Below are 113,413 nucleotides of genomic sequence, written 5' to 3' on the forward strand. Positions count from 1 at the left end.
CGGCGAAGCCCGACGAATCGCCCGAAAGCGTCGTCGTCGCGGATCCCTGCTTGCTGATCGTTCCCGTTCCGGAGAAGACGCCGGAGAAGGTCCGGACCGAATTTTGGATCAGCCGCAACTCCCCGTCCACCGCGATATCACCGCCGAGCCCGCTATAGACCTCGAGCACACCGGCCGAGACATTGGTGCTGCCGGTAAAGGACGAACTGTCGGCGGTGAGGCTCATCAGGCCCGGACCGGACTTGGTCAGCGTCCCGGTTCCCGACACGGCGCCCTGAGCCGAGACGGACATTCCGGTCGCAACGTTTATGGTCCCGTTCGCCGACCCGACCGCGATCGGATTGGAAACGGTCGTCGAGCCGGTCACTCCCAGCGTGCCGCCATTCAGGGTCAGCGTCCCCGCCGACGATCCCAGCGAAGCCCCGTTGGAGATCGCGAGCGTGCCGCCGGTCACCGTCCACGGCGTCGTCGTCTGGCCGGGGGTTCCGCTCAGCGTCCAGGTGCTGGTGCCGGTCTTCTCGAAGGCCTCGAAGCCGCGGAACTGGCCGCTGGAGCTGATGTTCGAAACAGCAAACGACGCATTCGACGCCCCGCCGAGTCCCATCGTATCGCTCGTCCCGTTCGCGACAACGGTGTCGTAGATCCCGTAGCCGGCCTCCAGCGTCAGCCGGTTGGTGCCGCCGGTGAACTCGATCGCGTTCGCACGCGTGATGTTGCTGCCGTCGACCCCGCCACTCACGCTTCCAGACACCGTGAGGTCGAGGTTCGCGCCGGTGATTCCGACACCGCCGGCGCCGTTCGAACCCGACGATCCACTGCCCGACGGCAGTCCGGCGTTGTTTCCGTCGCCGCCGCTTACAGTACCGGAAATCGTCACCGTCGCCGACCCGCCAAAGGACAGGCCGGCACCGCCGTCTCCGCCGTCGCCCGAAGAGGCGGAGGGCCCGCCGTTGCCGCCGATACCGCCCGTGCCTCCCCTGACCGTGCCGCTGATGGTCAGTGTGGACGTCTGGCTCGTGGAGAACCCGGCGCCGCCGTCGCCCCCGTCTCCACCGTCCGCGCCACTGCCGCCGCTGGCCCCGCCGTTGCCGCCGTTGCCACCATTCACCGTCCCGACCACGGAGACGGTCCCGGGCTGTGTGGCCAGAAGGCCAATGCCGCCATCGCCGCCGCCGCCACCGCCGCCCGAACCGCCGGAGCCAAAACCGCCAGCGCCGCCGTCGCCGCCTCTGCCGCCGGAAACCATGTCTCCAACGCGGAGTTCATTCGGCGTTCCTGTCGAAACGGCGCCGTAGCCGCCGGCGCCACCACCGCCGCCACCACCGCCGCTCGTTCCGCCTATGCCGCCGCCGCCATTTCCACCATTGCCGCCCACCGCAGAAGGAATCACACCGCTGCCCGAGAAGCCGTGAGTCCCGCCGCCGCCGCCAGCACCGGTGCCGCCCAAATTTCCAGCCGCTCCGAAACCGCTCCCGCCGCCGCCGCCGACGCCGAACGAATCACCTCCATCGCCCCCAAGCGAAACGCCGGCGCCGCCGCCACCGCCGCCGCTGGAAGAGGCGCTTCCGGGGCTAGACCCGTCCACGCCGTTGTTGCCGATTCCGGTTGACGAGGAAGCCCCTCCGCCGCCGCCGGCGCTTCCGCTTCCATTCACGCCGCCGGCACCGCCGCCGGCAAGCGCGGGCTGAGCCGCCAGAAGAACGACCGCTGCGGTGCTGAGAAGGGTCAATCGGCGCAGCCGCCCGCTCGACCGGGATCGCGGCGCTTCGCTGCGGGTGCAACCGGACGGCTCTCCCTCCACCGACGCGCGCCGCGGACCACACCTCTCACCACCCATGAATACCGGCATCCAGACCATTCCCTCCACGCCTGCAGCAGCGCCCGACCCGGATGAATCGATCCTACCACCTGGAGAGGCAAGACGATCTGCGCCGGTCCTTTCAAGGACTACTGAATCGATGCGCCCGCCAGAGAACGATTTTTGGGAATTCGTGATGAAAAGGACACAGAATCTTATATGTATAGAATATTCCTAATATATAATTTTAGAGAATACTGATGCACGGAAGTGACCGGACTCTGCAAAACCGCTCATCTCCTCGCTGCCGAGGGTCGCAGATTACCGATGATACCTGCCAGGTGCGTCCGGACCGGATAAGGAAGGTGGAGATCGACAGGTTCGTCTAGCTCCTGAACCGCAAGATCCAAGACAGATAGCTTTCCAAGATATTCTTAAACCTCATATTTTGAAGGAATAAATGGAAAAATTTAATCTACACCTGACTCGGGCCATGCGCGCTGAAATGCACGGGTCTTTGGAGAAACGCATGGCACGGCTTGCAGCGACTGGCCAATCCGGTCATCCAGACCCAACCTGACGCACCAACCGGACAACGCTTCGGGAGCGCCGCACCATGCCGCACATGTTTGTCAACCGATCGCGTTTGCACGACCTGATCGGAGACGATCCGGACCGGAAGTCCAATTTCCGCTGGGAGACCATCAATGCGGTCACCTACGAGCTCGGCGGACTGGTCTTCATAGCCGGGTCGATCTGCTTCTTCCCGGCGCTCTCGGCCTATGCGGATCTCGGGGCCTGGATCTTTTTCGCGGGATCGCTTCTCTATCTGCTGGTCACGGGTCACGATCTGGTGGAGGTCGTGACACATGCACGCCGTCGTTCAGGCCCCCCGGATATCTGGGACCGGCTGGAGCTGGTTGCTGCCCTCACCTATGTGACCGGAACGCTGCTGTTCGTCGTCGGCAGCATCTTCTTTCTTTCCCAGGTTGATCTGCCGATCGCCGGAGCGTGGTGCTTCGTCATCGGCAGCATCCTGTTCGTTGCCGGCGCGGTGATCAACGTCCTGCAGATCGTCCAGGCGGACGACCTGCTCACCCTGCAGCTCATGAACCTCACGGCGCTGACCTTCGTCATCGGGTCCGTGCTGTTTGCCGTCGCCTCCATCCCCTATCTCTGGGCGTTCGCCAGCGACACCGACGAACGGATGGTCGATGCCTTCCTCGCCTGGCAGTATCTGGTCGGAAGCGTGCTGTTCTTCGCCGGCGGACTGTTCAACTACCGGCGCGCCTATCGCGTCGTCGCCCACAAGCTCGGCGTCTCGACGGCCATCGAGCCCAGGCCGATCGTGCCCCTTCCACGCCGCAACAAACGCAGATCATCTTGAGTTCGGGTCGAGAGGCCAATGGCTTCGACCATGGCAATCGCACGTGGACCCGGGCGGTCATGTGCCGGTAGTTTGCTCGCCTGCGGTCGCCATGGGACCGTGCGGGCATGCCGGCCAAAGCGAAACCGGCAGCAGGGAGAATAAAGCGATGACGGCACCGTTCACCTTCAACACCGTCGGCTCGATCGTGTTCGGGTCCGGCAAGGCCGGGGAGATCGGGGCCCTTGCGGCGGCGCGCGGTTTCCGGCGACCGCTCTTCATCACCGATCCAGGCCTGATGGGGACCGGCCTCATCGATCCCGCCCTTTCGGCGCTTGCCGAAGCCGGTCTGGAAACGGCGATCTTCTCGGAGGTGGAAGCCGATCCGCCCGAGGCCATCGTCCGGCTCGGCCAGGAGGCGGCGCGGGCTCATGCCGCCGATTCGGTGATCGGGTTCGGCGGCGGCTCGTCCCTGGATACGGCCAAGCTGGTCGCTCTGCTGGCGACCGGAAACGATACGCTCGAGGCGGCCTACGGCATCGGCAACGCCAAGGGACCACGCCTGCCTCTGATGCTTGTTCCGACCACGGCCGGTACCGGCTCCGAAGTCACCCCGATCGCGATCGTCACCACCGAGACCAGCGAGAAGATGGGTGTGGTCTCTCCACTTCTCCTGCCGGATGTCGCCCTGCTCGATCCGGATCTGACGCTGGGGCTGCCGGCTGCCGTGACGGCGGCCACCGGCGTCGATGCGATGGTGCACGCGATCGAGGCCCATGCGTCGGCCAGCGTGAACAACAACCCGGTTTCCAGGGCGCTCGCCCGCGAAGCGCTGCGTCTCATGGGCGGTGCCATCGAGCGCGCCGTCGCAAACGGCAGCGATGCGGACGCCCGCGCCGACATGCTGCTCGGTTCGATGCTGGCCGGGCAGGCCTTCGCCAACTCTCCGGTGGCCGCGGTGCACGCGCTGGCCTACCCGATCGGCGGCCACTTTCATATTCCGCACGGGCTGTCCAACGCGCTCGTGCTGCCCCACGTGATCCGCTTCAACGCCGCCACCGCCGGCCCCGTCTATGCCGACCTCGCGCCCATCGTGTTTCCGCAGCTGGCCGAGATCGGGACCCAGGCGCGCGGACCCGCCTTCGCCGACGGACTGCAGGAACTCACCATCCGCTGCGGACTGCCGCCCCGGCTGCGGGACGTGGGCATTCCCCACGACGCACTGCACATGATGGCCGACGACGCGATGAAGCAGACACGGCTCCTGGTGAACAATCCGCGCGAAGTGACCCGCGGCGATGCGCTCGCCATCTACGAGGCCGCCTGGTAGGTGAAACCTACTCGGGCGCCCCCGAGGGTCTTGGCGCGGGGTCCGTGGACAGGGAGTGGCGGGCGGCAAACGCTCTGAGCGCGGCGATACCGGGCGCGTCCGGTTCGATCGCCGCCGGATCCGTGCCGATCAGCGTCACCACCGCAACCGCCTGCTCCTGCCAGTCGAGCACCGGTGCCGCCACCGCCACGAGGCCCGGAATGAAGCGGCCGTCGACACGGGCGATACCCTCTTCTCGCACCTGGCCCGCCAGAGCCCGCACGCCCTTGAGATCGGGCGTCAGTTCCGGCCAGACACTCGGCCGCGCCTTGAGCAGGCGAAGCTCCCGCTTCATCTCGCCGCCGACGACCGCCTCGGGAAGATAGCCCAGGAAGGCCCGGCCGGTGGCAGACGTCAGGAGCGGCAGGGTCGTGCCGAGACCGAGCGAGGTGATCACGAAGGACGGCGCCCGCTCCCAGCGCACGATCGTCGCCCCGGAATTGCCCCAGACGCAGAGCAGTGCCGTCATGCCCGTGTCGAGCGCGAGCGCCGGAAGTTCCTCGGAAATCCAGTTGACGAAGTCGTGCCGGTGCAGCGCCGCCAGCCCCATCTCGATGGCCGTCGCGCCGAGATCGTACTTGCCGGATCGGCCCGCCTGCTTGGCGAGACCGGCATGGAGGAAGGAGGCGAGATAGCGGTGCACCTTGGAGACCGGCATGTCGCACTCGCGCGCGAGTTCAGAGAGCGCAACCGGCCCGTCCAGGCGCGCCATCGCGAGAAGCACCCTGAGCGCGGCGTCCAGTGACTGTATTCCGCCGGACGCCTCGGCCGGTTTGTCAGGTGCGGGGTCGCTCGCCATCGTCGCCTTCCAGATAGGCCTTGAGAGGTCCCGTGTGCGCCAGCCTGAGCCGGTCGCCGTCGCGCATGAACAGCCCCCTGACCTCGTAGCCCTCGATCAGGAGCCGGTCGCCCACGGTGCCGCGATAGTTGAAGCGGACCGACTTGTCGCGCCACTCCGCCGACACGATCGAGATCACCAGATCATCGCCGTCCCGGCCCGGCGAGCGGAATGTCGCGCCGACGTCCATCAGGCCGGTCCCAATCAGGCCATTCTCGTTGCAGAAGATCTGATGGGTTTTGCCGCGCGAGCGCATGAAGCCGTGATAGGTCGAATCGAACCACCTCAGATAATTGGGATAATACACGATTCCGGCCGGGTCGCAGTCGCCGAACCCGATCAGGAAGGTCGCTGAGTACAGCGTCGTATCCGCGCTCATTGTTTTCACCCTATGGAATTAATTGCACCATCCGGAATTCGCCCTTATGGTCCCGATCAAACGGGCAGTCAAAATGCCTATATGGGAGGACATCAGTGACCGATCTTTCGCGCATCGAGATTGTGGGCGCCGGGCCCGCCGGGCTGTATGTCGGCATCCTGCTGAAGGAAGCGTTTCCGAACGCCGCCATCCGGCTGACCGAACAGAATCCGTCCGATGCCACGTTCGGCTTCGGCGTGGTCTTTTCAGACGAAGCGCTCGATTTTCTCAAGGCCGATGATCCGGCGACCCACGCCCTGATCACCCCGGAGATGGAGCGCTGGCGGAACATGACGCTCGTCCACCGGGGCGAGACCGTGACGATCGACGGCGTCGGCTTCTCCGCGATCGGCCGGCTCGAGCTCTTACAGCTTCTCCAGAAGCGCGCAGCCGAAGCCGGTCTCGACATGCGCTTCAACGACCGCGTCACGTCGCTGGACGCTCTCGACGCCGATCTCGTTATCGGCGCGGACGGGCTGAACTCCCTGGTGCGCACCTCCGATCCGGAGGCCTTCGGCGCGAGCATCGAGCATTTCGAGAACCATTTCGCCTGGTTCGGAACGACGCTTCCCTTCGATACGCTGACCCAAACCTTCGTCACCACCAACAAGGGCACGCTGAACGCCCACCACTATCGCTACGCGCCGGGCATGAGCACGTTCATCGTGGAGTGCGACAAGGCCACGTTCGAGGCCTACGGGTTCGCCGACATGGACGAGACGGAGACGGCGCGGGTCTGCGAGGAGATCTTCGCCGACACGCTGAAGGGCCACAAGCTCGTCACCAACAACTCCATCTGGCGGAATTTCCCGCGGCTTTGGTGCGACACCTGGGTTACCGGCAACCGCGCGCTCCTGGGCGACGCCGTCCACACCGCCCACTATTCGATCGGGTCCGGCACGCGGCTGGCGATGGAGGACGCGATCGCGCTGGTGCGCGCCCTGAAGAGCGAGACCAGCGTCGCCGATGCGCTCGCGGCCTATCAGGAGACCCGGCAGCCGATCGCCCGCAAGATCGTCAATGCCGCCAACACGTCCGCGCTCTGGTACGACCATTTCGCCGAGCACATGAAGCTCGCCCCGCTCGACTTCGCATTTGCCTACATCACCCGGTCCGGCCGGGTGGACATGGAGCGGCTGCGGCGGATCGCGCCCGGCTTCATGGCGGCCTATGAGGACTACCGCGCAGGCCACGCCGACACAGAGGCCGTCATCAGAGATCCTGTCGGCACCACCGACGGCGACCGCGAGGTCGGCTACGACAAGACCGCCCATCCCAACTGCAGCGCGGTCCTGTTCGACAACCTGGACCGCAACCCCGACAAGATCGCCGTCACCGGTCCGGCCGGAACGCTCACCTACCGGGCGCTCTGCGCGGAAGCCGCGCGCTGGGGCAATGCGTTCAAGGCCGCCGGCTGCCAGCGCGGCGAGCGGATCGTCTTCTTCGTCGACGACACACCGTCCTATCCGGCCGCCTTTTTCGGCGCGGTGCGCGCAGGCTTCGTGCCGGTGCTCCTGAACACCCAGGCCACGCCCGATCTGCTGCGCTTCTTCGTGGCGGACACCGGCGCACGGATCGCGCTGTGCGAAGCGCCGCTCATGGCGATCTTCGAGGATCCGGAAATGCGGGCGGCCGGGCTGGAGCGGGTCATCATCGCCAACGGCGAAGGCCCGCTCGCAGACGGCTTCGAGCATGCCGGCACGTTCCTGGACGGCCAGCCGGCGACGCTGGAGGCGGCCGACACCGGTCCCGACGACATGGCCTTCTGGATGTACTCCTCGGGCTCGACGGGGCGGCCCAAGGGCATCGTCCATCTGCACCACGACATGGCCTATTCCGAGGCTTCCTACGGCCGCACCGTCCTCAAGCTCGAGGCCGACGACGTCTGCTTCTCGGTGCCGAAGATCTTCTTCGCCTACGGGTTCGGCAACGCCTTCACCTTCCCCTTCTCCGTCGGCGCGACCACGGTCCTGCTGCCGGGCCGGCCTGAGGCGGACCGCATCCTCGACATGATCGAGACCTTCAAGCCGACCGTCTTCTTCGGCCTGCCGACGCTCTACACCGCGCTCGCCCGCGCCGACGGCGTCCGCGACCGCAACCTGTCGTCGATCCGGCTGTCCGTCTCGGCCGCCGAGACCCTGTCGGAGGACGTCTACACCACCTGGAAGGACCTCACCGGCAAAGGGCCGATGGAGGGGCTGGGCTCCACCGAGCTTCTGCACATCTACCTGTCCAACACCCAGGACGAGCACCGGCTCGGCTCCGCCGGCAAGCGTGTGCCGGGCTACGAAGTCATCCTGCGCGATCCCGACGGCAATCCGGTCGGCGATGGCGAGGAGGGCGTGATGTGGGTGCGCGGCCATTCCTCCGCGCCGCTCTACTGGAACCGGCCGGAGCAGACCGCCAAGACGATGCGGGACGACTGGATCTACACCGGCGACCGGTTCGTGGAAGACGGCGGCTTCTATTTCTTTCAGGGCCGCGCCGACGAACTGATCAAGGTGTCCGGTCAGTGGGTCTGGCCGCTGGAGGTGGAGCGCTGCCTCAACGAGCATCCCCATGTCCAGGAATGCGCCGTTCTGGCCCACCAGCTTCCCGACCGGCGGATGACGCTGCGCGCCATCGTTGCGCTCCGCCCCGGTCACGAGCCGGGCGATGACGAGACCACGGCCCTCCAGTCCTTCGTCAAGGAGCGGCTGATCGCCTACAAATATCCGCGCATCGTGGAGTTCGTCGGCGAGCTTCCGAAGACCGGTACCGGCAAGATCGACCGCCAGGCGCTGGTGCGCACGGATGGGGACGACACAAAGAAATAAGTATACTAACGGTTTCCCTCGGCGCCGAAATGACGCATGAAGGCGGCAACGACCCGCCGACCGACCGGACCGGGCAGAACCAAGGAGACACCGCGATGCTGTTCGACATTCCGACCACCCCGGCCGTCGCCGTGAAGGGCGAGCAGGCCGCCTACCCGGTTCACCGCGTCTTCTGCGTCGGCCGCAACTACGCCGCCCACGCCGCGGAGATGGGCCACGAGGTCGACCGCGAGGCGCCGTTCTATTTCACCAAGGCCGCCTCGACGATCGTCCATTCCGGCGCGACGATCCCCTATCCGCCCGGCACCGAGAACTACCATTACGAGATGGAATTCGTGGTCGCGATCGGCAAACCGGTCTTCAAGGCCGACCTCGCCGAAGCGGCCAGCGCGGTCTACGGCTATGCCTGCGGCCTCGACATGACCCGTCGCGACCTGCAGCTCGTCGCCCGCGAAAAGGGCCGGCCGTGGGATCTCGGCAAGGACGTCGAGCAGTCCGCCGTGATCAGCGACATCACCAAGGCCGCCGAATTCGGCGAGATCGCCAAGCAGCGCATCTGGCTCTCCGTCAACGGCGAGACCAAGCAGGAAGCGACCCTCGACGACCTGATCTGGAAGGTGCCGGAGCTGGTCAGCCACCTGTCGCGCTACTATCACCTGATCCCGGGGGACCTGATCTACACCGGCACCCCGGCCGGCGTCGGCGCGGTGAAGGCCGGCGACAAGATCGAGGGCGGTGTGGACGGCCTTGCCCCGATCGCGCTCACCATCACCGACCCGGAATAGGCTCACCTCCCAAGGCGAGACCATCGGGGCGGGGCGCACGGCGCCTCGCCCTTTTTTTTATCGCTCGTCGAAGGTTTCGTTCCGGGCAACGCCCCGCCCCTTGTGCCGCTCACTCCCGCGAAAGCGGGAGTCCAGGGCGGCCTTTCTCGGGAGGCTGCCATCCCTGGCTCTGGATCCCCGCTTTCGCGGGGATGAGCGGAGGTTTCCGGAAAGCCCCGTTTCCCGGCTCGCCTTATGCCCGCCCCGGCGTCGGGAGCGCCTCGTGCAGATGGCCGTGACGATCAATGCGGACCGCGGCCACATCCCGGTGCGGATTGATCGACGAGCCGTTCAGGAGCACCTTGGGCAGCTTGCGCGGAACCAGGAGCGGCACCGTCATGGACACATGCTCCCGAGGATCGTAGGCCAGCATCTGCTCGCGCAGGATGCCGATCGTGATCGCCTCGCCCAGAAGCGCGGACTCGATGTAGTCGGTGAAGTAGTGGACCCCGGCGATGTTGCGGGCGTTGGAGATGTTCCACATCAGCTTGTTGAGCTCACCCTCCAGCGTCAGCCCCTTTTCCATCTTGAGGGACAGGAGGTCGATCTTGACATCGTCCGCGTTGTTGCCCGGGGACGGCACCAGGGCCTCGCCCTCAGGCGGCACCAGATAGGCCGGCGTTCCCCGTGCCTTCGGGTTCTCCATGTTGAAGAACGCCTTCAGGAGCGTGACACAGGCGCCGGCGACCGTTGCATGCCCCGCCCCGTAGGCCGGATGCATCGGCGAGCCTTCCGGGAAGGCCATGGGCAGCAGGCGCGTGCAGTGCTTGTTGGCAACCTCTTGCAGGATTTCGTCGAGCTTCGGATCGAGCCCGTTGCCGTCTGGGAAGGTGTAGGTCGCCAGTGTCCGGCCCAGCTCCCGCCGGGCCCGGGCCTCAGACGTGTCTCCCTCATAGGGCCAAGGCTTGCTCTCGTGTTCGCGATTGGGATCGTAGCCGGTGTAGATGGTGTGAAAGAGCGCGCCGGCCGCCTCCGGCCGCATCCGGCGGTGCACCGAGAATTTCTGCAGGCGCACCGCCTTCAGCGCCCGGCTGGAGACCTCCGTCACCAGCGTCAGAAGATGCGGGCCGCCGAAGAGCGCGAAAGGCTCCTGGTTCTTGCGCGACACCGCGTTGTCGGACGCGTCGTGATAGGGAATCCCGGGATCGAAGGGATATTTCTCGCCCAGGAGCATGAGGGCGGCGTTCAGGTAGGCCTGATAGAGCGCGTCGTCGTGGACATAGGTCGCCATGTCACGAAGCCGGCTCATATAGCGGTACGCGCCGGGAACGAACTCCGTTTCCTTGTCCTCATCGTTCGGATCAGGCTCGTACCGCTTGCGGGCGTTGAGCGCGTTCTGGACATCGAGCCAGTCGTACCAAGTGGTCATGTAGTCCCGGCCGGGCTTGGCGACCCGGACCCGCTGATCGATCCGCTGGTTGCCGAAGCGGACCATCCCGGTGTCCCGCTCCCCGGTCCCGGCGATCATGAACTGGGACAGGAACGGCGTCGGCCAGCCGTCCTCACCGAGCCCACGGAACATGTTTCCCGGGGTCTGTGCGTGACCGAACCTCCGGCGCGGCCGGATGTCGCCGGCACAGGTATCGAGCTGATGGTCGGTGCCGGCAAACCAGCGCATCGCGCTCAGCCGATCGGCTGCATTCGCCGCCTTGCCGTGCGACGCTTTGAGGTCCTTCTTCTGAGGGGCCGACAGGCCCTGAAGACCACCGATCAGGCTCTCGTCCATGAACGCGGCGATCGGCTCGTCCCGGAAGAGCGCCATCTGGTAGACTTCGGCCATCTCCGCAGCGAGTTCCGCCGACCCTGGCGCCGGAGCGGCCGGCATGGTCAGCGCGAGCGGATCCGGCCCTTCCAGCACATAGGCAAAGCCGGCTGTCGGGCTCTCCCACTGGCGAAATTCGATCAGGCCGTTTTGGTCCTTGATGGTCCACGCCGCACAGTTGAGCGGCACGTCCGCAAAAACGGCTGGATCCGAACTCTGGGTGCCGGTGCGGAAGTCCTCGAAATGCTGAGGGTCTGCAAGCAGGCCGCTGTCGAGATGAAACAAGCCCTTGGTGAAACTGAAGATGAAGGGGCTCTTCTCCGACACCCGTTCCTGCTCTGGGTGCTCCACTTCCGTGGACAACCGCGTGGCCTCGTTGCGCCGCCAGACGGCATCCTCCCGTCGCTTCGGATCCGGAAACCCCATGAAACCCCTCCTTCATCAGGCAAGCGGCCCAGCCGCAAATAAAATTTAAGGTTGCATACTCAGGCAAGCGGCGGCTTCGGGATCGGTCGGCCCGAACCGGGAAGCACGCAGAGACCTGCTATTTGAAATGAAAGAGAAATCGACTGCCGAGCCTCCCCAGATCACTCAAGGCCCAGCCCGGCGCTCCATCCCGTTCAGATTGAAAATTACCCGACAAACGGGAATTAACGCAACAATAAATTGCATATCGGTGCAGCGGAACGCTTGCCGCCCCACGATGGGCGGTGACACAGGAGCAGACCGGCGAGTGAACCTGCTCAGCCCGGAAGGGATACCGGCCGCTAATTTTGCTGGGATAGGGCTCTTTTTTCGCAAAGTCGGACGCGAAACCGGTGCCCACTTTCACTGGCTTTGCTGATCAGCGCGCGACCGCGCGCCGGCCGGTCAGGCCGCCTCCGCGGAGCGGTGAGCGGAGCGAACTCGCGTGAGCGAAACAAAGCTCAGGCCGCGTCGGCGCTTTCGCCCCAGGCGCCTTCCGGATCGATCCAGCCTTCCGCGATGCCGTGGCAGGCGACCTGCGCGCCCTCGATCTCGAACAGCGGCGGCCGGGTCTGCCGGCAGACGTCCCGGGCATAGGGACAGCGCGGGTGGAAGGCGCAGCCGGACGGGGGATTGATCGGCGACGGGATCTCGCCGGTAAGCTTGATGTTCTGGCGCTTGCGGCGGGGGTCGGCCACCGGGGTCGCCGACAGAAGAGCGCGCGAATAGGGATGCAGCGGCCGGCTGAACACCGCCTCGGACGTGGTGATCTCCACCGGCCGGCCGAGATAGAGGACCAACACTTCGTCGGCGACGAAACGCACCACCGACAGATCGTGGCTGATGAACAGATAGGTGAGCCCGAACTCCTGCTGGAGATCCGCGAGAAGGTTCAGAACCTGGGCCTGGATCGACACGTCCAGCGCCGACACCGGCTCGTCGAGGACGAGGATCTTCGGATCCAGCATCAGCGCGCGGGCGACGGCGATGCGCTGGCGCTGCCCGCCAGAGAACATGTGCGGATAGCGGCCATAGTGTTCCGGGCGCAGGCCGACGCGCTGAAGCATGGATAGTGCCTTCGCACGCCGCTCGTCGGCCGACAGCTTCGTGTTGATGACCAGCGGTTCTTCCAGGATCGTGCCGATCTTCTGGCGCGGATTGAGCGACCCGTAAGGGTTCTGGAACACGATCTGGACGGTCCGGCGCAGCGTCGCAGGATCGTGGCCATCGCTCCCCTCTCCGATCGCGTGACCGTCGATCACGAGCCGCCCGGACGTGGGCTGTTCGATCATGGTGATCATGCGCGCGAGCGTCGACTTGCCGGACCCGGATTCGCCCACGACCGCAAGCGTCTTGCCGGCCTCGACCGAGAAGGTGGCGCCCGCCACCGCCTTCAGCGTGAGACGGCGGCCGAACATCCCGCTGCCGACCTCGTAGTGCAGGGCGACGTCGTCGGCTTCGATGATGGCGTTCATGCCGCCTCCTCGCCGGTGTGAAGGGGATAGTGGCAGAGCGCCTCGCCGAACTCGGGCGGCTGGCGAGGCGGCACCACGGTCCGGCAGCGCTCGTCGGCAAACTTGCATCGCGGATTGAACAGGCAGCCGTCGGGCCGATCGCCCTGCCCCGGCACCACGCCCGGGATCGCCGGCAGCCGGTCGCCGTCGGCCCGGTCCGGCAGCGCGTCGAGAAGGGCTGCGGTATAGGGATGGTGCGGCGCGTCGAACAGCCCGATGACCTCCTGACGCTCCACCTGCCGGCCGGCATACTGGACGACCACGCGCTGGGCGGTTTCCGCCACCACGCCCATGTCGTGGGTGATCAGCACCAGCGCCATGCCGGTGTCCTTCTGCAGGTCCACCAGCAGATCGAGGATCTGCGCCTGGATGGTGACGTCGAGCGCCGTGGTCGGCTCGTCCGCGATCAGAAGCTTCGGCTGGCAGGCAATCGCCATGGCGATCATGACACGCTGACTCATGCCGCCGGAGAGCTGATGGGGAAAGGCGGTCAGGCGCTTTTCCGGCTCCGGGATGCCGACCATCGACAGGAGTTCGATGGTGCGCTCCTTCCGCTCCCGTCGGCCGAGACCGAGATGGGTCTTCAGCGCCTCGCCGATCTGGAAGCCGACCGTGAAGCACGGATTGAGGCTCGACATCGGCTCTTGGAAGATCATGGAAATGTCGCGCCCGATCACCTCGCGCCGCCGCCGGGACGACAGCGTGCGCAGGTCCCTGCCGTCGAAGGACATGTCAGCGGCCGTGACCGTCGCCGTCGGCGGCAGAAGCCCCATGACCGCCAGCATGGCCACCGACTTGCCCGATCCGGATTCCCCGACGATCGACAGCACCTCGCCCGGATCGACGGACAGATCGACGCTGTCGACAGCGGTGAACGGCCCCTGGGAGGTGGCAAAGGTGACGGTCAGATCACGGATATCGAGAAGGGACATGACGAACCTCAGCTCCGCTTCAGTTTCGGATCGAGGGTATCGCGCAGCCCGTCGCCCACCAGGTTGATCGCCAGCACCGTGATCAGGATGGCCACGCCCGGCAGCGTCACCAGCCAGGGCGCGCGGGTGATAAACTCGCGGCTGTCGGCGAGCATCGTACCCCACTCCGGCGTCGGCGGCTGGGCGCCCATTCCGAGAAAGCCTAGGGCGGCGACGTCCAGGATCGCGGTGGAGAAGGACAGGGTCGCCTGAACGATCAGCGGCGCCAGACAGTTGGGCAGGATCGTCTTCGTCATCAGGCGGATCCGGCCTGCGCCGGCGACCCGGGCCGAGACCACGTATTCCTTGTTCTTCTCCGACAGCACGGAGGCCCGCGTCAGGCGGACGAAATGGGGCTGCAGGACCAGCGCGATCGCGATCATGGCGTTGCGCAGACCCGGGCCGAGAATGGCGACGAGAACCAGCGCCAGAAGTAGCGACGGGAACGCCAGGATCACGTCCATCAGCCGCATGATGGCGGTATCGATCCAGCCCCGGAAGAAGCCGGCGATCAGCCCCAGAAGGATGCCGCTGATCAGGGCCAGCGTGACCACGACGAGACCGATGAAGAGCGAATAGCGCGCGCCGTAGATCAGGCGCGAAAGCACGTCGCGGCCGACCGCGTCGGTCCCGAGCAGAAAGCCCGCCCGGCCGTTCTCGTCCCAGATCGGCGGAACGAGGAGTGCATCGCGGAACTGGGTATCCGGGCTGTAGGGCGCCAGAAGCGGCGCCAGAACCGCCACCAGGACCAGCGTCAGGAATACGGCCAGCCCCGCCACCGCTCCCCGGTTCTCGGAGAAGTAGAACCAGAACTCCCGGACCATCTCGCGCCGGGCGGAGCGGCTGGATCGGGCGGTTTCGGCGGAGGTGTCGTGCGCGGAGTGATCGGTCATGGCCCTATCCCTGCCGGATGCGTGGATTGATCAGGCCGTAGAGAAGGTCGACCAGAAGATTGACGATCATGATCACCGCGGCGATCAGCAGCAGCCCTCCCTGCACGACCGGATAGTCGCGCTTGAAGACGGAATCGAGCATCCACTTGCCGACGCCGGGCCAGGAAAAGATCGTCTCTGTGAGGATCGCCCCGGCCATCATCACGCCGACCTGCAGACCGATGATGGTCACGACCGGAATGAGCGCGTTGCGCAGGGCATGGAGGCCGATGATGCGGCGGCCGGGCAGCCCCTTGGCCCGTGCGGTCCGGACATAGTCCTCGCCGAGCACCTCCAGCATGGCCGAGCGCGTCTGCCGTGCGATCACGGCGAGCGGGATCGTGCCCAGCACGATCGTCGGCAGGATGAGATGGTTCACAGCCGATGCGAACGCGCCCTTCTCGCCCGACAGGAGCGAGTCGATCAGCATGAAGCCGGTCACCTGGGGAAAGAAATACATCAGCGAGATCCGGCCGGAGACCGGCGTCCAGCCGAGGGTGACGGAAAACAGGATGATCAGCAGCAGGCCCCACCAGAAGATCGGCATGGAGTAGCCGACCAGCGCGGTCGTCATGATCGACTGGTCGAAGATCGAGCCGCGCTTCACCGCCGCGATCACGCCGGCCGGAATGCCGACCACCACGGCAAAGAACATGGCGCAGAGCGACAGCTCCAGCGTGGCGGGGAACCGCGCAAGGAATTCTTCGAGAACCGGCCGCTTGCTGACCAGCGAGGTGCCGAAATCGCCGTGGAGGATGCCCCAGATATAATCGAGATACTGGACCGGCAGCGACCGGTCGAAGCCCAGAAGCGCCTCCAGTTCCGCGTAGCGTTGCGGATCGACACCGCGCTCGCCCGCAAGCAGCAGGATCGGATCGCCCGGCAGAACGCGGATGAAGGCGAACGTCACGATCGACACGCCGATGAAGGTCGGGATCAACACCCCGAGCCGGTTCACGAGAAAGCGGAGCATGGGTCCTCTGGCGAACGGTTGGCGGCGGGACGGCCTGACCGTTCCTCACCCGCCCGAGAATGGCCCCGACAGACCGGTCGCGTCTGACCAGCGGGGACGGACTCGAAACATCGAAGCCGGGCGCCCCGCAATGGGCCTGGCGTGTCTGCCCGGTCGCAGGGGGCCGAAATAAACAATAAGGCCGGCGCCGGGATCGATCGCCCGGCGCCGGCCAGATGGCGGGCGCTTACTGCTTGAGGTCCACGCCGTAGAAGATGTGACCGCCGAACGGGTCGATCTTGAAGTCTTCGACCTGATCGCTCATCGCCTTGTTGACGACGGAGTGGGCGATCGTGGCCCAGGGAGCCTGCTCCTTGAAGATCACCTGGGCCTCCTTGTAGAGCTCGGCACGCTGCTCCTGGTCGGAAACCACCTTGGCCTTCTGGATGATCTCCTCGAAGGGCTCGTAGCACCACTGGGCGCGGTTGGAGCCGCCGACGGCATCGCAGCCCAGAAGAACGGCCAGGAAGTTGTCCGGGTCACCATTGTCGCCGGTCCAGCCGAGCAGCACCGCACCGTCGCGGTCTTCGGCCTTCGACCGCTCCAGATACTCGCCCCACTCGTAGGAGACGATCTCCGTGTCGACGCCGATGTTCTCGAAGTCGGCCTGGATCAGTTCGGCCATGCGGCGGGCGTTCGGGTTGTAAGGCCGCTGCACGGGCATCGCCCAGACCTTCATGGAGAGATCCGTCACGCCCTCTTCCTCGAGCATCTTCTTGGCAGCGTCCGGATCGTACGGATCGTCTTCGAGCTCGTCGTTATAGGACCAGATCGTCGGCGGGATCGGGGCCTTGGCGACCTTGCCGGACCCCTGGAACACCACGTCCAGGATGGCCTGCTTGTTGATCGCCATGTTGAGCGCCTTGCGGACCTTCGGGTTGTCGAAGGGCTCGACCTTGGTGTTGTAGGCGAGATAGCCGACGTTGAGGCCCTCCTGGCTCTTCAGGGTCAGACCGTCGGAGCTTTCGATGTCGGAGAGGTCGGCCGGGTTCGGATAGGGGTCGAGATGACACTCGCCCGCCCGGAGCTTCTGGAGACGGACTGCCTGATCCGGCGTGATCGCGAACACCAGGTTGTCGATCGGCGCCTTGCCGGCCCAGTAGTCGGGGTTGGCCTGATAGCGGATCACGGCGTCCGGCTGATAGGCCACGAACTGGAACGGGCCGGTTCCGACCGGCTTCTGGTTGAGCTGCTGCACATTGCCGGCCTCAGCCAGCTGATCGGCGTATTCCTTGGACTGGATCGAGGCGAAGTCCATGGCCAGGTTCGCGATCATCGGCGCTTCCGGCCGGGTCAGGTTGAACTTGACCGTCATGTCGTCGACCTTCTCGATGGACTCGATCAGATCCGGCATCGACATGCCGTTGAAGTACTCCCAGGACGCCCCCTCGACATACTGGTTGTACGGGTTCTCCGGATCGAGCTGGCGCTCGAACGAGAAGATCACGTCGTCGGCGTTCAGGTCCCGGGTCGGGGTGAAATAGTCGGTCGAGTGGAACTTCACGCCCGGACGCAGGTGGAAGGTGTACTCTGTCCCGTCCTCCGAAACGTCCCAGCTCTCCGCCACGCCGGGAACGACGTTGGTGGTGCCGCGCTCGAACTCGACCAGCTTGTTGAAGACGTTTCTCGAGGTGGCGTCGAAGGTCGTTCCGGAGGTGTAAAGCGCCGGATCGAAGCCCTCGGGCGAGCCTTCCGAGCAGTAGACGAAGGTGGTCGCGTGCGCGGTCCCGGCGAAAGCCAGCAGCCCTGCGGCTACGGCGGTCGCCTTCAAGCCATCGCAGAATTTCATCTATCTCTCCCTCTGATTGACGCGGAAAGGTCCCACGTCCTGAGGAACAGAAAAGTCCCAAACTGGCCTCAGATCAATCGGGGGTCGCCAGATTTTTGCCGCGAGCGCAGTGGAACCGGAAAATCGTTCTTCGACGAAATCGCGTTGGGGCCGCGGCGGACCGTCCGGATCGATCGGATTCGCTCACGTTTGCGGCCGGCGGCGGACGCCGCCATCGGACGTCATGCTATCGAAATTCACGGAGAGGCACCCGGCGCAGCCTGGGGAAGACGGGCCGGGGAAGCGCGTCGGCTCAAGCGAAATGGACGCGGCGCCGGCCGTCGCGCAGATCCAAAGTGCCGACGGCGCTCAGCGCACCAGGGTCAGAACCACGATCGAGGTCAGGACGATCCCGGCCAGCGCCAGAAGCGGAAAAATGAACGCCGCCACGCCGAAGAAATAGACCGCCAGGAACCAGAGCATGCCCAGGTTCGCGAGGAACCACAGCCGGGACGAGACCGGTCCTTCGATCGCATCCTGAAGGAGCCAGCCGATCAAGGGAACGGAGTAGAGAATACGCAGCATCGAAACGTCCGGGTTGCCATCACTGGATGAGGCCGGTACGGCGCCGTCTGGCGTGGAGGCCGGCTCACCGGTGGAGGTAGCGCACGCTGGACGGTTTCGACATGCGACAGATTTTCATTTGCAGGTCTGGCGCGGCAGACATTCCGTCGCAGAATACCGGCCGGCACTGCCGGTCACACGCGCCTCAGCGGAAGCGTCCAGGCCAGCCAGGCGGCGATCAGCGCGAAGCCGCCGATGCACAGGAACGCGTTGCGAAACGCCGCTTCCAGGCCCTGCTCGATCACGACCCGCTGATCCGCCGGGATCGACGCCAGCGCCTCCGGTCCGGCCTGGACCAGTTCGGCGAACGCAGCCCCCGCCTGCGGGTTGGAGATGGCCAGCGTCGAGAACAGCACCGTTCCCACAAGGGCCGTTCCGGCGGCCGCCCCCAGCGAGCGGGAGAACTGGACGGTGGCCGCGCCCGCGCCGAGCTGGCGGGTCCCCGAGCCCATCTGCACGGTCAGCTGGACAACCCCCATCACGGTCCCGAGCGAGATCGACAGGACACCGAACACGACCGAAAGCTCGCCAGCCGTCAGGTGCTCCGCCGTCAGCGCGAGAAAGACCAGAACGACCACGGCGCAGGTCAGCCCCACCGACGGGAAGATCGCCGTCTTGCCGGTGCGGCCGACGATGCGGCCGGTCACCATCGAGCCCAGGCCGATGCCGGCGGTCAGCGGCAATAGCAGCAGGCCGGTACTGGAGGCCGACGTGCCGTGGGCCACGCGGAGATAGAACGGCAGGAACGTGATCAGCGAGACAAGCATACCGCCATGGCAGACGGCCAGACAGTCGGCCCGCCAGACCGCCGGCTTACGCAGGATCGACAGCGGCAGCAGCGGATCGGAGGTCCGGTGCTCGCGGCGGATCAGAAACACGACCGCGAGCACGGCGACCACGAAAAGGCCGGCCGGCAGGCCCCACTGTCCGAGAAAAATCCCTTCGGCCTGTTCGAGCATGATCAGCACCGCGGAAATGAAGGCGGCGAACCAGAACAGGCCGATGCCGTCGAACCGGATGACGTCGTCGCTCGGCTTCGACTTTGGCAGCCGGAGCGCCAGCAGGCCGGCCAGCACGCCGAGCGGCAGATTGATCAGGAAGACCGATTGCCACCCGAAATACTGGGTGAGGAGGCCGCCCGCGACCGGCCCGAACGTGCTGGACGTAACGGCGACGGTGGCGATGTAGCCCTGGTACCGGGCGCGTTCGCGGGGAGCCACGGTCTCGCCGACGATCGCCTGGGCGAGCGTCATCAGGCCGCCGCCGCCGAATCCCTGCAGCACCCGGGCCAGCGTGAGCATCTCGATCGACCAGGACACCGCGCACAGGAGCGAGGCGCACATGTAGACCGCAAGCGCCACGAACATAAGGCGCCGACGGCCGAAGTGATCTCCGAGCCGCCCGTAGACCGGGGCGCAGATGGTCGCCGCCACGAGATAGGAGACCACCACCCAGGACAGACGATCCACCTCCCCCATGGAGGCGGCGATCGCGGGAAGCGCAGTTGCGACGATTGTCTGGTCGACCACCGCCAGAAAGATCGGCAGAATGAGCGCGGGAAAGATCGCGAAGAACGCACGACGCGCCTCGGCCTCTCCCGGAGGCTGGGCGATGTCGGGACGGGGGGTCGGATTGGTCATCGACGACTGGATACTGGAAGGGTATTCGGCCAGCGCCTCGCGCGACCGATGTTGGAAACGGATAGCCCACACGCCAGCGGATCGACACGCTGACATCAGGGAGTATGCATGAAGACCTTCTTAGTCCCCGTCGAGCCCCACGAGAAGGCCGACCGGATCATATCGCTTGCAGCAAAGATGGCGACGAAGATGTCGGCCAATCTCACCGGCTTCGCCCTCCGACGCGCCCAGGTGGCCGCAATCGGTTGGGATCCGGCGAGCGTGGCCATCGTGACAGACCCCGAATGGGACGACCAGCGACCGGAGGCGGAAGCGCGCGAACTTTTCGCCCGGGTAATGACGGAACACGGCCTGGTGGAGGACGGAGATGGGTCCCGGGACGCGGCCCGGTGGAGCTGGTACAGCGAATCCGGATCGGGCGACGAGTTTCTCGGCTCCTTCGGCCGTGCGTTCGACCTGACGGTGGTTGGGCAGCCGAGCGGCCGGCCCGGCGGCAGCGCCATTACCACCCTGGAGGCCGCCCTGTTCGACAGCGGCGGACCGGTTCTGGTCAGTCCCAAGGCTCCGGTGGAGACGTTCGGCTCCACGGTCGTCGTCGTATGGAACGGCTCCAGCGAGACCGCGCGGACCATCGCCTTCGCCAAACCGCTGCTGCATCAAGCGGAGAAGGTCGTGGTGTTCGACGACGACGGTACGCTCGGACATCGGCCGGACGGCGCGGCGGTGGTCCGGCGGCTGATCGCGAACGGCATTTCTGCGGAACTCAGGCGCCTGCGCAACGGATCCGTCCGCTCCGGCGAAACGATCCTGGCGGAGGCCGCCAGCGTCGGCGCCGACCTGCTGGTCAAGGGTGCCTATACCCAGAGCCGGCTGCGGCAGATGATCTTCGGCGGCGCCACCCGCCACCTGATCGCCGAATCGCCCCTGCCCGTTTTCCTGGCCCATTAGGGCCGGCTGCGACCGGAGTGAGAAACCGTCTCGTCGGGAGCGGACGAAACCCTGGCTTCGCTTCAGCGTTCCGTTCTCCGGAGTGATCGGCGGAAGCCGCCGGTCGCCCATCGTTCGTTCCATCGCGGCAGCAGGAGGCAATCATGACGATCAAACGCAGCGGTTCAGCGGTGTGGGCCGGAGGCCTGAAGGACGGCAAGGGCGCGGTCTCGACCGAAAGCGGCGCCCTGAGCGACAAGTCGTACGGATTCGCCACGCGCTTCGAGAACGAGGCCGGCACCAATCCGGAAGAATTGCTGGGTGCGTCACACGCCGGATGTTTCACGATGGCGTTATCCCTGGTGCTCGGCGACGCCGGCCTGACCGCCGACAGTCTTCACACCACCGCCGAGGTCTCCCTCGACAAGTCCGAGGACGGGTTCGAGATCACGGCAGTGCATCTCACCCTCGAAGGCCGGGTACCGGGTACCGACGAGGCCAAGTTCCGCGAGTTGGCCGAAAAAGCCAAGGCCAACTGCCCGCTCTCCAAGGTCCTCAAGGCCAAAATCACCCTGGAGGCAAGCCTGGTCGGCTGATCCTGACCCGTTGCCCTGCACGGCTGCGCAGTCGGCGGGGTTTTGGGTCCTCCCGCGGCCTTCGGAAAGCCATCTCGACCAGGACGAAAAGAGGGCGGCCGCCGTCCGTGGTACGTGCGGGCGGCGGGCGCTTTCTGACTGTCAGGGGTTGTAACTGGAAGAACTTTAGGCTTCGTGTGTCGACCGGGACCGCGAGTTGGACTAGGCTCGTAGCCGGGACATCCGAGAAGGCTGAGATGCGACTTTCACAACAGACCAACAACGCGATTCGCATACTCGTGTGGTGTGGGCGTCACCATCCGGACCTGACGCCGATCACCGAGATCGCGCGGCTGTCCGGCATTCCCGAGGCCTACGCGTTCAAGCTCGTGAACCTTCTGACCAAGACCGGCCTGGTCAAGACCGCACGGGGCCGTGCGGGAGGCGTCCGGCTTGCCTACGACCCGGACGAGATCTCCATCGGGGCGGCTGTCCGGCAGCTGGAATCCTTCGACACGCGTGAGGAGTCGGAGGGAATCACGCCGCTGATGGACGGTGCGTGGGAGGCATTTCTGTCGCATCTCGACAGCCACTACCTGTCCGAGTTCATCGACAGCGAAAGTCCCGTCGTTGCGGGCGGCGACGGCCCCTTCATGGCGGCTGACGCCCCCAAGCGGTCTGCCATCTGAAACGGCGACACGCGCTCGACAAGCCCGTCACGAAGATGTGCGGAAGCGGCAAAAGCCGCTCCGCAGACCCGGCATTCGTCGATCCATTCCCGAATATTGACTATATGAGTCCACTTTTATAGGGTCCGCGTCACCGTTCCCTGTGGCCCTGTGGCCGGGCGGATCGGGACCGAACGCGCCCGGCGGAGCCCCTGACCCTCCGCCGGGTCCGGTTCGTCAACACCACAGCGACGATGGACAGGCCATCCCGATCGACCCCCAGTCGATGGACCGGGCCTCGACGCGATGAAGGCCGACCCATGGACGAGACCCTCCTTTCCAGCGGCGCCACGGCGCTGTTCGCCACTCCGGACGTCGCGCATGACCTGAGCCCGATCGGCATGTTCATGGCCGCAGACATCGTGGTGAAGGCGGTGATGATCGGGCTGGTCGTCGCCTTTCTCGTCACCTGGACGGTCTGGCTGTTCAAGACCATCGAACTGGCCGGCGCCGTTTCGCGCACGCGCCGCTCGCTGTCGCGCATCAATTCCGCGCGGACGCTAGCCGATGCGAAGGCCGGGCCCGGCCCGAGCTCGACCGTCGCGCGGCTGATCGCGGCCGCCGAGGAAGAGATCGACCTGTCCGCCGGCCTCGCGCCCGACGGCATAAAAGAGCGCGTGGAAAGCCGCCTCGTCCGCCTGGAGGCCTCGGCCGCCCGCCGTATCGGCCAGGGGACCGGTGTGCTGGCGACCATCGGCTCGACCTCGCCCTTCGTCGGCCTGTTCGGCACGGTTTGGGGCATCATGAACGCCTTCATCGGCATCTCCGAAGCCCAGACGACCAACCTGGCCGTGGTCGCGCCGGGCATCGCCGAAGCGCTTCTGGCAACGGCTCTGGGACTGGCCGCGGCGATCCCGGCCGTCGTGATCTACAACCATTTCAGCCGGCGGATCGCGACCTACAAGGCGCTCCTGGCCGACTCCTCCGCCGCCGTGCTGCGTCTGGTCGGCCGCGATCTCGATCGCTCGCCGACCGCCATGTTCGGCCTCGCGGCCGAGTAGGAGAGACGCATGGCGATCCGACCGAGCGACGGCGACGACCTGCAGGAAAACCACGAGATCAACGTCACGCCGTTCATCGACGTGATGCTCGTTCTGCTCATCATCTTCATGGTCGCAGCCCCGCTGTCGACGGTGGATGTCGGGGTGGACCTGCCCTCCTCCACCGCCCAGAAGACACCGCGTCCCGACACCCCGCTGATCGTGACCGTGCGGGAAGACCGCACCCTCTATGTCGGCAACGACCCGATCGCGACGGACACGCTCGGCTCCCGGCTCGACGCGGAGACCGAGGGCGACCGCGAGACGCGCGTGTTCCTGCGCGCCGACCGGTCCCTGCGCTACGAGGACGTGGTGACGACCATGAACCGGCTCAGGGACGCCGGCTATCACAAGCTCGCGCTCGTCGGACTGGATTCCGTCTCCGACGTTCCGGAGCCCGACGCCCCGTCCGAGACGTCGCAGGAGTGAGATGAGCCGCCCCGGCCTTCCGTCCTCCGATCATCACGGCCTCACCCCGGCCCGCGCGCTGGCGTGGCTGGCAAGCTTCGCCGTCGTGACCGTGGCAACCGTCGCGGTGGCTGCCGTCGCGCTGAACGAGCGTCCCGATGCCCCCGACGTAGCTGCGATGGAGCCGGCCGTCTTCGTCGATCTGCCGCCGATCGAGAGCACCGAGCAGAGCTTCGAGGACGCTTCCGACGTGGCCAACTCCGCCGGCGCGGCGACGTCCACCCCGGTCGAGACGCCGCCCGAGGAAATCGACAAGGCCGGCACGCCGCAGCCAAGCGAAGAGCCGCCCCAGGAGTTGCCCGAAGAGGTCGTCGACACGCCGGAAGAGGTGGTCGAGCCGGAACCGGAATCGGCTCCCGAGCCGGAAGTGCAGGAGCCGGAGCCCGAGCCCGTCGAACCAGCCGCCCAACCCGTCGACGAGCCGCTCGAGGACCCCGTCGAGGAGACCGTGGAAGAGCCCCTGACGGAGGAAATCCCCGAGCCGGTCGAAACGGTCGAACCGGCCGCGCCTCCGATCAATCCCGACCTGGCCGAGGCGCTGGCCGAGCCCGAACCGGACCCGGTGGAAACTCCCGAGGAACCGGCCGTGACCGAAGAGGCCGAAGCGGAGCCGGAGACGGAGATCGCCGAGCCGGTGGAAGAGCCGGTTCTGCAGGAGCCTGAAGCGCAGGTGTCGGCCGTCCCGCTGCCGCTCGCAAAACCGCCGCCGCCGCCCCTTGCAAGCTCAGACGTCGCCGAGGAGAAGGCGCGCCGCCCGTTCGAGACGCCGCATACGAAGCCGGAACCCACCGAGGAGATGCGCAAGGTCCTGGAACAGGAGCGCCAGCGTATCGCCGCCGAACAGGAGCGGGCCCGGGAACGCGCCGAGGCGCAGCGGATCGCGGAGGCACGCGAGCGGGAACGGCAGCGCGAGCGGGCCGAAGCCCGCCGTCAGGCCCAGCGTGCCGAGGCCCGTCCGCAGCAGCAGACCCAGACCCAGCGCGGAAAGCCGACGCCCCAGGCGCGGCGCGCGGCCTCGCGCGCCCAGGTGGCGGAGGCGCGCAACCGCTATCATGCCCAGGTGCGCCGCGCGATCGAACGGCAGAAGCGCTATCCTGCCAGCGCCCGGCCCGCCCAGGGCACGGTCCGCGTCAGCTTCACCATCGGCGGGTCAGGTCAGGTCACCGGCGTCCGGCTGGCAGGCGGCTCGGGCAACGCTGCCCTCGACCAGGCGGCGCTGACCGCGGTCCGGCGGGCGCGCATTCCCGCGATCCCCCAGGAACTCGGCCAGGGAAGCATGTCCTTCACCGTGCCGATGAGCTTCTCGGTCCGCTGACGGACCCGGCCAAAGACGCCGGATCCCGCTGCGATCTGAGGACATAGCCCCACCGCGCCTCAGCGCTGGGCGCGGCCCCGGGAGATCAACACGATCCCCGACACGGCAAAGATCGCAAGTGCGGCCGTGACGATGGTCGGCCCGGTCGGCGTGTCCAGCCGATAGGACGCGGCCAGACCCAAAAGGCCGCTGGCCGCACCAATCAGCGCGGCGAGGCCGGCCATCATCTCCGGACTGCGGGCAAACGGGCGCGCCGCAGCGGCCGGAATGATCAGCATGGCGGTGATGAGAAGCGCACCAACGACCTTGATCGCCACGGCAACCAGCACGGCCAGGGCCAGCGTGAGGATCAACTGCTCGCGCCGCGGGTCGATGCCGCTGGCCGCCGCCAAGTCGCTATCGAGCGTCGCGGTCAGAAGCGCCGACCATCGCCACGCCACCAGAGCGAGAACCGCGAATGCCCCACCCCAGATGATGCCGAGATCGGTCCGGCTGACGGCCAGGATCTCCCCGAACAGAAACGATTCAAGACCAAGCCCGGATCGGGCAGTGAGCGCGAACGCGACCAGGCCCACGGCAAGGGCGCCGTGGGCGGACACCCCCAGCAGCGTGTCCATCTGGAACGTGCGTCCGGCAAGCGCGGATACCGCAAACGCCATCAGCATCGCCATGACGAGCACACCGGCAATGATGGAAATGTTGAACGAAAAGGAGAGCGCGACGCCGAGAATCGCCGCATGGGCGGTGGCATCGCCGAAGTAGGCCATCCGGCGCCACACCACGAAGCAGCCGAGTGGACCGGCGGCGAGCGCCAGACCGACCGCAGCGAGGCCGGCGCGGACCATGAAGTCGTCAAGCATCCGCGCCGCTTCCTTCGCTTTCGGGATGATGGTGATCGTGCTGATGCTGATAGAGGGCGAACGCCCCGTGGGTGCCGGTTCCGAACAGCGCCCGGTACTCGGGGGCTGCCGACACCACGGTCGGCGTACCCTCGCAACAGATATGGCCGTTGATGCACAGGACCCGGTCGGACGCGCTCATCACCACGTGCAGGTCGTGGCTGACCATCAGGACGGCGCAGCCGAGGTCCTGGCGCACGGTTTCGATGAGACGGTAGAACGCGGCGGTGCCGGGTTGGTCCAGGCTCTGGGTCGGCTCGTCCAGGATCAACAGGTCGGGCCGCGGCAGAAGCGCCCTCGCCAGAAGCGCGCGCTGAAACTGACCGCCGGACAGCGCACTCATCTGCCGGTGTTCGAGACCGCCGACGCCGACACGGTCCAGCATGGCGGCCACCTCGGACGAGCGCCGGTGCCGTGGCAGATTGAGGAAGCGGCCGACCGTCAGCGGCATTGCCGCATCCAGGGACAGCCGCTGCGGCACGTAGCCGAGCACGAGCCCCGGCGAGCGGGTCACCCGGCCCTCGGAGGGAGGCACCGCCCCGACCATCGCGCGGACGAATGTCGACTTGCCGGAGCCGTTTGGCCCGACGACCGTGACGATCTCTCCCCGCTCGATCGTGAAATCGATCTGCCACAGGACCTTGCGTCCGCCGAGTTCGACCGTGACCCCTCGGGCTTCAATCAGGCCCATGACCTCTCCTGTTCTTCAATCCGGTCCGCAGTCGGCCCGCACATCCGCGGTCGGATCCCACGGCGCCGGATCAATGTCACCCCTCTTCCGGCGCGACCGCATTGGCGGGGGTGGACAAATGACAGCATCCGGATCAAAAGTGAATGTTATATTGTTACATACCCAAACGGGATGGCACCCTTCGCCGTTTCGACAATCGGAGTTCGCATGAAACGCATCTCGCTGCACTTTGCCGGCGCCGTCCTGCTGGCGCCCGGCCTTGCATACGCCGATCCTCCCAAGGTGACCACGGACGTTCCGCCGGTTCATTCCCTGGTGGCCCAGGTGATGCAGGGCGTCGGCGAGCCGAGCCTGATCCTGCCACCGGGGGCGTCGCCGCACGGCTATGCGATGCGGCCCTCCGAAGCAGCCCGGCTCAGCGACGCCGACATGGTGTTCTGGGTCGGACCGGAGCTGACGCCGTGGCTCGAACGCTCGATCGACAGCCTGGCCGCTGACGCCACCAGTGTCGCGCTGATCGATGCACCCGGGACCCGCACGCTGTCGTTTCGCGAAGGGGCTACCTTCGAACCCCACGATCACGATCATGGCGACCACGGCCATGACGAGGAGCACGGTCACGAGGCCCACGACCACGAGCACGGCGAGGACCATGCCCAAGAGGCCGATCACGGCCACGGGGATGAGCACAGTCATGGTGACCAACACGGCAACGAGCACGGGGACGAGCACGCCGAGGCGCATGGTCACGACCACGAAGGCTTCGACCCACACGCCTGGCTGTCGCCGGACAATGCCCGGGTGTGGCTCGACGTGATCGCCGAGAAGCTCGCGGAGGCGGATCCGGAAAACGCCGCGACCTATCGCGAGAACGCCGAGAAGGGAAAGCACGGCCTGGACACGCTCACGGCCCAAATCGACGGCCGGCTTGCGCCGGTCCGCGGCGAGCCGTTTGTCGTGTTCCATGATGCCTATCACTATTTCGAGGAAAGCTTCGACATTGAGGCGACCGCCGCCGTGTCGCTGAGCGATGCCAGCACCCCCGGTCCGGCCCGGGTGGAAGAGGTCCGCGACCGGATCCGCGACGTCGATGCCGTCTGCGTCTTCACCGAACCGCAGTTCCCGTCATCCCTGGTCGATACGGTGGTGGAAGGGACCGCCGCCCGGACCGGGACCCTCGATCCGATCGGTGTCGACCTGGAGCCGGGTCCGGCGCTTTACGGCGCGCTTCTGAACGGCCTCGCCGACAACATGGTCGCCTGCCTGAAGGCCGATTGAGCATTCCGGTCGTCGGCCGAACGCGGCATCAGGCGACACTGCCGCTCCTGCGCGCCCTCGAAGTCCTGACCGCTCGGACGGAAACGTCCGAGCGGTCCACGCCCTAGGCGGCCGCGCGTCCCCAGAGTGCCTCCGAGGCGATCCGGGCGCCTTCAGCCAGCGACTGGAGTTTCGCCCACTGGATCGATTCATGCACCCGCCGCGACCGCGGGCTCTGGGAGAAGCCGCAATCGGTCCCGGCCATGATGTTTTCCCGGCCCACCAGGTGGGCGAGCCGGACGAGGCGCTCGGCCACCAGTTCGGGATGCTCCACCACGTTGGTGCTGTGGGACACGCAGCCCGGAACCAGCTTGCGGCCCGCCGGCAGCGCGACGGTCTCCCAAACCTTCCACTCGTGGGCATGGCGCGGATTCGCCATCTCGATGCAATAGGCGCCGGCCTTTACCTGGGTCACGATCCCGGCGATGTCCTTGAGCGCCACGTCGGTCGTGTGGGGCGTGTTAAAGCTGCCCCAGCAGATGTGATAGCGCACCCGGTCTTCCGGCAGGTTCTCCAGGGCGCGGTTCACCGCGGCGACCTGCAGTTCGGCCCAGTCGAGATAGTCCGACATGGGCCTGTCGGCGAAGGCGACGTCGTACATGTAAGGCAGGTACGCATCGTCGAGCTGGACGATCAGCCCTGCTTCGACGATCGCCCGGTATTCGGCATGCATGGCGTCAGCGACGGCGAACAGGAAATCCTCCTCGCTGTCGTAATATTCGTTGAGGTGCCGCGGCACGGCGCTCGTCGGCGCCACCACGGGCATGAAGCCCTCGACGCCGGGAACATGCTCCAACGCGCTCTGGAAGCGGTTGATGTCCGTCCAGACCGCATCCTGGCCCGTGTAGGCGATCGGGGCGACGGCCGCGAGGATGCCGCGCTTCGGAAGACTCTGGGTTGGAAAATATTCGCCGTAGAAGTCCGGAAAGAGCCGCGCGTCCTTGCCGAGCCCCGCGGCCGCTGCCACGTCGCGCTCTTCCAGTCCCGAGAGACGGTCGACCACGTAGTGGGCCCAGCTGCGCAGCTTGCCGAACTCTCCGTCGGAGACGAAATCAATCCCGACCTCCTTCTGACGGCGCACCACATCCTCGATCGCCTGACGGACGACGCGGTCGAAATCCGCGAAATCGACCGTGGCGCCATTCTCGATCGCCGTCGCGAGATCGACGATCTCCTGTGGGCGCACGAGGCTGCCGACATGAGTCACCGGGATCCGGTTTTCGGCATGCATGACGCTTCCCCTTCTACTCGTTGGTTCGACAGTCGGCGCCTTGGCTGCCGGCCATCAGGGCCTCTTTTCGCGCCCTTGATTTGCGATCAGGATGGCGGCGCACGGAAAGCTTGGCAACCAAAGCGTGCCCGGCCGACCATGTCTCACGACATGACAGGGCGACCGACGCCTGATCATTGAAGGCCTGACCGGATGGTGACGTCGAATGCACCGGGCGCGCCCGCCCCTGCGGAGCAACGGGCGGACAAGGTCTCGCAGTGGCGCGGCTTTGCGCTGCTTTTGATGGGCGTGTTCATCGTCAATATCGACGTCTCTGTCGCAGACGTGATCCTGCCGGCGATCGTTCAGGACCTGCACATCGGAACCGATGCAGCCAGTCTCGTGGTCGTGGTCTATATGCTGGTCACGGCCTGCCTGATCGTCCCGCTCGGCTCGCTCGGGGACCGGATCGGAGCCAAGCCGGTCTATGCGGGCGGCATTGCACTGTTCGGGATTGGAAGCCTCCTTGCCGGGCTCGCGCCGACGTTGGCCGTTCTCCTGGGCGCGCGGGTGGTTCAGGGCGTCGGGGCGGCCATGCTGATCCCGTCCGCCATGGCTCTCCTGAACCACGCCTTCCCAGAAGGTCCAGGCCGCAAGCTTGCGTTCGGACTGTGGGCTACGGCGATCGGCGCCGCTATTGCGATCGGTCCGCTGATCGGCGGCGCGATCACCGATGCGTGGTCGTGGCGCGCGGCCTTCTTCGTCAATGTTCCGCTGGTCGCGGTCTCTGCCGCCGGCGTTGTGATCGCCCTCGCCTCGCCAGCCATAGCCGCGCGGACGGGAGGGTTCGATCTGATCGGCCTCGTGCTCATCGTCTTGGGACTGTTCGCGCTGGTCGCCGGGTTTCAGGCTGCCAGCAGCCTCGGCGTGGGGCACACCGGAGGCGGCAGGATCTTCGGGATTGCCTGGCCGTTCGCCCGATCGCCCGCTGTGCCGCTCGCCGTTCTCGGTCTGGTGCTTCTGGTCCTTTTCTGGCGCCAGGAAGAGCGGCGGCGGGAACGGGGCGGCTCGGTGATTTTCGAAACCGCAATGCTTGCTGTTCCGCGGTTCCGCTGGGCCCTGATCGCCGCCACTCTCATGACCGGGCCGGTCTTCATTCTCCTGTTCGCCACGCCCCTGTTCGGCGAGTTCATCGCCGCCGCCAGCGTCCTGCAGACAGGGCTCCTCACTGCCTCGATCGGGGTTGGGCTCGCGTTGGGCGGTCCGCTGGTCGCACGACTGGCAACGCTGGGCGAGCGCCGGCTGGCCGTCTCCCTCATCCTGATTCAGGGCGCCGGCTGTCTGCTCCTAATCCTGCTGACCGACGGCGATCGGTCGATTTACCTGACTGTTCCGGCCCTGATACTGGCTGGGCTCGGCTGGGGCGGTGCCTATGCCGTTCTCGTCAACATCATGCTGTCGGCCGTCCCGCAGACCCAGGCGGGAGCGGCCGCCGGTGCAGGCATGATGGCGCGGCTCGTCGCGGGCGCGATCGCGACCGCCGTGGCGACCTCCATCCTGTTCGGCATCGAGCGGGACGAAGCCCGACATCTCGACACGGCCGGCGCCACGCAACAAACGGTAGCCCGGCTCGAAGCTTCGCTGCGCTTTGCCGAACCGCTTCACCCGCCGCTCGCCGCCCGCACGCCCGCCGTCGACGGCACTGCCGACCGCCGCCTCACCGACGAAGTGCGCACCGACATGCTCGTCTCCGTCCATGCCGTTTTCGCCATCGGCGCAGGGTTTGCCCTGCTGGCGGCCCTGGCCGCCTGGCGCATTCCCCGCTCCCGGTGGAACCCGCCTCGCGAGCCTTAGACCGGGCCGGCAACCGCCGACGAAGGCACTTGCCCTGCCCCGCCCCCGCCCCAGCTACCTCTAAGGCCCGGATGAAGCCGGGTGGCAGAGGGGACAGGAATGGCGAAGCTCTGGTTTGCGGCCCTTGCGGTCGTGCTGATGGCCGTGCCGGCCGCCGCCCAGGAGGTGGTCGATGTCGAGCTGGTGCTCGCCGCCGACGGGTCCGGATCGATCGACGACGACGAACTTCGGCTCCAGCGCCAGGGCTACGCCGAGGCGGTGATGAGCGCAGAAGTCCAGAACGCAATTGCCTCCGGCATTCACGGCCGGGTCGCGATCGCCTATGTCGAATGGGGCGGTCCCGCCTCACAGCACACCATCGTCGACTGGACGATCGTCGAGGACGCAGCGTCCGCCGAACGGTTCGGATCGGCCCTCGTGGCCGCTCCACGGGCCGCCTACGGCTACAATTCGATCTCGGCGGCGATCGACTACTCCGTGCACAAGATCGAGACCAACGACATCCAGAGCCTGCGTCGCGTCATCGACGTCTCCGGCGACGGACCGAACATCGGCGGGCGCCCCGTCACGGCCGCCAGGGACGAGGCCGTCGCCCGGGGGATCGTCATCAACGCACTGCTGATCGACCGGCCCGGCGGCATGTCGCTGGCCATGGACGGTCCCAGCCTCAAGCGCCATTACGAACGCGACGTGACCGGCGGCCCCGGCGCCTTCGTGGTCGTCGCGGACGGGACCACGACGTTCGCCGACGCCGTGCGGCGCAAGATGATCCTGGAGATCGCGTCCGACGAGGCCGGCCCGCCGACACGACATTCGGCAACCGAAGCAAGGAACGCCAAAAGCTTGACGTTGCTTCGCTCACCCGCAAACAGTGGTCGCAGAGGGGATCACTGACGAGGGATGGGGACCGAATGACGATCCGGCTTGGGCTGGCTTTGCTGATGGCGGTTGCGCTCGTGGGCGGCGCGCAGGCGCAATCGACGTTTCAACGGGCCATGCAGATCCAGATGAACGTCCCGCTGTGCCACGAGCACCGCGACTATCGCTGGGAAGGCCGTCTTTCCGGCAACGCCATGGACCCTGGCAACGACCGCGCGGTGCCGGTGTCCTTCCTCGGCTGCTTTCCGACCAAAGCAGAGTGCGAAGCCTGGCTCGGCCCGGCAACGGGTTTCGTGACCGGGCGCCTGATCTTCGCCAAGTGTCAGGAGCGCTGAGCGCCGCGCCGGAGGTTGCCGAAGCGGCGGCCATGTGAAATGGCTCTTTGATCTGACGCGGGCTCCGATCCGGGATCGTCGCACCTTTAGGCTTCGTGCGGAGACTGCTGCCGGAACCTTGTCCCGTTCGCAGCGATTCCTTTCGTGCAGGACATGCGTCAGGATACGATATCCGCCAACCATCGGACGAATGAGATGACCCGACCCACGCTTCGCTTCGCCTCCGCCGGGCTCCTTGCCGCGATGCTGGCGATCGGCTCCGCCTCGCCGGCGGCCGCATTCGGCGACCTTCTGGCCCGCCTGTTCGGACCGCCACCCCTGTCGATTCAGCAGATGCACGCGCTCACGCCGAGCTGCCGAACCCATTCGGGCCCCTGGGAGGGGCGGGTATCGGGCGACTCGGAGGGCACCTACAACGACGCGGCCCGGGTGGTCTCGCTGGTCGGCTGCTTCCCGTCCCTGGAGGCGTGTTCGCTGTGGCGGCTGCGCATGAGCGGATCCATGCAGGGCCGGCTGATCTACGACCAGTGCACCCGGCGCTGACCGCAGCCCGGCCCGGGTGATCCGGCGCCCATCTGCCGCACCGCAGAACAACAGCGCGTGAAGCGCGCCGTGCGGAGCCATGATCGGCTCGCCGCGGGGCCGCGAACGGCCTATGTCATTGGCATATCCATGACATCGAGGTCCGTCATGCATCACGCATTCAAACTCTCTCTCGCCGGTGCCCTGGCGGCCGTCGCGGCAACCGCCGCACCACTGCCCGCCGCGGCGCAGTCGACGGACTATCTGATCAGCCAGCTGCAGCGGTCGACCCCGAACTGCCGCCAGAACCCGGACTACGGCTGGCAGGGCCGGGTCTCGGGACAGCGCGAGGTCAATTCCGCCTCCCGTCCGATCTCGTTCGCCGGCTGTTTCCCCACCGAGCAGGAATGCGAAACGTGGCGGAAGTCGGCGCTTCCCTTCGTGACCGGCCGGATCATCTACAACGCCTGCATGCCGCGGAAATAGCCCCTCCCGCGCCACCATTCCGTCGACACGAAAAAGCCGCCGCAGGGGATCCCCGGCGGCGGCTTTGGATTGGCTCACACCAATGGAAGGGCCTGATCAGGCGGCCTTCTCGTAGAGCTCGAGCACGTAGTCCCAGTTCACCAGGTTGTCGAACCAGGCCTCGAGATACTTCGGACGCGCGTTGCGGTAGTCGATGTAGTAGGAATGCTCCCACACATCGCAGCCGAGCAGCGGCGTCGCGCCGTGCACCAACGGATTCTCGCCGTTCGGGGTCTTCATCACCTCGAACTTGCCGTCGCGGAGCGCGAGCCACGCCCAGCCCGAACCGAACTGGGTCGTTCCGGCATTGATGAAGGCCTCGCGGAACTTGTCGAAGCCGCCGAGGTCGGCGTCGACGCGCTCGGCGAGCTTGCCCGGGAGCGAGGAGCCGCCGCCGTTCGGCTTCATCCAGTTCCAGAAGTGCAGATGGTTGTAGTGCTGACCGACCTGGTTGAAGAGGCCCGGGTTGGATCCGTAGCTCTCCTTGACCACTTCTTCGAGCGGCTTGCCTTCCAGGCCCGTGCCGTCGATGAGCTTGTTGCCGGTGGTGACGTAGGCGTTGTGGTGCTTGTCGTGATGATACTCCAGCGTCTCCTTCGACATGTAGGGCTGGAGCGCTTCGTAATCATAAGGCAGGTCGGGAAGTTCGAACGCCATCATTGTCCTCCGTGCAAAGCGGGGTGGTAGGCGACGCCGCGCGGGCTGCGCTTGAGACAGGCGCCGCCGATCGGCGAGACCATAAGGGGCTCGCGTTGCGCGGACAACGCCTGAAAGCCGCCGGAGGTTTCCAAGTCAGCGGCGAGAACGCGCCGAGCCGCACCCGATGCGCCGCTCGGCTCCGCAGGATCACGCGTGCGCGAAATCCCAGTAGAGCTCGCGCGCCCGGGCACCGACCGGACCAGGCTGGAAATTGCGGTCCTCGATCCGATTGATCGGCGTGACCTTGGAATAGTTGCCTGTGGTGAACACCTCGTCGGCATCCATGAAATCGGCAACGGTGAGCGTCTTGGCCTGAACGTCGTAGCCATCCCGCGTCAACAGATCCATCACCCGGTAGCGGGTGATGCCAGCGAGGAAGGTGCCGTTCGCGACCGGGGTCGCGACCGTCCCGTTCTTGACCATGAACACGTTGGACGAAGCCAGTTCGGCGACGTGGCCGAGCGGATCGAGAACGAGCGCCGTATCGAAGCCGCGGTCGCGCGCCTCGCGCAGCATCCGCGCGGTGTTGGGATAGAGGCAGCCCGCCTTCGCGTCGGTCGGCATGGTCTCCAGAGACGGACGGCGAAAGCGCGAGACCATGACCGAGCTGCCGGTTGGCTGCGGCATGGGAGCATCAAGAAGGCAGAGGCAGAAGCGCGTCGAATCGGGATCGGGCGCGATGATGCCGAAGCCGTCCCCTTCGGCCCAGTACATCGGGCGGATGTACACCGCCGTGTCCGGATCGAATTTCTTCACGCCCTCCCGGGCGAGCTCCATGATCGCCCCCGGCGACATGGTCGGCTTCAGTCCGATCGCTTCTGCGGACCGATTGATGCGCTCGCAATGCAGATCCAGGTCAGGCATCACGCCTTCGAAGTAGCGTGCCCCGTCGAACACGGTCGATCCCAGCCAGGCAGCATGGGTTGTCGGTCCCATGATGGGCGGATTGCCATCGATCCAGTCACCGTCAATCCAGGTCCAGGTCGTCTTTGACCACTCGGCCATCGCTTCTGTCCTCGTTTGATAGGTCTGGCCCCGTGCCTTTAAACTTCTCTGCCATACCGAAGTGCGTACGCCTTGGGTGGGCACACTGCGCACGCACGAACATCGGGTCGTACAAGCCCGGCGGGTCTGTACTCATCCCGTCCATATTGGCCCACCTGCCAAGGAAATTTGTTCCAAGCGGCGGGCCAATTGGGGAAATGTGAGACAAATTTAGTCGCAAACAGACAATATGGCGCATCCGGAACAGTCTTCCGGCCCCTGTTTGCGCAATCTGGCGGCGGCAGCGCCTAAGCTTCCGTCACCCTCCTGACCGGCCCGGAGTCTTGCGAGAGGCACCACCTGCGTGCAGAACAGGCACGTGCAGCGATCTGGAGCGTTTCATGGCCCCCACCGCCTTTGTCTTTGATGCCTATGGCACGCTGTTCGACGTGCATGCCGCCGTCCGCCGCCATGCGGCAACGGTCGGACCGGACGCCCAGCAGCTCTCCGAGATCTGGCGTCAGAAGCAGCTCGAATATTCCTGGGTCCGGGCGCTGATGGGCCGCTATCAGGATTTCTGGCAGTTGACGGAGGACGCACTCGATTTCGCCCTGCGCAAGGTGCCGGGCGTCGATCCCTCCGTGCGGACGGTGCTCATCGACGCCTATCGCAGCCTGGATTGCTATCCGGAAGTCCCGAAGGTTCTGAAGGCGCTCAAGGATCGCGGAGCGCGCCTCGCCATCCTGTCCAACGGGTCCCCGCAGATGCTGGAAACCGCGGCCCGCTCGGCCGGCATCCTCGACCAGTTCGAGGCGATCCTCTCCGTCGACGAGGTCCGGACCTACAAGACCGCGGAGACGGTCTACGAGATGGCGACAACCCGCTTCCGGGTCTTTCCCGAAGCGATCTCGTTCCAGTCCTCCAACCGCTGGGACATCGCCGGCGCCACCGCCTTCGGGTTCCGCACGGTATGGATCAACCGCGCCGACCAGCCGGACGAATACCCGGACCTGCCCCCGGTCGCGGTGCTTCCGTCGCTCGAGGGACTGCTTACGCTCGGTTGAGCAGCCTGGCCGCGCCGTCGGCGAGTGAGCGTGTCACGTCCCCCGCGTCGGCCTGACGGGCAACCGCCATTCCCTGACCGGACCACAGCGACGAGAAATCGCCCGAGCCTTGCGCCTCCGCCGCCTTTTTCAGCGGCGCCAGGGCCCCGCCCGCCGTGGGGAATGGCGAGGCCTCCGGCGCAAGCGGTCCGACTTCCCGCATCACGCGGTTGACGATCCCCCTGGCCGGCCGCCCCGAGAAGACGTTGGTCAGGGCCGTGTCGCCGGCTTCAGCCGCACCGAGCGCATCCCGATGCATGTCGGTGATCGTCGCCTGCGGCGTGAACAGATAGGCGGTCCCGACCTGGACGGCCGACGCCCCTAGAAGAAACGCAGCCGCGACACCGCGCGGGTCGGAGATGCCACCAGCGGCGATGACGGGGATGGAAACGGCATCGACGACCTGAGGAACCAGCGCAATGGTACCTGGTTGCTGGGCGACGTCGTCGGTCAGAAAAATGCCGCGGTGCCCGCCGGCCTCGGCGCCCTGCGCGATCACGGCGTCGGCGCCATGGGCTTCCAGCCATTTCGCCTCGCCAACGGTGGTCGCCGACGACAGCACGAACGCTCCCGTCGCCTTCACGCGCGACAGAAGCGCGGCGTCGGGCAGTCCGAAATGGAAGCTCACGACCGGCGGCCTGAGCTCCTCCACCAGTGCGGCACCGCCCTCGTCGAACGGCGCCCGGTTCGAGGCCGAGACGGGCGTTTCCGGGTCGATCCCGAACTCCTGGTAGTAGGGCACAAGCCGTGCCTTCCAGCGCTCGAGCGCAGCCTGTTCCGGCGTCACCGGACGATGGCAGAAGAAGTTGAGATTGAACGGCTTGTCCGTCGCCGCCCGGATCTCGGCAATGCCCGAGCGGATCTGCTCGGGCGTGAGCAGCGCGCCGGGAAGGCTGCCGAGCCCACCGGCCGATGAGACCGCGATTGCCATCGCGGCCCCGTTCGCCCCGGCCATCGGAGCCTGAACGATCGGAAGCTCGATCCCCAGCCGCTCAGTCAGACGATCCGATACCATGGCTCGCTCCTTCGGCTTCGGCCGACGCCGGCGACCGGCATCGGCCGACCTGGTTCGTCAGGCCGAGGCGGCAGGACCACCAGCGCCCGGATCGTCCGGAAGCGAACGCGCGGCAAAGGCGATCGAGATCAGCGCGGCGCCGTGGAAGATCAGGTCGATCGCCACGAACAGACCGATCACCCAGAGGCCGGAAATCGGCCATTCGGCGAAGATCATTCCGCCCAGGAGGATCGACACGGCACCGGCCAGGCCCAGCCACAGCCAGGCGAGACCGCCGCCCTTGACCTGGAACGCCATCACGATGCGCATGACGCCGACGACGATGAGCGCCGCGGCGATGAACAGCGTCAGGATACCGGCCGCACCGGCGGGATCGGCCACGAGAACGGCGGCGGCGGCAATGTAGATCACGCCGACCAGGATGTGCCACGCCGTGGACTTCCAGCCCTTGTGCTTGAAGGCATCGAAGATCTGAGCGATGCCGCCGATGAAGGCCAGCGCGGCGAACCAGATCACCGTCGCCAGCGTCAGCCAGTAGGTCATGCCCAGGCCGATCATGCCGAGCACGACCATCAGGATGCCGAGCGCGAGCAGCCAGCCCCAGTTCCTGTGCAGGTCGCCAAACACCTGCTTGGCGGTCTTCTGGACGTCCAGGTTCGTCATAGCCCCAATCCTCACCCCGTGTTGCCGCGTCGGATCTTCCGACGGGTCAGTTCGCCAGCAGTCCCAGCATCCGCGCCCAGGAACGGATGCCCTTGTGGAAACTCGTCTTCTCGTACTTCTCGTTGGGGGAGTGGATGCGGTCGTCATCCAGTCCGAATCCCATCAGCAGCGTATCCATGCCGAGCTTGTCGCGAAACGCACCAACGATGGGAATCGAACCGCCCATACCGATCATAAGCGGCTCGACGTCCCACTCCGCCCGTAGCGCCTCGCGCCCCTTCTGCAGGACCGGGCTGTCGGCGGGAATGCTGAGCGCCGGGCTCGCGCCATGGCTCGTGAAGCTCACCGAGCAGTCCGCAGGTAGCCGCTCGCGGACGAACGCGTGGAATGCGTCGACGATCTTCGCCGGATCCTGGCTGCCGACCAGACGGAACGACACCTTCGCAGACGCCTGGGCGGGAATGACCGTCTTGAAGCCGGCTCCGGTGTATCCGCCGATCATCCCGTTCACTTCGGCCGTGGGCCGCGCCCAGATCTGCTCCAGCGCGCTGCGGTCCGCTTCTCCGGCCGGCTTCTTCAGTCCGACCTGGCCAAGGAACTCCTCATCGGAGAAATCAAGCGCATCCCAGGCCGCCTTCACCTCCGCCGGCACCTCCGGAACGCCGTCGTAGAAACCCGGGATCTGGACCCGACCCTGGTCGTCGTGGAGATCGGACAGGATTTTCGCCAGCACGTGGTTGGGATTGCGCGCCGCTCCGCCGAAGAGGCCGGAATGCAGGTCCTTGTCGGCGGCGGTGATGGTGAGTTCGCCGGTCACCAGCCCGCGCAGGGACGTGGAGATCGCCGGGGTCTGCCGGTCCCACATGCCGGTGTCGCAGACGAACGCGGCGTCCGCCTTCAGCTCATCCATATGGGCGTTCAGGAACGGCGCGAGGCTCGGGCTACCGGATTCCTCTTCGCCCTCGAACAGGATCGTCACCGGCACGGGAAGTCCGCCGGTTTCCGCGACCCACGCCCGGGCCGCCTCCACGAAGGTCATCAGCTGACCTTTGTCGTCCGCAGCGCCGCGCGCGACGATCATCTTCGACCCGTCGTCCCGGGTGACGATGGCCGGCTCGAACGGCTGCGTGTTCCAGAGTTCGAGCGGATCGACCGGCTGAACGTCGTAGTGTCCGTAGAAGAGGACGCGTCCGTCGTTCGCAGTGTCGCGCGACGGATAGTGGGCGACCACCATGGGCTGCCCGTCGGTCGGGCGAACGCTCGCGTCGAACCCGAGCCCGGTCAGCTCGGCCGCCAGCCAGTCCGCAGCCGCCCGGCAGCTGTCCCTATAGGCAGGATCTGTGGAGATGGAGGGGATTCGCAGCAGCTCGAACAGCCGCTCCAGGCTCTTGTCCAAATCCTGGTCGATACGGGCAAGTACCGCGTCTACGCTCATGTCGGACCCGTCGCTTGGACCGGCGCAAGAGCTTGGCCGGCCGGAAGGTGCAACCGACCACGCTGCGCAGGCGCGCACGCCGTGGTCGATCGCTGTTGGTCCTCATATGACGCAGGATCGCCCCCGACCGCAACCGCAGCCGTTTCAAGGCTGGGCTGAACGACCCGCCGCAGTCTGCACCGCCGCGATTCAGTTGGCCGGCGCCGTTTCTCCAGCCGCTTCGTCGGTCGCCTGCTCGATGCTGTCGCCGGCGCGCTCCATCATGCGCTGGGCGTCCTCGCCCGCTTCGCCGACTTCCTGGTCGACGATGCGTCCGGCCTGCTCGAATCCGCCATCGCGCACGGCCAGGGTCAGCATGACGATGCCGAGAAGTGCCGCGATGGCGACGAAAAGGATCAGAATGGTGCGCATGGGCTCCGTCACTCGTCGATAATCGAATCGAAGAGTAAACGCGGACCTCGCGGTCCGGTTCCTCAGCGCCGCAGCATGCCGCCCAGCACCCCGCGCACCACCGCCCTCGACACGCTCGACCCGGTCCGCCCGCCGATCTGCCGCCCGATCTCTCCCGCAACCTGGTTCGAGATCGTCCGCGCCACGCTGCGCGCAACCCGCTGCGTGGTCGTGAGCCGCGCCCCGCGATCCGAGCCCGTGCCGAACAACTGGCCCAGCATGCCGCCGAAGAGGCCACCGCTTTCAGCCTTCTCGACCGCTTCCGGCTGATCGGGTTCGGGCGCGACGGTGCCCTCCTCCGCGGTCTGGACCGTTTCCTCGGCTTTTCGGGTCAGGATCTCGTAGGCAGAGACCCGGTCGACGGCGGTGTCATACTTCGCGCCGAGCGGGCTTGCCGCCAATATCGCCTGCCGCTCAGCCGGCCCGATCGGCCCGAGCCGGCCGCTCGGCGGACGGACCAGCGTGCGCTCGACCACGCTCGGAATGCCCTTGGCATCGAGGGTCGAGACCAGCGCCTCGCCGACGCCCAGCTCCATGATCGCCTGGGCGGTGTCGAGCTCCGGGTTCGGCCGGAACGTCTCCGCCGCCGCCCGCACCGCCTTCTGGTCGCGCGGCGTGAAGGCTCTCAGCGCATGCTGGACGCGGTTGCCGAGCTGGCCGAGCACCTCGTCGGGAACGTCGAGCGGGCTCTGGCTGACAAAATAGACGCCGATGCCCTTGGAGCGGATCAGGCGGACCACCTGCTCCACCTTCTGCAGCAGCGCCTTGGGCGCCTCGTCGAACAGCAGGTGCGCCTCGTCGAAGAAGAAGACCAGCTTCGGCTTGTCCGGGTCGCCGACCTCCGGCATCTCCTCGAACAGCTCCGACAAGAGCCACAGCAGGAACGTCGCGTAGAGCCGCGGGCTGGTCATCAGCCGGTCGGCGGCAAGCACGTTGACGACGCCGCGCCCGGTCTGCGGATCGGTCCGCATCAGGTCGGCGATGGCGAGCGCCGGCTCGCCGAAGAAGGCATCGCCGCCCTGCTCCTCCAGCACCAGCAGCCGGCGCTGGATCGCACCGACCGACGCCTTCGAGACGTTGCCGTACAGCTGCGACAGCTCCGACGCCTGCTCGCCGACATGAGCGACCAGCGCGCGCAGGTCCTTCAGGTCGAGAAGCAGCAGTCCCTGATCGTCGGCGAGCCGGAAGACGATGTTGAGCACGCCCTCCTGGGCATCAGTCAGGTCCATCAGCCGCGACAGAAGCAGCGGTCCCATCTCCGAGACCGTGGTGCGGATCGGATGGCCCTCGGCCCCGAACAGGTCCCAGAACGCGACCGGCGACGGGGCGAACGCATATTCGTCGGAAAGCCCGATGTCGGCGGCGCGCTTGGCAAGGAAATCCTTCGGCGCACCCGGCATGGAAATGCCGGAGAGGTCGCCCTTGATATCGGCACAGAACACCGGCACGCCGGCCCGGGAGAAGCCTTCGGCGAGGATCTGCAGCGTCACCGTCTTGCCGGTCCCGGTCGCCCCGGTCACCAGCCCGTGCCGGTTGGCCCGCTGCAAGAGCAGATATTCGGGCTTCTGGCTCGCCCCGACAAAGACCGCATCGTCACGCAATAGCATCCGGCCGCAAGCCCCGTTTCTCCGCCTCTCCCGGTTATAGGGAGCCGCAATCGCGGCCACAATCGGATTGCGAACCTCGGTGGCCGCCGGTGACCATGGACGATCGGCCTTGTTCCGAAGCCCGCCTTTCAGCTATGCCCGGCGCAGGACCCATGAAGGGAGTGTCTCATGGACGAACTGATCGACCGCATCGTCGAAAAGACCGGTCTCGACCGCGCGACCGCGAAGAAGGCCGTTTCGATCATCGTCACCTTCCTGAACCGGGACGGACCGCCGGAGACGAAGGAACTGATCAATCAGGTGCCCGGCGCCGAGCACATGATCGAGGAAAAGGGCGAGACCGGCCGCAGCAGCTTTCTGGGCGGCCTCGGCGGGCTGATGGGCGGCGGCGCCATGGGCGCCTTCAACGATCTCACCGCGGCCGGTCTGGACATGAGCCAGATCCAGGTCGTGGTCCGCCAGTTCGTGGGCTATGCCCGCGAGCACGCCGGAGACGAGGTCGTCGACCAGATCATCCAGAAGTTTCCCGGCCTGTCCCAGTTCGTCTGAGCAGCCGGCGCAGCACCGACCGGGGGGCCGATGAGCCGCCGGATCGGGTCAGGCAGTTGCCGGAACCAGCCGGTCGATCACCTGCCTGGGCAGCGCGATGTCATCGAGCGCCGCCGCAAGTTCGGCGTCGATCCGGTCCTTGCCCTGATTGAACACCCGGATGTCGAGGAAACCGCGCGAGAGACGGTGCGGCACGTCGGTGCCCGGAATGGCGAGCTGGAACACGCCACCGTTGAAGGCGGCCGCCAGCGGACGCGGCCGGCCGGAAATGTCGGTCGCAACGTCCAGAAGCGCCCGGCCGAAAGCGGGTGTGAAGTGCGCCTGGGCGGCGGCGACGTCCGTCGTATAGACGTCGTAAGCCTCTTCCACGTCCGGGTCGGGAAATCTCAGACGTTCCACCGGCCGGCCCGCGATTTCGGTCCTCGATTTCAGCGCCGCGAACACGCCGAGATCGCTCCGGTCGGTGCAGAACACGATCAGGGGCATGGTCTCGCGCAGCGCGTCGGGAAGATCGATTTCCAGAAGCCCGCCGGAAAACAGCGTTTTCCTGTGAGAAGTGTTGTCGGTTCCGCTGCGGCCTTCACTCTCCAGAAGGACATGGGCCATCCGGTAGCGCACGCCGTTCCAGCCGCCGTCGATGCCCCTCCTGACCTCGATCCGGGTCGCCCCGCCCGGATCCGGAAACAGGTCCAGGCGCGCGAAGGCCACGGCGTCCACGAAGCCGTCGGCCGGGTTCTGCCGGTAGCGGACCGCCGGCACCCCGCTCTGCCGTGCCTCGAACTCAAACAGGAGGGGCAGGATCTTCTCTCTAGCCGTGTCGTCGAAGGCCGTGCTGGTCGCGGCGAGCCCCATGCCGGCAACGAACAGAACGACCAGAGCCGCAAGCACGGCCGGCCACCAGGCGCCCCCCATGGGTCCGAGACCCAACCAGGCCGCTCCGGCGATCGGCAGAAGCCCCACGAGCAGCACGTTGCGCGCCCAGCGTTTCCCGGCGCCGCGGGTGCGCTTTTCCTCGACCTTCAACTCGGCGAGAACCGGCCGGATCCGGTCGTCGAAATAGCTGGAGAAGCCGGCCGGATACCGAGCCTCGTCCCGATCCCCCTGCTCCGCCATGGCGCGGCACCTCGACTGCCGGATGAGCCCTCACTCGACGAGAGCACATCCGTCCCGCCGAGGCCTCCCGATTGAGCCACATCATGGAAGCGTAGCGCGGGCTTGCCGAAGATGCACCATTGTCGCCATAACTCGGGGCAGGACAGGGAGGGAAGCGACAGGCCGTGGACGAAAACAGTCTTTTCAGCTTGGACGAGCAGGCGACCGAAACCGCATGGCGCGCCGCGGTCGACAAGGCGCTCAAGGGCCGCCCTTTCGACAGCCTCGTGCGGACCACGGACGACGGGATCGATCTCGCGCCCCTTTATCTTCCGGCGGACGACGCCCGCCCGCTCGGCCGTTCCGTTTCCGGCCCGTGGGCATCGAGCCAGCGGATCGACCTCCCCGACCCCGCCGATGCCAATACCGCCGCTTTGCGGGAGCTCGAAACCGGCGCCACGGGCCTGACCCTGGTGCTGGCGTCGGCGCCGACCGCCTATGGCAGTGGCGTCCACATCTCCGACGTTGCGAGCCTGGACCGGACCCTTGAGGGCGTGGCGCTCGACATGGCCCCGACCCGGCTGGAGGCCGGCGGCGCAGGCCGCGGTCTGGCCGGCCTCTTCTGCGCCCTGGTCGACCAGCGCGGCCTCGATCCGGCCGGCGTCGACGTCCATTTCGGGCTCGACCCGCTGGGCGCGATGGCCGCGGCCGGCAAGCTGTCCGCCTCCTGGGACGCCGTGGCCCGCCGCAGCGCCGACACCACCCAGGCAATCGCCGCGCGCGGCTATGCCTCCCCGGTCTTCCTCGCCGACGGGCGCCCGTTCCACAACGGTGGCGCCAGCGACGCTCAGGAGCTCGCTTCCGTGGCAGCCTCCGCCCTCGCCTATCTCCGCGCCTTCGTGGACGGGGGTCTCGACGGGGACGCGGCGCTTCGCCGGATCGGGCTTGCGGTCTCGCTCGACCAGGACCAGTTCGCCGGCATCGCCAAGCTTCGCGCCCTGCGCCGCATCTGGGCGCGACTTGCCGCCGAGTGCGGCGTGCCGGACGTGCCCGCCCACATCCACGCCGACACGTCCTGGCGGATGATGACCCGCTACGACGCCTACACCAACCTGTTGCGCACCACGATCGCCGCGTTCGCGGCCGGTGTCGGCGGCGCCGACAGCCTCACCGTCGTGCCCTTCACCCAGGCCGTCGGCCTGCCGGACGCATTCGCGCGTCGGCTTGCCCGCAACACCCACACGATCCTCCTGGAAGAAAGCCAGGCGGCCCGGGTGCTCGATCCGGCCGCCGGCTCCGGCGGCGCCGAGGCCCGGACCGAGGCGCTCGCGGCAAAAGCCTGGGACCTGATGCGCGACATCGAGAAGAAGGGTGGCCTGCCGGCGGCGCTGGCGTCCGGCTGGTGGCAGGGCGAGATCGCCACCGTGAGGGATCGCCGCACCGCGGCCGTGCGCAAGCGCAAGCTGCCGATCGTCGGCACCTCGGAATATCCGCTGATGCCGGAGCGCCGGGTGGAGGTTCTGGAGACATCCGATGCCCCGGCCACAGCGCCCGGCAAGCCGGTCACGCTGCCGGAGGAAGGCGGCGGTGCTGCGTTCGCGGCGCTGATCGAGGCCGCGTCCGGTGGCGCGACGCTTGCCGATATCGGTGCCGGATCGCCGGCGTCGGGTTGCACCAGCGATGCCCGTCCGCTTGCTCCGATGCGGCTCGCCGACCCGTTCGAGACGCTGCGCGACAAGGCGGAAGCCGTGGGCGAACCGACCGACCGCACCGTCATGATCGCCGGTCTCGGGCCGCTGGCCGAGAACGCCGCCCGCTCGGCCTGGGTGAAGGCGGCCTTCGAGGCCGGGGGCCTGATCACGTCCGCGGCCGCGACGCTCGACACCCCGGAAGCGGCGGTCGACGCGGCGAAGACGGCCGGCGTCGCCTGCGTCTGCCTGGCCGGATCCGACGAACGCTACGCGGACATGGCGGCGGAGACCGCGCGCGCTCTCAAGCAGGCTGGTGTCTCCAGCGTCTATCTGGCGGGCAAGCCCGGAGAGCAGGAGACGGCCCTTCGCCAGGCGGGCGTCGACGGCTTCCTGCACGTCGGCATCGATCTGGTCGAGGCTCTGGGCGAGGTCCAGAACCGGCTCGGGATTGCGGCCTGAGCCCTCCTCGCCGCGAAATTGCGGCGGGCGCGAGAGTTTGAGAACATGGACAGAGCGCGGGACTGGTTGGGTAACCCGCCGCGAGAAGGAAACCGCCGATGACGGTCGTGCCCGATTTCTCCGAGATCCCGTGGTCCGCCCCGGAGTTCGCGACGCCGGAATCCGACGCGGAGCCCTGGCGGACGCCTGAAGAGATCGACGTCAAGCCGGTCTACGGTCCGGCGGACAGGGACGGCCTCGGCTTCACCGGAAGCTATCCCGGCCTCCCGCCCTTCGTGCGCGGCCCCTATCCGACCATGTACGTCCAGCAGCCCTGGACGATCCGGCAATATGCCGGCTTCTCCACGGCGGAGGATTCCAACGCCTTCTACCGCCGCAATCTGGCGGCCGGACAGAAGGGCCTGTCGGTGGCGTTCGATCTGGCCACCCATCGCGGCTACGATTCCGATCACCCGCGCGTTGCCGGCGATGTCGGCATGGCAGGCGTGGCGATCGATTCCATCTACGATATGCGCACCCTGTTCGAGGGCATCCCCCTCGACCGCATGACCGTGTCGATGACCATGAACGGCGCGGTGCTGCCGGTGCTGGCGCTGTTCATCGTAGCGGCGGAGGAACAGGGCGTTCCCCAGGAGAAGCTGGCCGGGACCATTCAGAACGACATTCTGAAGGAGTTCATGGTCCGCAACACCTTCATCTACCCGCCGAAGCCGTCGATGCGGATCATCTCCGACATCTTCGGCTACACTTCCGAGCACATGCCGAAGTTCAACTCCATCTCGATCTCCGGCTATCACATGCAGGAGGCCGGGGCGACGGCGGACCTGGAGCTCGCCTACACGCTCGCCGACGGCATCGAATATGCCCGCGCCGGCGTCGCCGCGGGCCTGCCGATCGACAGCTTCGCGCCGCGCCTGTCCTTCTTCTGGGCGATCGGCATGAACACCTTCATGGAGATCGCCAAGCTCCGGGCCGGGCGCCTGCTCTGGGCCAAGCTGATGAAGGAGAACTTCGCGCCCGGCTCCGACAAGTCGCTGTCGCTCAGGACCCACTGCCAGACCTCCGGCTGGTCGCTCACCGCCCAGGACGTCTACAACAACGTGATCCGCACCTGCCTGGAAGCGATGGCGGCCACCCAGGGCCACACCCAGTCCCTGCACACCAACGCGCTCGACGAGGCGCTGGCGCTGCCGACCGACTTCTCCGCCCGGATCGCGCGCAACACCCAGATCCTGCTGGCCAGCGAATCCGGCACCACCACCCCGATCGACCCGTGGGGCGGCTCCTACTATGTGGAGCGGCTGACGGCGGATCTCGCCGTGCGCGCCATGGCCCATATCGAGGAGGTCGAAAGCCTGGGCGGCATGGCCAAGGCAATCGAGGAAGGCGTTCCGAAACTGCGCATCGAGGAAGCCGCCGCCAAGACCCAGGCGCGCATCGATTCTGGGACCCAGACCGTGGTCGGCGTCAACAAGTACCGCGCCGAGTCCGAGGCCGAGATCGAGGTCCTCAAGGTCGACAACGCCGCGGTTCGTGCACGCCAGATCGAAAAGCTGCAGAAGCTCCGGGCCGAGCGCGACGAGGCCGCGACCACCGCCGCGCTGGAGAAGCTGAGCAAAGGTGCAGCGGAGGGCGGCAACCTGCTGGCGCTGTCGATCGAGGCGGCCCGCGCGAAGGCGACCGTCGGCGAGATTTCCGACGCGATGGAAGCGGTGTTCGGCCGCCACAAGGCGGAGATCCGGACGATCTCGGGCGTCTACAAGCGGGAGAGCGGTCGGATGTCCGACAAGATCGAGAAGGTCCAGAAGCTCGTCGAAGAATTCGAGGAGAACGACGGCCGGCGGCCGCGCATCCTCGTCGCGAAGATGGGTCAGGACGGCCACGACCGCGGCCAGAAGGTGATCGCGTCGGCGTTTGCCGATCTGGGCTTCGACGTGGACATCGGGCCGCTCTTCGCAACCCCCGAGGAATGCGCGCGCCAGGCGGTGGAGAACGACGTGCACATCGTCGGCGTCTCGTCGCTGGCCGCCGGTCACCTGTCGCTGGTGCCGGCGCTCAAAAAGGCGCTGGCCGACGAGGGCCGCGAAGACATCCTGATCGTGGTCGGCGGCGTCATCCCGCCCCAGGACTACGACGCGCTCTACCGCGACGGGGCGGCCGCGATCTTCCCGCCCGGCACGGTGATCGCCGACGCGGCCGTCGATCTCATCGGCACCTTGAACGGGAAGCTCGGCTACGGCCCGCGCCAGGCGGCGGAATGATCCGCGCGCGATGACCGGAGAGAGCGAACTGACCTTCTCCGACCTCGACGAGGCCGACCAGGACCTCTGCCGTCTGGCCCGCGAGGCGGCGGCCGGCGCCTATGCGCCCTATTCCCGCTTCGCCGTGGGAGCCGCGATCCTCACGGCGACCAGCGCCACCTATGCCGGCGCGAACCTCGAAAACGCGTCCTATGGTCTGACGATCTGCGCGGAGGCCGCAGCACTTGCCGCCGCCAACACCGCCGGCGACCGGGAGATCCGGACCGTCGCCGTGGTCGGCTTTCCGATCGCCGGCGTGCCCGGCCGGGCACCTGTCATCACGCCGTGCGGGCGCTGCCGGCAGATGATCGCGGAATTCGCCGGGCCCGCCCAGGACGTGCGGATCCTGTGCTGCGCCGCCGACTATGGCAGGGTGCTTGCGACCACGATCGGCGAGCTCCTGCCTCACGCTTTCGAGCCGCAATCCCTGCCGCGGTTCTGAAACGGGCCCAGTATCGCCGATCATCCGATCGCGGCCCCGCCTCAGCGGGGCACCAGCTCCATGAACCGGATCCGGTTGCCGAACGGATCGGTGACCTGGAGTTCGAGACGGTCTTCCACCTCCTCCACGCCCGGTTTCATGTAGCGGTAGTCCTTCGCCGCCAGTTCCCGCTGAAATATTCGGATCCCACGCATGGGGACGATCATGTTGCCGCCCGGGGTCGCGTCGCCGGAATGTTCGGAAAGATGCAGCCGTATTCCCGCCCGGGAGACCTGTGTGTAGAGCGGGAAGTTATCGCCGAAGCGGTGCTCCCAGTCGACGCTGAAGCCCAGAAAGCCGAGATAGAATTCATGCGCCTTGGACACGTCGAAGATCCGCACGATCGGGACGGCCGGTTCGAAGCGGACTTCAGATGTGTCCGACGGCTGGGCTGCAGCGATCCGGGCGGAAAGAACGTTCCAGGTCGCCAGCCCGAACTGCCGGGCGACCACTTCCAGCGCCGCGCTGTGGGAGATCTCGACGCCGCGCTCGGCGAGCGTGTCCCGTAGCGCCTTGGCCATGGCCTTCGCGTCGCGATAATCGCGCATGTCCGTTTTCCTCATCCAGGCGAAGCCGTCGTCGGCGCTCGCATTGCCAACGCCTTCGCCCGATGATCGGAAACGGCAGCGATGGTCGATCTGGAGATGTTCGCCATATCCCGACGGGACGCGAGCTGCGGGCCATCTCCGGCCCTCGAGATCACAATACGCTGACCGATCCACATTCGACACCACTGTTGGATCGATGCAGTGTGAGCCGGAAGAATGCGGACCGTGAACGTGCATCACACCTGCCTGCAGCTCCAACGGGTCCGCCAGACCGAAAACGGGGAGACACCACGTGATTCGCGCGATCCTGTGTGCGGTAACCGCCGCATTGCTCATCCTGTCGCCGATGCGAGCCGCGATGGCACAAGCGACGCCGGACACGGCAAAAGCGGTCCAATCGACGCTTTATTTCGGGATGCGAAGCCCCGCCGGCGGTATCAGCGAGCAGGAATGGGTGGCCTTCCTGACCGACGAGGTCACGCCCCGCTTTCCCGACGGGCTGACGGTCCTGAACGCCTACGGTCAGACCGGCACCGGGACCGGCGACAGTGGGTCCATGCTGCGCGAACAGACCAAGGTGCTGATCGTCGTGCACGCCGACACCGCGGACGCGCGCGAAAGCCTTGCAAGCCTCAAGGAAATGTACAAGGAACGGTTCCCGGGGGCCGCGGTGTTTCATACCCGTACTATGGTCGAAATCGTCACCAACTGACCCCCGTGTTCCGCCGTTCGTCGACCGGCACACACAGCCAAACCAGGACGTTCCATGTTTCGTTTCGCGTTGATCGCCGCGCTTGCGGCCCTGCTGGCCGGCTGCGTGTCCGGCGGTGGCACCAGCTACAGCACCCAGACCTACCTGCAGATCACGGATGCCGGCGCCGGGCCGATCAACGGCTCGACCCGCTATTCCGAAGCCGCCTTCAAGGAGGCGCTGCCCTGGGCCGACGTACGCACGGTGCAGATGGCGCGGGAGAACTCGACCGGCTGGACGCTTGCCATCTTCCGCGACGACATCCAGGTCATTCAGCTCTTCAAGGGCAGCGACGGACGGGTCGGCGAGATCAACGGCGTGACCCAGCACCTGACCGGCCCCAACGGCGAGCGCATCGGCATGTCCCTGCGCGAGGCCGGCGTGAGCCGCTCCAGCTGCCGCAATGGCAACAATCTCTGGCGCGGCATGGCGATCTGTCCGGCGCGGCGCTCGGAGAACGTGACGCTGGTGTTCGCAATCCCCGGATATCGTGGCCCGTTCGACGTCCTGCCGTCCGCCGAGGACCTGCAGGACGCGGAGCTCCAGCGCATCATCTGGAAGCCGTGATCGGCCGGGACCGGAGCGGATCCGTTTCCGATCGGGCGTCTTTGCCCGGTCGGACATGAAGCTGCGCCCTCGCGGTCGCGTCGAATCTGCGGCACTCTCCAGGTTCATGACAGCTCAGACGCCCCTCACGCCCGACCCGTCCGACGAGCCCGAAGTCACCCGACTCCTGGAGGGCCTGAGGACTGGCAAGCGCGCCGCACTGGCCCGCGCCATCACCACGGTGGAATCCAGCAAGATCGAGCACCGGCGCCGGGCTCGGGCCCTTTTGCAGGCGGTTCTGCCCGACACCGGAAACGGCGTCCGACTCGGCATCACCGGAGTGCCGGGCGTCGGCAAGTCGACCACCATCGACGCCTTCGGCACCATGCTGACGGAGGCCGGCCACCGGGTGGCCGTGCTCGCCGTCGATCCGTCCTCGACCCGCACCGGCGGTTCGATCCTCGGCGACAAGACGCGCATGGAGCGGCTCGGCCACGACCCGAACGCCTTCATCCGTCCCTCCCCCTCCGCCGGCACGCTGGGGGGCGTGGCCGCACGCACCCGCGAAAGCATGCTCCTGTGCGAGGCGGCCGGCTACGACGTGGTCATCGTGGAAACCGTCGGCATCGGCCAGTCGGAGACGGCCGTCGCGGAGATGGTCGACACCTTCCTCGTGCTCGGGCTGCCGGGCGCCGGCGACGAACTTCAGGGCATCAAGAAGGGCGTCATCGAGATCGCCGACATCATCGCCGTCAACAAGGCCGACGGCGACAACGCCTCCCGCGCCAAGCAGGCGGCAGCGGAATATCGCAGCGCGCTGCAGATCCTGACTTCGCCCGACGCCGACTGGCGGCCGCCGGTCCTGACCATCTCCGGCGCCACCGGCGACGGGCTCGACCGGCTCTGGGAGGAGATCCGGCGCCACCGGGAAACCGGACAGGCCAGCGGCCGGTTCAACGACAAGCGGCACCACCAGCAGGTCGCCTGGATGTGGACCATGATCCGCGAGCAGATGATGGCGGCGCTGTTCACTAGGCCGGACGTGAAGGCGCGGCTGAAGGAGCTGGAAAGCGCGGTCGGCGAAGGATCGATCGCGGCGACCGTCGCCGCCGACGAGATCGCGCAGATGATGGGGCTCGGAGAGATTTGAGACCGCGGCCGGCGCACGCCAAAGGGAAATCGCCGCGCCTGCCCCGCCGCACCCGGCCCGCGGGACCGCTGCGCGTCCTCATCACCGGTTTCGGCCCGTTTCCGGGGGTGCCCGTCAACCCGACCGAGCGGATCGCGGCCAGGGTCGCCCACGACCTCGCCCGCCAGGACCGCCGGATCGATGTCGCCACCGAGATCCTGCCGACGGAATGGGCCATGCTGGCCGGTCTTCCGCGCCGCCTCGATGCTCACGATCCGGATCTGGTCGTGATGACCGGCGTGGCAACCAACGCCCGCGGCATCCGCATCGAACGGACGGCTCACCCGTCCGCCGGTCGGAGCCTCAGGGACGCCGTCGGGGCCCGGCCGAAAATGACATGGAAGCGCGAGCCCCACGGCGCCTCGCGTCGCACGCCGGTCGACGTGCCGGCCCTTGTCGCAAGGCTGAACCGCGCAGGCGTGGGCATCGCGCTGTCCGACGACCCCGGGCGCTATCTCTGCAACGCGGCCTATCTGACGGCGCTAGACTGGGCGGCCCACCATCGCCGGCCGCGACCGCCGGTGCTGTTCGTCCACGTGCCTCCGCCGAAACTGCGGACGGGGGCACGTGAGCCGGATCTTGCCGGGGCGGTCATCCGCCTGGTAGCGGAGGTCCTGAACGCGCCTGGATCAGGGGCCTTACGTCGGCCTATTTCAGGTCGCTGCGCGGGTCGTAGGGGGAATGTTTCCGCCAGCGGCGCATCAGGTCTTCCAGGTCGCCGTCGGCGGAATCGGGCAAGGCGATCCTGAGGGTCACCAGCAGATCGCCGCGGCCGCCGCCGCTCTTGGTCAGTCCCTTGCCGCGCAGGCGGAGCATCTTGCCACCGCTGGTTCCCGACGGGATCGTGAGCTCGACCGCGCCCTCGAGCGTCGGCGCACGGACCTTGTCGCCGAGCACCGCCTCGTAAAGCGTCACCGGCAGATCGAGCTTCAGGTCTGATCCGGCCGGTGTGAACAGCGGATGCGGTGCGATCTTGATCGTCACCAGCGCGTCACCGGCCACGGAACCGGTCGGATTGGGGAAGCCCTGCCCGCGCAGGCGCACCTGCTGGCCGGAAGTGACGCCGGGCGGAATGGTGATCGCGACGGTCTTGCCGGTGGGCAGTTCGACGCGCGCCTTCTCTCCGGAGACGATCTGTTCGAGGCTGACGGTGACGGTGGCTTCCGCATCGCGTCCCGGCTCTCCCGGCGATTTCCAGGTGCGCTCGGCCCCCGCGCCCGGCCCGGCGCCTGCGCCCGTTCCGGCACCGCGTCCGCCGCCGAAGCCGCCCATGAAATCGCGCAGGATATCGTCGATGTCCGGACCGGCCCCGGAGCTGTAGCGATAGGTGCGCGACCGGCCGCCGCCCGCGCCCGCAGCGCGCCCGCCGCCTCCGCCGAAGCCGGAAAACGGATCGAACCCGCCGGCGCCGGAGAAGGCATGGGCACGCGGCCGGCCATCGGCATCGATCTCGCCGCGGTCGTACTGGGCGCGCTTCTCCTTGTCGCCCAGGATCTCATAGGCCGTGCCGACCTCGGCGAAACGCTCCTTGGCGCGCGGGTCGTCGGCGTTGTGATCGGGATGATAGGCCTTGGCCAGACGGCGATAGGCTGACTTGATATCGGCCTCGCTCGCCGACTTGGAAACGCCCAAGACGGTGTAGGGATCTCTCATCGCTCTCGTCGGATCGAAACGGTTCACCACGCGCGACGCCGGGCACATCCACCGGGCCGCGCGACGCACAGTTGCGTCAGATATAGGGGATTCCGCTCCGCGCTGCCAGCGATGGCGCGAAGAACACCGGCGGATCGATCCCCTGCCCGGCGCGTCGTCCCGTCACGCCTTCCGCTTTGATCTCAATGACTTGCGGCTTGATCCGTGGGTTTCAGGACCGCGCGAGGCTGGCCTCAGCCTTGCGCGCTGGTTGCCGGGGCGAGTCCGTCGATCACCCAGTTTCCGTCCTCGCGCCGGCAGCCGATGCCGGACAGCAGGAACAGGCCGCTCGGCGCGTTCACGGAGGTAACGAAGGACCGGCACAGGCCGCCTGAGGGGGCCGGCACGTCGGTCACCTCGATCAGCCGTCCGGTGGTCCCGGCCTCGGGGTTCGACCAGGTCCGCTCCGCCTCCGGGGTGAGCGGATCGCTGCCCAGTGAAAAGGCCAGCGCATCGAGATCGGCGGTATCCAGTCCGGTTTCGGCCAGAAGCGGATCGGGCTGGGCGGCGACGGACGCCGTCGTGTCACTCGCAGCCAGCATCGTCTCGCTGCCGCCGAAGAAGGCGCAGCCGCCGAGAGTGACACACGAGACCAGAACTGCGACATGCGTCCGATGGCGCCGGGCGCGCGGCGCGATATAACGGGCGCAAGCATCAATCGACACTGGAGCCATCCTCAATGACCAAGAGCGATACTGTGCCGCCGGAGGAGTTAACGAGCCGTGACTTCTCCGAGGAGGAGGATCCGTTCGGCCTGTTCGGCGCCTGGCTCGAGGAGGCCACGGAAAAGGAGATCAATGATCCCAACGCGATGGCGGTCGCCACCGTCGACACCGATGGACTGCCCGACGTGCGGATGGTTCTCCTGAAGGGCTTCGATACCCAGGGCTTCGTCTTCTACACGAACTTCGAGAGCGCCAAGGGCCGGGAAATCCTCGCCACCGGCAAGGCGGCCCTGCTGTTTCACTGGAAGAGCCTGCGGCGGCAGGTGCGGGTCCGCGGCCCCGTGGAGACGGTGACGGAGGAAGAGGCCGACGCCTATTTCCACTCCCGGCCGCGCGGCAGCCGCATCGGCGCCTGGGCGTCGAAACAGTCCGAGCCGCTGGAAAGCCGGTTCGCGCTGGAAGGCGCCGTGGCGCGCTACACCGCCAAGTTCGGGATCGGCGACATTCCCCGCCCGCCCCACTGGTCCGGCTTCCGCATCAAGCCGCTGCAGATCGAGTTCTGGCACGACCGGCCGTTCCGCCTGCACGACCGCATCGTGTTCGCCCGGCCGGAGATCGGCCACGGCTGGTCGAAGACACGGCTTTATCCCTGAAACCACACGTTCCAGGAGACACCGGTGGCGCCCGATTCAGAGACCTTCTGGGACCGACAGGCCCGTAAATATGCCCGCAGGCCCGTGGCCGACATGGCGAGCTACGATCACACCATGGAGCGTACCCGGGCCCATCTGGCAGGCGCGGACTCGGTGGTCGAACTCGGCTGCGGCACCGGAACCACGGCGCTTCGGCTCGCCGACTGCGTCGGCCACATCACCGCCACCGACATCTCCTCCGAGATGATCGCCATCGCCCGGGAGAAGGCGGCGAAGCAGGGCGCGACGAACGCCACCTTCGCCCACGCGGACGTCTTCTCCGCGCTCGCCGACGGGCCGCCGCGGGATGCCGTGCTGGCGTTCAACCTGTTCCACCTGACCGAGGACCCGGCAGAGGCCATCCGCGCCGTCCACGACGCCCTGAAGCCCGGCGGCCTCTTCGTCTCCAAAACCGTCTGTCTGGGCGACCGACCCGGCGTGCTACGGGTCGTGATCCCGGTCATGAAGGCGATCGGCATGGCGCCGAAGGCCGTCGCCTTCCTGAAGGTAGCGGAGCTGGACCGAACCATCGCCGAGGCGGGCTTCGAGATCCTGGAGACCGGCGTCTTCCCGAAATCGCCGCCGGCGCGGTTCGTCGTCGCCCGCAAGACCTGAGTCGGCCCGCAAGCCGCCTACAACCAGCGCCGCCAGCGGAAGACCGCCCAGCAGGCGATCGCGGACACCACCATCAGGATGATGGAAAACGGAAAGCCGAGCCGCCAGTCGAGGGTCGGCATGTCCTGGAAGTTCATCCCGTAGCTGGAAGCGATCAGGGTCGGCGGCAAAAACAGCACCGCCATCACCGAGAAGATCTGGGCGATCTGGTTCTGGTGCAGGCTGACCAGGCCGAGGGTGGCGTCCAGCAGGAAGTTCGCCTTGGAATCCAGCGCGTCAGCGTGCTCGGTGAGTGACCGCACGTCCCGGTGGATCGTGTCGAGCTTGCCCTGGTCCTCCGGGCTGATCCCGGCGGTGCCGACGTGGTGGCCGAGAAAGGCCGCCATGCGCTCCAGGCTCATCAGGCTGTCCTGGATGCGCAGCGTCAGGATCCCGAGCCGGCCGATCGACTTGATCGCCGAATTCATGTCCGGGTCGTCGCGGCGGTCGCGCACCCCGGTCTCGAAGATCGTGCGGGCGATCTCCTCCAGCCGCGAGGCGACCACCTCCTGGATGTCCGCGGTGCGGTCGACGGCGGTGTTCAGGAGTTCGAACAGCACGCTGCTGCCGCTCTGGCAGTTGGCGTGGGCGCGCTGGACCTTGGCGGCCACCATCTCGAACGCGCGCGGCCCCTCGAAGCGCAGCGTCACCAGCCGGTCCTTGCGCAGGATGAAGGTCACCGGCGCGATCGCCGGCTGGCCGTTGTCCACCACCCGGACCAGCGACGCGGTCATCACCAGCGCCTCGTCGTCCTGGTAGAAGCGGCTGGAGCTTTCGATCTCGGTCATCTGCTGCCGGGTCGGCAGCTGCACGCCTGTCATCGCCTCCACCCGGGCGATCTCGCGGTCCGTCGGGCTTTCCAGATCGACCCAGGTCGCGGTGCGCGGCAGCGGTCCCTTGCGCTCCTCGCCGCTGTAACGCGCCAGCGCCGACGCTTCGGGAACAAAATAGGTCAGCATGCACGCACCCCGGACGAGCCCCTGCCCGCGCCGCGGGCGTCCGTGACTGCTTATCGGCTTTTTGCGACGGGGGAAATTGAGGAGTTGGGGGAGCGGTTTTTGTCGCTCACGCCGAACGAGTTCGGTTTGCTTTTCCCCTCACGCCGAGTGCGCTGACGCGCACCGGCTCCGGGTGGGCGCGGCAGATTCGTCTCCGCTCACGCGAGTTCGCTTCGCTCACCGCTCCGCGGGCGCGGCCTCCGGCCGGCGGACGGTCGTCCGCTGGCTGGAGCGATACGGTAGGGGCTGTCAGGCTTGTCCGGCACAAGCCACACACTCCGCTCATTCCCGCGAAAGCGGGAATCCAGGGCGGAAGACTTCAGAGGCTGCGGGTGATTTGGTTGGTTTTTGCCGCTCACGCCGAGTGCGCTTGCGCGCACCGGCTGCGCGGGCGCGGCCATCTTCCTGGTCCCTGTCGCTTCGCTCCGCGCCTCTTGGATGGCAGGCGGACGGTCGTCCGCTGATGGTGCGATACGGCTGAGCCCGTCAGGCGTGTCCGGCGCAAGCCAAACACTCCGCTCATTCCCGCGAAGGCGGGAATCCAGGGCCATACGGCAAGCGCGCGCAAAAAACGCCCTGGACCCCGGCTTTCGCCGGGGTGAGCGGAGATTAGACCGGCGCCCCAAAGTCCCTCGAGCGCCCTTTCCGTATTTCACCTGCCAGCGGACGACCGCGCGCCGGACGCTCAAGAGGCGAGGAGCGAAGCGACCGGGACAAAACTTGAGTCTCGCGCCCGCGCAGCCGGTGCGCGCAAGCGAACTCGCGTGAGCGAAATAACTCCCCCCGCCCCGCTCTCAGCGGGTGGTGGCGGGCTTCACCGTCGGCTGCGGCGCCCGGCAGATCACCGCCGCCGAAACGGCCTGGATGCCGACCGGCTTGTAGTGATCGCAGAGATTGCTGCTCGACTTCCAGGTGGAGGCGGTTGTTCCGCTGGTGTTGGTAGCCATGTGACTGGCCTTTCCGTCCCTAAACCGGTTCGCGGCCGGATCGCGTCCGCCCGAACACGCACTTCAACACTGGCCGCCCCGCGCCGCCCGCCCGATGGACGGACCCGGCCGGAGGAGACCGACACCCCCCGTCGCCCGCAGGCCGTCCCGGAGGCGACGCACGACCCCCGTGCGCCGACCCTCAGGAGACACCCTCAATTGCGGCACGATCTGGACGGAGATGGGTCGAAAGCCGTGTTTTCGTTCACGTTTCACGGCCGATCTGTAACACTTCGAGAGAAGGGTTAAGCAGGGGTTAGCGACCGCCCTTCGCGCGGCTCAAGCAGTCCCACACCGCGCCCGCGCGGCGGGAGCGCAACGTCACCGATAGAGGGAGTTGTTCCCTACCTTACCCAGCTGCTGAACTTCGCCGGCTGAGCCGGTGCACGGCAGGACGCGGCGGCGGAAACCGCCTGAATGCCGACCGGCTTGTAGTGATCGCAGAGGTTCGGCTTGGCAGCCGCGGTCTGTTGGCTTTCGGTGCTGGCCATGGTCCCGTCTTTCTCCCTGATGAGGGAGCCTGCCGGAGGTCCGGCGGACGATCTCACCGCACGTGCGGCGGACAGCTCCCTACGCGTCCCTGTCTGGTCCCGCCCGGCACTGGCGTGTCGGGACCTGCGCTCAAAAACCGGTATCGGTTTCCATTGCTCCAGCATCCGGGTCGAAGCTGGCGCGAAGCCCGCACATCCATTCACGAACCGCTACGTTTTGTTCCGACCGCCGAAACCGCGCCCGCCGCACCGGGCACCAGCCCGATAATCCCGAATAGCAGGGAGTGGTTAAGGGAGGGTTGAACGATCATTTTGCCGTGGCGTCACCGGAACATGATGAGCGGCTCGACTGCGATTTTGGCGTGCAGAATTGACACGTCCACACTTTGAAAACAAACTCTGCTCAATTCTTTCTCAATAATCCCGCGCGGTATCGATGGCCATGCAAATTGAAAACGAATCCTCCTTCCGTGCCACCCTAGGAAGGGGGTTTAATCTCTTTCTGGGGTCAGCTTTTTCAATACTCGCAAGAGACAACAACAAAGAACAATTACCAACTGGACTGGCCCTGACAAAAGAACTATGCATAAAATTCTCGCGCCCCGACCTGCAAGAGCACGATCTTCCGCTTGTCTCCCAAATTATAAAATCAAAAAACAGAACCGAGTTTAATGAATACCTACTAAACAGATTCAAAATAGGCGAATACGACCCTCGTTATGAAAGCATAACAACCCTTGAAGTTAAAAGAATATTCACTACAAATATTGATGATCTTATGCCAAAAATTTTCAGCAAAAGCAAAGAGCGTTATTTGAATGACTTGTTGCTACAAGGCGCCACCTTCGGAGATCGGGACGCAGTTGAATATCTTCCTCTTCATGGGAACGTACTATATCCAGAGCCGGATTTTTCTTTTACCCCAATCGAAACAGCATCCGCTTTCGCAAATAACCCTACTCAGTTCCAATACTTGGTAAGCTGCCTTCTCAAAGATCCCACAATTTTCTTGGGATATTCATTTAAAGATGCAGGAACGCTGCAAGCGCTAAGCCATCATTTCACCACACCAGCTCAGCCAAAATCGAAATGGATTCAACTTAGGACGGACGAAAAAGCATACGTTGATTACTTTAAGTCTCTGGGATTTGAGATAATTATTGGAGACACAGAATCAATAATAGATTACTTCAATATTAGGGCCTCAGAGATAACGCGCCCCGCTTCTTCAGAATTAAATGCGGCATCCTTTTCGACGGGCAGAATACCCTCGCTAAATGAAGCCCCTGTTCGGCCAATTACCGACTATTTTCGCGGACACGCTCCAGTCTGGCACGACATATTAAGTCAGCGAATTCCGACGACAAAAAAATACAACAGAATTATAAACCATATTGATTCAGGTCGAAATGTTTTGCTGTCCGGCATTCCTGTCTGCGGGAAGTCCACAATACTCATGCAAGCAGCTGCGTATTATGACACAAATCAAATTAAGATCTTTGAAGAAAATTTAACGCCAGAGAAAGCTACGCAGATCGTATCGAAGATCGAAGGTAAAGGAAAACTTCTTTTATTTATAGATAACGCCGGCGACAGCGTGGACGCCCTAGACATTCTGAGCAACTGCAAAGATATTCAAATTGTCGCAGCTGACCGATCAATCAACATTGGGTTTGGATCGCACAGATTCAAATCTGATCGATTTACAAATCTGGACTGCTCAGATCTAAATGAAGACGATTATCAGAATATATATGACTCAATCCCTCCCGTCATTAGAGAGAACCGAATGACGGTACCCGAAGTAGAGCTACAAATTTGGCCGTCTACATTTGAATTTATTGAGAAAAATGTGGTCGGCCCCTCTATTTCAGATAGATTTAAGGATGTTCTGATTAAACTGAGGAGTACGCAGATCGAGCTTCACGATCTTTTTGTAATGATTTGCTATGTATATTCTTGCCACTCACCCGTTTCATTTGATGTGGTGAGTCGATTTATTGGAGCAGGCGGTGATTATGTTAAAGTATATGGAGTCCTGGAACGACTCGGAAAATTATTGTCAGAGGTTGACACCAATAATGCTCAATTTGTCGACCTTGATGACACTCAGGACCACTTTACCCCAAGGTCCCAATTGATTGCGGAGACAGTTGTTGACCGCTGCAGGAATATGGACTTTGGAAGAGTCTATCTGGACTTTCACACGAAGGTTCCTCGCTTATTCATTCCCAGATACTCTAATTTTAAGAGGTTTGGGTACAGGAACGGCTATGCGGAGCGTGTGTTTCAAGACTGGAAAGAGGGCGAAAAATTCTATTTGAGAGTCTATAAAGAGGACAAAAATTATTTTCTAAAACAACAACTAGCAATTTTTTTAGGGGCAAAAAAGCAATATGGCTTAGCTTTTAAATACATTGACGAGGCACTCACCGAGTCAAAGAACAAAAATCCCAATATTAGACACACACATGCCCGCCTGCTCTTCGACGCAAACATCGATAAGGCGGCAAGCGACCGCTCTCTGAAACATAATTTAGTTCGCAGCATGGAGATATTGGAGGCATGTCATGAATATGACAAACGTCAAACGAATCACGCACTACGCTTTTCGGAACAAGCGATTAAATTCAATTCAGTATTTCCAGGCGCAGAATCTCTTGCATATACAACTAAGGCAAAAACGTGGTTGAAGGAAGAAATACATAAAACCCCATCTCTGCGGTATGCAAGGCGACTCTTAAAAGACATAGAACGGTTAAATTAGTCTATCCCCTCACGGCAGCGCCCTCGACTTTCCGTCTTCGCCGATGGCGACGAAGGTGAACTTGGCTTCCGTCACCTTGATGCACTCTTCGCTTTCGCGCGGGCGGCGCCAGGCCTCCACATGGATGGCGAGCGAGGTGCGGCCGGTGTGGACGATGTCGGCATAGAGGCTGACCTCGTCGCCCACGTGCACCGGCGACAGGAAGGTGAGCGCCTCCACCGAGATGGTGGCGCAGCGGCCCTTGGCGCGGCGGGCGGCGACGTTGCCGGCGGCAAGGTCCATCTGGGACATCAGCCAGCCGCCGAAGATGTCGCCGGCCGGGTTGGTGTCGGCCGGCATGGCGACGGTGCGGATCACCGGCGCCTCCTCGGGCGGATGCCGGTCCCTGTCGCGTGTCGGCGTGTCGTCGGCCATGTCCCCTCCCCCCAGGATTCTCGTTCGGACGCCGGCCTGTGCCCGGATCACTTCGGTTGAGAATACCCCGCGTGGGTCGTGTGTGAAGAGCGTGTGTTGGGTGGTGTTTGTTTCTGCTCACGCCGGTCGCGCTTTGCGCGACGGCTGCGCGGGCGCGCCCTGACCGGGCGGCGGACGGTCGTCCGCTGGTGGGTGAAATACGGCGCGGACTCGGCTCGCTTTTCGGATGCCCACACCTTGCTCGCCCTTTCCGTAACACTCCCACCAGCGCGCGACTGCGCGCCGGCCACACTTGGCCGCCCCCGCGGAGCGGTGAGCGAAGCGAACTCGCGTGAGCGGCAAAAGACAGTCCAGGGCGATCAAGCTCTGAAGCTGCGGTCTGGGGCCCTGGATTCCCGCTTCCGCGGGAATGAGCGGAGATTGGGGTTATGCTCCGGAACGCGAACTGAGGTCGCGCCGTATTTCACCCACCAGACGACGACTGTCGGCCGGCCACACTTGGCCGCGCCCGCGCAGCGGTGAGCGAAGCGAGCTCGCGTGAGCGGCAAAAGACAGTCCAGGGCGGGTTTGTCCGGCGCCGACCGTATGGCCCTGGATTCCCGCTTCCGCGGGAATGAGCGGAGATTGGGGCTGGCCTCGGGAAGGCAAACCGCGGCCGCACCGTATTTCACCCACCAGCCGACGACTGTCGGCCGGCCAGTCAAGAGGCGCGGAGCGAAGCGACCGGGAAAAGGGAGATGGCGCGCCCGCGCAGCCGGTGCGCTTTAGCGCACTCGGCGTGAGCGATAACGAGCCGAGCAAACCAGCTCGCGTGAGCGGAGACGAATCTGCCGCGCCCACTCGGCGCGCGAGAAACTGGACACCGCCGGTGCGATGTCCCTACCCTCGCCCCCAACAAGAAGACGACCTTCCGACCTTCGCCTTCCAGGGAGAACAGCCCATGCAGGGTCTCATGCAGGAGTGGCCGCTCCTGTGCCACAAGATCATCGACCACGCCGCCACCCTCCACGGCGACCGCACGATCGTGACCCGGACGGTCGAGGGGCCGATCCACACCACCACCTATCGGGAAGTGCGCGCGCGCTCTCTGCAGGTCGCCAAGCGGCTGGAGCGCCACGGCATCCGCGAGGGCGACCGGGTCGCCACACTCGCCTGGAACACCGTGCGGCACCTGGAGCTTTGGTACGGGATTCTGGGCCTTGGCGCGGTCTATCACACGGTCAATCCGCGCCTGTTCCGCGACGAGATCGCCTGGCTGATCAACGACGCGGAGGACCGGATCCTGTTCGTGGACCTGACCTTCGTGCCGCTGGTGGAGGAGATTGCCGATCAGCTCACGACGATCGAGACGGTGGTGGTGCTGACCGACGCGGCGTCGATGCCGGAGACCCGCCTCAGGAACGCAGTCCCCTACGAGAGCTTCATCGCCGAGGTGGACGCCGACTTCGCCTGGCGCGACCTGGACGAGAATGCCGCGGCGGGGCTCTGCTACACGTCGGGCACCACGGGCAAGCCCAAGGGCGTGCTCTATTCCCACCGCTCCAACATGCTGCACGCCTTCTCCATGTCCGCCGTGGACATGCTGGGGCTCGGCTCCCGCGACACGGTGATGCCGGTGGTGCCGATGTTCCACGCCAACGGCTGGTCGCTCGCCTTCTCAGCGCCGCTGAACGGGTCGGCGCTGGTCATGCCCGGCGCCGGGATGGACGGCGCCTCGATCTACCAGCTTCTGACGGAGTACCGCGTCACCATGACCGCCGCCGTGCCGACGGTCTGGCTGGCGCTGCTGCACCATCTGGATGCCCAGGGCGGCAGCCTGCCCGATCTCGACCGGGTGGTGATCGGCGGCTCGGCCTGCCCGCGCGCCATGACGGAAGCCTTCCAGGAGCGCTACGGCGTCGACGTGCTGCACGCCTGGGGCATGACGGAGATGAGCCCGCTCGGCTCGGTGTGCTCGATCAAGCCGGCCGTCGCGCATCTGACCGGGGCGGAGAAGCTCGACCTGCAGGAGACCCAGGGCCACCCGCCGATCACGGTGGAGATGAAGATCACCGACGACGCCGGCAACCGGCAGCCCTGGGACGGCAAGACCTTCGGCCGGCTGAAGGTGCGCGGCCCGGCAGTGGCGCGGTCCTACTACAAGGGCGCCGGCGGCGAGATCCTCGACGAGGAAGGTTTCTTCGACACCGGCGACGTGGCCGTGATCGATCCCAACGGCTACATGCGCATCACCGATCGGTCCAAGGACGTGATCAAGTCGGGCGGCGAATGGATCTCGTCCATCGACCTGGAGAACATCGCCGTCGGCCACCCGGACGTGGCGGAAGCGGCCGTCATCGGCATCGCCCATCCGAAATGGGACGAGCGGCCGCTCCTGATCGTCGTGCCGAAGCCCGGCGCCGAGCCCGACAAGCAGGACATCCTGGCCTATATCGGCGAACGGGCTGCGAAGTTCTGGATCCCCGACGACGTGCTCATGGTCGACGAGATCCCCCACACGGCGACCGGCAAGATCAAGAAGACCGCGCTTCGCGACATGTTCGGGAGCTACAGGTTCGCCGACGGCACCGGGCCGGACGACGCAGCCCGGTAGCGTCCGCCCGGATCAGGCGCCGGAGGCGAGCCGGTAGGTGGCGTCGAAGGTCACCGAAGGCGCCGCCTCCACGGTGCCGCGTTCGACCAGATCCTCCAGATGCGCCAGCAGCGACAGCCCGGCCGCCTTCCGGAGTCCGGGATCGAGGGCGACATAGATCGCGCGGACCATCTCCGGGATCGTGCGCGGTCCGTCGGCAAGCGCCCGCACGATCGCCTCCTCCCGCTTCTGCCGGTGCCCCCTGAGTGCCTCGACATAGCTGCCGGGATCCTCCACCGCACCGCCGTGGCCAGGCAGGTAGCGGCGGTCGTCGCGGGCGAGCAGCACGTCCAGCGAGGCCATGTAGTCGGCCATCACGCCGTCCGGCGGCGCGACGATGGTCGTCGACCAGACCATGACGTGATCGCCGGAAAACAGGAGACGTTCGTCGGCGAGACCGAAGCAGAGATGGTTCACGGTGTGGCCCGGCGTCGCGATCACCTCCAAGGTCCGGCCGCCGGCCTCCAGACGGTCGCCGTGGGCAACCGCGATGTCGGGACGGAACGCCACGTCGCCGGAGGCCTCCAGCGCATTGGTCTCGCCTTCGCGCAGGGCGCGACCCGCCCGGTGCGGCCCCTCGCCAACGGTCGGCGCCCCTGTCGCCGCCGCCAGCTCCGCCGCGGCTGTGGAGTGGTCGGCATGGGTGTGGGTGACCAGGATATGGCTGACGGTGCGGCCGGCCAGCACCTGTTTCAGCGATTCGATGTGCTCCGGAAAGCCCGGTCCGGGGTCGATCACGGCCACCGGATCGTCGCCGATCAGATAGGTGTTGGTGCCGTGAAAGGTCATCGGGCTCGGGTTGCGTGCGGTCAAGCGCCGCACGCCCGGCGCAACGGTCACGGCTTCGCCGTAGCGCGGGTCGAACTGGCGGTCGTGGGTCAATGCGGGCAACTCGGGCTCCATCGGATCGGCCGGGACGTGAAGAGCGGCTTTCCCACACCCATACAGATTGGTTCTGGAAAGGTCGATTGTCGCACGACGCGCGTCTTGCGAGGGCCGATATCCATCGCTATAAGACCGCCCACTGTCGGAGTGTAGCGCAGCCTGGTAGCGCACCTCGTTCGGGACGAGGGGGTCGCAGGTTCAAATCCTGCCACTCCGACCATTCATTCCAATGACTTAGGCGAATCCCGAAATCGCCGCGGCAATGAAACGGCAACGTTTCAGTCACGCCCTCTGCCTCCCCGCCCTACCGCTTGTGAACGCACGACCAACCCCGGCTTGGTGATCGGGATGGTGGTGACCGTATGTTTTCTCGAGGGTTTCCCGAGTCATCCCCAAATAGCCGGCTGACTCCCACATGTCGGCGCTGGCCTGCATTAGCCAGGTCGCGGAAGTATGGCGCAACGTGTGCCGGACAACGCCCTCGGCGTCCTTCCCGAGAACTTCCTTCACCAGCTTTCGGAAGGCGCGTTTTGGATCAGCAGGACGACCTTGGTACTCACACACATATCGGGCACCGCCCCTGCGCCACCGTCGCAAGTGGGCCAGCAGACAGCCGGGAAGACGAATCGGCGGCGCCTGCTTGTTGGCCGCGATCTGCTCGTCTTCCGGGGCGCGATAGAAGACCCCCGCCTCAAGATCGATGAATGGCCGTCCCGGTTCCCGCACAAACGACGCCTGCCAAACCCGTCCCGACCGACTGCCAGTGTACACCGCGACCAATAGGAAACGGGCGACATGTAGCGTTGGTCGCTTCTTTGTCGGGATTCCCCGTTGAACCTCCCGCTTGCGGTAGGCGGCGTGAACGAGCTTTGCCATTTGGGACCGGTCAAGATGCTTGACCCGCCCCTTAGGCTTAGGGGGCAGCGTGACGGTCACGGCGTGTCGGGTCACGTTGTCGGCGATCGCCATGCGACACGCCGCACGCAGATCTTCCAGTTCACGCCGTGCCTGTGCCGACGTGGTCCGCTGAGCGACATAGTCGCGGCAAGTCCTGGTGGTGATGTCATCCAGCGTCTTGTCACCCCAGAAGGCTAGAAGGGCACCAACCCGCGCAGCCAGCTCCCTTGGGCGCCGGGCGCCTTCTTCCTTGATGGCAAGATAGTGGGCTACGACTTCCGCAACGCCGACTTCACTGGCAGCCCGGTCCTTCCCCATTGGCTGGGAAATGAACTGCTTCGCGATGTGTTGGGCTAGCGCTGCTTCAGCCTTTCCACGATCGCTTTCGCCGCAACCAGTGCTGTGCTGTCGGCCCCCGTCGAGGATGATCCAGACGGCGCTACGGTCTTTGCTGGCCGGACGGAGCCAGAGTCTTGCTGGTTGGCGGCGACGCGGCATTTTTCCATCATCTCCCCGATATACGCGATCGTCGTGAAATCCTTCCCCGCGATGCGCAAAAGGGTCAGGTTCCCGCGGCGCGCTTCGCGCCGAAGACCGTTCACCGTCATGCCGCCGTGCGGGAATGCCAAGGGCAGGATGTCAGCGAGCCGGACAGGCGCATCCGGGTCGGTGTTGTCGTTGGCAGCATTCAGCGCAGACGCCGAGCCAAAATCGGCGGCGGCCCCTTCTGCAGTCAGCACCTTCGGAACCCGCTGGCTTCGCGGCCTAGCCATTTCCAACGACCGTGGGACCCGAGCGCTGAAAATTGATCCCCGCCTCGGTCAGCATGGTCTCCAGAAGATCGTCCGGCGTTTCATAAGATGACAAAAACCCGACCTGTCGAAGGTTCTCACTCTCCGACCGGGTTAGATCGTGCCGGCGCCAATCATTCTCATCATCCTCAACGGTTTTGATGTACGCAGCCGAAAGGCCGGGGTCGACCCTTCCCTCGCTGACTTGCTTTGCCAGCAATTCGAGATCATCCGCCGCAGCAAGGCTTCTTGCGGCATCGTCCGGAAACTCCTCCGCCTTCCGGCGGCGCCAGTCGGCAGTGCCCTCAAGCGTTTCGGCGAACCCGGAACAGAATTCGTCGTGATCCATCATCTTCAGCTCTCCTTGATCTGATCCTGCACCGGGCAGCGCCGGGCATAGGCACAAGCGTGTCCGGCTTCTTTTGCATAATGCGCAATTTACGCAAGACGTCAATTATCTTTTGCGTTTCGCGCAATATTAATTTATGCGGATCTGAAATGTGAGGCTGGGATGGCAACGCCAAAGGAACTTGTCGAGACGGTTGCGGCTGCGCTGAATGTGACGGTCAACACGGTTACGGTGCATGACCGCTATCTGCACGAAGCCGGCCTTCGCACATCTGGTGGGCGGGGGCGGGCAGCCGCGCGTGTGACCTACCAGGACGCGGCAAACCTGCTTATTGCGATCGCGATGAGCCGAAACGTGAAGGACAGCCCAGAGACCGTTCGCACTTACTGTGAATTGCCGTCTGTTGGTGGCCGCTACCTGTTCGCAGACGAAAAGCGCGGCGCCAGTTTTGGCGACGCCTTGGCTGCGCTGTTAGAGGCGGCCGGAAATGATTCGATGAGTTACGGCTACCAAGACGACCTAGATGTAACCTTGTTCGGCCCAACGCCAGGCGCCAGAATCGAATGGTCAAAACGGGGCACACAGACACAGCGCGACTATGGTGAGGTCAGCTACCTTGATCCGATCAAGTACATGGCTCGTCTTGATCTAACGCCGATTGGCGAGATCGGGCATAAAGTCGGAGCCCCTTAGACATCTGTCGGCTCAATCAGTTCCCGCACTTCATCAACCGCCGATTTCCGATTTTTCCGGGCGATGTAGCGCTCGCGCCAATAGTCCAGCAGCGGCCGCATCTGGTCGCCTGCTTCGGGTCCGTCTTTTTCTTCCGCCCAATCGACTAGCTCAGCGGCCATGATCATACAGCGCTCAACCCGTTCAAGCGGGATTTGTCCGTTGTCGTATATCGGCTTCATTGGCTTATCCCCCGTGAGAAGGGGCGCCCGACCACCGGGCGCCCGGCTGGTCAGGCAGCAGCCCGGTGGTTCTCGTTCACTGCCACCGGCGAATCGTCCACGTAGTAGAACCCCGCCAACCCCATCGCCGACGCGGACACGCCGCCGGTGTCCTCGATGTATCGAAGCACGTTGCCGAACAGGCGATCAAGGCACCGCCATTCCGCTTCCGTGGGCGCCCCGCCTTCGAGGGTCAGCGCCACCTGCCCCCACGCCGCGCACAACTGGAACACCGCGCCTTCTGGGCTGCCACAAGGGTGAAATGAGGCCTCGGCGCCCAAGGCCGCTAACCGGTCCGTATGGCGCGCCGTGGGCGCGCCGGTGGCGTCCGCCAGGTGATAGAGGCCGCTATGGCACGGGACGCCTGGGGGGCAAGTTGCTTCGAGACGTGCTGGGATTTGGTCATATCTAGATCTCTTGAAATCGGCTTGTCACAGCAACACCCACAAACGGCGTCGGCGGCCGGGGCTTAACAAGCGGACAAGAGCAACAACCTGGACGCATTTAAGTACGATTCTTCCTACAGAACCCCAAAATCGGCGATATATCGACTTTTTGGCTCCGAATTGATAAGCTCTTCTGCTCTTCCAAACGAAACCATCAAATTTGGCGACTGCTTAATTTCCATAAAACGTTTTTCAATTGTAACACTGCCCGTAAACCACAAAATACAATATTGATTTACCAAAACATCAGACATTTTAATATATTCTACGAGGCACGAGTGCTTCTATTTAATTTTTATATTTTACTTTACTTTTTTTTAATTTCTTCCGAAAATCGACTAATATTATATAGCCTTTCACGAAGCGGTCATTGCGGATTTTCTTAACATACTGCGCACCCGCGCGATCCAGGCGCGTGGGGAAGAGTCCCCCCCCTGGGCCGTGAAGACGATGGCGGCCAGGAGATCCCCGGTTCGCGTGCTCCTGATTCAATTCGGGCGACACCGGATCTATGACATATTGTCGCCAACATCGCGACGTTTTGTCGTACCGTTACGATCAGGCTTACAGGAGGCCGGCTGCGATGGAATCCCCGATAGTTCCGTGGACTCAGACACCTAAACAGCAGCGTGAGGGACTAAGGGCGGCCCTTGACGAGCTTTCACTATCCCCGGCTGAACTGGCCGATTTACTTTATAAGCGCGGCGATTACCGGGATTTTCAAGCAAGAATCAGAAGCATCCAGAGAATGATTTCTGGCGAAAGTCGTGTCTCTGGAGAAATGTCGGTTATCTGCAACATGCTACTCCGCCAGCAACGGCGGCTTTTATTAAAATATCCCGATATTGAATGGAAAAAAGAAGCGAATGGAAATTACTATTCTACAATCGAAGACTGGAATGTTGTGATATGCCCGCAGTCTCGCGGAAGGTGGCAGGTCGTTTGCCGAAAAGGGCCAGAACCAAACGGCTATAGCCCGCCGTTTAGTCGCTATCTCAGCTCCCTCGAAGAGGCAAAAAAGAAAGCACCTATTTACGTAGAGGAAGGGATGAATGATATTGCCGAGATTCGACACCTAGAAAACATAATAGATTTGTAGAACGATACCAATATTCTTTATATTATATTTCGATAGGGTACCAGCGCAATTGAGTTCGTCACAGGGCTAGTGCAGGAAGGAAGCGCCCTGATAGCTGGGCAGCTATTGGCCGGGGCGGACAACGCCGGTTCAGCGCGGACGGATGTCCGCGCCGGACAACTGCACGCAACCAAATCCAGCAGCGGGGCGATTTAATGTGATGCGCGCCGTGAATCACAGCTTCAGTAATCTCACCTTCGTCGGTACTGCACTTGCGATAATCACTCTGACCACGCCGGCAATCACCATGCCGATATGCACGGGCGGGGACCGCGCCGCGCGCCAGGTGACATGCATCGTGGACGGCGACACAGGGTGGGAACGTGGCCGCAAGTGGCGCGCCAAGGGCGTGGACACTCCGGAAATCAGCCATGCGGACTGCGCCGCGGAAAAGCATGCCGGTATCGCCGCGCGTGACCGACTGCGCGAATTGATGGCGGGAGGCTATGAAATCGAGTGGTCCGGCGCCCGGGGCAGTTTCGGCCGGGACCTTGTGACGGTGCGGCTGGCCGACGGCCGCGATGCGGGGCAAGTGCTGATCACGCAGGGGCTGTCGCAGCCTTGGCCGAACGACGGCAACCCGTGGTGCTAACGATAGCCAGCAGACTAGCAAAAAGGCGCTGCCGGTGTCGCGGCTACGGAACTGGCTAGCGCCTCCCGTTCCGCCTCTAACAGAAGGAAGGCTAAGAAAACATGACCGCGCTCTTCCGCAATGGGCGCCAACTCTTTGCACCTCCCCGCGATCACCCGCGACTCATCGGCAGGCTCGAAGACCTCATCACATCCATCCGCTAATAACTGCCCGGAACTCGCTCGCGTCGACGCTTCCTGTCTTGCCAGATCGAGTAAATAAGCAAGGAGCGGAAGCCGGCAGCAATTCGCCGCGCGGCTCATTTCGACACAAGCTACCTCAATATATTCCGCCACCTCACCAGGCGACCAATCCTGCTGGTCCTGCACTTTCTACCTCATTTGCCACTCCCCTTTGCCAGAAGAAGAATTGTCACCCTTATTACTTCCACCCACCTTCATACCTATTATTTTTTTCTGGCTCCGTAAATCAACGACACTGCAGAACGCCGATCTGAACATATATCCAAGCGTGACATACTGCCAACTGAAGCAGATGAAGTATGCCACGCCTCCCCACATGGACACAAAATAGGCCTATATACTGTCGTGGGTTTCCATGAAGGAGATCGGTCGAATTTTTAATCTTCCGGTCGATCGACCAGCGCCTGAGAAGGAGGTGCGGTTTCAAACCGATACTTCCGGCGCCGCAAATCAAATGCGGATTGCCCGCCCTCCATCACATGTGTAATCAAATCCTTCACCGAAGGTGTTTCTATCGAACCATCCTCCTCAACCGAAATCCTAACAGTGTTCACATCGGGCCTTGGATCGCGATCGCCCGTCGTAAGCCCTATCACCTTATCAGCATCGCCATTTACCACTACATTCGGATTATGCGTCGCAAATATTAGCTGCCTTTTACTTTTAGAATCCCGAATGAGGTTCACCACCTTCATAACAACCTTATTATCTAGATCGTCTTCCGGTTGATCAATAATGAGAGTACCCGCCTCCTGGGACAGAAGGAGCTCGAGCAACGCGGATGCCTGCTGACCAGGCGACGCTTTATGAAACGCGACCTTCCGATTGCTCTCGTCTACGTAGGTTAATACGATATAATCCTTTGGCGTCGCCGATATTATTTTTCCTACACTGTCATCATCAAGAGATGCATATATTTTCCTAAGTGATCTCGGCGGCACACTTTGGCCAATACCGCTCGATATCACGTGATCAAGAATTTTAGCCGTTCCTTCGCCGGGCTCCGGCGGAGAGCCGGCCATCGTCTTTGCCTCGTAGGCAGCAAGTATGCTGTCGCAGACCCCGCACCACCCATTCTCACTGTCGGCACTGATGACTGTTTCCACCCACGACGAGCATTTGTCGCCAACGTCGCTAAGGTAACTCCCCCCGAGCAATGCTTCTAGCGCCTCGCAGAACTCATGGGGCTTTGCCGGCCGCTTAGTCTTAGCTATTAGGCTCCCACTCGAATGCCCCTCGACTTTTCCAGCGGCGCGACGCAGTATTTCGTTTCGCTCTTTTACCTTTTCAGAAAGATTTTCTCTCGATTTTTTGAGATTTTCAATGGCTCCAGAGGACGCATGGGACGCCTTCCTCGTAGATACCTCTGTTTCCTCTGCCGCAGCGCACTCCGATGTCAGCCGTTGAATGTCCTCAATCAAGGCCTTATGTGCAGTTTGCTGCTCGATCGCCTGCCGATGAAGCTCACCGAAGGCGTCCGCATCTTCATTAAACTCCGTACGCCGCTCGTTTAGTATAATCTCAAGATCAAGAAGTTCTTGCTTGACCTCTTGTAGCTTCGCCTGAATCCGATCTCTGGCATCATTGGCAGCGACCTGCAGCTCCGTGAGCATAGAAAAGCCATCCGGAACTGAACCTGCGGCGCCATCAAGCACCGTTCCATCGAGCTTCTGTACAGATTCCTTGGCCTCTACGATGCCAGTCTGAACCATGGCTAAAAAACTCTTGGCGCGAGAATATGCGGGCGCGCGCGCCAATACCTTGACCGCCTCTTCGCTACCCCCTTCTTCTTCAAGGCGCTTGTGATTTGCCATGAGCCGCTGGCGAATATCAGCACAACGCTGAACAGCACGGTTATGCTCAAGCTTATCTTGCCAATGCGCCACGGCCTGCCGCAATGACGTAGTAACCGCGCGTTTGGCGTTGGAAATCCGCTGATCCACCTGTCGGCGCTGTTCCAACTCCTCCGCTGCAGCGATGCCTGTGATCTGGTCGGCGGCCTTGTCGGCGTCCTTCATGGTCGTCGAAAGGCCCTTCTGCTCAAACGCCCGGGCCCGGAATTTTTGGCGCGCATCATCAAGGATAAGCACGGTGGTACCGCCGCGACCGTCCGTGATGGTAATATGATCGCGTGTAACGAGGTCGCGTCGCCAAGTTTCCTGCACGCCATCTCTCTCCAAAACAATTTCGACGTAACCGTCACCGCGGAGCGTCTCCTCTATAAGAAGCTGGTCACGATCGCTACCAGTTGCGCCTTCTATAACGTTTAGATCTGAAGCCGTCCGAGCAAGACCGAAGCGTAGATACTCAATAATTGAACTTTTTCCAGCGCCCCTCCCCCCAATAAGCGCATTAAATCCGGGATTGAAAGACATAGTCAATGGATTATCGCCACATACACTTGATTTCACTCGAAGTTCTACAATCCTTTCGTCTGGCTCCTTTGGCTCTTTGAAACTTACTCGAGATTCGTCAGCAAGTTGTGCTTGCCGCAAGCTCTCGATTGAATGTTCTCCAATTTTAATCCAGCAATCGTGGACGCCCAACCGAGCCCAACTAGGTTGCTTGTTGTCGCCTGTGGCGAAAACTGCGCGTCGGCGAACACCCCAATCTGTAGACCCACCTCGAAGTTTCGTAAGAGTAGCTTGGTCCAGATCATCAAATGGCAGTTCGATATAGACGCCATCGCAGGGTAGATCGGCGAACCTTGGCGCATGCCCCTTGGCGTTCGCGCTTTTGTGTGCGTCTACATTGCTAAAGTGAGGAAGAATTAGCGACACGTCTCGTAGATGCGTGTCACCGTCGACCGCCTCTATGAGTTCGGCGAGCGTCCATCCGCAGGGCGTGATCTTAGAAGCTAAGGCGGCGTCTTTGTGCGCTGGCATAACGTTTGGCAGCATGTGCAAGAGCTTGGCCATAACCCCTGACGGGGCGCTTGGATCGAAGAGCACGAGGCATTGAACATTGTCACTGCACGTGATCTCCACTCCTCTGAACGCAAAAATGCTTTCCGCAGCCGAGTTGGCGGCGTCCGCTACGTATTGTGTTATGCAGACATCGTGGTGATCTGTTATGGCGATGAGGCTCAGTCCGCGCCGCTGACTTTCCGCAATGAACTCAGTCGCCCAGTTTCTACGGACCCGTTCATATGCGGGTGTCCCTCCGGGAAGACCGGCCCCTCCGCCCATCCATGAGCGATCACGGGGAGAGTGACCTTGTAGGTCGGATTTCCGCCAAACCGTCCCCGGATGATGGCCTTTCTTACTTGGCATCGTCACCGCCCTTTTAGCCGACTCGCAGAACTAGATCTGAAGCGCTTAAAGGATGTGGTTCAAGGGGCGTATTCAGCTAATGGTCGCGATTAGCTACGAAGCGCATCAGTTTTTGCCCGCACCGCATCCCGGACCCGGCAATGCTCTGCTTCGATCCCCGCTCCGGGGTGCTTTGTTGTGAAGTAGCCATCCTGACCTGTAGCCACGATTCGAAAATCGTAGACAGGCATCGTGGGATAATTCACGTCGAATTTTGCGACTACGCCCCGCGGGCGATCAGGAAGTATCCAGAAACTCACAATCGTATATTCGTCCGCCGCAGGGATATTCCCTTTCTTCGATGGGAAATTCATCTGACTCATCCATGCGTCATCAATAGCGCGGCCAATTGCCCCGGGCGGTGAGGTCGTTGGTTGCGGTGCGACTGGCGGGGTCGATTTGCAGTAAGAAAGACGGGGCGGCCGGCTGGCCACCCCGTTACGTTGGGCGATTACGCGCCGGCGTTCTTCTGGAACGCGCGCCAGTCGATCACCTTGGCGCCGGCGTCCATGCGGACCTTGATTTCAACACCGTCGATGTTGAAGCCCATCTTGGACTCGGTGTAGACGCCGCGGCTGCCTTCCAGATACGCAAGCTCGACCGTGTCGGTAGCGGCTGGCGCGGCGGCCAGGTAGTGGGCCGTCGCCGAGCCAGCCACCGCAGCGCCGATCGATTCATTGCTGATACCGTTATCGATCCGCGGCTCGCTGATGATCGACAGCGCCTTGAGGCTGTCGGCAACGGCGTTCGTGGTGGCGTCCGGGTAACGGGTCGAGCGCAGCAGCTCGGCCGCCGTGTCCTCAAGCTCAACAGGGATCATGAGGAAGGCCGGGCGGATATTCAGGACGGTCTTGCCGTCAATGCCGACCTGCTTGGCCATGGCCGTGCGCATCTTGGACAGCGTGCCCTTGCTGAATGCAGCGGCCGACTGAAGGTTCTTGTGCGATGCCAGGTGGAACAGCGCGACGTTGTCGCCCATGGTCGGGTTGGACAGGATCTGCCACCAGACAAGATCGCTCTCAAGCTGCGCGGCCTGTACGCCGAACATCTGCGCAAGGCGGCTGAATGCGCCGAGATCATCGTTGATAAGCGCCTGGCGGGTGATGCCCACGATCTTACCGAACGTGGCAATTTTGTAAGCCTCCTTGCCCTCGCCGATCGTGCCGCGCTTGAACTCGCCGTGCTCGTTCACCCGCTCAAGCTGCGGCGCTTCGCCAAGCTGCGCCCGCGTAACAGTCTTGAAGTCGGAAACGGTGGTCTCCCGCACCAGCGGGCGGAAAGTCTGCGGCGCGGCCTCATAAGCCGCACGCAGGGTGCGATTCACGGTGTTGCCCAGGATCACGGTAAAGTCGGACGTGGTGTGCATGCCGCCGCCGCGATAGGCCAGCGTCTCGGATGCAACCTCGTACTTGGACATGCCGCGGGTGTTGATGCCAGACGCCTCAAGCGCATCGCGCGCAAGCTCAGTCAGCGTCATGCCACGGAATTCGCCCGCACCGTCCGTGAGGGTATTCGCGGACGGGTCAACGCGGTGCATCAGCACGCTTTCGATGACGTGCGCCCGCTTTTCCGCGTGTTCCGTGCCGACTTCGGCGCGCACGTTGCCGCTGGTCGGGGCCTCGGCCTCCTTCGCGATCAGGTGCTCAAGCAGAATGCTGCGGAACGCATCAACCGACGTTCCTTCGCTGGCGTGCGTTTCGCCAAGTTCCGCGGCGTGGGCTTCCGTAGCAAGTTTGCGGATGGTGGAGGCGCGTTCGCGCTCGGCGCGCACGGCGGCATGAAGGTCTGTGATTTCCACCATCGACCCGTCGTCGGTGTTTCGGTTTCGGAACTGCGAACCCGCATCGGCCGGCACCGGGACCGCGGAAATTTCCATCGGTTCCCAATCGATGACGCGCCAATCTTCGGTGCCGTCCTCCTTCTCGGTCTTTTCGACCGCGTGGATGACGTATCCGACGCTAATGTTGCGAATGACGCCGGTGCGGATTTTGTGCACCGTGTCCGCGTCACCCGGTGCGCTAGATAGCTGAACCCGGGCAAGCCCCTGCCCGCCTTCAATCCGCGCGCTGCCCGGGACCACGCTGCCGATGACCGATCGAAGCGACCAATCATCGTGCGTGTCCAAAAGCGGTGCGCCCGCGTTCAAGCGGTCCATGCGAACCGCCTCCGGCGTCACAACGAGAATTTCGTTGTAAATGTCGCCGGTGCGCCAATTCCGGCGCCGGACCGCGGCGCCGGTGGTCCACACCACCTCGATGGTGTTGTCCGCCTCGTCATACGATGCCGCGCGGATTTCAGCCGATCGCCCGAACTTGGGCGCGGCGATTGTTTCTTTGATTGTCATGAAAATCGACTTCCGGTAGCCGGCCTAGATTGTCAGGCGGCCCTTGCTGCTGTGTTTGACCCGCGGCGGACATTCACCGCGGGTGCTCCGCCGCTCAGACGTGCGTGCGCTTATTTGCGCCAGCGTCCGCGTGACCAGGGCCGCCGATGCCGTAGATTACATATGCGTCTTCGCGCGTGAGGCGCCCACCAGCCGCACCGAAGCCCTCGAAGTCGCCGAGCGGAAGGAGACTAACGGTGTCGCGGAGCGTGGGGTCGATGGAGTACGTGCCGCCCCAGATCGTGACCGCGGTCGTCTGGATGGTCGGACGGCCGGCCTCGTCGTCGACGGTGGTTTCATTCGCCGCATCAACCGCGGCATCCGCTTCGGCCTCCGCCTTCGCCAGCGCGGCGATCTGGGCGGCGAGGCCGGGGTATTCATCCCGGATGCGGCGCGCAACGGCGTCGCGTTTCGCCACTGCGTCGCGGTAGGCTTTTATCGCGGCGGCCTCCTTCTCCGCCTCGACAGCAGCAGCGTGGCGCCGGTCCAACTCAGCGGCGGCAATTTCCGCCCTCTCGACCGCAAGCCGCGCCGTATCAATCGCCGCCTCAAGTCGCAGCAACTCCCCATCGGGTGCCCCCGCCACGAGCCGGTCGGCTCGTCGGGTCTTCGCCTCATCAAGTGCCCGCTCCAGGGCGGGCAGATCGATTGCCGCGCGGGCCTTTGCGATGTCCGCTGCGGACGTGTCGGCGGTCGGCTTCTTTAGGATTCCAAACATTGAGCCCTTTCCTCGACGGCCCCGATGAGCCCGCCGAATTCGATGTGTTTGTTGATGACTTCGTGGGCGCGCTCGCCGTCGATGCGATGGTCTTGCATCAGCGCGACGGCCAAGTCCGCCACAGCGGCGCGGACGTTCGGCAAGGCCAGCAGGGCGGCCGCGGCGTCTTCGCCGGCTCGCCAGACTGCGGCCGCCGGTGCTGCGTTCTCCGCGCGCGGACTGACGACTTGCCACGCTCCGTATGCGGCAGAGCAGCCGTCGCAGCCGCCGCCCTGGAAGTTGAAAGTGCGCGCGACAAAGTCGACAACTTCAGTGTCCGGGGCGCGGTATCTCCAACCGGCTCGGGCGTCCTCGCCGGCGCCGCCGGCCAGCGCGAGCACGATGCGTGCAAAGGGTGGGAGATCAGCCCCAGGCGCGAACCTGACGCACTCAGGAGGGGCGACCGACACTGACGTGATTGTGGAACCAAGCCCGTGCCCCACGACCGCGTGGGCGGCCTCATGCCACGCTGTCCGCTCGGACACTTCATGCTCAACCTCGCCGACTGGCGGGCCGGGCTGGCCGGTGTGGCCGAATCCGACAACTTCGCCATCGGGCGCAGCAACATACCCCCGGCCACGTTCCTGCCCGGAGGCGCAGCAGGCGCGACGCACGTAGTTGGGCGCTTGGCGCATCCGGCGCTCCTGTTTTTTGATGATGTATTGGTCGGCGGCGTTGCGCGTCGGAACCTCCGGCGCTTTGCAACCTGATTGGGATTATTTCCCTATTCGCCTTGGCTTTTTCGGCAGCTAAAATGAAAGCAAAGTTGCTTCAGAAATTTTGAAATCAGGTCAGCTCCCGGGCCTTACCACCCGCATGGCCCCTGGGGCCGCCCGGAAGAACCTAACCGGGGGGGGGGGAGGGTCAGGCGGCCCCTTCGGGTGCCGAGCACATCGCGAGGATATCGTGGGCGATGCGCCCGAACGGTACGACGACAGCCCCGCGCTCGACCGCCCAGCGGCCGGCGGTTTCCGCATCGGCGGTGAACGTCTTGCCGCCTTCCGCCACGAGGAAGGCAGCCGCGCTTGGCAAGCGCTCGAGGTGCTGCGCCGCAGCAGGCAGCGCCTCCGCCATCGGCATTGCACGGTTCACGTAAAGTGCAACCCGCAACGTCGCGATATCGCGCGCCGACAACCTGCGCCGGCCACGGCGTCGTTCGCCAAGCCCAACCTTGGCGTGACGGTGAAGCAATAGCCGCACCGCGCCGGCACTGACGCCGCAGATTTCAGCCGCTTCCGGCGGCGTGAAGGCGCGAACGCGCCAAGAAATTTCGGACATGACGACTCCGTTTCATTCGAAATACTTTTTTCAAGGCACAAGAAAAGCCGCCGCACCCTTGGTGCAGCGACTTGGTGTTGACGCCCGGTTCGCGACCCCGCGGCGCGATCGACGGGCGATCACGCGCCGTAGGACTAATGGCGCGCGATACTGAATAGGAGCGCCCGACGTGCGCTGGAAAACACGCCGGGCCAGCCGATAGACAGGTCAGCGACCACCGGCTTCCAATTCTACCCGCCGGCAGTCGAAAATGGGTATGCCCTATGCGGCGGCCCGCTCTCGACGCCAATGCGCCTCCACCGCGTCGAAGCCCAGAAACACCAAGGCGCGGCCGGCGCCCTTGGCACCAGATTTATTCCCAACGCCGAACGCGCGGCCGATTTCTTCAAGCGTGTCGTTCCCGACGACGGCTGCCTCGAACGCATCCTGCAGGACTCCGAGCGCGGCTTGCGCCCGCGCCAATGCGCGCTGGGCGTCGATCCGCTCAAGGACGACCCACTCGCCGTTCCAAGGCTTCGGCGTGGGCTTAGGCGCCCCCCAGGGGTCTGAAGGATCTGTCCTGAGGCGCCGGCCGCCGGTGGCCCCCTTGGCTGGACCAATGGCGCGCACGCCTTTGTCGACGAGGCGGCCCGTAGAGGGGTCGAGATCTGTCCGACGGGCTTGGTATATGTCGTCACCCGGGTCCCTGCCCGCCAGCTCGACGATCGCGCGCGCGTTCTCGTACATCCTTCGGTATCGCTCGGCCAGCCGAAGGTGCCGTTCGTGCCCCTCGGTCTTTAGCAACTTCGCAAGTGGCCAGTCTTGATTGTCATTCGCGACCTGGCCGCTGTACTTCTGCGAGGTGACCCATGCAGCCTGGGCTTTAATCCTATGCTCGATCGACGGCCCGTCGTTCGGCAAACGAACCACTTTGCCGCCGTTCGGGCACACATTGTCATTGGCCGCGCGTAGCCGCCCATCATCCAGCTTCATTGCCTGCTCCAGTCGCATCCGCCCTGACCGGCGGTCAGACGGCACAATCGCCGCCAACACAAAGCAAATGGGGCCGAAGCGCGAAAAGCGCCGACCGAAATCCACATCGATGTAAAAAGAAAGGGGTGTCGACCGGGCAACGGAAAACTGGGTTTCGCCGGGATTTAGGCCCGGCCAACTTCTGAATATTAAGCAATCACGCCCGAAAAATCAAAAAAACTCTTCCGGGAAAAGTCGATATACTCTATTGACAGGTTGTAACACGCAGGCTGCCCAACGGAACCGAATTGGCCACGCTACGTTGACCAGCGATTTACGTGACCAAGGGAGGCTTATATGCGCGCCCTCCAGAAGGTCGGCGACATAGCGATGACGAACGTCGACGGAACCTTCCGCACCGGCCGGATCGCGGCCATTGACGCAAGGTCCGCCCGTTTGATTTTGGCGGATGGCCAGACTGTCACCCGACCACGTCGCGACCTGAAGGCCGTTCGGCCCATTCCACAATCGGTCCTTCGCGGGCGCTGGCGGCCCGGGCGTCGCCGCATGTGGAGGCGCCCGCAAGGGTAGCGTTGCCCCCACCCCGTTATCATTCGCCGGTTCGGGCAGGGGTTCCGGCACGAACACCACGGGCGGGTCTTGGCGCCGGCCTATGTTGGTGGTGTCTTGGGTGTAGACGGTTCCGTTCCATTCGACAGTGCGGGCTATCTGCGGAATTTCCGCAGATGCCGATGCACGCAACGCACCGGCGGTCTTATCGCTTACCCCCGACCTTCGCGCGATTTCGCGGTCTGACCACGCGGCCCACACGTCATCATGCGACAGCGTGAGGCGCCCCCCCTTTTGTCAGCACTCGTTCAGTTGGTTCATTGTCGGGGAAAGCATGAACACATTAAGATTGAATACGTCCTATAACCGCCAGGAAGCGACTCTAGCACCCAGAGATGAATAATGTTAGAAAACAATCGAGATCCGTAAAGAAGGGTAAGAAGATGGACAACAACGTCGTGATTTATGATCTTGCCTTTTCAATTCAGTCCGGACCAGAGATAAAGAGATTTCTCAGCAACCCGAAACAATTTCTTATCGACCTCGGCGTCATGGACAAGCTTCCGGACTTCAACGGCGTAAGATGGTACGGCGGATCGGAAGTATCGATTAGTGATATCGAGGACATGGATATAGATGACGTAACTATAATGTGCCACCATGTCCCTGTCGTGTACCAAAACTACTGCTTCATCGAGTGCCGCGCATTGAAATAGCCGAAGAACCGCATTAATCTCCCATCACTTTGGGCGCGTGACGCAGTGACGGCCCGTGACAACACTACCCCCTTAAGGGGGTGTGTGGTTTGTCACGGTCACGGTCACGCTTAGCGCCTGATCTGTGACAAGAAATCGTAACGTGATAATTGCCACGCGTCGTCACGTTATGTCACGCCGCCAAGGCGTAGAGGCCGTTCGTTTCAGTCACGGTCCCGTCCTCTTGAAGGCGCCGCGCCCGTGCAAACCTTTGGCGCTTCCCGGCTTCGCTAAGGTCGCCAGCATCAGCGTAGACGGCAGCGCGCCACTGTTCTTCAGTGACAGGCCCGCCGTTGGCTTCGATCGCGCGCTGGAGGACAGCGGCTGCGGCGAGAGTAGCGCGCGGCACCTTCGACGCGGCGGGCTCGCCTTGGCGGCCCGGCTCGACGGCAACCAAAACCGGCGCCGTCGTGTCTATGCCGCGTGCCGATTCACCTAGCGAAACGGTCTCCATCTTGTAGCTCCGGTCCGGCCGGGCCTCAGATTCGTTGTTCTTCACCACGCGGGCCGTTGACGTATCGCCCTTCCGCGCGATCTGGATGACTGTATCGGCGGCCGCGTGAAGCTGCGTGGCGCCGCGCATGCGCTTTTCGTCACTGGCGCCGCTGTGGTGAACAACTAGGACGGTGCAAGGCACATCCGGGTTCCCCCATCGTGCCGCGTCATTCAGCGCATGTACGGCGCGGGCCATAGCCTCCGGGTTAGAGTCACTACCCGACATCGCGGCTGCCAATGTATCGATAACAACTAGATCGATCGTGTCGTCTAGCGACAGGCAAGCGCTACGGACTACTGCGCGCAGCTCACCAGGCCGCAAAAGGTCAATCGGCCCATCGTATATCATGAGATTGTCGAACGGATCACCGCCGCCGTGATGTTTGCAGAAGGCATCGATCCGGCGCTTGACTTGGCCCTGACGCTCGGCGGCGATGTAGAGAACGTTCCACCGAATTCCGCCTTCACCGCCGTCTATATCGAGACCGGCCGCCAATCGGCATGCCAAGTCAGTAGCGAAGACGCTTTTGCCCGCACCCGAAGCCCCGAATGCCACCGCAATATCATACTGCCCCAACCACCCAGGAACTAACCAATACTTATGCTCAGGCCCGCCTTTTTTCGAGTGAACAGTTAGAAACGGCGAGATACGCGCAAAAGCGGGGTGATCTACATCAAATTTATCGTAATCTATACTTGACATTTCTGACATATTGTCGTATATTCCGGCTTCTGATTGCGAATTTTTGCCGCGCCGGTTTACCGGTCGCGGCCTTTTTCTGTTGCTACGGCAACGTTACGGCAACGATTGACCCCGATTGGTCGCATTCGAACGTGATCATACACGCACAAAAGGCGCGGATTTCCGCGCCTTTTGAAACTTTTCATGTCGTTCGGGACGAGGGGGTCGCAGGTTCAAATCCTGCCACTCCGACCATTCTCACACGGGTTCCCGCCCTGCCGTGTGATCATCCCAATTCAGACGCATTCGCATTGCCCGTGGCGGTCCTTCAGGGACGTCGGACAGCAACCGGTTACTGGGACCGTATCTGCTGGAGAAATGGCAGGCGCCACCTCCGCAGGGTTCTCCCGACCTTGCGCAGCTTACGGGCCACCCATAGGCCGAAGCGCAGCTCGGCCGGCGCGCCGTCGAGCCGATAGCGGGTCTTCACGCGCTCCAGCGCGCTGGCGGCTTCGCTCTGCCGGTCCGCAGTGCAGTCGGCGGGCCCGCCTCGGTCGTCAGGAACGATCCATCCCGCGATCTCCTCCGCGAGATGGGCACGCATCGCCTGCACATCATGTCCGGCACGCAGAAGCGCCGCCGCGCGCTGCCGCAGCGTGTCGATCGCCCTGTCGCGCGCGTTCAGTTCCGCGTGCATGGCTGCGACGGTCGGCTCGAACTTGCGGAACCCGTCCAGGACGCTGACCGGACGGTCGAACGCGTCGAGGAGATGGCGGCTCTCGTCCCGGACATAGTACATGTTCAAGCCGTCGAAGAAGGCGCGCACGTATCCGGCCTCGATGAGGATCGGCTCCCACTCGTCATGGCAAAGCTGCGACGTGGTCGGCCTGGTCGCCTCCACCACCAGGATCCACGGACGATGGCGGGACCAGTCCGCCGATCGGATGACGCTCGCCTCCGATCCCTCCACGTCGATCTTCAGGAAATGGATCGTCCTTCCGGCCGCATGGTCGTCGAGGAGATCGGCGAGCCGCAGCGACTTGCGGCGCATCGCAACCGTCGGCCAGGCGCTGACCGTGTCCGCTCCCTGACCGGCCACGTGGGACAGGCCTTCGCCGCCATTCTGGACCTCCAGAAAGCTGACGTCGCCCACATCTTCGCCCACGACGACCTGAAGGTTGATGTCGCGCCCCCGCGCGCTGGCGAGTTCCGAATAGGTCGAACCCGGCTCGACGTTCAGTCCCGACCAGCCGGCGTCATAGAAGAGCTTGGTGACGGAATCGGTGACCGGGTGGAGCGCGCCGATGTCGACGTAGAACCCGGCCTCCACATCACGGAGGGCCCGCCACAGATAGATGTCCTCGAAATTCTGCGCAAAGCTGAAGCCGGCGCCGAACGGCACCGTCTCTTCGGCCTGCGGATAGTAGGCATAACGCAACGGCCGGTTCGGCCATGGGAACGATCGATCGCTCCCTCTCTCCGATGCGGGATCGAGAGTGGGATGCTCACCCCGCAGGGCGCCATGACCCGTTCGGCCCAGGCGCGCAAGCGCCCGGTCCTGTTCGACGACTCGACTCGATACAAACATGTCGCCCCGTCACCCGGGACCCGCCAGAAAAGACCAACGCGGCGAGCCGAGGTGTATGTTCAATTCACAAGATGCTGTGTGCCGTGCTCAGGCCGCAGCCGCGTAGATCTTCTGGGCCACCTCACGCGCGACATAGCGGCCTTTCCAGGATCGCTCGGGGGCGAACAGCCAGCCAAGCGCGCTCTGGGACAGCCAGGGGAAAAAGTCCCTGGTAATCTCGGCGATAAAGAGGCGATCGCCCTGATGGACGGACTGCCGCATGGCGCCATAGATGGCGTCGGCTTCGCGCCCGGTGTCGACCAGCCAGAGTTCGGCGCTCACCCGGTAGACATCGCCGAAGCGCTCCTGCAGGGCCTGGTCGAATGCGTCGGATCGTGCGGGGCTCGCCCCGTAATAGATGGTGTAGACCGCCATAAACCCCTCCGAAAGGTGCAGCTTGTTTCGGTAAGGCCGGACGCGGCACCTGCCAAATCGGCCGTTGTGGCCAAGGTCGCGCCGGAATGGTTAACGCCGGCTTAACCCGCACCCACGTGCGCCGATTTGACCGGATCATCGCCCGGCGACAGGTTTTCACTTTGGCGAAAGGGGCTTATCTGTGCGCCCAGGCGGGGCCGGATGGTCCCGCGATCTTTACCGCGAGCCCGAAAAATCCGCATGGCCCAGCCCCCGATCCTGACGCTTCAGGACATTCGACTCACCTTTGGTGGCATGACACTTCTGGATGGCGCCGAGCTTGCACTCGGCCCACAGGAGCGGTTGTGCCTGGTCGGCCGCAACGGGTCCGGAAAGTCGACGCTCCTGAAGATCGCCGCCGGCCAGATCGAGGCGGACGCCGGACGCCGGTTTCTGCAGCCGGGCGCCACCATCCGCTATCTGGGCCAGGAGCCGGACCTGTCGGGCTTTGCGACCGTGCGCGACTATGTGGACGCGGGCCTTGCGCCCGGAGACGCCGAGCACTCCGGCCAGATCTTCATCGAAGCGCTGGGACTGACCGGCGACGAGGAGCCCGGACGCCTGTCCGGCGGCGAGGCGCGGCGGGCGGCCCTGGCCCGGGCGCTGGCACCGGAGCCCGACGTCCTGCTTCTCGACGAGCCGACCAACCACCTCGACCTGCCGGCGATCGAATGGCTCGAGGCCACGCTGAAGGCGCGGCGCGGCGCGCTTGTCCTGATCAGCCACGATCGGCGCTTCCTCGAGGCGCTTTCCAACGCCACCGTCTGGCTCGACCGCGGCAGCACGCGTCGGCTGGACAGGGGCTTTGCCCATTTCGAGGACTGGCGCGACGAGGTTCTGGCGGCCGAGGAGAAGGAACGCCACCGGCTCGATCAGCGCATCGCCCAGGAGAACGAGTGGCTGCGCTACGGCGTCACGGCCCGACGCAAGCGGAACCAGGGCCGACTGCGGAAGCTGGCGGCCATGCGCCAGGAGCGGCGGGACCTGCGCGGCCCGACCGGAACGGCCAAGCTCGCCACGTCGGAGGCCGGTTCTTCCGGCAAGCGGGTGATCGCGGCGGAATCGATCTCCAAGTCGTTCGAAGGCCGTCCCATCGTTCAGGACCTGTCGATCGAGATCAACCGCGGCGACCGGCTCGGCATCGTCGGGCCGAACGGCGCCGGCAAGACCACGCTGATCAATCTCCTGACCACCCAGCTCGCGCCCGACACCGGTGTCGTGCGGCTGGGAACGGCGCTGGAAACGGTCACGCTCGACCAGCGGCGTGCCGCTCTCGACCCCAACGAGACCCTCTGGAAGACCATGACGGGCGGCTCCGGCGACACCGTCATGGTGGGCGGCGAAGCCCGTCACGTGGCCGGCTATCTGAAGGACTTCCTGTTTCTTCCCGAGCAGGCGCGCTCTCCCGTTTCCGCGCTGTCCGGCGGCGAACGGGGCCGGCTGATGCTGGCGCGCGCCTTCGCCCGCCCGTCCAACCTGATGGTGCTCGACGAGCCGACCAACGATCTCGACCTGGAGACCCTGGACCTGCTGGCCGAACTGATCGCCGACTATTCCGGAACGGTGCTGCTGGTCAGCCACGACCGCGACTTCCTCGACCGGACCGTGACCTCGGTTCTCGCGTCGGAAGGAGACGGCCGCTGGATCGAGTATGCGGGCGGCTACACCGACATGCTGTCCCAGCGGGGATCGGCGCCGGCCAAGTCGGTCGGAAAGGGTGAGGCAAAATCCGCCGCACCGAAGGCCAGCGCCCCAAAGCCCGCCCGGGCAGAGCCACGCCGCAAGCTGTCGTTCCGGGAAAAGCACGACCTGGAGACCCTTCCCGGCCGCATCGAGACGCTGGAGGCGGAAATCGCCCGGCTTCAGGAGACGCTCTCCGACCCCGAGCTATTCTCCAAAAAACCCGACCGCTTCAACGCGGCGACCGCGGAGCTGGAGAAGGCTTCGGCCGAGCGCGATGCGGCGGAGGAGCGCTGGCTGGAGCTGGAGATGCTGCGCGAGGAGCTGGAGAACGCCCGGTGACGGGCGACGCGTCGGACGCAGAGCGCTTCGTCGAGATCGACGACCCGGACGACCCGAGGATCGAAGCCTATCGCGCCATCCGGGAGCGCGACCTGGTTGGCCGGGACGAGAGCTTCATCGCAGAGGGCGCGGTCGTGCTGGATGTCCTCCTGCGCCTGTCGCGCTTCCGGCCGCAGTCCCTGCTGGTCGCCGAAAACCGAAAGGACGCCGCCCTCACGCTTCTGGCCGAAACCGGTACGGCCTGCCCGGTCTATGTGGCCAGCAAGCCCGTTCTCGATGCGATCGCCGGCTTCAACATACATCGCGGACTGCTCGCCCACGGTCACCGCGGGCCCCTGCCGGACTGGCAGAGCCTCGTACCACCCCCGGATCGCCCGGCGCTTCTGGTCGTGCTGGTGGGGCTCGCCAACCACGACAATGTCGGCGGCGTGTTCCGCAACGCCGCCGCCTTCGGAGCCGACGCCGTGCTGATTGATTCCACCACCTGCGATCCGCTCTACCGCAAGGCGATCCGGGTCTCAGTCGGCGGCAGCCTGACCGTGCCATTCGCGCGCTTTTCCGATATCGGCGCGCTGTGCGCCCATCTGGACGACGCCGCCGTCACATCGCTCGGTCTGGCGACATCGGGCTCGGAAGAGCTCGCCCACCTCGTGCCGCCGCAACGTGCCGCCGTCTTCCTCGGCGCGGAGGGGCCCGGGCTGCCGGACCGGCTCCTGTCGAGAATCCGGACCGTGCGCATCCCGATGGCGGCCAACTTCGATTCCCTGAACGTGGCCACCACAGCGGGCATCGCCCTGCATCATCTCCGCTCGGCACCGGTCCGGCCGGCGCAGTAAGGCGGCAGTCCCGCGGATTTCCGGGGGTACTCAGCGCGCAGCGCGCGCAATAGGTTGCGGTCGGCCAGAGTTGGGGGCCGCACTACCCATGCCGATCTTTCTCGTTTCCTACACGTCGCCGAGCCACCCGCCGGAGGCTGTCGACCGGCAGGTGCGCGCCAGCGCCCGCGATGCCTGTCGCATCGACGCGTCGCTCTGGCTTCTCGATGCCGATACCGCCGCCGAGGATATCCTGAAGGCTTTGAAACAGGCGTGCGACCCCGGCGACCGGATGTTCGTGGTCCGGATCAGTCGGGACTACGCGTCCAATCTTCCCGAAAACGGTCTGCGCTGGCTGCTGGCGCCCGAGCGGCGGTGGTCGGAGCGTGCCGGATCGTCACACGCCTTCGGCTCCGGTTAGGACCGGGCGTGAGGCAGGGGACCGCCAGCAACGGGCTCAGGGCGCGGACGCCCGCTCAGTCGCCGGCGTAGGACAGCAGCGAGTGCACCAGGACGCCCTTGTCACGGAGCTTCTTCGATCCGCCGAGGTCCGGCAGGTCCACGATGAACGCCGCCCCGACCACGGACGCCTGAGATCGCCTGAGAAGTTCCAGTCCGGCATCCGCCGTCCCGCCGGTCGCGATCAGGTCGTCGATTAGAAGCACACGCTGGCCGGGCGCGATGGCGTCGGCATGGATCTCGATCGTGTCGACGCCGTATTCCAGGGTGTAGTCCTGCCCGATCGTCTTGCCCGGCAGCTTGCCCTTCTTGCGGATCGGCACGAAGCCGCGGCCGAGCTCATGGGCGACGGCGCCGCCGAGAATGAACCCGCGCGCCTCGATGCCCACCACCACGTCGACATTCTGTTTCAGGAACGGCCACAGCAGGCCGTCGATCGCCGTCCGCAGTCCGACCGGATCGGCGATCAGGGTGGTGACGTCGCGGAACTGGATCCCCTGCTTCGGATAGTCCGGGATCGTCCGGATCAGGTCTTCAAGCGCGGGCTTGGTGTAGTCGGACATGTCGGGTGGTCTCCGCTCCGCCAACCGGCCGTGAAGCTCTGCGCCGGACTTCTCGTGTCACATATTGGCGGGGATAAAGCGGGAATGCCGGCGACGCAACGACCGCCGACAGCCCAGTTCTCAAACGCCGATCAACGATCGGCCGGCGCCGCTAAGGGGCCGTCACGCGAAATCAGTTCGCGGTATAGTAGCCGCCGGCACCGCTTTGAACATTCCGGTTATAGTAGCGGTTTCCCTCGCGGAAGACCTCGAGACGAATATTGATGTCACCGGTCATCGACAGGATCCCCTTGTTCGAGATTTTGTAGCGTCCTTTCTGACCGCTCTTGTTCACCCAGGTCCCATCGGGCTTGTAGGTGGTCGAATGCTGCCGCGAAGACACTGTCTTGCCGACGTAAGCCGCAGCAACCTCCTGCCCGTTGAGCTTCACCCTCTGGCCGGCAATCTGATCGATGCGTGTTTCCACACCGATATTGTGAGGCACACTACCCGCGGAAACGGCGCTCGAGGAGATGAAGAGGCCCATCGAGCCAGCAATGACAGCAATCGCAGCGTATGTCTTCATTTTTACCTTCCAAGAAATAATCAATGTGATTTTATAGAAACAAAGCAGCGGAGCGCGCAACCACTGGATAGGCATCAGCATCCGGCAAATCAGATAGCGGGACTGCCGCCTCAGTAGTCGACCTTGACCAGATAGAGCCCCGTCGCCGGCGCGACCGGACCGCACCGTGACCGCTCCGCCGCGTCCAGTGCGGCCTTCATGTCCCCGGGTGTCCACTTGCCGAGCCCGACCTGGACCAGCGACCCGACCATCGAACGCACCTGATTGTGCAGGAACGACCGGGCCGATGCCCGCACCGCGATTTCGTCGGCCGTGCGCATCACGTCGAGCCGGTCCAGCGTCTTGTTCGGGCTGGCCGCCTGACACTGGGCGGAGCGGAACGTGGTGAAGTCGTGGTGCCCGACCAGGGCCTGGGCGCCGGCGTGCATGGCATCGGCGTCGAGCGGCGTGCCCACCTGCCAGGCGCGGCCGGCCTCGATCGCCAGCGGCGCCCTGCGGTTCACGATCCGGTAGAGATAGTGGCGTGCGCTCGCGGAAAAGCGGGCGTCGAAATCATCGCCGACCTGCTCCGCGGCGACGACCGCGATCGGATCCGGGCGAAGGTGCGCGTTGGTGGCGTCGCGCACGGTATCGCTCGGCCAGTCCTTGCCGAGATCGACATGGGCGACCTGCCCGAGCGCGTGCACGCCCGCATCGGTCCGCCCGGCCCCGCCGATCGTGACGCTCTCGCCGGCGAAGGCGGCAATCGCCGCCTCCAGACGCCCCTGAACGGACCGGCCTTCGGCCTGGCGCTGCCAGCCGACGAACGGGGCTCCGTCATATTCGATGGTGAGCTTGTAGCGCGGCATGCGTGCCGTCCATCAGAGGAGCTGCGTGCCGGGCTCCAGCCGGAGGCCGCGCAGCAGGTCAGCGCCGCTCATCGGGGCCTTGCCGGCACGCTGCACCTGAACGAGCCGGATGGCTGCGTCGCCGCACGCAACGGTTCCATCCTCTTCGAGCAGGGTTCCCGGCGTACCGGCCCCCTCCGCCATCTCGGAGCGCAGGACCTTCACCCGATCGGCCTTGTCGCCGGCCGGGACCTCGCACCAGGCTCCGGGAAACGGTGACAGGCCGCGGATCCGGTCGTGCACCCGCGCGGCGGGCTGAGACCAGTCGATCCGGGCTTCCGCCTTGTCGATCTTGTCGGCGTAAGTCACGCCCTCGTCGGACTGGGCGACCGCATCCAGGGTGCCGCGCTCAATGGCGCCGAGCGCGCGGACCATCAGATCCGCTCCGAGCCGGGCAAGGACGTCGTGCAGGTCGCCGGCCGTCATGTCCGGGCCGATCGCGACACGCTCTTCCATGCACACCGGACCCGTATCGAGCCCCGCCTCCATGCGCATGATGGCGACCCCGGTTTCCGCGTCGCCCGCCATGATGGCGCGCTGGATCGGCGCGGCCCCCCGCCAGCGCGGCAACAGCGAGGCATGCACGTTGAAGCAGCCCGCCTCCGGGACCTCCAGAATGCTCTTCGGCAGGATCATGCCGTAGGCGATGACGATCGCGGCATCGGCACCATGGGCCGCAAAGGCGGCGGCCGCTTCCTCGCCCTTGAGGCTGGAGGGGGTCAGCACGGGCAGGCCGAAGCGTTCGGCCGCCTCGTGCACCGGCGACTTGCGCGCTTCCATGCCGCGGCCCGAGCGGGCCGGCGCACGGGTGTAGACCGCCGCAACGTCATGCCCCTGGCCGACGATCTCCGTCAGCGTCGGCACCGCGAAGTCAGGGGTTCCCATGAAGACGAGCCTGAGCGGCATCGCATATCCCGTGCGTTTGGACCGGCGCGGGCCGGAGGGAGGTCCGTCGAGAGGCGCTACGCCTTCTCGGTGGCGGCGAGGCGCGCCTGCTTGGCGAATTTCTTGGTGACGCGGTCGCGCTTCAGCCGCGAGAGATAGTCGATGAACAGAACGCCGTTCAGATGGTCGATCTCGTGCTGGATGCAGGTCGCGAGGATGCCGTCGGCCGTGATCTCCTGCGCAGCCCCGTCCCGATCGAGATAGCGGACGGTCACCTCGGCCGGCCGCTCGACCTCCTCATAATATTCGGGGATCGACAGGCACCCTTCCTGATGCACGCGGGTCTCTTCGGACTGCCAGGTGATTTCAGGGTTGATCAGCGCCATCGGCGCCTTCTCTTCCTCGTCTCCAGCCACGTCGAGGACCACGATCCGCTCAAGCACGCCGATCTGGGGCGCGGCGAGACCGATGCCGGGGGCGGCATACATGGTCTCCAGCATGTCATCGACGAGCGCACGCACGTCGTCATCGACGGCAGCGACGGGCTCCGCGACCTTGCGCAGAACGGGATCGGGTATCACGAGGATCGGGCGTTTCGACATGTGCCCGATTTATGGGCTTCCCGCGGTCCGGTCAACGCACGACGTTCACTCGGGCCGCCGTTTACCACGTTCCGCAGTGCCGAATCGCTGCGAGCAGAACAAATCGCGAATCAGATATTCTCCGCCGATGTCGGATTCCACATTCGTCCTCTTCGGCCGGACACTCACTGTCGCCGAGGCGCTGATTGCCATATCGGCCGTCGCGCTTCTGGCGCTGTTTCTGGTTCTTGTCGCGCTCGTGCGCGCCAATCGGTCGCGCACGGCCACAGAGCGGGCGGCTGAGGAAAAGAGCCGGGCGCTCGAAGCCCAGATGGCGGAACTCATGCGCATGCAGTCGGAAACCTCCGGCCGGCTGCAGACGGTGGCGGAGGTCTTCGGCAGCCGGCAGTCGGAGATGACGCGGGCGCTTTCGGAGCGCCTCGACGGCATGGGCCACCGGCTCGGATCGTCCATGTCCCAGGCCTCCAACACGACCCACGACACGCTGCGCCAGCTGCACGAGCGGCTTGCCGTGATCGACAGCGCCCAGAAGACGATGTCGGGCCTCTCCGATCAGGTCACCCAGCTGGAACGGATCTTTTCCGACAAGCAGAGCCGCGGCGCCTTCGGACAGGGCCGGATGGAGGCGATCGTCCGCGACGGGCTGCCGGAGGAGTCCTTCACCTTCCAGCCGACGCTGTCCAACAACTCCCGGCCGGACTGCGCCATCCACCTGCCCAACGGCGCGCCCGACCTGATGATCGACGCCAAGTTTCCGCTGGAATCGTTTTCCCGGATCGAGCAGGCTGAGACCGAGCAGGACCTGAAGGAGGCTCAGCAGGCCGCCCGGCGCGACCTGATCAAGCACATCGACGATGTGCGCAAGAAGTACCTGATCCCCGGCGAGACCCAGGACCTCGCCTTCGTGTTCGTGCCGTCGGAGTCGCTCTTCGCCCAGATCCACGAACGGTTTCCCGAGGTGGTCCAGCGCGCCTACCGGGCCCGGGTCGTGGTGCTGTCGCCCACCCTCCTCCACCTCGCCATACAGGTCGTGGTCACCGTGATCCGCGACGCCCGCATCCGCGAGGAGGCCCACGTGATCCGGGCCGAGGTCGGCCATCTCATGGACGACGTGAACCGTCTCTTCGATCGGGTCATGAAGCTCCAGCAGCACTTCGGCCAGGCCCAGAAGGACGTGGAGCAGATCGTGATTTCGGCGGAGAAGGTGTCCAAGCGCGGCAGCCGCATCGAGGCGCTGGAAATGGAGACCGACGGCGAGGCACAGGAGCCCCGTCCGACCCGGGCCGCGCGCGCAAGCTAGATCTTGGAGGCTTGCCGATGCCGGGCCAGAGAATTGCGCCAGACGTCAGGCTTGACCGACCGGCCGCGCGCAGGCACTCAACCTGAATGAGCATCCTGTTCGCAGCTTCTGGTTTCACTGCCAGCGACTGGCGCCCCAAGATCGAGGCATTCGCCGGCGGCCGTGCCGTCGCGGTTCACGGCGAGGACGACTACGACACGGCGGCGATCCGCTACGCTTTGGTCTGGAAACCACCGAGCGGACTGCTCGCATCGCTCCCTAAACTCGAGGTTGTCTTCAATCTCGGAGCCGGCGTGGACGCGCTCGCGGCCGACCCGACCCTGCCCGACTGTCCGCTGGTCCGCGCCGTGGAGCCGGACATGACGATGCGGATGACGGAGTGGATCGTGCTGCAGGTGCTGACCCACCACCGCCAGGCGCTCGCCTATCTGGACCAGCAGCGCAGCCGCGAGTGGCGCGATCTCGACCAGCCCCCGGCCTCCGCCGTCCGGGTCGGGATGATGGGCATGGGCACGCTCGGATCAGATGCCGCCGACGTCCTCCGCCGGCTGGGGTTTCAGGTGGCCGGATGGAGCCGCACCCCGAAGACCGTCGACGGCGTGGAGATGTTTTCGGGCGATGCCGGGCTCGACCGCTTCCTGCGGCGCACGGATATCCTGGTCGTGCTGCTGCCGCTCACCGACGCCACCCGCGGCATCCTCAACATGAATTTGTTCGAGAAGCTGGCCCGCAACGGTGCCCTGCCCGGCCCCATCCTGATCAATGCCGGGCGCGGCGGCCTGCAGGTCGAGGCCGACATTCTCAAGGCGCTGTCGACCGGAGCGCTGGAGGCGGCGTCCCTCGACGTGTTCGAGACGGAACCTCTCTCGGAGGTTCACCCGTTCTGGTCGCACCCCCGGGTGATCGTCACCCCGCACGTGGCCGCCGTCAGCGATCCGACCGCGATCTGCCGCAACATCCTGGGCCAGATCGATGCCTATGAGCGCGGCGAGCCGCTGCAGAACGTGGTGGATCTCAAGGTGGGGTATTGAAGCGGCGAGTACGCGAACGATCGCGCTGTCGGCGCACCTAGCCCTGGATTCCGGCCTTCGCCGGAATGAGCGGAGTCGTAGGCGAGGCGCGAATCAAAGCTGCAGCGTTTCGTAGAGATCATCCCACTCCGGATTCATCTCTTCGATCAGGCGGAGCTTCCATGCGCGGTGCCAGGTCTTGATCTGACGTTCGCGGGTGAACGCCGCCTCCCGGCTATCGTGGATTTCATACCAGACGAGACGGGAAACGCCGTACCGGGCCGAGAAGCCGCGTCGGACTTTTTCGCGATGCTCATATACCCGCTGAGCAAGGTTGTCGGTCATGCCGAGATACAGCGTGCCGTTTCGCCTGTTTGCAAGCAGATAGACCGCAAAACTCATGCCCGCACTCGATGACGGAACGACAAGGCGTTGCCTCGTACGATCAGCGCTGGACTTTAACTCCGCTCATTCCGGCGAAGGCCGGAATCCAGCAGCTGCCTCACCACTCGGCAGGAGCCGAATCAGTATTGAGCCCGCTCGACAACCTGGCGAGGATCGCAGTAGGTCTCCTAATACCCGACGCCGGTCCAGGACGCGGAACTGATCACAGGGCCTTCGATCACCGGGTCGCTCACCGATCGCTCGGCCGTGGCAACGTCGATCCGGCGCACTGTCCGCACCGGTCCAGCGACATTGGCGATGCGCGCAACGGCCTGTTCGACAGGCTCCACGATGGTCATCATGTGGTGGCCGTTGGCGTGGAGCAGACGGCCGGCGTCCACCATCACGCCGACATGGCCCGGCCAGAACAGGAGATCGCCCCGCTGGTAGGCCTCTCCCTCAACGGCGGTGCCTAGGCCGGCTTCCTGCATGTCTGAATCGCGCAGGCAGGCGATCCCGGCCATCCGGCAGGCGATCTGGATGAGCCCCGAACAGTCTATGCCGAAGCGCGTGGTGCCGCCCCAGAGATAGGGCGTGCCGATGAAGCTCTCCGCCACCGAGACCCAGTCCGGCGCCACCACATCGAGGGGAGCCAGATGGCGCGCCACCATGAATGACCCGGTGTCGAGGCGCGCAAAGCGCACGCTGCCGCGCTCCTCTTCCCCTGCAACCGCCACAGTGGCGCCCAGGGGCACGCTGCCGAGCGGCGGCAGTTTGATGTCAGGGCCGGGAAACAGGAAGGTCGCCGATGCGAAGACACGGTGGGTCGGAGCCGGATCGGCGGCGCCGAGCTCGTCCGACGAGACATAGCCGACATAGCCGTCCTCGGCGCGCTGCACCCAGGCCCAGCCTTCGGAAGTCTCCTCGAACACATGGATCAGATCGCCGGCGAGCGCTTCCGTGTCGAGCGGCGCGTCGGGGCGGGGCTCGCGGCGCAGCGGCGCGATCGCAGACCGGATGCGCCGCCGCTCAGCCTGCACGAACCGGTCGGCGGACACCTGGCCCTTCAACCGCTCGTCGGCCAGATCCGGACGGACCGCGTTCAGGCGCCGATCGAACTCACCGGCGGCGCTCACGTGCGGGCCTCGACGCGGTCCTTCAGGAGCGAGTAGAGCGCCCGGATTGTCTGCGCCGCGCCCCCTTTCGGATAGCCGGGCCGGTCGCTGGAGGACCAGGCGAACAGATCGATGTGGGCCCAGCTCGGCGCCTTCTCCACGAATTTCTCCAGAAAGAGCGCCGCCGTGATGGCACCCGCGAGCGGCTGCGAGGAAATATGGTTCACGTCGGCGACCTCCGACTTGATCCACGCGCGATAGCCCGGCCAGAGCGGCAACCGCCAGAGCGGATCGTCGACCGCTTCGCCGTGGCGCAGGATCGACGCCGCCAGATCATCGTCGGGAGTGAACAGCGCGGGCAGTTCGGGGCCGAGGGCAACCCGCGCGGCACCGGTCAGGGTCGCGAAATCGATCAGGAGGTCCGGCGTTTCCTCGTCGGCGAGCGCCAGCGCGTCGGCCAGAATCAGGCGGCCTTCCGCGTCGGTGTTGCCGATCTCGACGGACAGCCCCTTCCGGCTCCTCAGCACGTCCCCGGGCCGGAAGGCGTTGCCGGAGATCGCGTTCTCGACCGCGGGGATCAGGACCCGGAGACGGACGGGCAGCCCCGCATCCATCACCATCAGTGCCAGACCGAGCGCATGCGCGGCGCCGCCCATGTCCTTCTTCATCAGGAGCATCGAGCTCGGCGGCTTGATGTCCAGGCCGCCGGTATCGAACACCACGCCCTTGCCGACGAGGGTCACCTTGGGCGCGTCCTCCGGCCCCCATTGCAGATCGATCAGCCTGGGTGCGCGCGGGCTGGCCTGCCCCACGGCGTGGATCATCGGGAAGCCTTCGCGCAGCGCGTCGCCCTCGATCACCGAGAACGAGGCTGCGTAGCGCTCCGACAGGGTGCGGGCCGCAGCGGCGAGTTCGTCGGGCCCGAGATCGTTGGCGGGGGTGTTGACGAGATCCCGGGTGAGCGTCGCCGCCTCGATGATCCGGATCATTTCGTCCCGATCGACCTCGGCCGGCAGGACGAGCTTCACCCCCGAAGGCTTGGCTTCGGTGTAGCGGCCGAACCGGTAGCTGGAGAGTGCGAAACCGAGAACGCTGGTCGCCGGGTCGTCGAACCCGTCCTGCAGCCGGTAGGATCCCGCCGGCAGCTTGTGGAGGGCTGCGGCCGCGAACGGTTCCACCGCATCCGGTGCCCCGAGCCCCAGGAGCGCCACCACCACGCGCCCGCCCGCATCCGGGCAGGCCAGCACGGATCCCGCCGACGCCTTGAAATCGTTGGCGCGCGCCCACTCCGACATGGGCGAGGGCAGGCTCTCGATCACGCCGTCCAATGTCGCCGTCGTCGCCGCATAGACGGGAATGGCGCCGGCCTCACCGGCCTGATCGACGAGACACGTATCCAATTCACAACCCCATGGCTCTCGCTGTCGTGGTGGCGACGGCCGGATTCGACCGGACCTGCCATTGGGGGTTTTATCAGCTTGTCGCCGGATCGGAAGGTCCCGCGCAGTGATCTTCGGTCACTCCGGCGCGCGTCCGTCCGGTATCTAGAAACCGGCTCCGAACATCCAGCCCACGAGATCGAGGATCGGGCCACCGACCGCCATCAGCGCGACGGCAATGGCCGAGGCGAGGAGAGCCGCCACGAGCCCAAGCTCGCCAGCACTCCCCTCGCGTTCAATCCGGTCCACTTGTTTGACGCGGGTCCGCATGACCCATCTCCCGCTTGTCCGCTTGCTTTGCGTCACACCGATTGTCTTCCGGCTTTGTTGTGACGATCGCCTCATGGGAGCGACGATGGGCGCGCCCCGTTGCGCAAGCGTTAATGCGGACGTGCCCGCGGCCTCTGCCGCCGGGCAACTGCGGCGCAAGGTTAATTTGCTCTAAGCGGAACCGGTCAAATCGTTCGGGCACCCCCCAGGCGTCGTCCGGGCGCGCCCTTCGGCGTGCAATCAGGCCGCAGACACCGCCAGAAATGGCCGTAAACGGCCAAAAGCGCACCTGTTGCACTTTTTTCTTGAAATGCGGGCGCACAATGTGCATATCTGTCTCAGTCAAGGACAAGAGCTTCAGAAAGGAGGCCGCCATGTTGAACGAACTCGTTCTCGGACGTGCCCTGTATTGCCAGCCCAAGACCCGGCCCGAAAAACCCGCAACGAGCCGCGTCGGCTCCGCGTCGCGGCAGGCCTGGCACTGGTTCGCCGGCCGCAGGCACTGACAGCTACCGGAAGGCGTGGCTCCGAAAGGATCCGCGCTTTTCGGCTTGAGCGCCCCTTTCCACCCCTCCTCCACGCACAATGCGGCCCGATCGCACGACGGATTCAGCGCAAATCGCCAAACGCACTTGACGAACAGCGCCGCCGACGCGGAGCTTAGGGCTTTGCTGTTCGGGCTGACTCGGTTCGAACGAGAAGACCTGCTCAGGGTTTGAACCTGGAGCCATGACCTGCCGGGCAGATGGATTCATCTGCGCGGGAACGGCTCCGGAAACACGGCCCAGCGTAGCCGGGCATGCGGGAGGGTGATTGATGGCGGCGGCGGATGCGATCCGGGCACAGCGGGATAACGACGCGGCACATGCCCCGGCCCCGCGCTATTTCGAGGACCTCGCCGACGGCCAGCGCCTTCCCCCCCTGTCAGTGACCCTGACCGAAGACGACATCATCGCCTTCGGCCGCGCCTACGACCCGCAGCCCTTCCACATCTCCTCCGACGAGGCCGGCAGTTCGATTTTCGGCGAGCTGGTCGCCTCAGGCATCCACACAGTGGCCCTATGCACCCGGCTCGTCGTCGAAGGCCAGCATGGTCTCGTGGTGCTGTCGGGCCTCGGCCTTGACGCGGTGTCCTTCACCAACCCCGTGCGCGCCGGCGACACGCTGGCCGTAGAGGCCTGGTGGAGCGACCTGAAGCGGTCCGCCTCCAAGCCCGACCGCGGTTTCGCCCGGCTGAACTGCCGGGTCCGCAACCAGGACGGCGTGATCGTCGCCGACTATGCCTACCGCTATCTGATCGCCAGCAAGCCTTAGAGCAACGCCAGGGAAAGTGGGAACCGGTTTTCCGTCCGACGTTGCGACGAAAAACGATGACCTCACGCCGAGCTCGCTTCGCTCACCGGCTCCGGGTCACGTCGCCCTGGATCCCCGCTTTCGCGGGGATGAGCGGAGCCGTGGGGCTGACGGCAGAGCAAAACAGGCACCGCCTCGCCATATCACTCGAACCAGCGCGCGACCGCGCGCCGGCCGGAGGCCGCCCACCCGGAGCGGGTGAGCGAAGCGAACTCCGCGTGAGGGGAAAGAAACCAGCCCGCGCCCGCGCAGCCGGTGCGCGTCAGCGCACTCGGCGTGAGCGATACAAAGCCTAGATGCTCTGGTTGTAGTCGCCGACTTCCGGGTTCTCCCGGAGTACGCCGTCCACGGCCTTGAACATCTCGCGCATGCGCTCCTCGGAGACCGGGCTTTCGATCACCACGACCAGCTCCGGCTTGTTGGACGAGGCGCGCACAAGGCCCCACGTCCCGTCCTCGGCGATGACGCGGACCCCGTTGACGGTCACCAACTCGGAGATGGGCTGGCCCGCGACCTTTTCGCCGTTGGCATGCATCTCCTCGAAGCGCTTCACCACCTTGTCGACGACGCCGTACTTCTTCTCGTCGTCGCAATGGGGCGACATGGTCGGGGTCTGCCAGGTCTTCTGGAGTTCGCCGCGCAGATCCGACATCGACTTGTCCGGATTGCGGTCGAGCATCTCCAGGATCGCGAGCGCGGAGACGAGACCGTCGTCATAGCCGCGGCCCACCGGCGGGTTGAAGAAGAAGTGGCCGGACTTCTCGAAGCCGGCGACGGCATTGAGCTCGGTCACCCGCCGCTTGATGTGGGAGTGGCCGGTCTTCCAGTAGTCGATGTGGGCGCGGTTTTCCTTCAGGACCGGGTCGGTCTGATAGAGGCCGGTCGACTTCACGTCGGCCACGAAGGTCGCGTCGGGATGCAGTTTGGACAGATCCCGGGCCAGCATCACGCCGATCACGTCGGCATAGATCTCCTGCCCCTTCTCGTCGATCACGCCGCAGCGGTCGCCGTCGCCGTCGAAGCCGAAGCCGACATCCGCCTTGTGCTCCAGAACCGCGTCGCGGATCGCATGGAGCATCTCCATGTCTTCCGGGTTCGGATTGTATTTCGGGAAGGAGTGGTCGAGCTCGGTGTCCAGCGGGATCACCTCGACGCCAAGCCGCTCCAGCGCTTCCGGCGCGAATGCGCCCGCCGTCCCGTTGCCGCAGGCCGCGACGACCTTGAGCGGCCGTTTGATGGCGCGGTCCTTCACCAGATCGTCGATGTAGCGCTTGGGGAAGTTCTCCACGAACACGTAGGAGCCGCCGCCGGCGAGATCGAACGCCGCGTTCAGCACGATCTCCTTGAGCCGGCCCATCTCGTCAGGCCCGAAGGTGCGCGGCCGGTCGGCGCCCATCTTCACGCCGGTCCAGCCGTTCTCGTTGTGGGACGCCGTGACCATGGCGCAGGCCGGCACGTCCAGCTCGAACTGGGCGAAATAGGCCATCGGCGTCAGCGCCAGGCCGATGTCGTGCACCTTGCACCCGGCCGCCATCAGGCCGGAGACCAGCGCCATCTTGATGGTCGAGGAATAGGACCGGAAATCGTGACCGGTCACGATCTCCTGGGGCTTGCCCATCTCCTTGAGCAGCGTGCCTAGCCCCATGCCCAGCGCCTGCACGCCCATCACGTTGATCTCCTTGCCGAAGATCCACCGCGCATCGTACTCGCGGAACCCGGTAGCCTTGACCATCGGCTCGGATTCGAAGGCGTAGGTGTTGGGGGTGAGCTGCGGCTTCGGCTTGGGGAACATGGCGAGCTTTCCTCGGTCCGGCTTTTCGATTGGTTGCGCCTCTCCTAGAGCCTTTTCCGATCCCGTGGAAGCACGGGATCGACAAGAAGTGGCTCAAGATTCGAACCTGGCGCACGCTGGCGGAGGGCGTCAGACGACCCGGCGGCGGAGGTGCACCTACTTCGTGCCGAAAATGCGGTCGCCGGCGTCGCCGAGCCCCGGCACGATGTAGGCGTGCTCGTTCAGTCCCTCGTCGATCGCGGCGGTGATGATGGAGACGTCCGGGTGGTGTCCCTGGAGCGCGGACAGGCCTTCCGGCGACGCCAGCACGCACACGAACCGGATGTTGGTGGCGCCCCGCTCCTTCAGCCGGTCGATGGCCGCGATCGCAGAGTGCCCGGTCGCCAGCATCGGATCGACGACGATGACCAGCCGCTCGTCCAGATCCTCGGGGGCTTTGAAGTAGTACTCCACCGCCTGCAGCGTCTGGGGATCCCGGTAGAGGCCGATATGCGCCACGCGGGCCGCCGGCACCAGATCCAGCATGCCGTCGAGAAGGCCGGTCCCGGCCCTGAGGATCGACGCGAACACGAGCTTCTTGCCGGCAAGCAGCGGCGACCGGGTCCGGGTGAGCGGCGTTTCGATCTCCACCTCTTCGAGCGCCAGGTCCCGGGTCGCCTCATAGCAGAGCAGGGTCGCCATCTCGCGGATCAGGCGACGGAAACTGGCCGTCGAAGTGTCCTTGACGCGCATCAGAGTCAGCTTGTGCTGCACCAGGGGATGGTCGACGACCGTCACATCGCTCATGTCGGGTTCTGTCCTGTTGGAGAGCTTTCAGAAAACGGTGCCATCGCTGTCGACGCGCAGCGGCGGACCGGCGTCGGCACGGCGCTCCAGCGCAATGGCCCGGCCGGCCGCCCAGCTTCCGCCTTCCAGCACGCAGGCGAGCGGAAAGACCGACGGCGCCACGTCGAGACGCCCGCGCACCTTCTCTGCAAGGACATCCAGCAGACACACCGTCAGCGCGCGCCAGCCGACGATCAGAGGACTGTCGACCGGGTGCGAACGCTGCGCGTCGTCCGGGTCGGCCAGCGAGATCACCCCGCCGTCGATGAACAGGCCGCCGTTGCGGTATTCGGCGAGCCCCGGCAGTCCGTCCAGGTCGGTGACCTCGACGCCTGCCAGGTCGAGCGGTTCGATCAGCGACAGCGCGAGCCAGGTGGAAAGCTTGTGGAAGGGCACCAGATCCGCGCCCGGCTCCTCGCCGCTCAACGACGGATGGCGCCAGGTGTCGCCCAGCGGCATGCCCGCCAGTTCCAGGCGCCCGGGGAACGCCGGCGTCAGCCCGTCGAGCACCACGTCGAGGATCGTCGCGGCGGGCACACGGCCTTCTTCGGCCCGGTAGATCAGCGCGTCGATCAGCCCGCCCGGACGCGGGTCGTCGTCCACGGCGAAGAGATCGCGCCGGTTCTCCATCGCATGGGCAAGCCGCGCCAGCACCTGGGTGCGGCCGGACAGGCCGACGATGGGGTTGTCCGGCGAGACCTGAAGCCCACTGGCGAGTTCGTCCTCGCCGATCGCCGCCAGCGCGACCGCATCGGCGCGGAGGGGATCGGCAGGAACACCGGAGAAGAGGCCGCCTGCGAACATAGCCAGGGACGCGATCGCGAGCCCTTCCGACCGGGCATGGGTTTCTCCGGTCAGCGCCTCCCGGTAATGCCATTCGGACCCGGCGCCGGCATCCAGCAGCACGCTGACGACGGCGAGATCAGCGGCGGCACGCGCCGCCTGGCGCGGGCTGTCGAAACCGCGGGCACCCGCCAGCATGCCCCAGCGGTCCAACCCGCCGGCCTCGAAGTGGCGCCAGCGCGAATGCAGCGACACCGAGAGATCGGGAAACCGCGCCTGGGTCACGGCCGCTACCCGCGCCGCGACCTCGTCCATGCGGTCGAGATGAAGCGTAAGGCCCGGAAGCCCGCCCTCCTCCGCGAGCGCGAACAGCCGCGCGCTCCGCTCGCGCACCGCGCCGGCTCGCATCAGGCGCCCGTAGGCTTCGCGTTCAGCGGTCATCGAGGCCCCGCCCGCGCACGTCCGACAGGGGCGCGCCTGCCGGTTCGTCGGCCGAATAGTAGCCGGCCGCCTTCTTCGCCTCGATCTCCACGTGGGCGTCTTCCGGAACCAGCTCGGGCGGGATCGGCACCCGCTCCCCGATCGCAACGCCGGAGCCCGTCACCGCCTCGTATTTCATGTTCGACATGGAGACGAACCGGTCGATCTTCGTCACGCCTAGCCAGTGGAACACGTCGGGCATGAGTTCCTGGAACCGGGCATCCTGCACGCCGGCCACGCATTCGGTCCGCTCGAAATAGGCGTCGGCGGTGTCGCCGGCCGCAGCCCGCTTGCGGGCGTTGTAGACGAGGAACTTCGTCACCTCCCCGAGCGCGCGCCCTTCCTTCCGGTTGTAGATCACGAGTCCGGTGCCGCCCGCCTGCGCGCCCCGGATGCATTCCTCGATCCCATGGATCAGATAGGGCCGGCAGGTACAGATGTCGGAGCCGAACACGTCCGATCCGTTGCACTCGTCGTGGACGCGGCAGGTCACCTTGCGGGCCGGATCGGCGAGGCCTTCCGGATCGCCGAAGATATAGACCGTCGCCCCACCGATCGGCGGCAGGAAGACCTCCAGATCCGGGCGCGTGACCAGTTCGGGATACATCCCGCCGGTCTGTTCGAAGAGCACGCGCCGGAGCGCGCTCTCGGTGATGTTGAAGCGGTGGGCAATGCCGGGCAGGTGCCAGACCGGATCGATCGCGATCTTGGTGACGGCCACCTCGCCGCCATCCCGCAGGATTTCTCCGTCCGGCGCGAGCCGGCCGTCGGCGATCGCCATCGCGATTTCCGCCATGGTCAAGCGCGACCGGGTGACGGCGATGGTGGGCCGGATGTCCACGCCCTCCGCAATCTCCCGCGCGAACGCCTCGCCGACCATGTGGCCCCAGGGATCGAGCGCCACGATGGCCCCGGGCGCATGCCAGGCCGGATTGGCGGGAATGTCGACCACCGGTGCCGTGTCGCGCAGATCCGGTCGCTGGATCGGATTGAGCGCCCCGGCGGCGACCGCGAGCCCGCGATACAGAGCATAGGCACCGCCATAAGTTCCGATGACGTTGCGGTCGGCCGGCCGCGTGACGGATCCGACCACCGGGCCGCGCGCGGCCGGCGTCTCCACGCCCCATCGGATGGGGAACCTGACCGGCGCGCCGGCTCCGGGGTGCGACGTCAGACGGATGTGGGTGGTCCGATTGATTGGCGAGGTCATTGAACACGTTCTCACGGGCAGGCGACACTTGTCGATCCCGTCATATGGCGACGGAATGCGTTATGCCAAAGCCGGTTCCTGCGAAACGATCCGACGGGGCCGACCGGCGTTTACCGGATTGACCGTGACAGGTGGGCTCGGCCAAATAGGTCCGGTCTTATTCTTCCTGCCGCCAAGGTTCGGCGCGCGCGCAACCTTCTTCGGGACCAATCCTGCCAGTCGTGCGTTGCGCCCCTGTTGCCCGCCAGAGCCGAGGAGATCAGATGGCACGCCCGCACGGAGACAACGATCCACTGGCCTTCCCGGTGTTGATTGCCGACGTCGGCGGCACCAACGCGCGCTTCGCGATGATCTCGGACGTCTACAGCGAGATGAAGCATTTTCCGACCGTCTCCACGTCGGACTACGACTCGCCGATGGCGGCGATCGAGCAGGCCGTGCTCGCGCGCACCTCGTCGCTTCCCAAATCGATCGTGATGGCGATTGCCGGCCCCGTCGATGTCGCGACGATCAAGCTCACCAACGCCGACTGGGTCATCGATCCGGCCGAGCTGATCGAGACCTTCGGCCTCGACGAGATGGTGCTCGTCAACGATTTCGAGGCGCTCGCGCTGGCGTTGCCATCGCTCGATGAGGGCGACCTGATCCCGCTGGGGACAGCCACGCCGAAGCCGCACGCCCCGCGCGTCGCGATCGGCCCGGGCACGGGACTTGGCGTGTCCGCCCTCGTCAACTCCGCCGGGCGGGTCACTCCGATACCCGGCGAAGGCGGCCACATCAGTCTCGCCCCGGAGACGGACGAGGACTTCGAACTCTGGCCGCTGTTCGAGCGCTATCACGGCCGCATTTCCGGCGAAGCGCTGCTGTCCGGCCCCGGCATCCTGCGGATCTACCGCGCGGTCTGCGCCCTGCGCGGCGTGGAACCGGCCGCGGTCGCCGGCGAGGACGTCAGCGAGCACGCCGAAGCCGGCGATCAGGCGGCGGTCACGGCGATGCGCCTGTTCTGCACCTATCTCGGCCGGTTCGCCGGCGATCTCGCCCTGATTTTCCTGGCCCATGGCGGCGTCTACATCGCCGGCGGCATCGCGCCGAAGATCCGGCGCTTTCTCGCCGACGGCCACTTCCGTGCCGCCTTCGAAGCAAAAGCGCCCCATCAGGCGATCATGAAGACCATCCCGACGTCGGTGGTGACCCACGACCGTCCCGCTCTGGAAGGCATCGCCGCCTTCGCGCGCACCCCGAGCCGCTTCGCCATTTCGCTGCAGGGCCGCCGGTTCGCGCGCAAGGACATGGACGACTGATTCGGTTCCGGCAAAGGCCGAACCGCCCCGGTCAGGGTCTTGCCATCAGGGAATGTCGAGCGATCTGGTCCCCACCCTCCAAAAGGTTTTCCCCAACCTGCAGAAAGGGTGTTGCATTCCCTGCCATGATCCGCCATATCCACGTCCTCTATGGACGCCGCGGACGCACCGCGGCGATGCGGGTGTAGCTCAGGGGTAGAGCACAACCTTGCCAAGGTTGGGGTCGTGGGTTCGAATCCCATCGCCCGCTCCATATTCTCTCCGGCAAAATCTCGATCTGACTGCGCAAGCGCCGCCCTGGCGCTCGGCGCGAAAGCGCGCGCCGGATTTCGCGCAAGCATCCGCGGTCTGAGCGCTTTCTTCGCCCACCCGGCCTCCACACAAATCGCCTTCTTGGAAGGAATCCCCCTACCCGGGCCGCGCTCGTCCCGATCAAACCCCGTAATAGGATCGGTACCAGGCGACGAAGCGGCCGATCCCCTCCTCCACCGTCGTGGTCGGACGATAGCCGACGGCCGCTTCCAGCTCCGACACATCCGCATAGGTATCGAGCAGGTCGCCAGGCTGGAGCGGCAGAAGCTCCTTGATCGCGGTCTTGCCCAGGGCCTTCTCGAGCGCCTCGATATAGGCGGACAGGTTCATCGGGCTGTTGTTGCCGATATTGAACAGGCGGTACGGCGCATTCGAGGTGCGCGGGTCCGGATCGGCCGCGTCCCACTCCGGGTCCGGCTCGGCGATCTGGTCGCTCGCACGGATCACCCCTTCCACGATGTCTTCGATATAGGTGAAGTCGCGGGTGTGGTTGCCTTCGTTGAACACCTCGATCGGTTCGCCGGCGATGATGTTGCGGGTGAACTTGAAGAGCGCCATGTCCGGGCGCCCCCACGGCCCGTAGACGGTGAAGAAGCGCAGGCCCGTGGTCGGCAGGCGGTAGAGGTGGCTGTAGGCGTGGGCGGTCAGCTCGTTCGACCGCTTGGTCACTGCATAGAACTGCAGCGGATGGTCCACGCCGTGATGCTCGGAGAACGGCATCGTGGTGTTGGCCCCGTAGACGCTGGACGTGGAGGCATAGGTCAGGTGCGGCACGGACGCATGCCGGCACGCCTCGATCATGTTGGCGAAGCCGACCAGGTTCGATTCCACGTAGGCATGGGGATTGATCAGGCTGTAGCGGATGCCGGCCTGGGCGGCGAGATGGATCACCCGGTCGAACGCATGTTCCTCGAAACAGGCCTCCACGGCCGCCCGGTCGGCCAGGTTCGCCCGCACGAAGCTGTAGCCGGCGTTGGTGCGGCGCGCGACGTCATCCAGCACGCCGAGGCGCGCTTCCTTGATCTCGGGATCGTAATAGTCGTTGACGGAGTCGAAGCCGACAACGGTATCGCCGCGCTCCAGCAGTCGTTTCGCGGTGTGGAAGCCAATGAAGCCGGCGGTGCCTGTGACGAGAACCTTCATCGAACCCTTCTGACTACGCTGGAGGATGCGGTGGCGCAGGGCACGCCACGGGCGGCCGCGGGCGGAGGCCCCACCCCTTCGGGTCTCCACCAGCGGTCGCCTGCATAGAGCGTTTCACACCCTTACGGAAACAGTTCTGTTCCGCTCCGATCTTCAGGAACGACGACAGCCCGTGGGCGCGGTCTTCAGCCCGGCGGCGCAGTTGACGACTGCGGCCGGGTATTCTCAGCCTTCGCCCCCCGCGAAAGCAGCGGCAATGCCAGCACGGCGATACCGATCCCGACGATGGTCATGAGAACCCGATTTGTTCCAAGCACGAGCGCGCCCGCTTCCGGCGAAAGGTCGAACGCCAGCGCGACGGCGGTCAGACAGAAGGTCCAAACCCCGTAGCGCTTCGCTCCTATCAGCAGCATGCAGAAGACGAGGAGCCCGACAAGCGATGCATGAAGCAGGGGCATCGGGGACAACCCGAGAAGCAGACCGCCCGTCGCCGCGCCGAGAACGGTCCCCAGCCCGCGCGTCTTCATGCGATAGATCGTTTCCCGGCGGGTCGGCTTCATCACTCTGAGGCCCGCCGCGGTCAGCCAGCACGGATGCGACCCCGGGCTGAAGGACGCCGCAAAGCCCCCGAGCAGGGAGACCAGCGCCATACTCCCCAGAAAGCGGCGCCGTCCGGATTCCTTGAGCAAAGGCTCCGCGGACCGTTTTGCCTCGTCGGTCACGCCGGGAATGCACGCATAGACTAGTCCGGCCCCCCAAAGCGCTCCGAAAAAGAAAAAGAGCCCGTAGACCAGCTGTTCGCCGGCCGGCACCTGGCCGACGGACAGAAAGTAGGCCAGCGCGCCAAGCGCGACCGGCAGACGAAGGTAGCCCCCCGCCAGTTCGCCGATGCCCTGTGCCATCGCGGCTGCCAGCGCCAGGACGAAAAAGGCGAGAGAGCCGAGCACCACGTATCCGCCCACCGTGGCGAAGAGGCTGATGATGAGCGAGGAGGCCGTCAGCACTTTCCAGCGACCGGAAGCGGGAAGGCGCGGAAACGACACGATCAGGAGATAGGCGCCGAAAGCGGCCACGGCGCCGTGCATGGCGTGTCCCGTGGCAAGGCCGGCGAGCCATGGGGCAATGACGCCGATCGACAATGTCAGCGCCGTGAGCACCTTTCCGCGCGTCAGCCCGATCGATGAGGCCTCCATCATCGGCCCCTCCGCCGCGGCAAACGGCCCTCGACCAGCAGCGCGTCCTGGACCCCCGACGATGTCCCGGCCGAGACCGAAATCCGGCCGGGCCGCGATGGATGCGAACTGGGCCGGGAGCGCGATCCTTTGGCTTTTTCCACCGCCATTGCGAACCCTAACGTCCTCTACCGCCCAGCGGCGCGGGCGGGCGCGTCCTGCGACGTCATCTTCCCCAGCGAGAACGCAAGCGTCGAGGCCGCGACCAGGGCGGCGGCATGGGCGTCTGCCTGGGCCTGGCGGGCATCGAGCAGGCCGGTATCGGCAGCTGTCGCGTCCGTGATCGTACCCACGCCGCTTCGATAGGATTCCAGCGCGGCGTCGTAGGTGACGTCGGCGGCCGCCGTCAGTTCGCGCGCGGCGGCATGGGCCTCCAGCGCCGTGCGCAACGTGTCGCTGGCGATGACGATCTCGCGAGCGGCCGCATCCTGGGTCTGGGTGAACACCTCCTTCGCCGACTGGGAGAGCGATTTCGCCTCCTCCAGCTGGGCCCTGCGCAGTCCGCCGGAATAGATCGGGATCGCCATGCCGACCAGGACACCCGCGGACGTCGATTGCTGCCCGACGCCCGGCAGGCCGCCGACGGAAAAGTCCGCCTGATCCTGGGCGGCGATGCCGCTCAGATAGACCTTCGGCCTGAACTCCGCTTCCGCCGCCCGGATGCCGGCCTCGGACGCCTGCAGGCGCGAGTAGGCGGCAAGGACGTCGGGCCGCTGCGCCAGGGCCGCCTTGATCATCTGCTCGGTCGGCTGCCCCACCGAGCGGGGGAGAGTGCGACCGGCCACGTCGCCGACCTTGATCTCGGTCATCGGCGAGACGCCCATGGCCGCAAGAAGGCCCTGATAGGCGTCCCGGCGCGCGCCCTGAGCCTCGACGAGCCGCAGTTTCGACTGGGCCACCTGCTGGCGCGCCTGGGCCACCTCCACGCTGGTGCCCAGCCCCCGGTCGTTGCGGCTGTCGGCCGCATTCTGGATCAGCCGGCTGTTGCGGAGCGCCTGATGGGCGGCGCGCTCCTGGGCGATGGTGGCGCCGTAGCGGTAGTAGGCCACCGCCACCTCATAGATCACCTGCTGATGGGCGCCGGTGAAGGACACGTTCGCCGCGAACGAATTGTGCCGTGCGGCCTCGGCGTTCGCCCGGCGCTGGCCGAAATCGAAGACGAGCCATTCCACCAGAAGCGCCGGCACGACCCCGTCCACGGTCGTGGTGAAGGAATCGATGCCCGTGATGTTGTCGGGAAGCGGGGTCCGGACCTGCTGTGCGCCGCCGATCACGGTCGCCGTCAGCGTCGGCAGGAAGGTCGCCTCGGTCATGCCGACCGCCAGCGCCGCCTGGCGCGCCTCTTCCCAGGCAATGCGGGTGCGCGGGTTGTTGCGCGCGGCGATATCGATCAGCTCCGGCAGGTCGTAGGTCCTGCCCGCAACCAGCTGGGGCGGCGGCTCCAGCACGGCGGCGGCGGGATCGGAGGGCGGACGGAAGTCGCTTTCGGCCGATCCGGCGGTGTCAGCCCCCTGCCCTTCCGGCAGAAGCGCCGAGCGGTTGTCGGATGCGGGCGTCCAGGGTTCGGAGGGCGATTTCGGCGCGAGCTTCAGCGCGTTGTCGGCACACCCGCCGAGCGCCAGGGCCACACCGAGAAGGAGGATGACCCGGCGCCTTGCGCTCGACCGGCTTGTGGGGCTCCGGTTCACTGCCATTCAACGGGCGACCAGGGTCTCGATCCGCCCGAGACCGGCGGTAAGTGCCCCGCTTCCGGACACCGGCGGAACGTCCCGTGCGGCGGTCGATCCTCCGGGTTTCTCGAAGCGCTCCGCCGCAGCTTCCAACCGCGCCGACAGCTGGCCCAGATCCTCGGCCGAGACACCGATCTGCGGCCCGAGCTCGCCGGCGGCGGCCACCAGCGCACCGAGCCGCCGCACCTCGGCGGGCCCGGCCCGCTGGCCCCCCGGCTCGAACGGAAGCAGAAAAAGCCCCTCGCGCGCCTTGCCGAGGTCGACCGCCGCAGCGGCAAGGTCGTCGACCCGACCGTCACGCGACGACGCGGGCACCGAAGCCGCCCGCGCCAGCGACCGCAGCGCGGACCCCAGGCGCTCGCGCACTTCGGCGATAGCGCTGCGCGGCCAGATCCCGGTGAAGATCACATAGATGATCGCGTTGCCGAGAAGGATCCCGGCGATGCGGTCGCCGGCATTGCTGAGATCGGTGCTGGGGCCGAATCCGTTCAGGATCGTAAGCAGGAAGGCCAGGCCGATCTGCACGCCGGCATAGGCGATCCGCTCGCTGCCTGCCGCGACCCAGCCGGCGACGAGGACGCCTGCGAACACAAGCGCCATCAGCCCGCCGACCGAGGACAGCTGCGGGATCACGAGGATCATCGCAGCGACCCCCATGGCCGCGCCGATCAGGCACCCGATGATCCGCAGCGCCAGCTTGTGCACCGTTTCCCCCGTCGTTCCGAGAGCGGCGACGTAGCAGGTCACCATGGCCGTATGGATCCCGTCCCAGCCGATCCCCGTGTAGATGAGGTAGCAGAGCACCGCCGCCGCCGTCGTCTTCAGGGCGTAGCGCTGATGGTCCGGGTTGGTAAAGGCATCGGCGGCCAGAAAGGGCGGCTTTTTCACGGTCGGATGCGCGCCGCCATCCGCTATGGCCAGATCCGCAAGCGCCCGCCACGCCTCCGCTTCGGCAGTCGACCCCGGTGACTCCCCACGATCCGGAACAGACGGGGACCGCCCGGCCCGGACGCGTCCGGCCATCGCCCTGAGGGTCGCGGCAACCCGCCTGCGCGCCATCGGGTCATCAGCCGGCATCGCAGCCACCGCCGTCATCAGCCGGAAACTGGTCGGCACGGCACCGGCCAGCCACATCGTTCGCGCACTCGGTGCCAGATGGAGCATCCGCGCCGTCTGCACCTTCTTGGCCAGATCGTCGTTGCCCTCGATCAGGCACGTGTTGAGCGCACCGTCGTTGGACGGATCGTCCAGCAGCAACGCCGCCGCATCCAGCCGGTCGGCAATCCGCTCGGCGGCCAGGCTGTGCGGCCCGCGTCCGAGCGCCAGCAAAAACCCGATCATCAGCACCATCGGCATTACCGCCATCTCCCAGGCATATTTCAGCCCTTCGGAGGCAACGATGCCGGCTGGAACATCGGTGGAGAGGGTCATGATGAAGGCGACGACAAGCCCGACGATCGCGGCCGTCTCACCCAGCGAACTGGCCGACGCCAGATAGAGCGTCGCGAAGGAGACCGCCGCCATCACCAGAATGCGCAGGAAGGCGGAATCCATGGTCGCCGTCATCAGGGGCGCCATCAGAACGACGATCACGGTCGCCAGACCGATCAGTCCGACCGCCTGCCCGATCGTCTCGCTGGCATCGGGCCGCATCAGGAAGATCACCAGATAGCAGCTGATCGCCGCCTCCGGGATCTTGTAGAGCATGGCCGTCGCCGTCACGAGGGCGCACAGAAGCGCGATCCGCCAGGTCAGGCCGAACCGGCCGGGAAACGGCTGGAGATCGCGCCAGGCGCGGGCGAAGATGTCGGACCAGGTCGCTTCAGCAATCGGTGCCATCGTGCACCGTCGCCGTAGCCGATCCGCCCATCCGCATCAGGTCTGCGGGAGGGTCCTCCAGAAGGATGCGTACGGGAAAACGCTGCGCGACGCGCACCCAGTCCAGCGACCGTGGCACCAGCGGCAATCCGCTCGGCAGATTGACCATCTGTTCGGAGGTCACGCCCCATCCGGTGCTTTCCACCCGCCCCCGGATCGCGGTGCGACGGTCGGACAGCGCATAAACCGTCGCACAGCTGCCGACGCTGATCCGACCGAGCTCGGTCTCCACGAAATTGGCGCTGGCGTACCAGCGGGACGTATCGATAAGGGTGAACACCGTCTCGCCCGGCAGGACGAACTCGCCGGTCCCGACCTGCAGGCCGACGACCCGGCCATCGTGAGGCGCCCGCACAACGGTCGCATCCAGCTCGTGCTCGGCAATGGAAAGCGCGGCTTCGCGCGCCTGAACCAGCGCCTGAGCGGCGGCCGGAGTCCCGATCAGCGCATCGGCCGCCTCCGCCTGACGCTGGGCCTCGCGCAGGCTGATCTCCGCATCGCGCTTCGCCGTCGCCGCGGTGTCGACTTCCTGGGCGCTGACATAGCCCTTCGGGCGGAGCGGCAGGAGCCGGTCCAGCGTGGCGGTCGCGTAGGCGAGGTTCTCCTCCGCCCGGTCCACCTGGCCGGTGGCGATCTCGGCATTGCGCTTTTCCGCCTCGATCTCCCGTCGGCGGTCGGCCAGCGCCGCCTCGGCGATCGCCAGATCGCCGGCCGCCTGGTCGACGGCCAGCTGGTAGGGGGCCGGATCGACCCGGAACAGGACGTCCCCCTTCTTCACGGCCGCGTTGTCCCGGACCGGCATTTCCACGATACGGCCGGAGACGGTGGCAGCGATATGGACCACGTCAGCGGTCAGCACCGCCTCCTGCGACAGCGGATTCAGCCGCGCCGTATGGAGATGGTTCCAGGCCAGGATTGCCGCCCCCACCACCAGAACCGCGCCGACGATTCCGCCACCGACCTTGGCCGCATGGACCCGATCCTCGCTCATCCCCTCACCGTCCGAACACGAGGTCTGAGACGAACAACCCGGCGATGACGGCCACCGCCAGATAGACCACGAGCCGCGCCGGAAGCGCGTCGTCGAGACCGATCCGAATGAAGACGACCCGCACCGCGATCGCGATCACCACGCCGGCCAGTGCCGACAGGAGCCAGGACGGGAAAAAGGCCCCGAGAAAGGGGATCGCCGGTGCGCCGGACGACGGCGCGCAGCCGGCGAGCGGGAGCCCGATGCCGGCGACGCCGGTCGCCCTGCGCAGCGGCCTGCTGTGCCGGCAACGTCTCCATCGCCCTATGACAGGCCTCAAATCCACCTGCATCCGTCCCGTGTCCGCTTCATCTCAATGATGAAAGCCCGACGCCTCGTGCTTGGACAGAGGCTCCTGGATCGGATGCGCCTCGAAGTGCGCAAGCGCGTCCTTCATGTGGTCGACCAGCAGCGAGCACAGATCGAAGCTGACCCCGTTGCGCACCAGGATGCGCTGGATGGCCTGGTGCTCGCAGTTCGCCGGCAGGGTGTAGGCCGGGACCTGCCAGCCGCGTACGCGCAGCCGGTCGGCGAGATCGAACAGGGAGAACCCCGGCTCCGCGCCGTCCTTCATCTTCCAGGACACGGCCGGGATGCCCCCCTCCGGATTGCCGTCATAGACGATCTCGAACGGCCCCATCTTCCCGATCTCGTCGGCGAGGAAGGCGGCGCTGCGATAGCAGGCGCCGTGGATCTTGCGATAGCCGTTCCGGCCGAGCCGCAGGAAGTTATAATATTGGCAGACGATCTGGCCGCCGGGTCGGGAGAAGTTCAGCGCGATGTCGCGCATGTTGCCGCCCAGATAGTTGACCCAGAACACCATCTCCTCGGGCAGGTCCTGCTCCTCGCGCCACAGCACCCAGCCCACGCCAAGGGGCGCGAGACCGAACTTGTGACCGGAGGTGTTGATGGAGCGGACCCGCGGCAGGCGGAAGTCCCACTCCAGGTCCGGCGCGCAGAACGGCGCCAGAAACCCGCCGCTGGCGCCGTCGACATGGATCGGGACGTCGAGGCCGGTGCGCGCCTGAAGATCGTCGAGCGCGTCGCTCACGGCTTTCACCGGTTCGTACTCCCCGGTGAAGGTCACGCCCAGCGTCGGCACGACGCCGATGGTGTTCTCGTCGCAGCGGGCGAGCACCTCCTCCGGGGTCATCAAGAGGCGGCCGTCCTCCATCGGGATTTCCCGATGCTCGATGTCCCAGTACCGGGTGAACTTGTGCCAGCAGATCTGAACCGGTCCGGTGATCAGGTTCGGCTTGTCGATCGGCTTGCCCTCGGCGCGCCGGCGCGCTTCCCAGCGCCGCTTCATGGCGAGACCGCCCAGCATGGCCGCCTCGCTGGAGCCGGTCGTGGAGCAGCCGACCCCGTTGCCCGGGTCGGGCGCGTTCCACAGATCGGCGAGCATCCGGACACAGCGCGCCTCGATCTCGGCGGTCTGCGGATACTCGTCCTTGTCGACCATGTTCTTGTCGATGCAGTCGTCCATCAGCTGATGGATCTCCGGCTCCTCCCAGGTCTGACAGAACGTGGCGAGGTTCTGGCGGGAATTGCCGTCGAGCATCAGTTCGTCGCGAACCGCCGCATAGATCCGGCGCGGATCGCGCTCGGCATCCGGAAAGTCCGACTTCGGCAGGATGGTGCTCAGGTCGCCCGACCCGTAGGTCTCGTCGTAGCTGTCCTCGTTCGGGAATGCGCTGTGATCCTTGGCCATGGCCGCCTCGTTTCGCTTCTGTCTCGTTGATGGGATCAGGCGGTGTGCGGGTCGGCGAGGAACCCGCCCGGCGCCGGATTCGCGTCGGCGATCGTCTGAAGCGGGAAGACCTTCGGCTGTTTGGCCTCCACGACATCGGCCAGATCGAACCGGACATAATTCAGACTGCGGTAGTCACGGACATAGAAGCTCTTGCGGGCGAGATCGGTCAGGCTGGTCCAGGCGGTGAACTCCGTCGCGTAGGCTTCGCCCGTGCCCTGATCGAGACCGGCAACCTCCAGATGGCCGCCGCCCTCCTCCGGATAGTCGATGGTGGCGCCGCGCGGCCGGTCGAAGTTGTTCATGATGTGGGCGAGCGTCTGCACGGCGAGGTCCGGGGTCGCCGCCTTCTCCGTGAAATGGGCGTAGAAAGCCGCCCGCACGAACCGCCCGACGGAGGTGTTGGAAGACGGCAGTGCCGCCGTCGCGATACCGGAATCCGGCTGGATGGCCGTGTAGGACCCGAACGTGGCCGAGGAACGGTCCACGTTGGTCAGGTGCGTGTAATTGTCCAGATTGGTCAGGTGCCAGTCGAAGCGGGGACCGTTGGTCATCACGCCGACCGGGTTGTCGTAGAGGATCATCTCGCCCTTGTGGAACTCGATGACGACGGACGCGCCTTCGCTGTCGTGAACCACGTAGTGGAACGGCGACTCCACGCCGCCCAGGATCGCCAGCGCCTCCAGCATCACCGGCTGGTCCGACAGCGCGGCCTTGACCTCGGCGACGGTGGAAAAGCCCGCGAGCGCCCAGCTTCCAAGATCGGAGGCGGAGAGCACGGCGCGCGTCATGTCGACCGGCTTCTGGCCGCCGCCGGCGGCGGGATACGACAGCACGCTGAAGGTCAGCCCCTTCTCGTTCATCCCCTCCAGGACCTTCATGTCGGTCAGTCCGACCGGCGCCTCGGCGGTGGGAACGCGCCCGGGCATGGCGATGGCCAGCACGGCATATTTTCCCGCGAACGAAACAGCCGGATGACCAGTCATCTCCGAGGAAAATTCCTGCCCCCGGGGGAAGAAGACGAGCTGATACGGCAGATCAACGGTCAGTTCGAGCGTCCGGCCGAAATAAAAACGGCCGGCCTGATCGGAATAGAGAAGGGAGGTGCACATGGCGTCTCACTCGCAGGAACCGTCGAAGGTGAATCGGGTGAAGCGGGCGTCCATCCCGCGAAGTCTGACATGGCCCGCGCAGGCGATGAAAGTCGCCCGGACCAATGGTTACGACCGGGTGTCCTTGTAGATCCGGCCGTCCTTCATGATGATGCGCAGGTTGGCGTCCGGATCGGACAGGAAATCGAGGCTCTCGGTCGGGTCACCGTCGGCGACCAGAATGTCGGCGAGCGCGCCCGGCTCGATCACGCCGAGCTTGCCGTCATAGGGATTGCGCGGCCCGGAAAGCCCCAGAAGCTCACCGTTGCGGCCTGTCGCAGTGGCGAGCAGTTCGAGCGGCTCATAGAAGCGCGGCGTCAGCTTGGCGAGCTGGCGGCCCTGGGTCGGCAAATTCTGAGGGCTGAACAGGATGTCGGTGCCCCAGGCCGTGTTCACATCGAACTGCTTGGCCATTTCATAGGCGCGCACCGTTCCGCGGGCCACTTCCTCCTGCTTGGCCTTGGCGTCCGGGCCGGTCTTGATATTCGCGTCCACGTCCGCGAGGAACGGCTGAAGGCTCCACCAGGCGCCTTCATCGGCCATCATGCGCACCGCCTCCTCGTCCGCCAGCTGACCGTGCTCGATCGACCGGACCCCCGCCCTCAGCGCCCGCTTGATGCCGCGCGGCGTATAGACGTGGACCATGACGTAGGTGT

General features: G+C 65.3%; 108 protein-coding genes and 2 tRNA genes (1 of these 110 cut by a window edge). 43 read left to right on the forward strand and 67 right to left on the reverse strand.

All coding sequences use genetic code 11. The features are described from left to right. Positions 1-1,246 (reverse strand): autotransporter-associated beta strand repeat-containing protein (locus J2S73_RS18755; protein WP_306887205.1); only part of this gene is annotated, 1,246 nt, incomplete at its 3' end. 1,168 nt (positions 1,247-2,414) lie between these two features. Here J2S73_RS18755 and J2S73_RS18760 point away from each other — a divergent pair. After that, complete coding sequence (locus tag J2S73_RS18760) at positions 2,415-3,185, forward strand: YrhK family protein (protein ID WP_306887206.1); 771 nt, start codon at positions 2,415-2,417, stop codon at positions 3,183-3,185. A gap of 148 nt (positions 3,186-3,333) precedes the next feature. Next, positions 3,334-4,494, forward strand: a complete 1,161-nt coding sequence (locus J2S73_RS18765) for an iron-containing alcohol dehydrogenase (protein ID WP_306887207.1) — start codon at positions 3,334-3,336, stop codon at positions 4,492-4,494. Positions 4,495-4,501: 7 nt separating this feature from the next. On the opposite strand, the gene J2S73_RS18770 is transcribed toward J2S73_RS18765, so the two are convergent. After that, positions 4,502-5,332, reverse strand: a complete 831-nt coding sequence (locus J2S73_RS18770; RefSeq protein ID WP_306887208.1) for an IclR family transcriptional regulator — start codon at positions 5,330-5,332, stop codon at positions 4,502-4,504. After that, positions 5,310-5,750, reverse strand: coding sequence for an acyl-CoA thioesterase (locus tag J2S73_RS18775; protein WP_306887209.1), 441 nt, complete (start codon positions 5,748-5,750; stop codon positions 5,310-5,312). Before J2S73_RS18775 ends, J2S73_RS18770 begins: the two co-directional genes overlap by 23 nt. 95 nt (positions 5,751-5,845) lie before the next feature. On the opposite strand from J2S73_RS18775, the gene J2S73_RS18780 reads away from it, so the two are divergent. Next, a complete protein-coding gene (locus J2S73_RS18780; protein ID WP_306887210.1) occupies positions 5,846-8,605 on the forward strand; it encodes a benzoate-CoA ligase family protein in 2,760 nt (919 codons plus the stop codon). 29 nt (positions 8,606-8,634) lie between these two features. Next, positions 8,635-9,390 (forward strand): fumarylacetoacetate hydrolase family protein, encoded by a 756-nt coding sequence (locus J2S73_RS18785; RefSeq protein ID WP_306887211.1) that lies wholly within the window; start codon positions 8,635-8,637, stop codon positions 9,388-9,390. Positions 9,391-9,622: 232 nt separating this feature from the next. On the opposite strand, the gene J2S73_RS18790 is transcribed toward J2S73_RS18785, so the two are convergent. From J2S73_RS18790 to J2S73_RS18825, 8 genes are all read right to left on the reverse strand, one after another. Beyond that, positions 9,623-11,617, reverse strand: coding sequence for a phosphatase PAP2 family protein (locus tag J2S73_RS18790; RefSeq protein ID WP_306887212.1), 1,995 nt, complete (start codon positions 11,615-11,617; stop codon positions 9,623-9,625). 500 nt (positions 11,618-12,117) lie between these two features. Next, entirely contained in the window at positions 12,118-13,131 is a 1,014-nt protein-coding gene (locus J2S73_RS18795; RefSeq protein WP_306887213.1) for a dipeptide ABC transporter ATP-binding protein, read from the reverse strand. After that, positions 13,128-14,102, reverse strand: coding sequence for an ABC transporter ATP-binding protein (locus tag J2S73_RS18800; protein ID WP_306887214.1), 975 nt, complete (start codon positions 14,100-14,102; stop codon positions 13,128-13,130). Before J2S73_RS18800 ends, J2S73_RS18795 begins: the two co-directional genes overlap by 4 nt. 8 nt (positions 14,103-14,110) lie before the next feature. Beyond that, positions 14,111-15,034 (reverse strand): ABC transporter permease subunit, encoded by a 924-nt coding sequence (locus J2S73_RS18805; RefSeq protein WP_306887215.1) that lies wholly within the window; start codon positions 15,032-15,034, stop codon positions 14,111-14,113. A gap of 4 nt (positions 15,035-15,038) precedes the next feature. After that, positions 15,039-16,046: an ABC transporter permease subunit gene (locus J2S73_RS18810; protein ID WP_306887216.1), complete on the reverse strand. Its 1,008-nt coding sequence runs from the start codon at positions 16,044-16,046 to the stop codon at positions 15,039-15,041. A gap of 226 nt (positions 16,047-16,272) precedes the next feature. Further along, positions 16,273-17,874 carry an ABC transporter substrate-binding protein gene (locus tag J2S73_RS18815; protein WP_306887217.1) on the reverse strand — a complete coding sequence of 534 codons (1,602 nt, stop codon included), beginning with the start codon at positions 17,872-17,874 and terminating at the stop codon, positions 16,273-16,275. Positions 17,875-18,222: 348 nt separating this feature from the next. Next, positions 18,223-18,438, reverse strand: a complete 216-nt coding sequence (locus J2S73_RS18820; protein WP_306887218.1) for a hypothetical protein — start codon at positions 18,436-18,438, stop codon at positions 18,223-18,225. Between the two features lie 173 nt (positions 18,439-18,611). After that, positions 18,612-20,117, reverse strand: a complete 1,506-nt coding sequence (locus J2S73_RS18825) for an MFS transporter (RefSeq protein ID WP_306887219.1) — start codon at positions 20,115-20,117, stop codon at positions 18,612-18,614. A gap of 108 nt (positions 20,118-20,225) precedes the next feature. Here J2S73_RS18825 and J2S73_RS18830 point away from each other — a divergent pair, with 108 nt between their 5' ends. From J2S73_RS18830 to tolA, 6 genes are all read left to right on the forward strand, one after another. Then, positions 20,226-21,065 carry a universal stress protein gene (locus J2S73_RS18830; protein WP_306887220.1) on the forward strand — a complete coding sequence of 280 codons (840 nt, stop codon included), beginning with the start codon at positions 20,226-20,228 and terminating at the stop codon, positions 21,063-21,065. Positions 21,066-21,208: 143 nt separating this feature from the next. Then, positions 21,209-21,640, forward strand: coding sequence for an OsmC family protein (locus tag J2S73_RS18835; protein ID WP_306887221.1), 432 nt, complete (start codon positions 21,209-21,211; stop codon positions 21,638-21,640). Positions 21,641-21,876: 236 nt separating this feature from the next. Next, complete coding sequence (locus J2S73_RS18840; protein WP_306887222.1) at positions 21,877-22,308, forward strand: RrF2 family transcriptional regulator; 432 nt, start codon at positions 21,877-21,879, stop codon at positions 22,306-22,308. A gap of 299 nt (positions 22,309-22,607) precedes the next feature. Continuing rightward, positions 22,608-23,348, forward strand: a complete 741-nt coding sequence (gene exbB / locus J2S73_RS18845; RefSeq protein ID WP_306887223.1) for a tonB-system energizer ExbB — start codon at positions 22,608-22,610, stop codon at positions 23,346-23,348. A gap of 9 nt (positions 23,349-23,357) precedes the next feature. Continuing rightward, on the forward strand, positions 23,358-23,816 hold the full coding sequence (gene exbD / locus J2S73_RS18850) for a TonB system transport protein ExbD (protein WP_306887224.1): 459 nt from the start codon (positions 23,358-23,360) through the stop codon (positions 23,814-23,816). 1 nt (position 23,817) lies between these two features. Further along, complete coding sequence (gene tolA / locus J2S73_RS18855) at positions 23,818-25,170, forward strand: cell envelope integrity protein TolA (RefSeq protein WP_306887225.1); 1,353 nt, start codon at positions 23,818-23,820, stop codon at positions 25,168-25,170. Positions 25,171-25,229: 59 nt separating this feature from the next. On the opposite strand, the gene J2S73_RS18860 is transcribed toward tolA, so the two are convergent. Next, positions 25,230-26,075, reverse strand: a complete 846-nt coding sequence (locus J2S73_RS18860; RefSeq protein ID WP_370874473.1) for a metal ABC transporter permease — start codon at positions 26,073-26,075, stop codon at positions 25,230-25,232. Beyond that, on the reverse strand, positions 26,023-26,760 hold the full coding sequence (locus tag J2S73_RS18865) for an ATP-binding cassette domain-containing protein (protein ID WP_306887227.1): 738 nt from the start codon (positions 26,758-26,760) through the stop codon (positions 26,023-26,025). The genes J2S73_RS18860 and J2S73_RS18865 overlap by 53 nt, the downstream gene beginning before the upstream one ends. A 207-nt stretch (positions 26,761-26,967) precedes the next feature. On the opposite strand from J2S73_RS18865, the gene J2S73_RS18870 reads away from it, so the two are divergent. Next, complete coding sequence (locus tag J2S73_RS18870) at positions 26,968-28,038, forward strand: zinc ABC transporter substrate-binding protein (RefSeq protein WP_306887228.1); 1,071 nt, start codon at positions 26,968-26,970, stop codon at positions 28,036-28,038. A gap of 103 nt (positions 28,039-28,141) precedes the next feature. On the opposite strand, the gene J2S73_RS18875 is transcribed toward J2S73_RS18870, so the two are convergent. Then, the gene (locus tag J2S73_RS18875; RefSeq protein ID WP_306887229.1) at positions 28,142-29,308 is read right to left on the reverse strand and encodes a cobalamin-independent methionine synthase II family protein; all 1,167 of its coding nucleotides are present in this window, start codon (positions 29,306-29,308) and stop codon (positions 28,142-28,144) included. A gap of 192 nt (positions 29,309-29,500) precedes the next feature. Between J2S73_RS18875 and J2S73_RS18880 the strand changes: the two genes are divergently transcribed. The 5 genes from J2S73_RS18880 to J2S73_RS18900 all read left to right on the forward strand — a co-directional run bounded on the left by J2S73_RS18880 (position 29,501) and on the right by J2S73_RS18900 (position 33,363). Next, complete coding sequence (locus tag J2S73_RS18880) at positions 29,501-31,141, forward strand: MFS transporter (RefSeq protein WP_306887230.1); 1,641 nt, start codon at positions 29,501-29,503, stop codon at positions 31,139-31,141. 99 nt (positions 31,142-31,240) lie between these two features. Next, positions 31,241-32,035, forward strand: coding sequence for a DUF1194 domain-containing protein (locus tag J2S73_RS18885; protein WP_306887231.1), 795 nt, complete (start codon positions 31,241-31,243; stop codon positions 32,033-32,035). Positions 32,036-32,052: 17 nt separating this feature from the next. Then, a complete protein-coding gene (locus J2S73_RS18890; protein WP_306887232.1) occupies positions 32,053-32,355 on the forward strand; it encodes a hypothetical protein in 303 nt (100 codons plus the stop codon). 195 nt (positions 32,356-32,550) lie between these two features. Beyond that, positions 32,551-32,898 (forward strand): hypothetical protein, encoded by a 348-nt coding sequence (locus tag J2S73_RS18895; RefSeq protein ID WP_306887233.1) that lies wholly within the window; start codon positions 32,551-32,553, stop codon positions 32,896-32,898. 147 nt (positions 32,899-33,045) lie between these two features. Further along, entirely contained in the window at positions 33,046-33,363 is a 318-nt protein-coding gene (locus tag J2S73_RS18900; RefSeq protein ID WP_306887234.1) for a hypothetical protein, read from the forward strand. A 96-nt stretch (positions 33,364-33,459) separates the two neighbouring features. On the opposite strand, the gene J2S73_RS18905 is transcribed toward J2S73_RS18900, so the two are convergent. Next, a complete protein-coding gene (locus J2S73_RS18905; RefSeq protein WP_306887235.1) occupies positions 33,460-34,059 on the reverse strand; it encodes a superoxide dismutase in 600 nt (199 codons plus the stop codon). 189 nt (positions 34,060-34,248) lie between these two features. Then, the gene (locus tag J2S73_RS18910; RefSeq protein ID WP_306887236.1) at positions 34,249-35,106 is read right to left on the reverse strand and encodes a branched-chain amino acid aminotransferase; all 858 of its coding nucleotides are present in this window, start codon (positions 35,104-35,106) and stop codon (positions 34,249-34,251) included. Between the two features lie 380 nt (positions 35,107-35,486). On the opposite strand from J2S73_RS18910, the gene J2S73_RS18915 reads away from it, so the two are divergent. Then, positions 35,487-36,149, forward strand: a complete 663-nt coding sequence (locus J2S73_RS18915) for a haloacid dehalogenase type II (protein ID WP_306887237.1) — start codon at positions 35,487-35,489, stop codon at positions 36,147-36,149. Here J2S73_RS18915 and J2S73_RS18920 read toward each other — a convergent pair. From J2S73_RS18920 to J2S73_RS18940, 5 genes are all read right to left on the reverse strand, one after another. Beyond that, on the reverse strand, positions 36,136-37,203 hold the full coding sequence (locus tag J2S73_RS18920) for an NAD(P)H-dependent flavin oxidoreductase (protein WP_306887238.1): 1,068 nt from the start codon (positions 37,201-37,203) through the stop codon (positions 36,136-36,138). The two genes, J2S73_RS18915 and J2S73_RS18920, sit on opposite strands and share 14 nt — an antisense overlap. Positions 37,204-37,260: 57 nt before the next feature. Beyond that, positions 37,261-37,866: an HdeD family acid-resistance protein gene (locus J2S73_RS18925; RefSeq protein WP_306887239.1), complete on the reverse strand. Its 606-nt coding sequence runs from the start codon at positions 37,864-37,866 to the stop codon at positions 37,261-37,263. 46 nt (positions 37,867-37,912) lie between these two features. Then, a complete protein-coding gene (locus J2S73_RS18930) occupies positions 37,913-39,301 on the reverse strand; it encodes a dipeptidase (RefSeq protein ID WP_306887240.1) in 1,389 nt (462 codons plus the stop codon). 189 nt (positions 39,302-39,490) lie between these two features. Continuing rightward, entirely contained in the window at positions 39,491-39,712 is a 222-nt protein-coding gene (locus tag J2S73_RS18935; protein ID WP_306887242.1) for a hypothetical protein, read from the reverse strand. A gap of 62 nt (positions 39,713-39,774) precedes the next feature. After that, positions 39,775-41,358 carry a helicase HerA-like domain-containing protein gene (locus J2S73_RS18940; protein WP_306887243.1) on the reverse strand — a complete coding sequence of 528 codons (1,584 nt, stop codon included), beginning with the start codon at positions 41,356-41,358 and terminating at the stop codon, positions 39,775-39,777. Positions 41,359-41,526: 168 nt separating this feature from the next. Between J2S73_RS18940 and J2S73_RS18945 the strand changes: the two genes are divergently transcribed. Next, complete coding sequence (locus J2S73_RS18945; protein WP_306887244.1) at positions 41,527-41,907, forward strand: DUF2267 domain-containing protein; 381 nt, start codon at positions 41,527-41,529, stop codon at positions 41,905-41,907. 48 nt (positions 41,908-41,955) lie between these two features. Here the strand turns inward: J2S73_RS18945 and J2S73_RS18950 are convergent, their stop codons facing one another. Then, positions 41,956-43,020, reverse strand: a complete 1,065-nt coding sequence (locus J2S73_RS18950) for a DUF3137 domain-containing protein (protein WP_306887245.1) — start codon at positions 43,018-43,020, stop codon at positions 41,956-41,958. Between the two features lie 164 nt (positions 43,021-43,184). Between J2S73_RS18950 and J2S73_RS18955 the strand changes: the two genes are divergently transcribed. The 3 genes from J2S73_RS18955 (at position 43,185) to J2S73_RS18965 (ending at position 47,891) form a co-directional block, all read left to right on the forward strand. Beyond that, positions 43,185-45,149, forward strand: a complete 1,965-nt coding sequence (locus tag J2S73_RS18955; RefSeq protein WP_306887246.1) for a methylmalonyl-CoA mutase family protein — start codon at positions 43,185-43,187, stop codon at positions 45,147-45,149. A gap of 98 nt (positions 45,150-45,247) precedes the next feature. Continuing rightward, entirely contained in the window at positions 45,248-47,410 is a 2,163-nt protein-coding gene (gene scpA / locus J2S73_RS18960; protein ID WP_306887247.1) for a methylmalonyl-CoA mutase, read from the forward strand. Positions 47,411-47,420: 10 nt separating this feature from the next. Further along, positions 47,421-47,891, forward strand: a complete 471-nt coding sequence (locus J2S73_RS18965) for a cytidine deaminase (RefSeq protein ID WP_306887248.1) — start codon at positions 47,421-47,423, stop codon at positions 47,889-47,891. A 41-nt stretch (positions 47,892-47,932) separates the two neighbouring features. Here J2S73_RS18965 and J2S73_RS18970 read toward each other — a convergent pair whose 3' ends face one another. After that, positions 47,933-48,478, reverse strand: coding sequence for a glyoxalase superfamily protein (locus J2S73_RS18970; protein ID WP_306887249.1), 546 nt, complete (start codon positions 48,476-48,478; stop codon positions 47,933-47,935). A gap of 292 nt (positions 48,479-48,770) precedes the next feature. On the opposite strand from J2S73_RS18970, the gene J2S73_RS18975 reads away from it, so the two are divergent. The 4 genes from J2S73_RS18975 (at position 48,771) to J2S73_RS21670 (ending at position 51,713) form a co-directional block, all read left to right on the forward strand. Continuing rightward, the gene (locus J2S73_RS18975; protein ID WP_306887250.1) at positions 48,771-49,190 is read left to right on the forward strand and encodes a DUF3574 domain-containing protein; all 420 of its coding nucleotides are present in this window, start codon (positions 48,771-48,773) and stop codon (positions 49,188-49,190) included. 54 nt (positions 49,191-49,244) lie between these two features. Next, positions 49,245-49,796 (forward strand): DUF1131 family protein, encoded by a 552-nt coding sequence (locus J2S73_RS18980; protein WP_306887251.1) that lies wholly within the window; start codon positions 49,245-49,247, stop codon positions 49,794-49,796. Between the two features lie 106 nt (positions 49,797-49,902). After that, positions 49,903-50,925: a methylmalonyl Co-A mutase-associated GTPase MeaB gene (gene meaB, locus J2S73_RS18985; protein ID WP_306887252.1), complete on the forward strand. Its 1,023-nt coding sequence runs from the start codon at positions 49,903-49,905 to the stop codon at positions 50,923-50,925. Continuing rightward, positions 50,922-51,713 carry a pyroglutamyl-peptidase I gene (locus J2S73_RS21670; protein WP_370874467.1) on the forward strand — a complete coding sequence of 264 codons (792 nt, stop codon included), beginning with the start codon at positions 50,922-50,924 and terminating at the stop codon, positions 51,711-51,713. The genes meaB and J2S73_RS21670 overlap by 4 nt, the downstream gene beginning before the upstream one ends. Here J2S73_RS21670 and J2S73_RS18990 read toward each other — a convergent pair. Continuing rightward, positions 51,613-52,617, reverse strand: coding sequence for a DnaJ C-terminal domain-containing protein (locus tag J2S73_RS18990; protein ID WP_306887253.1), 1,005 nt, complete (start codon positions 52,615-52,617; stop codon positions 51,613-51,615). The genes J2S73_RS21670 and J2S73_RS18990 overlap by 101 nt on opposite strands. A gap of 233 nt (positions 52,618-52,850) precedes the next feature. Next, entirely contained in the window at positions 52,851-53,321 is a 471-nt protein-coding gene (locus J2S73_RS18995) for an RT0821/Lpp0805 family surface protein (protein WP_306887254.1), read from the reverse strand. Between the two features lie 32 nt (positions 53,322-53,353). On the opposite strand from J2S73_RS18995, the gene pdxH reads away from it, so the two are divergent. Both pdxH and J2S73_RS19005 read left to right on the forward strand, forming a co-directional pair. Then, entirely contained in the window at positions 53,354-53,974 is a 621-nt protein-coding gene (gene pdxH / locus J2S73_RS19000; protein ID WP_306887484.1) for a pyridoxamine 5'-phosphate oxidase, read from the forward strand. Positions 53,975-53,998: 24 nt separating this feature from the next. Beyond that, entirely contained in the window at positions 53,999-54,628 is a 630-nt protein-coding gene (locus J2S73_RS19005; protein WP_306887255.1) for a class I SAM-dependent methyltransferase, read from the forward strand. 17 nt (positions 54,629-54,645) lie between these two features. On the opposite strand, the gene J2S73_RS19010 is transcribed toward J2S73_RS19005, so the two are convergent. From J2S73_RS19010 to J2S73_RS19020, 3 genes are all read right to left on the reverse strand, one after another. Further along, positions 54,646-55,626: a magnesium transporter CorA family protein gene (locus tag J2S73_RS19010; RefSeq protein ID WP_306887256.1), complete on the reverse strand. Its 981-nt coding sequence runs from the start codon at positions 55,624-55,626 to the stop codon at positions 54,646-54,648. 833 nt (positions 55,627-56,459) lie between these two features. Beyond that, entirely contained in the window at positions 56,460-56,612 is a 153-nt protein-coding gene (locus J2S73_RS19015) for a hypothetical protein (protein WP_306887257.1), read from the reverse strand. Positions 56,613-56,995: 383 nt separating this feature from the next. Then, complete coding sequence (locus J2S73_RS19020; RefSeq protein ID WP_306887258.1) at positions 56,996-57,142, reverse strand: hypothetical protein; 147 nt, start codon at positions 57,140-57,142, stop codon at positions 56,996-56,998. A 436-nt stretch (positions 57,143-57,578) separates the two neighbouring features. Between J2S73_RS19020 and J2S73_RS19025 the strand changes: the two genes are divergently transcribed. Next, on the forward strand, positions 57,579-59,909 hold the full coding sequence (locus tag J2S73_RS19025; RefSeq protein ID WP_306887259.1) for a P-loop NTPase: 2,331 nt from the start codon (positions 57,579-57,581) through the stop codon (positions 59,907-59,909). 9 nt (positions 59,910-59,918) lie between these two features. Here the strand turns inward: J2S73_RS19025 and J2S73_RS19030 are convergent, their stop codons facing one another. Continuing rightward, positions 59,919-60,323, reverse strand: a complete 405-nt coding sequence (locus J2S73_RS19030; RefSeq protein WP_306887260.1) for an acyl-CoA thioesterase — start codon at positions 60,321-60,323, stop codon at positions 59,919-59,921. A gap of 940 nt (positions 60,324-61,263) precedes the next feature. Here J2S73_RS19030 and J2S73_RS19035 point away from each other — a divergent pair. Further along, positions 61,264-62,916, forward strand: a complete 1,653-nt coding sequence (locus J2S73_RS19035; protein ID WP_306887261.1) for a long-chain-fatty-acid--CoA ligase — start codon at positions 61,264-61,266, stop codon at positions 62,914-62,916. A gap of 12 nt (positions 62,917-62,928) precedes the next feature. Here J2S73_RS19035 and J2S73_RS19040 read toward each other — a convergent pair whose 3' ends face one another. After that, positions 62,929-63,846 (reverse strand): MBL fold metallo-hydrolase, encoded by a 918-nt coding sequence (locus J2S73_RS19040; protein ID WP_306887262.1) that lies wholly within the window; start codon positions 63,844-63,846, stop codon positions 62,929-62,931. 137 nt (positions 63,847-63,983) lie between these two features. Here J2S73_RS19040 and J2S73_RS19045 point away from each other — a divergent pair. Continuing rightward, positions 63,984-64,060, forward strand: a tRNA-Pro gene (locus tag J2S73_RS19045). Positions 64,061-64,122: 62 nt separating this feature from the next. Here the strand turns inward: J2S73_RS19045 and J2S73_RS19050 are convergent. Genes J2S73_RS19050 through J2S73_RS19060 form a run of 3 tightly spaced genes read right to left on the reverse strand, consistent with a single transcriptional unit; the run spans position 64,123 to position 65,880 of the window. Then, positions 64,123-65,055 (reverse strand): site-specific integrase, encoded by a 933-nt coding sequence (locus tag J2S73_RS19050; protein ID WP_306887263.1) that lies wholly within the window; start codon positions 65,053-65,055, stop codon positions 64,123-64,125. Positions 65,056-65,090: 35 nt separating this feature from the next. Then, the gene (locus J2S73_RS19055; RefSeq protein WP_306887264.1) at positions 65,091-65,477 is read right to left on the reverse strand and encodes an excisionase; all 387 of its coding nucleotides are present in this window, start codon (positions 65,475-65,477) and stop codon (positions 65,091-65,093) included. A 25-nt stretch (positions 65,478-65,502) separates the two neighbouring features. Next, positions 65,503-65,880 carry a hypothetical protein gene (locus tag J2S73_RS19060; protein WP_306887265.1) on the reverse strand — a complete coding sequence of 126 codons (378 nt, stop codon included), beginning with the start codon at positions 65,878-65,880 and terminating at the stop codon, positions 65,503-65,505. A 159-nt stretch (positions 65,881-66,039) separates the two neighbouring features. On the opposite strand from J2S73_RS19060, the gene J2S73_RS19065 reads away from it, so the two are divergent. Further along, complete coding sequence (locus J2S73_RS19065; RefSeq protein ID WP_306887266.1) at positions 66,040-66,570, forward strand: hypothetical protein; 531 nt, start codon at positions 66,040-66,042, stop codon at positions 66,568-66,570. Here J2S73_RS19065 and J2S73_RS19070 read toward each other — a convergent pair. After that, positions 66,567-66,791, reverse strand: a complete 225-nt coding sequence (locus J2S73_RS19070) for a hypothetical protein (protein ID WP_306887267.1) — start codon at positions 66,789-66,791, stop codon at positions 66,567-66,569. The genes J2S73_RS19065 and J2S73_RS19070 overlap by 4 nt on opposite strands. Before the next feature lie 50 nt (positions 66,792-66,841). Next, positions 66,842-67,063: a hypothetical protein gene (locus J2S73_RS19075; protein WP_306887268.1), complete on the reverse strand. Its 222-nt coding sequence runs from the start codon at positions 67,061-67,063 to the stop codon at positions 66,842-66,844. Between the two features lie 796 nt (positions 67,064-67,859). On the opposite strand from J2S73_RS19075, the gene J2S73_RS19080 reads away from it, so the two are divergent. Beyond that, positions 67,860-68,375 carry a hypothetical protein gene (locus J2S73_RS19080; protein ID WP_306887269.1) on the forward strand — a complete coding sequence of 172 codons (516 nt, stop codon included), beginning with the start codon at positions 67,860-67,862 and terminating at the stop codon, positions 68,373-68,375. Between the two features lie 199 nt (positions 68,376-68,574). Then, the gene (locus J2S73_RS19085) at positions 68,575-69,006 is read left to right on the forward strand and encodes a thermonuclease family protein (protein ID WP_306887270.1); all 432 of its coding nucleotides are present in this window, start codon (positions 68,575-68,577) and stop codon (positions 69,004-69,006) included. Positions 69,007-69,625: 619 nt separating this feature from the next. On the opposite strand, the gene J2S73_RS19090 is transcribed toward J2S73_RS19085, so the two are convergent. The 5 genes from J2S73_RS19090 to J2S73_RS19110 all read right to left on the reverse strand — a co-directional run bounded on the left by J2S73_RS19090 (position 69,626) and on the right by J2S73_RS19110 (position 76,040). Then, complete coding sequence (locus J2S73_RS19090; RefSeq protein WP_306887271.1) at positions 69,626-72,520, reverse strand: TrlF family AAA-like ATPase; 2,895 nt, start codon at positions 72,518-72,520, stop codon at positions 69,626-69,628. An 89-nt stretch (positions 72,521-72,609) separates the two neighbouring features. Continuing rightward, positions 72,610-72,882, reverse strand: coding sequence for a hypothetical protein (locus J2S73_RS19095; RefSeq protein ID WP_306887272.1), 273 nt, complete (start codon positions 72,880-72,882; stop codon positions 72,610-72,612). 128 nt (positions 72,883-73,010) lie between these two features. Beyond that, the gene (locus J2S73_RS19100) at positions 73,011-74,903 is read right to left on the reverse strand and encodes a prohead protease/major capsid protein fusion protein (RefSeq protein WP_306887273.1); all 1,893 of its coding nucleotides are present in this window, start codon (positions 74,901-74,903) and stop codon (positions 73,011-73,013) included. Between the two features lie 94 nt (positions 74,904-74,997). Beyond that, complete coding sequence (locus J2S73_RS19105; protein ID WP_306887274.1) at positions 74,998-75,660, reverse strand: hypothetical protein; 663 nt, start codon at positions 75,658-75,660, stop codon at positions 74,998-75,000. After that, positions 75,645-76,040, reverse strand: coding sequence for a hypothetical protein (locus J2S73_RS19110; RefSeq protein ID WP_306887275.1), 396 nt, complete (start codon positions 76,038-76,040; stop codon positions 75,645-75,647). The genes J2S73_RS19105 and J2S73_RS19110 overlap by 16 nt, the downstream gene beginning before the upstream one ends. A gap of 147 nt (positions 76,041-76,187) precedes the next feature. Between J2S73_RS19110 and J2S73_RS19115 the strand changes: the two genes are divergently transcribed. Next, entirely contained in the window at positions 76,188-76,409 is a 222-nt protein-coding gene (locus J2S73_RS19115; RefSeq protein ID WP_306887276.1) for a hypothetical protein, read from the forward strand. 154 nt (positions 76,410-76,563) lie between these two features. Here the strand turns inward: J2S73_RS19115 and J2S73_RS19120 are convergent, their stop codons facing one another. Together J2S73_RS19120 and J2S73_RS19125 are read right to left on the reverse strand one after the other, a co-directional pair. Next, positions 76,564-76,977: a hypothetical protein gene (locus tag J2S73_RS19120; RefSeq protein WP_306887277.1), complete on the reverse strand. Its 414-nt coding sequence runs from the start codon at positions 76,975-76,977 to the stop codon at positions 76,564-76,566. Between the two features lie 261 nt (positions 76,978-77,238). Next, complete coding sequence (locus tag J2S73_RS19125; RefSeq protein ID WP_306887278.1) at positions 77,239-77,949, reverse strand: hypothetical protein; 711 nt, start codon at positions 77,947-77,949, stop codon at positions 77,239-77,241. A 992-nt stretch (positions 77,950-78,941) separates the two neighbouring features. On the opposite strand from J2S73_RS19125, the gene J2S73_RS19130 reads away from it, so the two are divergent. Further along, positions 78,942-79,214, forward strand: coding sequence for a hypothetical protein (locus J2S73_RS19130; RefSeq protein WP_306887279.1), 273 nt, complete (start codon positions 78,942-78,944; stop codon positions 79,212-79,214). Between the two features lie 172 nt (positions 79,215-79,386). On the opposite strand, the gene J2S73_RS19135 is transcribed toward J2S73_RS19130, so the two are convergent. The 3 genes from J2S73_RS19135 to J2S73_RS19145 all read right to left on the reverse strand — a co-directional run bounded on the left by J2S73_RS19135 (position 79,387) and on the right by J2S73_RS19145 (position 82,432). Then, on the reverse strand, positions 79,387-80,451 hold the full coding sequence (locus tag J2S73_RS19135; protein WP_306887280.1) for an AAA family ATPase: 1,065 nt from the start codon (positions 80,449-80,451) through the stop codon (positions 79,387-79,389). Positions 80,452-80,782: 331 nt separating this feature from the next. Further along, positions 80,783-81,868 (reverse strand): FkbM family methyltransferase, encoded by a 1,086-nt coding sequence (locus J2S73_RS19140; protein WP_306887281.1) that lies wholly within the window; start codon positions 81,866-81,868, stop codon positions 80,783-80,785. Positions 81,869-82,105: 237 nt separating this feature from the next. Next, complete coding sequence (locus tag J2S73_RS19145) at positions 82,106-82,432, reverse strand: hypothetical protein (protein WP_306887282.1); 327 nt, start codon at positions 82,430-82,432, stop codon at positions 82,106-82,108. A gap of 240 nt (positions 82,433-82,672) precedes the next feature. On the opposite strand from J2S73_RS19145, the gene J2S73_RS19150 reads away from it, so the two are divergent. The 3 genes from J2S73_RS19150 (at position 82,673) to J2S73_RS19160 (ending at position 85,729) form a co-directional block, all read left to right on the forward strand. Beyond that, positions 82,673-84,493: an ATP-binding cassette domain-containing protein gene (locus tag J2S73_RS19150; protein ID WP_306887283.1), complete on the forward strand. Its 1,821-nt coding sequence runs from the start codon at positions 82,673-82,675 to the stop codon at positions 84,491-84,493. Next, entirely contained in the window at positions 84,490-85,329 is an 840-nt protein-coding gene (locus J2S73_RS19155; RefSeq protein WP_306887284.1) for a TrmH family RNA methyltransferase, read from the forward strand. The genes J2S73_RS19150 and J2S73_RS19155 overlap by 4 nt, the downstream gene beginning before the upstream one ends. Before the next feature lie 88 nt (positions 85,330-85,417). Beyond that, positions 85,418-85,729 carry a hypothetical protein gene (locus tag J2S73_RS19160; protein WP_306887285.1) on the forward strand — a complete coding sequence of 104 codons (312 nt, stop codon included), beginning with the start codon at positions 85,418-85,420 and terminating at the stop codon, positions 85,727-85,729. A gap of 55 nt (positions 85,730-85,784) precedes the next feature. Here the strand turns inward: J2S73_RS19160 and J2S73_RS19165 are convergent, their stop codons facing one another. From J2S73_RS19165 to J2S73_RS19185, 5 genes are all read right to left on the reverse strand, one after another. Continuing rightward, positions 85,785-86,330, reverse strand: a complete 546-nt coding sequence (locus J2S73_RS19165) for an adenine phosphoribosyltransferase (protein WP_306887286.1) — start codon at positions 86,328-86,330, stop codon at positions 85,785-85,787. A gap of 172 nt (positions 86,331-86,502) precedes the next feature. Further along, positions 86,503-86,976, reverse strand: coding sequence for a hypothetical protein (locus J2S73_RS19170; RefSeq protein ID WP_306887287.1), 474 nt, complete (start codon positions 86,974-86,976; stop codon positions 86,503-86,505). 29 nt (positions 86,977-87,005) lie between these two features. Next, positions 87,006-87,743: a tRNA pseudouridine(38-40) synthase TruA gene (gene truA / locus J2S73_RS19175; protein WP_306887288.1), complete on the reverse strand. Its 738-nt coding sequence runs from the start codon at positions 87,741-87,743 to the stop codon at positions 87,006-87,008. 12 nt (positions 87,744-87,755) lie between these two features. Beyond that, entirely contained in the window at positions 87,756-88,688 is a 933-nt protein-coding gene (fmt, locus tag J2S73_RS19180) for a methionyl-tRNA formyltransferase (protein ID WP_306887289.1), read from the reverse strand. A gap of 56 nt (positions 88,689-88,744) precedes the next feature. Continuing rightward, positions 88,745-89,269, reverse strand: coding sequence for a peptide deformylase (locus J2S73_RS19185; RefSeq protein WP_306887290.1), 525 nt, complete (start codon positions 89,267-89,269; stop codon positions 88,745-88,747). A gap of 127 nt (positions 89,270-89,396) precedes the next feature. On the opposite strand from J2S73_RS19185, the gene J2S73_RS19190 reads away from it, so the two are divergent. Both J2S73_RS19190 and J2S73_RS19195 read left to right on the forward strand, forming a co-directional pair. After that, positions 89,397-90,569 (forward strand): DNA recombination protein RmuC, encoded by a 1,173-nt coding sequence (locus J2S73_RS19190; RefSeq protein WP_306887291.1) that lies wholly within the window; start codon positions 89,397-89,399, stop codon positions 90,567-90,569. 86 nt (positions 90,570-90,655) lie between these two features. Then, the gene (locus J2S73_RS19195) at positions 90,656-91,600 is read left to right on the forward strand and encodes a 2-hydroxyacid dehydrogenase (protein WP_306887292.1); all 945 of its coding nucleotides are present in this window, start codon (positions 90,656-90,658) and stop codon (positions 91,598-91,600) included. 93 nt (positions 91,601-91,693) lie between these two features. Here the strand turns inward: J2S73_RS19195 and J2S73_RS19200 are convergent, their stop codons facing one another. The 4 genes from J2S73_RS19200 to J2S73_RS19215 all read right to left on the reverse strand — a co-directional run bounded on the left by J2S73_RS19200 (position 91,694) and on the right by J2S73_RS19215 (position 94,787). Next, the gene (locus J2S73_RS19200; protein ID WP_306887293.1) at positions 91,694-91,981 is read right to left on the reverse strand and encodes a GIY-YIG nuclease family protein; all 288 of its coding nucleotides are present in this window, start codon (positions 91,979-91,981) and stop codon (positions 91,694-91,696) included. 170 nt (positions 91,982-92,151) lie between these two features. Beyond that, positions 92,152-93,099, reverse strand: coding sequence for a C40 family peptidase (locus tag J2S73_RS19205; protein ID WP_306887294.1), 948 nt, complete (start codon positions 93,097-93,099; stop codon positions 92,152-92,154). Then, positions 93,096-94,478, reverse strand: coding sequence for a leucyl aminopeptidase family protein (locus J2S73_RS19210; protein ID WP_306887295.1), 1,383 nt, complete (start codon positions 94,476-94,478; stop codon positions 93,096-93,098). The genes J2S73_RS19205 and J2S73_RS19210 overlap by 4 nt, the downstream gene beginning before the upstream one ends. A gap of 144 nt (positions 94,479-94,622) precedes the next feature. Beyond that, entirely contained in the window at positions 94,623-94,787 is a 165-nt protein-coding gene (locus J2S73_RS19215; RefSeq protein WP_306887296.1) for a hypothetical protein, read from the reverse strand. 816 nt (positions 94,788-95,603) lie between these two features. Here J2S73_RS19215 and J2S73_RS19220 point away from each other — a divergent pair. After that, complete coding sequence (locus tag J2S73_RS19220) at positions 95,604-96,101, forward strand: MaoC/PaaZ C-terminal domain-containing protein (RefSeq protein ID WP_306887297.1); 498 nt, start codon at positions 95,604-95,606, stop codon at positions 96,099-96,101. A 331-nt stretch (positions 96,102-96,432) separates the two neighbouring features. Here the strand turns inward: J2S73_RS19220 and J2S73_RS19225 are convergent, their stop codons facing one another. The 4 genes from J2S73_RS19225 to J2S73_RS19240 all read right to left on the reverse strand — a co-directional run bounded on the left by J2S73_RS19225 (position 96,433) and on the right by J2S73_RS19240 (position 101,230). After that, positions 96,433-97,932, reverse strand: coding sequence for a phosphomannomutase/phosphoglucomutase (locus J2S73_RS19225; RefSeq protein ID WP_306887298.1), 1,500 nt, complete (start codon positions 97,930-97,932; stop codon positions 96,433-96,435). A 156-nt stretch (positions 97,933-98,088) separates the two neighbouring features. Next, a complete protein-coding gene (gene upp, locus J2S73_RS19230; RefSeq protein ID WP_306887299.1) occupies positions 98,089-98,718 on the reverse strand; it encodes a uracil phosphoribosyltransferase in 630 nt (209 codons plus the stop codon). Positions 98,719-98,745: 27 nt separating this feature from the next. Beyond that, positions 98,746-99,981, reverse strand: a complete 1,236-nt coding sequence (locus J2S73_RS19235) for a DUF1688 family protein (RefSeq protein ID WP_306887300.1) — start codon at positions 99,979-99,981, stop codon at positions 98,746-98,748. Next, positions 99,971-101,230, reverse strand: coding sequence for a GTP cyclohydrolase II (locus J2S73_RS19240; protein ID WP_306887301.1), 1,260 nt, complete (start codon positions 101,228-101,230; stop codon positions 99,971-99,973). The genes J2S73_RS19235 and J2S73_RS19240 overlap by 11 nt, the downstream gene beginning before the upstream one ends. A 263-nt stretch (positions 101,231-101,493) precedes the next feature. On the opposite strand from J2S73_RS19240, the gene glk reads away from it, so the two are divergent. Together glk and J2S73_RS19250 are read left to right on the forward strand one after the other, a co-directional pair. Beyond that, the gene (glk, locus tag J2S73_RS19245) at positions 101,494-102,531 is read left to right on the forward strand and encodes a glucokinase (RefSeq protein ID WP_306887303.1); all 1,038 of its coding nucleotides are present in this window, start codon (positions 101,494-101,496) and stop codon (positions 102,529-102,531) included. A gap of 178 nt (positions 102,532-102,709) precedes the next feature. Then, positions 102,710-102,784 (forward strand) — tRNA-Gly (locus J2S73_RS19250). Positions 102,785-102,963: 179 nt separating this feature from the next. Here the strand turns inward: J2S73_RS19250 and J2S73_RS19255 are convergent. The 9 genes from J2S73_RS19255 to J2S73_RS19295 form a co-directional block, all read right to left on the reverse strand. Beyond that, on the reverse strand, positions 102,964-103,986 hold the full coding sequence (locus J2S73_RS19255; RefSeq protein ID WP_306887304.1) for an NAD-dependent epimerase: 1,023 nt from the start codon (positions 103,984-103,986) through the stop codon (positions 102,964-102,966). Between the two features lie 185 nt (positions 103,987-104,171). Continuing rightward, positions 104,172-105,182: an FUSC family protein gene (locus tag J2S73_RS19260; protein ID WP_306887305.1), complete on the reverse strand. Its 1,011-nt coding sequence runs from the start codon at positions 105,180-105,182 to the stop codon at positions 104,172-104,174. Positions 105,183-105,346: 164 nt separating this feature from the next. Next, positions 105,347-106,912 (reverse strand): TolC family protein, encoded by a 1,566-nt coding sequence (locus tag J2S73_RS19265; protein ID WP_306887306.1) that lies wholly within the window; start codon positions 106,910-106,912, stop codon positions 105,347-105,349. Then, complete coding sequence (locus J2S73_RS19270; RefSeq protein WP_306887307.1) at positions 106,913-108,787, reverse strand: FUSC family protein; 1,875 nt, start codon at positions 108,785-108,787, stop codon at positions 106,913-106,915. Continuing rightward, complete coding sequence (gene mdtN / locus J2S73_RS19275) at positions 108,771-109,817, reverse strand: multidrug transporter subunit MdtN (protein ID WP_306887308.1); 1,047 nt, start codon at positions 109,815-109,817, stop codon at positions 108,771-108,773. The genes J2S73_RS19270 and mdtN overlap by 17 nt, the downstream gene beginning before the upstream one ends. Positions 109,818-109,821: 4 nt before the next feature. Next, positions 109,822-110,142 carry a YtcA family lipoprotein gene (locus J2S73_RS19280; RefSeq protein WP_306887310.1) on the reverse strand — a complete coding sequence of 107 codons (321 nt, stop codon included), beginning with the start codon at positions 110,140-110,142 and terminating at the stop codon, positions 109,822-109,824. A gap of 27 nt (positions 110,143-110,169) precedes the next feature. After that, positions 110,170-111,567, reverse strand: coding sequence for a glutamate decarboxylase (gene gad / locus J2S73_RS19285; RefSeq protein WP_306887311.1), 1,398 nt, complete (start codon positions 111,565-111,567; stop codon positions 110,170-110,172). Between the two features lie 35 nt (positions 111,568-111,602). Continuing rightward, positions 111,603-112,718 (reverse strand): linear amide C-N hydrolase, encoded by a 1,116-nt coding sequence (locus tag J2S73_RS19290; RefSeq protein WP_306887312.1) that lies wholly within the window; start codon positions 112,716-112,718, stop codon positions 111,603-111,605. A 108-nt stretch (positions 112,719-112,826) separates the two neighbouring features. Next, positions 112,827-113,413 carry the end of a metal-dependent hydrolase family protein gene (locus tag J2S73_RS19295; protein ID WP_306887313.1) on the reverse strand. 919 nt of this gene lie beyond the right edge of the window, so only the last 587 of its 1,506 coding nucleotides appear in the window; its start codon lies off the right edge, out of view; the stop codon is at positions 112,827-112,829.

The organism is Amorphus orientalis, from assembly GCF_030814015.1.
In the GTDB taxonomy this organism is placed as follows: domain Bacteria; phylum Pseudomonadota; class Alphaproteobacteria; order Rhizobiales; family Amorphaceae; genus Amorphus; species Amorphus orientalis.

Coding starts and splice junctions, on each gene's coding strand:
- J2S73_RS18760 (WP_306887206.1), top strand. CDS start 2,415: ATGCCGCACATGTTTGTCAACCGATCGCGTTTGCACGACCTGATCGGA.
- J2S73_RS18765 (WP_306887207.1), top strand. CDS start 3,334: ATGACGGCACCGTTCACCTTCAACACCGTCGGCTCGATCGTGTTCGGG.
- J2S73_RS18770 (WP_306887208.1), bottom strand. CDS start 5,332: ATGGCGAGCGACCCCGCACCTGACAAACCGGCCGAGGCGTCCGGCGGA.
- J2S73_RS18775 (WP_306887209.1), bottom strand. CDS start 5,750: ATGAGCGCGGATACGACGCTGTACTCAGCGACCTTCCTGATCGGGTTC.
- J2S73_RS18785 (WP_306887211.1), top strand. CDS start 8,635: ATGACGCATGAAGGCGGCAACGACCCGCCGACCGACCGGACCGGGCAG.
- J2S73_RS18790 (WP_306887212.1), bottom strand. CDS start 11,617: ATGGGGTTTCCGGATCCGAAGCGACGGGAGGATGCCGTCTGGCGGCGC.
- J2S73_RS18795 (WP_306887213.1), bottom strand. CDS start 13,131: ATGAACGCCATCATCGAAGCCGACGACGTCGCCCTGCACTACGAGGTC.
- J2S73_RS18800 (WP_306887214.1), bottom strand. CDS start 14,102: ATGTCCCTTCTCGATATCCGTGATCTGACCGTCACCTTTGCCACCTCC.
- J2S73_RS18805 (WP_306887215.1), bottom strand. CDS start 15,034: ATGACCGATCACTCCGCGCACGACACCTCCGCCGAAACCGCCCGATCC.
- J2S73_RS18810 (WP_306887216.1), bottom strand. CDS start 16,046: ATGCTCCGCTTTCTCGTGAACCGGCTCGGGGTGTTGATCCCGACCTTC.
- J2S73_RS18815 (WP_306887217.1), bottom strand. CDS start 17,874: ATGAAATTCTGCGATGGCTTGAAGGCGACCGCCGTAGCCGCAGGGCTG.
- J2S73_RS18820 (WP_306887218.1), bottom strand. CDS start 18,438: ATGCTGCGTATTCTCTACTCCGTTCCCTTGATCGGCTGGCTCCTTCAG.
- J2S73_RS18825 (WP_306887219.1), bottom strand. CDS start 20,117: ATGACCAATCCGACCCCCCGTCCCGACATCGCCCAGCCTCCGGGAGAG.
- J2S73_RS18830 (WP_306887220.1), top strand. CDS start 20,226: ATGAAGACCTTCTTAGTCCCCGTCGAGCCCCACGAGAAGGCCGACCGG.
- J2S73_RS18835 (WP_306887221.1), top strand. CDS start 21,209: ATGACGATCAAACGCAGCGGTTCAGCGGTGTGGGCCGGAGGCCTGAAG.
- J2S73_RS18840 (WP_306887222.1), top strand. CDS start 21,877: ATGCGACTTTCACAACAGACCAACAACGCGATTCGCATACTCGTGTGG.
- exbB (WP_306887223.1), top strand. CDS start 22,608: ATGGACGAGACCCTCCTTTCCAGCGGCGCCACGGCGCTGTTCGCCACT.
- exbD (WP_306887224.1), top strand. CDS start 23,358: ATGGCGATCCGACCGAGCGACGGCGACGACCTGCAGGAAAACCACGAG.
- tolA (WP_306887225.1), top strand. CDS start 23,818: ATGAGCCGCCCCGGCCTTCCGTCCTCCGATCATCACGGCCTCACCCCG.
- J2S73_RS18865 (WP_306887227.1), bottom strand. CDS start 26,760: ATGGGCCTGATTGAAGCCCGAGGGGTCACGGTCGAACTCGGCGGACGC.
- J2S73_RS18870 (WP_306887228.1), top strand. CDS start 26,968: ATGAAACGCATCTCGCTGCACTTTGCCGGCGCCGTCCTGCTGGCGCCC.
- J2S73_RS18875 (WP_306887229.1), bottom strand. CDS start 29,308: ATGCATGCCGAAAACCGGATCCCGGTGACTCATGTCGGCAGCCTCGTG.
- J2S73_RS18880 (WP_306887230.1), top strand. CDS start 29,501: ATGGTGACGTCGAATGCACCGGGCGCGCCCGCCCCTGCGGAGCAACGG.
- J2S73_RS18885 (WP_306887231.1), top strand. CDS start 31,241: ATGGCGAAGCTCTGGTTTGCGGCCCTTGCGGTCGTGCTGATGGCCGTG.
- J2S73_RS18890 (WP_306887232.1), top strand. CDS start 32,053: ATGACGATCCGGCTTGGGCTGGCTTTGCTGATGGCGGTTGCGCTCGTG.
- J2S73_RS18895 (WP_306887233.1), top strand. CDS start 32,551: ATGACCCGACCCACGCTTCGCTTCGCCTCCGCCGGGCTCCTTGCCGCG.
- J2S73_RS18900 (WP_306887234.1), top strand. CDS start 33,046: ATGCATCACGCATTCAAACTCTCTCTCGCCGGTGCCCTGGCGGCCGTC.
- J2S73_RS18905 (WP_306887235.1), bottom strand. CDS start 34,059: ATGGCGTTCGAACTTCCCGACCTGCCTTATGATTACGAAGCGCTCCAG.
- J2S73_RS18910 (WP_306887236.1), bottom strand. CDS start 35,106: ATGGCCGAGTGGTCAAAGACGACCTGGACCTGGATTGACGGTGACTGG.
- J2S73_RS18915 (WP_306887237.1), top strand. CDS start 35,487: ATGGCCCCCACCGCCTTTGTCTTTGATGCCTATGGCACGCTGTTCGAC.
- J2S73_RS18920 (WP_306887238.1), bottom strand. CDS start 37,203: ATGGTATCGGATCGTCTGACTGAGCGGCTGGGGATCGAGCTTCCGATC.
- J2S73_RS18925 (WP_306887239.1), bottom strand. CDS start 37,866: ATGACGAACCTGGACGTCCAGAAGACCGCCAAGCAGGTGTTTGGCGAC.
- J2S73_RS18930 (WP_306887240.1), bottom strand. CDS start 39,301: ATGAGCGTAGACGCGGTACTTGCCCGTATCGACCAGGATTTGGACAAG.
- J2S73_RS18935 (WP_306887242.1), bottom strand. CDS start 39,712: ATGCGCACCATTCTGATCCTTTTCGTCGCCATCGCGGCACTTCTCGGC.
- J2S73_RS18940 (WP_306887243.1), bottom strand. CDS start 41,358: ATGCTATTGCGTGACGATGCGGTCTTTGTCGGGGCGAGCCAGAAGCCC.
- J2S73_RS18945 (WP_306887244.1), top strand. CDS start 41,527: ATGGACGAACTGATCGACCGCATCGTCGAAAAGACCGGTCTCGACCGC.
- J2S73_RS18950 (WP_306887245.1), bottom strand. CDS start 43,020: ATGGCGGAGCAGGGGGATCGGGACGAGGCTCGGTATCCGGCCGGCTTC.
- scpA (WP_306887247.1), top strand. CDS start 45,248: ATGACGGTCGTGCCCGATTTCTCCGAGATCCCGTGGTCCGCCCCGGAG.
- J2S73_RS18965 (WP_306887248.1), top strand. CDS start 47,421: ATGACCGGAGAGAGCGAACTGACCTTCTCCGACCTCGACGAGGCCGAC.
- J2S73_RS18970 (WP_306887249.1), bottom strand. CDS start 48,478: ATGCGCGATTATCGCGACGCGAAGGCCATGGCCAAGGCGCTACGGGAC.
- J2S73_RS18980 (WP_306887251.1), top strand. CDS start 49,245: ATGTTTCGTTTCGCGTTGATCGCCGCGCTTGCGGCCCTGCTGGCCGGC.
- meaB (WP_306887252.1), top strand. CDS start 49,903: ATGACAGCTCAGACGCCCCTCACGCCCGACCCGTCCGACGAGCCCGAA.
- J2S73_RS18990 (WP_306887253.1), bottom strand. CDS start 52,617: ATGAGAGATCCCTACACCGTCTTGGGCGTTTCCAAGTCGGCGAGCGAG.
- J2S73_RS19010 (WP_306887256.1), bottom strand. CDS start 55,626: ATGCTGACCTATTTTGTTCCCGAAGCGTCGGCGCTGGCGCGTTACAGC.
- J2S73_RS19015 (WP_306887257.1), bottom strand. CDS start 56,612: ATGGCTACCAACACCAGCGGAACAACCGCCTCCACCTGGAAGTCGAGC.
- J2S73_RS19020 (WP_306887258.1), bottom strand. CDS start 57,142: ATGGCCAGCACCGAAAGCCAACAGACCGCGGCTGCCAAGCCGAACCTC.
- J2S73_RS19025 (WP_306887259.1), top strand. CDS start 57,579: ATGGCCATGCAAATTGAAAACGAATCCTCCTTCCGTGCCACCCTAGGA.
- J2S73_RS19030 (WP_306887260.1), bottom strand. CDS start 60,323: ATGGCCGACGACACGCCGACACGCGACAGGGACCGGCATCCGCCCGAG.
- J2S73_RS19035 (WP_306887261.1), top strand. CDS start 61,264: ATGCAGGGTCTCATGCAGGAGTGGCCGCTCCTGTGCCACAAGATCATC.
- J2S73_RS19050 (WP_306887263.1), bottom strand. CDS start 65,055: ATGGGGAAGGACCGGGCTGCCAGTGAAGTCGGCGTTGCGGAAGTCGTA.
- J2S73_RS19060 (WP_306887265.1), bottom strand. CDS start 65,880: ATGATGGATCACGACGAATTCTGTTCCGGGTTCGCCGAAACGCTTGAG.
- J2S73_RS19065 (WP_306887266.1), top strand. CDS start 66,040: ATGGCAACGCCAAAGGAACTTGTCGAGACGGTTGCGGCTGCGCTGAAT.
- J2S73_RS19070 (WP_306887267.1), bottom strand. CDS start 66,791: ATGAAGCCGATATACGACAACGGACAAATCCCGCTTGAACGGGTTGAG.
- J2S73_RS19080 (WP_306887269.1), top strand. CDS start 67,860: ATGGAATCCCCGATAGTTCCGTGGACTCAGACACCTAAACAGCAGCGT.
- J2S73_RS19085 (WP_306887270.1), top strand. CDS start 68,575: ATGCGCGCCGTGAATCACAGCTTCAGTAATCTCACCTTCGTCGGTACT.
- J2S73_RS19090 (WP_306887271.1), bottom strand. CDS start 72,520: ATGCCAAGTAAGAAAGGCCATCATCCGGGGACGGTTTGGCGGAAATCC.
- J2S73_RS19095 (WP_306887272.1), bottom strand. CDS start 72,882: ATGAGTCAGATGAATTTCCCATCGAAGAAAGGGAATATCCCTGCGGCG.
- J2S73_RS19100 (WP_306887273.1), bottom strand. CDS start 74,903: ATGACAATCAAAGAAACAATCGCCGCGCCCAAGTTCGGGCGATCGGCT.
- J2S73_RS19105 (WP_306887274.1), bottom strand. CDS start 75,660: ATGTTTGGAATCCTAAAGAAGCCGACCGCCGACACGTCCGCAGCGGAC.
- J2S73_RS19115 (WP_306887276.1), top strand. CDS start 76,188: ATGCTCAACCTCGCCGACTGGCGGGCCGGGCTGGCCGGTGTGGCCGAA.
- J2S73_RS19120 (WP_306887277.1), bottom strand. CDS start 76,977: ATGTCCGAAATTTCTTGGCGCGTTCGCGCCTTCACGCCGCCGGAAGCG.
- J2S73_RS19125 (WP_306887278.1), bottom strand. CDS start 77,949: ATGAAGCTGGATGATGGGCGGCTACGCGCGGCCAATGACAATGTGTGC.
- J2S73_RS19130 (WP_306887279.1), top strand. CDS start 78,942: ATGGACAACAACGTCGTGATTTATGATCTTGCCTTTTCAATTCAGTCC.
- J2S73_RS19135 (WP_306887280.1), bottom strand. CDS start 80,451: ATGTCAAGTATAGATTACGATAAATTTGATGTAGATCACCCCGCTTTT.
- J2S73_RS19145 (WP_306887282.1), bottom strand. CDS start 82,432: ATGGCGGTCTACACCATCTATTACGGGGCGAGCCCCGCACGATCCGAC.
- J2S73_RS19150 (WP_306887283.1), top strand. CDS start 82,673: ATGGCCCAGCCCCCGATCCTGACGCTTCAGGACATTCGACTCACCTTT.
- J2S73_RS19160 (WP_306887285.1), top strand. CDS start 85,418: ATGCCGATCTTTCTCGTTTCCTACACGTCGCCGAGCCACCCGCCGGAG.
- J2S73_RS19165 (WP_306887286.1), bottom strand. CDS start 86,330: ATGTCCGACTACACCAAGCCCGCGCTTGAAGACCTGATCCGGACGATC.
- J2S73_RS19170 (WP_306887287.1), bottom strand. CDS start 86,976: ATGCTGATGCCTATCCAGTGGTTGCGCGCTCCGCTGCTTTGTTTCTAT.
- truA (WP_306887288.1), bottom strand. CDS start 87,743: ATGCCGCGCTACAAGCTCACCATCGAATATGACGGAGCCCCGTTCGTC.
- fmt (WP_306887289.1), bottom strand. CDS start 88,688: ATGCCGCTCAGGCTCGTCTTCATGGGAACCCCTGACTTCGCGGTGCCG.
- J2S73_RS19185 (WP_306887290.1), bottom strand. CDS start 89,269: ATGTCGAAACGCCCGATCCTCGTGATACCCGATCCCGTTCTGCGCAAG.
- J2S73_RS19190 (WP_306887291.1), top strand. CDS start 89,397: ATGTCGGATTCCACATTCGTCCTCTTCGGCCGGACACTCACTGTCGCC.
- J2S73_RS19195 (WP_306887292.1), top strand. CDS start 90,656: ATGAGCATCCTGTTCGCAGCTTCTGGTTTCACTGCCAGCGACTGGCGC.
- J2S73_RS19200 (WP_306887293.1), bottom strand. CDS start 91,981: ATGAGTTTTGCGGTCTATCTGCTTGCAAACAGGCGAAACGGCACGCTG.
- J2S73_RS19215 (WP_306887296.1), bottom strand. CDS start 94,787: ATGCGGACCCGCGTCAAACAAGTGGACCGGATTGAACGCGAGGGGAGT.
- J2S73_RS19220 (WP_306887297.1), top strand. CDS start 95,604: ATGGCGGCGGCGGATGCGATCCGGGCACAGCGGGATAACGACGCGGCA.
- J2S73_RS19225 (WP_306887298.1), bottom strand. CDS start 97,932: ATGTTCCCCAAGCCGAAGCCGCAGCTCACCCCCAACACCTACGCCTTC.
- upp (WP_306887299.1), bottom strand. CDS start 98,718: ATGAGCGATGTGACGGTCGTCGACCATCCCCTGGTGCAGCACAAGCTG.
- J2S73_RS19235 (WP_306887300.1), bottom strand. CDS start 99,981: ATGACCGCTGAACGCGAAGCCTACGGGCGCCTGATGCGAGCCGGCGCG.
- J2S73_RS19240 (WP_306887301.1), bottom strand. CDS start 101,230: ATGACCTCGCCAATCAATCGGACCACCCACATCCGTCTGACGTCGCAC.
- glk (WP_306887303.1), top strand. CDS start 101,494: ATGGCACGCCCGCACGGAGACAACGATCCACTGGCCTTCCCGGTGTTG.
- J2S73_RS19255 (WP_306887304.1), bottom strand. CDS start 103,986: ATGAAGGTTCTCGTCACAGGCACCGCCGGCTTCATTGGCTTCCACACC.
- J2S73_RS19260 (WP_306887305.1), bottom strand. CDS start 105,182: ATGATGGAGGCCTCATCGATCGGGCTGACGCGCGGAAAGGTGCTCACG.
- J2S73_RS19265 (WP_306887306.1), bottom strand. CDS start 106,912: ATGGCAGTGAACCGGAGCCCCACAAGCCGGTCGAGCGCAAGGCGCCGG.
- J2S73_RS19270 (WP_306887307.1), bottom strand. CDS start 108,787: ATGGCACCGATTGCTGAAGCGACCTGGTCCGACATCTTCGCCCGCGCC.
- mdtN (WP_306887308.1), bottom strand. CDS start 109,817: ATGAGCGAGGATCGGGTCCATGCGGCCAAGGTCGGTGGCGGAATCGTC.
- gad (WP_306887311.1), bottom strand. CDS start 111,567: ATGGCCAAGGATCACAGCGCATTCCCGAACGAGGACAGCTACGACGAG.
- J2S73_RS19290 (WP_306887312.1), bottom strand. CDS start 112,718: ATGTGCACCTCCCTTCTCTATTCCGATCAGGCCGGCCGTTTTTATTTC.